Annotated in this window: 67 protein-coding genes (1 of these 67 running past the window's edge); 21 read left to right on the top strand and 46 right to left on the bottom strand. The window is 48.0% G+C overall.

All coding sequences use genetic code 11. The features are described from left to right. From IAQ59_RS15915 to IAQ59_RS15825, 19 genes are all read right to left on the bottom strand, one after another. On the bottom strand, window positions 1-606 hold the beginning of the coding sequence (locus tag IAQ59_RS15915; protein ID WP_209331825.1) for a S10 family peptidase. It extends 900 nt beyond the left edge of the window; only the first 606 of its 1,506 coding nucleotides appear in the window; it begins with the start codon at window positions 604-606; its stop codon lies off the left edge, out of view. Window positions 607-639: 33 nt separating this feature from the next. Next, window positions 640-2,139, bottom strand: coding sequence for a DUF3863 domain-containing protein (locus IAQ59_RS15910; RefSeq protein WP_209331824.1), 1,500 nt, complete (start codon window positions 2,137-2,139; stop codon window positions 640-642). A gap of 102 nt (window positions 2,140-2,241) precedes the next feature. Beyond that, window positions 2,242-3,657, bottom strand: a complete 1,416-nt coding sequence (locus IAQ59_RS15905) for a sulfatase-like hydrolase/transferase (protein ID WP_209331823.1) — start codon at window positions 3,655-3,657, stop codon at window positions 2,242-2,244. A 172-nt stretch (window positions 3,658-3,829) separates the two neighbouring features. Beyond that, on the bottom strand, window positions 3,830-5,563 hold the full coding sequence (locus IAQ59_RS15900; RefSeq protein WP_209331822.1) for a RagB/SusD family nutrient uptake outer membrane protein: 1,734 nt from the start codon (window positions 5,561-5,563) through the stop codon (window positions 3,830-3,832). An 84-nt stretch (window positions 5,564-5,647) separates the two neighbouring features. Continuing rightward, window positions 5,648-8,953, bottom strand: coding sequence for a SusC/RagA family TonB-linked outer membrane protein (locus tag IAQ59_RS15895; RefSeq protein WP_209331821.1), 3,306 nt, complete (start codon window positions 8,951-8,953; stop codon window positions 5,648-5,650). A 308-nt stretch (window positions 8,954-9,261) separates the two neighbouring features. Further along, the gene (locus IAQ59_RS15890) at window positions 9,262-10,623 is read right to left on the bottom strand and encodes a sulfatase family protein (RefSeq protein ID WP_209331820.1); all 1,362 of its coding nucleotides are present in this window, start codon (window positions 10,621-10,623) and stop codon (window positions 9,262-9,264) included. Between the two features lie 196 nt (window positions 10,624-10,819). Beyond that, window positions 10,820-13,240, bottom strand: coding sequence for a family 78 glycoside hydrolase catalytic domain (locus IAQ59_RS15885; RefSeq protein ID WP_209331819.1), 2,421 nt, complete (start codon window positions 13,238-13,240; stop codon window positions 10,820-10,822). Between the two features lie 143 nt (window positions 13,241-13,383). Continuing rightward, a complete protein-coding gene (locus IAQ59_RS22525; protein WP_280867856.1) occupies window positions 13,384-13,773 on the bottom strand; it encodes a Fic family protein in 390 nt (129 codons plus the stop codon). Between the two features lie 354 nt (window positions 13,774-14,127). Further along, on the bottom strand, window positions 14,128-14,724 hold the full coding sequence (locus IAQ59_RS15875; RefSeq protein WP_209331818.1) for an META domain-containing protein: 597 nt from the start codon (window positions 14,722-14,724) through the stop codon (window positions 14,128-14,130). A gap of 230 nt (window positions 14,725-14,954) precedes the next feature. Further along, on the bottom strand, window positions 14,955-15,836 hold the full coding sequence (locus IAQ59_RS15870) for a sulfite exporter TauE/SafE family protein (protein WP_209331817.1): 882 nt from the start codon (window positions 15,834-15,836) through the stop codon (window positions 14,955-14,957). A 75-nt stretch (window positions 15,837-15,911) separates the two neighbouring features. Further along, window positions 15,912-17,576, bottom strand: coding sequence for an arylsulfatase (locus tag IAQ59_RS15865; RefSeq protein ID WP_245189643.1), 1,665 nt, complete (start codon window positions 17,574-17,576; stop codon window positions 15,912-15,914). A 66-nt stretch (window positions 17,577-17,642) separates the two neighbouring features. Beyond that, window positions 17,643-19,064, bottom strand: coding sequence for a sulfatase family protein (locus tag IAQ59_RS15860; RefSeq protein ID WP_209331816.1), 1,422 nt, complete (start codon window positions 19,062-19,064; stop codon window positions 17,643-17,645). A gap of 250 nt (window positions 19,065-19,314) precedes the next feature. Next, window positions 19,315-20,847 carry a glycoside hydrolase family 88 protein gene (locus IAQ59_RS15855; protein WP_209331815.1) on the bottom strand — a complete coding sequence of 511 codons (1,533 nt, stop codon included), beginning with the start codon at window positions 20,845-20,847 and terminating at the stop codon, window positions 19,315-19,317. 85 nt (window positions 20,848-20,932) lie between these two features. Further along, entirely contained in the window at window positions 20,933-24,217 is a 3,285-nt protein-coding gene (locus IAQ59_RS15850; protein WP_209331814.1) for a PVC-type heme-binding CxxCH protein, read from the bottom strand. A 237-nt stretch (window positions 24,218-24,454) separates the two neighbouring features. Continuing rightward, window positions 24,455-25,858 carry a sulfatase-like hydrolase/transferase gene (locus tag IAQ59_RS15845; RefSeq protein ID WP_209331813.1) on the bottom strand — a complete coding sequence of 468 codons (1,404 nt, stop codon included), beginning with the start codon at window positions 25,856-25,858 and terminating at the stop codon, window positions 24,455-24,457. Between the two features lie 102 nt (window positions 25,859-25,960). Continuing rightward, window positions 25,961-27,403, bottom strand: a complete 1,443-nt coding sequence (locus IAQ59_RS15840; RefSeq protein ID WP_209331812.1) for a sulfatase family protein — start codon at window positions 27,401-27,403, stop codon at window positions 25,961-25,963. Window positions 27,404-27,438: 35 nt separating this feature from the next. Continuing rightward, complete coding sequence (locus IAQ59_RS15835; RefSeq protein WP_209331811.1) at window positions 27,439-29,091, bottom strand: hypothetical protein; 1,653 nt, start codon at window positions 29,089-29,091, stop codon at window positions 27,439-27,441. Between the two features lie 30 nt (window positions 29,092-29,121). Beyond that, complete coding sequence (locus IAQ59_RS15830; protein ID WP_209331810.1) at window positions 29,122-31,281, bottom strand: gluzincin family metallopeptidase; 2,160 nt, start codon at window positions 31,279-31,281, stop codon at window positions 29,122-29,124. A gap of 113 nt (window positions 31,282-31,394) precedes the next feature. Further along, on the bottom strand, window positions 31,395-34,895 hold the full coding sequence (locus IAQ59_RS15825) for a sulfatase-like hydrolase/transferase (protein ID WP_209331809.1): 3,501 nt from the start codon (window positions 34,893-34,895) through the stop codon (window positions 31,395-31,397). A 310-nt stretch (window positions 34,896-35,205) separates the two neighbouring features. Here IAQ59_RS15825 and IAQ59_RS15820 point away from each other — a divergent pair, with 310 nt between their 5' ends. The 6 genes from IAQ59_RS15820 (at window position 35,206) to IAQ59_RS15795 (ending at window position 48,879) form a co-directional block, all read left to right on the top strand. Next, a complete protein-coding gene (locus IAQ59_RS15820) occupies window positions 35,206-38,016 on the top strand; it encodes a helix-turn-helix domain-containing protein (protein ID WP_209331808.1) in 2,811 nt (936 codons plus the stop codon). Window positions 38,017-38,129: 113 nt separating this feature from the next. Then, complete coding sequence (locus tag IAQ59_RS15815; RefSeq protein ID WP_209331807.1) at window positions 38,130-39,005, top strand: phage tail protein; 876 nt, start codon at window positions 38,130-38,132, stop codon at window positions 39,003-39,005. Window positions 39,006-39,013: 8 nt separating this feature from the next. Continuing rightward, window positions 39,014-41,239, top strand: a complete 2,226-nt coding sequence (locus IAQ59_RS15810) for a hypothetical protein (protein WP_209331806.1) — start codon at window positions 39,014-39,016, stop codon at window positions 41,237-41,239. Window positions 41,240-41,303: 64 nt separating this feature from the next. After that, on the top strand, window positions 41,304-47,579 hold the full coding sequence (locus IAQ59_RS15805; RefSeq protein WP_209331805.1) for a LamG-like jellyroll fold domain-containing protein: 6,276 nt from the start codon (window positions 41,304-41,306) through the stop codon (window positions 47,577-47,579). Further along, the gene (locus IAQ59_RS15800; protein ID WP_209331804.1) at window positions 47,579-48,496 is read left to right on the top strand and encodes a hypothetical protein; all 918 of its coding nucleotides are present in this window, start codon (window positions 47,579-47,581) and stop codon (window positions 48,494-48,496) included. The genes IAQ59_RS15805 and IAQ59_RS15800 overlap by 1 nt, the downstream gene beginning before the upstream one ends. Further along, window positions 48,493-48,879 carry a hypothetical protein gene (locus IAQ59_RS15795; RefSeq protein WP_209331803.1) on the top strand — a complete coding sequence of 129 codons (387 nt, stop codon included), beginning with the start codon at window positions 48,493-48,495 and terminating at the stop codon, window positions 48,877-48,879. Before IAQ59_RS15800 ends, IAQ59_RS15795 begins: the two co-directional genes overlap by 4 nt. A gap of 373 nt (window positions 48,880-49,252) precedes the next feature. Here IAQ59_RS15795 and IAQ59_RS15790 read toward each other — a convergent pair whose 3' ends face one another. The 19 genes from IAQ59_RS15790 to IAQ59_RS15700 form a co-directional block, all read right to left on the bottom strand. Beyond that, window positions 49,253-50,665: a BNR repeat-containing protein gene (locus IAQ59_RS15790; RefSeq protein WP_245189642.1), complete on the bottom strand. Its 1,413-nt coding sequence runs from the start codon at window positions 50,663-50,665 to the stop codon at window positions 49,253-49,255. Window positions 50,666-50,680: 15 nt separating this feature from the next. Beyond that, entirely contained in the window at window positions 50,681-52,861 is a 2,181-nt protein-coding gene (locus IAQ59_RS15785) for a polysaccharide lyase family 8 super-sandwich domain-containing protein (RefSeq protein WP_245189641.1), read from the bottom strand. A gap of 4 nt (window positions 52,862-52,865) precedes the next feature. Then, a complete protein-coding gene (locus tag IAQ59_RS15780; RefSeq protein WP_209331802.1) occupies window positions 52,866-55,616 on the bottom strand; it encodes a polysaccharide lyase family 8 super-sandwich domain-containing protein in 2,751 nt (916 codons plus the stop codon). Between the two features lie 12 nt (window positions 55,617-55,628). Beyond that, complete coding sequence (locus tag IAQ59_RS15775; protein WP_209331801.1) at window positions 55,629-57,551, bottom strand: heparinase II/III domain-containing protein; 1,923 nt, start codon at window positions 57,549-57,551, stop codon at window positions 55,629-55,631. Between the two features lie 54 nt (window positions 57,552-57,605). Next, window positions 57,606-58,685, bottom strand: a complete 1,080-nt coding sequence (locus IAQ59_RS15770) for an alginate lyase family protein (RefSeq protein WP_245189640.1) — start codon at window positions 58,683-58,685, stop codon at window positions 57,606-57,608. 177 nt (window positions 58,686-58,862) lie between these two features. Next, a complete protein-coding gene (locus IAQ59_RS15765; protein WP_209331800.1) occupies window positions 58,863-60,653 on the bottom strand; it encodes a RagB/SusD family nutrient uptake outer membrane protein in 1,791 nt (596 codons plus the stop codon). Window positions 60,654-60,673: 20 nt separating this feature from the next. Continuing rightward, the gene (locus IAQ59_RS15760; protein ID WP_209331799.1) at window positions 60,674-63,985 is read right to left on the bottom strand and encodes a SusC/RagA family TonB-linked outer membrane protein; all 3,312 of its coding nucleotides are present in this window, start codon (window positions 63,983-63,985) and stop codon (window positions 60,674-60,676) included. Window positions 63,986-64,372: 387 nt separating this feature from the next. Then, on the bottom strand, window positions 64,373-65,854 hold the full coding sequence (locus IAQ59_RS15755; RefSeq protein ID WP_209331798.1) for a RagB/SusD family nutrient uptake outer membrane protein: 1,482 nt from the start codon (window positions 65,852-65,854) through the stop codon (window positions 64,373-64,375). Window positions 65,855-65,873: 19 nt separating this feature from the next. Then, window positions 65,874-69,062 carry a SusC/RagA family TonB-linked outer membrane protein gene (locus IAQ59_RS15750; protein ID WP_245189639.1) on the bottom strand — a complete coding sequence of 1,063 codons (3,189 nt, stop codon included), beginning with the start codon at window positions 69,060-69,062 and terminating at the stop codon, window positions 65,874-65,876. 428 nt (window positions 69,063-69,490) lie between these two features. After that, a complete protein-coding gene (locus tag IAQ59_RS15745; RefSeq protein ID WP_209331797.1) occupies window positions 69,491-70,144 on the bottom strand; it encodes an RNA polymerase sigma factor in 654 nt (217 codons plus the stop codon). A 175-nt stretch (window positions 70,145-70,319) separates the two neighbouring features. Next, entirely contained in the window at window positions 70,320-71,810 is a 1,491-nt protein-coding gene (locus IAQ59_RS15740) for a mandelate racemase/muconate lactonizing enzyme family protein (RefSeq protein WP_209331796.1), read from the bottom strand. Between the two features lie 104 nt (window positions 71,811-71,914). Next, on the bottom strand, window positions 71,915-72,847 hold the full coding sequence (locus tag IAQ59_RS15735) for an RraA family protein (protein ID WP_209331795.1): 933 nt from the start codon (window positions 72,845-72,847) through the stop codon (window positions 71,915-71,917). A 160-nt stretch (window positions 72,848-73,007) separates the two neighbouring features. After that, window positions 73,008-74,285 (bottom strand): mandelate racemase/muconate lactonizing enzyme family protein, encoded by a 1,278-nt coding sequence (locus tag IAQ59_RS15730; protein ID WP_209331794.1) that lies wholly within the window; start codon window positions 74,283-74,285, stop codon window positions 73,008-73,010. 48 nt (window positions 74,286-74,333) lie between these two features. After that, entirely contained in the window at window positions 74,334-75,281 is a 948-nt protein-coding gene (locus IAQ59_RS15725; protein ID WP_209331793.1) for an RraA family protein, read from the bottom strand. An 89-nt stretch (window positions 75,282-75,370) separates the two neighbouring features. Continuing rightward, window positions 75,371-76,924 carry a SusD/RagB family nutrient-binding outer membrane lipoprotein gene (locus tag IAQ59_RS15720; protein WP_209331792.1) on the bottom strand — a complete coding sequence of 518 codons (1,554 nt, stop codon included), beginning with the start codon at window positions 76,922-76,924 and terminating at the stop codon, window positions 75,371-75,373. Between the two features lie 50 nt (window positions 76,925-76,974). After that, on the bottom strand, window positions 76,975-80,499 hold the full coding sequence (locus IAQ59_RS15715) for a SusC/RagA family TonB-linked outer membrane protein (protein ID WP_425342615.1): 3,525 nt from the start codon (window positions 80,497-80,499) through the stop codon (window positions 76,975-76,977). Window positions 80,500-80,615: 116 nt separating this feature from the next. Next, a complete protein-coding gene (locus IAQ59_RS15710) occupies window positions 80,616-81,626 on the bottom strand; it encodes a FecR family protein (RefSeq protein ID WP_209331791.1) in 1,011 nt (336 codons plus the stop codon). Window positions 81,627-81,747: 121 nt separating this feature from the next. Next, window positions 81,748-82,350, bottom strand: a complete 603-nt coding sequence (locus IAQ59_RS15705; RefSeq protein ID WP_209331790.1) for an RNA polymerase sigma factor — start codon at window positions 82,348-82,350, stop codon at window positions 81,748-81,750. 232 nt (window positions 82,351-82,582) lie between these two features. Next, window positions 82,583-84,058, bottom strand: coding sequence for a mandelate racemase/muconate lactonizing enzyme family protein (locus tag IAQ59_RS15700; protein WP_209331789.1), 1,476 nt, complete (start codon window positions 84,056-84,058; stop codon window positions 82,583-82,585). 246 nt (window positions 84,059-84,304) lie between these two features. On the opposite strand from IAQ59_RS15700, the gene zupT reads away from it, so the two are divergent. The 8 genes from zupT (at window position 84,305) to IAQ59_RS15660 (ending at window position 94,066) form a co-directional block, all read left to right on the top strand. After that, window positions 84,305-85,132, top strand: coding sequence for a zinc transporter ZupT (zupT, locus tag IAQ59_RS15695; RefSeq protein ID WP_209331788.1), 828 nt, complete (start codon window positions 84,305-84,307; stop codon window positions 85,130-85,132). 12 nt (window positions 85,133-85,144) lie between these two features. Then, window positions 85,145-86,428, top strand: coding sequence for an acetylxylan esterase (locus IAQ59_RS15690; RefSeq protein WP_209331787.1), 1,284 nt, complete (start codon window positions 85,145-85,147; stop codon window positions 86,426-86,428). Between the two features lie 161 nt (window positions 86,429-86,589). Beyond that, complete coding sequence (locus IAQ59_RS15685) at window positions 86,590-88,158, top strand: hypothetical protein (protein ID WP_209331786.1); 1,569 nt, start codon at window positions 86,590-86,592, stop codon at window positions 88,156-88,158. Between the two features lie 21 nt (window positions 88,159-88,179). Then, complete coding sequence (locus tag IAQ59_RS15680; protein ID WP_209331785.1) at window positions 88,180-89,046, top strand: bile acid:sodium symporter family protein; 867 nt, start codon at window positions 88,180-88,182, stop codon at window positions 89,044-89,046. A 103-nt stretch (window positions 89,047-89,149) separates the two neighbouring features. Next, window positions 89,150-90,304, top strand: coding sequence for a lactonase family protein (locus tag IAQ59_RS15675; protein WP_209331784.1), 1,155 nt, complete (start codon window positions 89,150-89,152; stop codon window positions 90,302-90,304). Window positions 90,305-90,399: 95 nt separating this feature from the next. Further along, a complete protein-coding gene (gene mnmA / locus IAQ59_RS15670) occupies window positions 90,400-91,590 on the top strand; it encodes a tRNA 2-thiouridine(34) synthase MnmA (protein ID WP_209331783.1) in 1,191 nt (396 codons plus the stop codon). A 2-nt stretch (window positions 91,591-91,592) separates the two neighbouring features. After that, entirely contained in the window at window positions 91,593-92,318 is a 726-nt protein-coding gene (locus IAQ59_RS15665; RefSeq protein ID WP_209331782.1) for a pseudouridine synthase, read from the top strand. Between the two features lie 284 nt (window positions 92,319-92,602). Further along, window positions 92,603-94,066 carry a M28 family peptidase gene (locus IAQ59_RS15660; protein WP_425342616.1) on the top strand — a complete coding sequence of 488 codons (1,464 nt, stop codon included), beginning with the start codon at window positions 92,603-92,605 and terminating at the stop codon, window positions 94,064-94,066. Between the two features lie 186 nt (window positions 94,067-94,252). On the opposite strand, the gene IAQ59_RS15655 is transcribed toward IAQ59_RS15660, so the two are convergent. Next, a complete protein-coding gene (locus IAQ59_RS15655; RefSeq protein WP_209331780.1) occupies window positions 94,253-96,325 on the bottom strand; it encodes an alpha-L-fucosidase in 2,073 nt (690 codons plus the stop codon). A gap of 265 nt (window positions 96,326-96,590) precedes the next feature. Here IAQ59_RS15655 and IAQ59_RS15650 point away from each other — a divergent pair, with 265 nt between their 5' ends. Continuing rightward, a complete protein-coding gene (locus tag IAQ59_RS15650) occupies window positions 96,591-98,162 on the top strand; it encodes a sulfatase family protein (RefSeq protein WP_209331779.1) in 1,572 nt (523 codons plus the stop codon). A 99-nt stretch (window positions 98,163-98,261) separates the two neighbouring features. Beyond that, a complete protein-coding gene (locus tag IAQ59_RS15645; RefSeq protein ID WP_209331778.1) occupies window positions 98,262-102,077 on the top strand; it encodes a PVC-type heme-binding CxxCH protein in 3,816 nt (1,271 codons plus the stop codon). Between the two features lie 98 nt (window positions 102,078-102,175). Here IAQ59_RS15645 and IAQ59_RS15640 read toward each other — a convergent pair whose 3' ends face one another. Together IAQ59_RS15640 and IAQ59_RS15635 are read right to left on the bottom strand one after the other, a co-directional pair. Next, on the bottom strand, window positions 102,176-104,191 hold the full coding sequence (locus tag IAQ59_RS15640; RefSeq protein ID WP_209331777.1) for an alpha amylase C-terminal domain-containing protein: 2,016 nt from the start codon (window positions 104,189-104,191) through the stop codon (window positions 102,176-102,178). A gap of 108 nt (window positions 104,192-104,299) precedes the next feature. Next, the gene (locus tag IAQ59_RS15635) at window positions 104,300-105,277 is read right to left on the bottom strand and encodes an endonuclease/exonuclease/phosphatase family protein (RefSeq protein ID WP_209331776.1); all 978 of its coding nucleotides are present in this window, start codon (window positions 105,275-105,277) and stop codon (window positions 104,300-104,302) included. 145 nt (window positions 105,278-105,422) lie between these two features. Between IAQ59_RS15635 and IAQ59_RS15630 the strand changes: the two genes are divergently transcribed. Further along, on the top strand, window positions 105,423-106,799 hold the full coding sequence (locus IAQ59_RS15630; protein ID WP_209331775.1) for a hypothetical protein: 1,377 nt from the start codon (window positions 105,423-105,425) through the stop codon (window positions 106,797-106,799). A 5-nt stretch (window positions 106,800-106,804) separates the two neighbouring features. Here the strand turns inward: IAQ59_RS15630 and IAQ59_RS15625 are convergent, their stop codons facing one another. Beyond that, on the bottom strand, window positions 106,805-108,064 hold the full coding sequence (locus IAQ59_RS15625; protein ID WP_209331774.1) for a glucuronyl esterase domain-containing protein: 1,260 nt from the start codon (window positions 108,062-108,064) through the stop codon (window positions 106,805-106,807). Window positions 108,065-108,212: 148 nt separating this feature from the next. Here IAQ59_RS15625 and tyrS point away from each other — a divergent pair, with 148 nt between their 5' ends. The 4 genes from tyrS (at window position 108,213) to IAQ59_RS15605 (ending at window position 111,454) form a co-directional block, all read left to right on the top strand. Continuing rightward, the gene (tyrS, locus tag IAQ59_RS15620; RefSeq protein WP_209331773.1) at window positions 108,213-109,505 is read left to right on the top strand and encodes a tyrosine--tRNA ligase; all 1,293 of its coding nucleotides are present in this window, start codon (window positions 108,213-108,215) and stop codon (window positions 109,503-109,505) included. A 17-nt stretch (window positions 109,506-109,522) separates the two neighbouring features. Continuing rightward, window positions 109,523-110,227, top strand: coding sequence for a TetR/AcrR family transcriptional regulator (locus IAQ59_RS15615; protein ID WP_209331772.1), 705 nt, complete (start codon window positions 109,523-109,525; stop codon window positions 110,225-110,227). Window positions 110,228-110,338: 111 nt separating this feature from the next. Continuing rightward, a complete protein-coding gene (locus IAQ59_RS15610; RefSeq protein ID WP_209331771.1) occupies window positions 110,339-110,518 on the top strand; it encodes a hypothetical protein in 180 nt (59 codons plus the stop codon). A gap of 168 nt (window positions 110,519-110,686) precedes the next feature. Continuing rightward, window positions 110,687-111,454, top strand: a complete 768-nt coding sequence (locus IAQ59_RS15605; RefSeq protein ID WP_209331770.1) for an SDR family NAD(P)-dependent oxidoreductase — start codon at window positions 110,687-110,689, stop codon at window positions 111,452-111,454. A 20-nt stretch (window positions 111,455-111,474) separates the two neighbouring features. Here IAQ59_RS15605 and IAQ59_RS15600 read toward each other — a convergent pair whose 3' ends face one another. The 4 genes from IAQ59_RS15600 to IAQ59_RS15585 form a co-directional block, all read right to left on the bottom strand. Beyond that, a complete protein-coding gene (locus IAQ59_RS15600) occupies window positions 111,475-112,422 on the bottom strand; it encodes a YihY/virulence factor BrkB family protein (RefSeq protein ID WP_209331769.1) in 948 nt (315 codons plus the stop codon). Window positions 112,423-112,480: 58 nt separating this feature from the next. Beyond that, window positions 112,481-113,041: a 1-acyl-sn-glycerol-3-phosphate acyltransferase gene (locus tag IAQ59_RS15595; RefSeq protein ID WP_209331768.1), complete on the bottom strand. Its 561-nt coding sequence runs from the start codon at window positions 113,039-113,041 to the stop codon at window positions 112,481-112,483. Then, window positions 113,022-113,834, bottom strand: coding sequence for a patatin-like phospholipase family protein (locus tag IAQ59_RS15590; RefSeq protein ID WP_425342614.1), 813 nt, complete (start codon window positions 113,832-113,834; stop codon window positions 113,022-113,024). Before IAQ59_RS15590 ends, IAQ59_RS15595 begins: the two co-directional genes overlap by 20 nt. 87 nt (window positions 113,835-113,921) lie before the next feature. Beyond that, window positions 113,922-114,869, bottom strand: coding sequence for an acetyl-CoA carboxylase carboxyltransferase subunit alpha (locus IAQ59_RS15585; protein WP_209331767.1), 948 nt, complete (start codon window positions 114,867-114,869; stop codon window positions 113,922-113,924). Between the last annotated feature and the right edge of the window lie 474 nt (window positions 114,870-115,343).

Raw genomic sequence — 115,343 nt, 5'->3', positions numbered from 1 at the left:
AGCATAACTCTCCCCAATCAGAAACTTTGGAGATCTCCAACGTCCGTGTCTTGACAGGAAATTGTCAATCCAGTCCGCCAGATAGGTAATGTCTTGATATACGCCAAAAAAATCTTCACGCTTACCGTCATTCAATAGGCGTGAAAAACCCGTATTAACCGGATCAACAAATACGAGATCTGCTACATCTATAATGGAATGTGGATTATCGACGATGCCATAAGGTTGTATGGGATATCCTTCATCACTTATTTCCAGCCGTTTCGGACTTGTATAACCCAAATGCATCCATACCGATGCAGCTCCCGGCCCTCCATTGAATGAAAATGCAATGGGTCGGTTATCCACCTGATCGACATCACTTCGTTTGTAATAGGTATAAAACAGCGCAGCATCAATTTCTCCATCTTTACCGTATACCGGCTGAGTGCCCACTGTTACTTGATAGGGAATTCTCTTCCCGTTGACAATCACTTCGCTGGAAGACACAAGAGACGTGTCGGCCGGCAATATATTCCTTTGGGCATGCACTGTTGTCACACAACCAAAAACTAGCAGTAAATGGAAGATTGTTTGGTAGATAAATTTACTGGTTCTATGATACATAGTCACGTATTTATTTGGGGATTAAACAATTACTTACCTAATTCGACTAGGATGTTCTTCGGTTAACAATACGGGGTATCGCCGTCTTATCATAGCTTGTTCCTCAGGACTCATTTCACCGATTTCCGTTGGCACATCCTGTGGCCTTGTGCCTTTCTGATTTAGGCGGTTCATCAGACTCCAATTACGGATAGGCTTTCCAGGTTGCGCATCCTCGGGTTCAGAGGCTTCCAGGTCATACCGTGTAAAGTCAATCACCTTTTCCGGCGACTGTTCAATCCAATTTCTTAGGGTAGCCATACGGAAGTCCTTGTTCATAAACCAACGGATCTCCAACTCCGGCTCAGACCCACAGATACCGGATCCTCTATGCACAAACTGATAATCCAGGTCATCGTTATTTTTATAGTGTTCCCTCCAAAGCATGCCAAACTCCCCGTGGGTAACCATCTGGGCATCCGGCCACCTGCGACGGATTTCGCTCAACCACACGGTCAACCCTTCCATCCCATTGCGCCCTTGGTAGAAGGGGAAAAGCTGCCTAGCCTCAACCAAACTCAGCTCCCAGGTAGAGGTCACCCAAGCGAACCCGTTCAGATCAAATCCCTTGTCAAAATGGGTGGATGTAGTGGCCAGCATCTGCCGCACACCCAATTCGGTTCCTAGTCGTATCACCGTCTCTATGGGGCCCACTCCCATCCGACTACCGCAGTTCACCCCGTCGATCCGACGTGCACCCGGATACCTGGCGTTCAGAAAATCTACCGTCCAGCCGTCGAGGTTCACGCAGTCAATTTTATCCACTTCACTTTGTGCAGGCTTGCAGTAATGCTCTCTGGATGGATAATAAGGGTATACGATGGAACCATCCCCATCCCCATTATCCACGGCATATTGACTCCATATGGTGCCCTGACATACGTGGATTCCTTCTTCCTCTGCCAGGTACCGTAGGTTCTCCGCCGCCATAAAACCCCCAATCACCGCTTGCGGCCGGTATCCATCACCCACCATTTCGGACACCTTTTTCAAGCCTTCATGAAAGTCTCTGTTTGTCTGTTCCCTAGAATTGTACATGGGCGAAAAGTACGCTCCCGGAATAAAGGTAATCTCATCCCCGTATTGCTTATGATAGGATACGATCAGATCCCGCAGTTCTCGGTAGTTTTCCCGCTTATCGTGCAGTGCCAGCCAACTGAAAGCCCAAGTCATGCGTGCACCCGGCCAAGCATCTGCTATGGCTTCCCGTAGAATTTTCGCCTCCCTGGGGCTGTGAACAGATGATTCATCCACCCCTTTTGCCTCATTTCGGGAAACTTCAATCTGATTTACCCGAACCACAGACGCAAAGGTAAGGAAGCGGTTTCCCATCAAGGAAAGTGGTGCTTCTTGATCGGTAGTCAATAAATAGGCATGCTTGAACTCCGCACCCGAAGCTTCCGGTTGACCGATCAAGGCAGTCCAACTTACCAGACACACTCCTGATAGGAGCAGGGCGGGCCATACGTATCGGTTAATGATTTTTTTGTACATTCTATCAAATTTCAAAATATCGACATATTCAGCCGCTATACACCATCTGTTTCTGCATAGAAGACCAAAGGGCATACGGACTTTTTATTTAAAATGGAGGCATCAATCCGGCTGTTCAAGCTGGTATTCAACATCATAAAACATCAAGTGACGTACTCTCCAACTAGGGGGTTCCAGGAACAATGGCTGTGGCAGTCGGTGATCCCAATCCCCCAACTCCTGTAACATGGCCTTTGTCCGATCCAGATGAATAAGTGCTAAGTTGTTGGTTTCTGCCATATCCGTCGATAGATCAAAGAGCATGGGAAGTCTATCGGGCAGGCGAATGAGTTTCCAATTACCCAGCCTATAGGCCATGGAAACTGTATATCCCCATTTCATGGGCCGAGAGGGGATGGTTTTGCCGGATCCAGTTAAAAACGGCAACAGGTCCATTCCATCTAGTTCTTCTTTTGACGACACAGACCCACCAGCAGCCCGTACAAACGTCGGAAAAATATCCAACGCAGATACCACCTCGCTAATCTCTACGCCAGTATTCAGTTCTCTAGGCCACTTAACAATGAAAGGAACCCGGATACCTCCTTCCAACAAAGTGGTTTTCTGCCCTCGAAAGGGCGCATTGATGGAACCGTTTGCGATCGGATCAACAGTAGGTCCCCCATTGTCACTTAGAAAAACAACCAAGGTATTCTCCTCCAGTCCTTCAGACTGTAGGGCATCCAGCATCTTCCCTACATTTTGATCCAGCCGGTATACCATCGCGCAATAGGTTCTTCTCAACTCATCCTCGATGTGAGTGAACAACGTCAGATCGTCCGATCTGGCCTGCATGGGTGAGTGCGGGGCGTTAAAGGAGGTCAACAGAAAGAATGGACTGTCTTTGTGCCTTCGGATAAAATCAACGCTTTCATTCCCGATGTCATCCGTCATATAGGTCAGTGGCCCGGGAGTTTTGTAATTGCAATATATGGGAGATAAGAGATCTTCGCCGTCGGCTTCTGCCTCAAAATAGTTATGGCCGCCACCCAAAAAACCCCAAAACTCTTCAAACCCTCTTTTGAGGGGATGGAATTGCGGCTTTTCGCCTAGATGCCATTTGCCAATCAGCCCGGTAGTGTATCCAAGCTCGCCCAGCCTATCGGCTATTGTTGTTTCGCTGAGTGGAAGACCTTTAAATTCAGGGTCGAACCCGGGTTGGTCAGGGCCAAAGTTATTGTTGAACCCGAATCGTAGCTGATTCTTTCCGGTTAATAGACCCGCACGGGAAGGGGCACACACGGTGGATGATACATAGGCGGTTTTGAAGACAATGCCCTCCGCCCCCAAACGATCAATGTTCGGAGTAGGTATTTGCTTGCTTCCGTGCATGCCTAGGTCTCCATATCCCAGGTCGTCTACTAGGATTAGGATCAGGTTGGGGGGTTCTTTTCCGAATCCAGAGAATGGCAGGCAGATTAGAAAGAGATAAAGCTTCAATGCCGTATGAATTCTCCTAAAATCGGTAAAATCAAGCATGTACGTGTCATTCGTTTTAACTGGTTAAATTTAACGCTAGGCAAATCCCCCTATAGAAATTAAAAGGTGCTAAAGAGTTAGGCGAAAAAACAGGCAAGGCCAAAGTATCCGAAGAAAAACTTTAACCCTGCCCATTTTACAATCAATCTCACAATAGGTCAATACCTTCAGCTTACCATCCTGGATTTTGGCTCAAATTGGTGTTCAGGGTAAGCTCGTTTGTGGGAAGCGGCATCAAATAATCTCTTTGGGGATCAAATCCAAAGGTACTGCCAGGACCGCTTAGCGCATTCTGATAGGGATCAAAGAAGCCGGCCTGATTTCGAGGAACAGCAGGAGCTACAGAAATTAACTCCGGAGTGGCGAAGGTCCCCACAAACCTGGTTCCCGTCCAGTAATTATGTGCTCTCCAGCGCATGAGGTCGTCAAATCGGAATCCCTCTGCAAACAATTCCACGGTACGTTCCCTTCTAATTTCATGGAGAACGTCTGATATCGCGTAGCCATAGTTTGGCCAATTCGGATCCGGAGTGATATTATTAATCATCAAATGAGGCATTCCTACACGATCTCTAATCCTATTGATCGTTTTGTCCACATCCCCCTGAGTCAGGGTACCTAATTCCGCTTTGGCTTCCGCATAGATCAACATAGCCTCCGGCAATCGCATGAAAATGTAATCCACGTTGTGATTTTGAATTCCTACTGCTGGGTCAACCAAGATGTGTCTGAATTTCTGCGATTCCATACCGGTACCGGAATTCAGTACATCCGGGCGTTCGAAAAAGACCGTATCGGTACCCTGAATCCGTATGATGTCCCCTGGAACCATAAAGGATTGTGCGAGGCGTGGATCTCTGTTTACTTCCAGTACATCCAACGTAGCATCTCCTTCGAAATTTGGGCTAACGGCAATAGGCAACCCATCACTGCTAAGGAAAAACCTCGAAGCCTCATGGGTATACCCGTAGGCATTTGGCCAGTTCCACAATTGATTTCCGAAGGTATTCCCGTGAGTTTCTCGGTCGTAATGCTTGTAGAAAATCACCTCTGGTACACCCGCATAGTTGGTTCTATTGAACAACTCGGCATAAACCCTGCTGGTATCACCCATTACGAGGGAGAAATTTCCCCCATCGATGATCTCCAATGCTGCATCAGCCGCCTGCTGCAAATAGGCTCGTCCGTCCGTTTGGCCTTCGAATACCGTGCCGTTGTGGTATTTTTCCCAAGTACCTTCGTATAAGCAGGCACGTGCTTTGAACATCAGCGCAATGTCCTTACTCAGACGGGTACCCGGTGTAGCCAACTGATGACTATGACGCATTTTGGAAATAGCTTCCTCCAGATCGCTAAGGATGAAGTTAAATACTTCTGTACGGTTATTTCGCGCCGCGTAGAGGATATCCTCATCTTCTTCATTGACTGGTCTGGTAATAATCGGAAGATCTCCAAAGCTCTTCATCATCTCAAAATAAAACCAGGCACGGAAAAAATGTCCTTCACCGATATAGTGGTCGGTCATGTTGGTGCGTTCCTCCACCCTATCCACATTATCCAAGAAGTAGTTGATGTTTCGGATATTTACCCAGCTCCATCCACCTCCAGAAGCGGGAACGTTGATCGCACCGTCCAAACGTGGGGTCCAACTTGATCCAAACACATTGATTGCCGGCAAGGCAATGTCCGTTCCCCGATCCTTGGTAGGAGCTGAGCCACCGCCAGATGGTGGCCAGCCGTCGAAACTATCATAGAAGGTGTTGAGAAACAGCTCCATGTCGCCGGTGGAATTCCAAAACTCCGGATCGGAAATCTGATCCAAGGGAACTCGATTGAGGAAATCGTCATCGCAGGAATACAGCGTGGTTCCTACGAGGAGTATAATGATATAAAATATTCTTTTCATGTTTTTTTGCTTTATTGGTGAGCTTCTACACAAGCACTTGAAGCAGCGCAATGTAGTAGACTTGGCTACTTGAGATTACGCTGGTTAGAAGTTCAGGTTAATACCGGCAGATATCGTTTTACTCAACGGATAGGCATCTCCTGCACCATACCATCTACCAGCAAGTGCCTCTGGATCAAAGAACATCAAATTAGAGAACGTTAAGAGGTTTTCACCTGATACATATACCCTTGCATTGCTAAGCAACACCTTTTTAGCAATGTGCTTGGGGATGGAGTATCCTACCTGTAGGTTTTTCAATCTCAGGTAAGCAGCATTCTGCATCAGGTGATCGGTAGGCCTGCCATAGTTCTTTTGATTTTCTCCGAAGAATTGAGCGTATGGACGCGGAAAATACGCATCGTAGTTGGCTCCCAATGCACTGGACTCGTCTCTCCAGTAATCCATGTGACCTTCTAGCACGTTATTGTGCATAGGCCCTGCAGCGGGGCCTCTAAATACCGCACTCTGTCCGAAGCTCCAATCTCTCTTGGCAACACCTTGGAAAAACACGGAAAAATCGAAGTTCTTCCAGCTGGCTCCTAAATTTAAGCCGTAGGTATAGCGAGGGGTGGTATTTCCAAGAATGGCCAAATCACCTGGATTTTCCAAGGTATTGTCCCCAATATTGATCCTACCATCTCCGTTCAGGTCCTTGTATCGGAAATCACCCGGTCTCCAGATACCTGGATAGATAAAACTTTGATCAACACTTTCGTTGATTTCAGCCTGCGATTGGTAGTGGCCATCGTAACGGAATCCCCAAACTTCACCCATATCCTGGCCTATGTAATAGGTAGATAACAGGCCTGTTGGGTTGGTATAATTCACCACTATGCTCTGGTAGTCGGCTAGTTGACCTCGGATCTGATAGTTAAAGTCTGATCCGATCGCACCTTTGTAGCCAAATTCAAATTCCCAGCCTCTTGTTCTAATTTCGCCTTCGTTTCGCTTAGGTACGGTAGTTCCCAATACAGCGGGAAGCGGCCGACCCGGAGATACCAGGTCCTTGGTTCTGGTTTCATACACCTCAAAGGTAAAATCCAATTGGTTATTTAACAGCGCCACATCCAAACCAAGGTTGGTAGTAGCCACCGTTTCCCAAGAAAGGTTCACGCTATTAAGGTTGGGAGCACCCACAGCCCAAGCACGCTCGTTACCAAACAGCCACTGATTGGTCTGACGAATAGGCAGGGTAGGCACGTACAGGTAATTTGCCACATCTTGATTTCCGAGACGTCCATAAGAACCGCGGAACTTCACCAATTCAACTACACTGGAGGATGGGAAAAATCCCTCTTCTGAGATAATCCAACCTGCTGATGCAGATGGAAATACACCTCGTCTCCGGCTTGGCTCAAACCTAGAAGAACCATCCTGACGCACATTGACTTCTAACAAATACTTTTTATTGAAAATATAATTCAACCGGGAGAAAAGACTCTGAGTGCTCCAGTGACCTATCGCATCGCTCACCAATTGATCCCCCACCGAGGTACTGATGGACGGAACTGCATCGCTCAGCATGAAGAAGCTACGTGCGAACATATTGCTGTAGTTCCATATCTCGTGCTGATACCCCACCATCACCTGAATATCATGCTTCCCAAACTCTCTTGCATAAGAAGAGTAAATATTGGGTGAAAAATAGGTGTTTCGGATCAAGTCATTTTCATAGCGAGTGGCTTGTCTGCTCTGTGGCTCCAAGGCTATTTCGCCATCAGGTCTAACCCACGGCCACTGTTGGGCTGAGCGAGTGTCCTCTATCTGATCCATCGTAAAGTTTAGCTGAGCCGTGGTCACCCATCCCTTGATCGGCTCGATGTTGATTTTTGGAGAAAGGACAACTTGATTGCTTTGGATCTTTTGTCGCATTTTTCTCCATTCTTCCACTCGGGTTTGCATGGTCCAAATATCCGAATCGGGATACTTAGCTGGAGTTCCAAACTTGATCTTACCAATCCAGTTCATGTACCAAGCACGCCCAAAGTCACCATTCCAGGGAAAATCCTCACTTTCGGACTTATACTTGGTCAAAAACTCGATATTCATCCAGGGCATTACTTTGGCGGCTACCTTAGCGTCCACGTTAAATCGGCTAAAAGACTCATCTCCAAATCGCAGCAATCCATCTTCGCTGTAGTAACCAGTGGATAAATAATAGTTCACATTTTCATTTCCTCCCGAAATTGCGATGTTATGCTTGGTTCTCAGTGACCGATCACGCATGATCAAATCAGAGATCCCGTCATTGGCCACGCCAAAAGTACCCGTGTTTAAGATATTCCAATCATTCACACCAGGTCTAGGGAGCATTCCAGGAGCACTTCCCGGATTCGCAAGGTTCTGCTCCAGGCGGGCAATCGCCTCGGCTGGGTAGGGTGGTGTACCTCCAAAGTTCGTATTCGCATCATTTAGCGCATGCGCCCAATCTGTTCCGCCCTGCAATCTTGGCCAAATGGTGGGTGTGCTGAAGCCAACATTGTTGGAATAAGAAATCCGTGAACCGGTGGTTCCTCTTTTGGTGGTAATCAGAATGACGCCATATGCGGCACGAGCTCCGTAAATTGAGGTGGAAGCCACATCCTTCAATACCGAAACCGACTCAATGTCGTTGGGGTCAATGTCGTTGATGTTCATGGGTACACCGTCCACCAATACAAATGGCGCTGTGCTTCCTTCAAAAGAGGCCAACCCCCGGATACTCATGGCCATATCGGCACCAGGCTCACCACCTGCATTATTTGGTTGGATCACCAGGTTACTGACCAAGCCCTGTAATGCCTGTTGAACGTTCGTAACCGGTCGATTTGCCATGTCTTCACCGCTAGCTGTAGATACCGCACCGGTAAGATTGATCTTCTTTTGCGTTCCGTATCCAACTACCACAATCTCGTCCAAACCCGAAAGTTCCGATTTTAGGATCACGTCAATGGTGGATCTGTTGCCTACCGGAACCTGCTGGGATTGGAACCCGATAAACGAAAATACCAATGTGGCGTTATCGGGCACAGTGATGGCATAAATTCCGTCTATATCGGTGACCGCACCAATCGTCGATCCCAACACCGTGACGGTGGCGCCTGGCAGCGCCTCGCCCTCCTCGTCCGTCACCTTTCCAGAAACACGGATGTCTATAGCTTCTCTCGCCACATCCCTTTTTCTACTGGCACGTTCGGTAGCCTTTTTGGAAGGCCGGTCATCATTGTCATTATATGGATTGACATCTCCGTAAGCCATAGGCCCGACAGCAAACGCCAACAACCATACCATTGCAGTTAAACGGAGTAGCCTGGCATTCAATCGCCAAGACTTTCCATCCGTTAATAGGTAAGTAGAAGGTTTTCTCATATTACTAGATGTATAAATTTATGAATGGATAAATGTAAAGATTTCAATATGCCCGTTATTACAAGATATTAGCCATTTTGTATGCTATTTTGCCTGTGTCCAAAAGCACCATAGGTAAGAAAATGAATTTGAAGAAAGCCCAACAAAATATTATGAAAAAAAAGTTAAATTCACTGAAATTAAAATATAATATGCTCGTAAAAATATAACTTTTAAAAAATATTATTCTGAAAAAGTCAAACAAAAATCAACCTACCCAGCTGAATAACTTATGACCACCTTATACCATGGGTTCCAATAACAATGCATCATTGGTTTAAAAAAGTGCCTTCATACCGCTCTAGCAAATGATCGTTGGTTTGACGCATATTTCTGTGCAATTGGCTTTTCAGGCGTGCGACAAGCTCGGCATATTTCGGATCATCTATCAGGTTAATCAGCGCATCCGGATCCGCCTTCAGATCATACAACTCCTCTGGCACTCGGTATTCGTAGTGTCTTAATCGCTCGTAAACGAAGGCATCCGAAGCAGCTCCTTCTTTCATCGCCGCATACGTCCGGCCGCTAGCGGCATCCCCCCGGATTTGATGCTCCCCGTCACTCCAAAAATTGACAATGTAGCCAAAATCACCCTCCTGCACACCGCGCATCGGATAATCGATACCAGCAAAAATCCGATGAAACTCCGTAAATACCATCGTCCGGTTACTTTGGGTTCTACCTTCTAGAAGCGGTAAAAACGATTTTCCATCCATTCCTTCTACCTCCGGCAAGCGTAGGGCGTGCAATATTGTAGGCATGTAGTCTATACCGGAGATAAAATGGGCATCATCCACCCTACCTGCTTTGATGCTGTTTGGCCAGGATACAATCCAAGGCGTTTTGTTGCTGTTCAGGTAGCAGTTGGACTTGGCAAATGGCAGCGCCATCCCGTTGTCACTCAGAAACATGACCAGGGTATTTTCCCGCTGTCCGGACTCTTCCAAAGCCAGAAGGATGGCACCGACGGTCTGGTCCAAGCGGTAAACGGAGGTGTAATACTCGGCGATCTCTCGGCGTACTTCAGGCAAATCCGGTAAAAAAGCCGGCACGGTGACCTCTTCCGGTGTAATTTCCCGGGTAAAAACCGGCAGGTCCGCCCCCCACGCATTTTTTTCTTGATCACTGCCAGCAAAAGGCCGGTGGGGGTCGTGGCTATTCGCCATTAGAAAAAAGGGCTTGCCCTCCCGTTCAGCTTTTTGGATAAACTCTTTGGTAAAGCTATAGAACAGCTTCGGGTCTCTTCCAATCCCCCAGCCGGACGCCAGGTCTCCCTCGGTAACAAAGTAATCCCAAAAAAACCTGTTAGTCGGCTTAAGGTGAATTTCCTTGCCCAATATCCCATTTAGGTAGCCGGCGTGATGCAATTGTTCTGTCAGGGTGGGTACACCGTCCTTTATCGGTTCAAAACCTAAGGAACCATTGGTGCGGGGATACCTCCCGGTCATGATTGACTGACGCGAAGGCTGGCACACGGCAATATTTACATAGCCGCGATTAAACCGGATACCTCCTGCTGCCAGCTTGTCCAAATTTGGCGTGATATTTTCCACCTCGCATCCATAGGCCCCAACGGAATTATAATTTAGGTCGTCTGCCGTAATCAGCAGGACATTGGTAGGTTTGTACACCTGCGATGTGTTTTCGGGTGCAGAACAAGCCAAAAAAAGAACGCAACAAGAAAAAAGAACGCACCAGGTAATTCGCGATATATACATAAAGACTAATTAATTAATCGGCTACTATTTGAACACCAGATGTTATACCTATTTGCGGCATAAAACAAGCCATCTATACCTATATTCAGCGGTATGAAGGCAATTTCCGCTAACCAGACACAACCACTTTATAGCTTCCTCCCTCAAGCTTAAATCTCCCAGGAACAGAAGGATCGGTCATCGAAGGCCGGAAAGCCTTCCCATCCTTGGTGATCGAAAGGCCCTGGGATGCCTTCATATCCAAGGAAACTGAAGCCACACTTCCCACGGGTATTGTTAAATCGTACAAGATGGAATTTCCGGGTTCCCTTCGCCAGTTGGACACGATATCGCCATAGGGAGATCTGTACGAACAGGAAACAGAATCCAATCCTGTGGGCGTCCTCGGTGCCAAAACAAATTCTTTGAAACCGGGCTGATCGGGGTTCGGTCTTATTCCGCCCAGCCACCTATAATACCATTCCGTTACCGTGCCAAACATAGGATGACAGTTCGTAAACACATTGTCGCTCTCCTTCCAAGTCTCCCAGATCGTCGTAGCTCCTCTGCTGATCATATGTCCCCAGCCGGGATACTGGGTACTATTAACAATGGCATAAACCTGATCAATTGGCGTATGTTCAGAAAGGGTTTCCAAGGCGTACTTAGTTCCAAATATGCCGGTATTGAAGTGTCCTGATGGACCATTCTTTACGGCCTGCACCAAAGAATCCCTTGCTACAGCCACTTCGTCTTCGGGGATAATCCGATGAAAAAGCAGCGTAGAAAACAGGGTCTGCCTATTTATCTTTTCAGTAACAGGCTTATCCCAAAACTCCGCTTTGATCATCCCCCTCAACTTATCTGCCAGTGCTGTAAACCGTTGCTCATTCTCCTTATCCCCCATCAGGGATGCAAAGGTCTCCATGATCTCTGCACACTGTAGGTAATGGGCTGTACCGGTCAGTTGAACAGGTACCGGTTCAAGGGATTCGTGATCACTCAGACCACTGTCCACCAACCCCTCTGGATGAATCCTAGCTACCTTATCCATCCATTGCAGGTTATTTTCGTACAGCTCATGTACCAGATCGGTCTCATCATAGTACAGATACAAATAGTACTGTGTGATCAGGTAGGCGGATTCCCAGCTAATCCCACAATATTTGATACCCGCAAAGGGCGCAGTATCTACAAAGATCGAATCATTCATGGCATCTACCCAATCATAGACCGTCTTTCGGTAAAAATCCCGCATGTCGAAATTGTAGATAAAGGACTCAGCGGTGGCGTTCAAGTCACCACCATAGCCAAACTTTTCCCTCACGGCGCAGTCCGATTGCACGCTGATGAGATTCGACAGGAAGGTTCGCCGGGTTGCGTCCTGAATTTGGTTTAACAGGGGATTCGAACTGGTAAAATGACTTTCTCTTTCCACATTGGTATGAAAGTACAGACCCACGACATCAGTTAAATGCGGAGGCTTCTGCAATCCGACTATTTCCATGTACCGAAACGTATGATACGTAAAATCAGGACTAAACCAGGTAGGTTCTGTATCGACTACGTAGCTGCTTGTTTGCCAGGCTATCGCAGGTGCACCGGGTCCCCCGATCCCCGGCCGCTTGATTTGGCCAACCACCGTTGTCATGGGGTTCAACGTCCCGTCTTCGTACAGCCGTTCCCCAAACCGCACCGTAATGGTGTCACCGGCATTTCCGGCTAGCCGTATTTTATAGGTTCCGGTAAAATTTACCCCCATGTCCACGATATACACATCCTTTTCGATCTCATTTATGGATTTTGGACGAATCTCCTCGGTTACCTGTACCGGCGGAAAAAATGCCGCCTGGAGTTGCCCTCCCGGACCCTCTCCTACCTGCGCCGAACTCCAGTCCGTATCGTTAAAACCCGGCCTGTCCCATCCTGGCACTTCCATCCTCTTGTCATATAGGACACCCAAATACACACTGTTTTTGATCAATGGGCCATAGGAATACTTCCAGGACTCGTCCGTACTAATTTCCTTGGTTTTCCCATTAGGGTAATAAAGAACCAGTCTTGCGATAAAGGTTGGTTTGCCTACGTTCAAGTCTTCCCGGGGATTTCTCCTCCCCCATTTCCTCATCGGAAGTGGATTGTAAAACCCGTTGCCCAAGCTTACTCCTAGGCAGTTTGCCCCCTCTTGAATCTGAGTAGAAAGGTCGTATTCCGCATAATAAATCCGCTTGGTATAATCTGTCCAAGCGGGATCGAGGATGTTTTTGCCGATAGCCTCGCCATTCAGCGTCGCCTTGTAATAGCCGGCCGCGGTAATAAAAAGTTTGGCGCTATCAAATTGGCTTTCTACCCCAAACTCTTTTCGAAAGAGTGGTGCTGGGTTGGGCAGGTAGAAAAGTGAATCTTCGGTAGGCAGCTCCTTTTCTACCTGTATCCATTTCGCCCCTACCGATTCACACAATCCGCAATCCGCTTGTTTGGGATTTTCCGTACAGGAAACGAAGGCCACACACGCAATTAATAAAATACTGTTTTTAAAGGCTCTTACCATATTTTCCGATTAGATTAGCACCCTTTATTCGTAGAGGGTTTAAATTGAGGGGAAAAGCCACCGGTTTTTGCTCCGTATGTATTTTGCCTGATTCAATTTTTTAAGGCACTAAATATCGGGCTTTGCAAACGCCGATTCCTCCATCATCTTAGCAAAAAGGCATGGTATTTTAACCTCCTTGAACAGAAATTTACTGGAAAGGCACACCTTCTCCAAAAAGGTCCGCTCATTGACACAGGGAATAGAGAAAGCCCTGATTGTTTAAGGAATAAGAGCAATAAAATTCTTCCCGTTCGACCATTGCCATCGGCAAAAGGGTGAATTGCTTCAAACTGATAGTGCATAAGGGCCATTTTGATCAAAGGGCCAAAGGATTCATCATCATTGATGAATTTTTCCCACGCTGCTAATTTTTGCCTGATCACATCTTCCCCGCCGGGTGGTGTATAAATTACCTCACCATTTGTATTTGATAGTGTAGTACCAGGAGTGTTTCTGATACCAGCTGTATTCCCTTTTATGGTTTGAACCAATTCTATGCAAAGATTGGCGTAATAAATGGTCTTGATTCAAATCATTCTAGGATTGGGTGGATTAGCTGAGAATCGTTTCCACATGGCGCTCTTCTTCCATTCAACGCTTGATAAAACCGGTGATTGGTTTATCTGCAAATGCGATCTGGAATTGTGTTATACATCCCAGATATAAAAACCGTGACTAGTGAAGTCGAGGCATGGCAAAACAACCGGAACAATAAAAACAAGCTGTGTCTGACCCATGACCTATTTATGGAGTCGAACGTCCATTAAAAATTCTAGCTGGAAGTTGTACTGTCAACCAGTGATTAAACTGGAATTACTTACCGCCAAAAAATAATTCTTTGTAACCTATTCATCTAGGGAAACAAAAACCATTCGTTCTTCTTCCTTTTCACCATACAGGAACAGCTTGTTTTTTTCCATTTGGAAATTTTTCGCTGAACGCAAGCCTTCTAAAAACCTAATTTCAAAACTCAGCACGGGATAGGTAGTACTGGCAAGACTAGGAATTGACCTTATCCCGCTTTCGGGTATGACAAAAGTGATGCCTTCCTCACCAACTTGGTAACAACCCTGCAAATGGTAACTAAAACTAATGGCGTCAAAATAGACAGATTCATTACACTGCTTGCGATCTTGGGAAAGATTCAAGATGACTTGATACAAATTGTCATAATCCTCTCCAGTTAAAGCAAAATCAGCAATACGCGCCAAACAGGTAAGGTTATCCAGTCGACCAGAATGAATGTCTTGAAAGCCGGCAAATTCCCATTTTCCGGCTAGTTCGTATTCACCTTCCTTTTCCGATAGGTCAAAATCACAAATGTTTCTTCCGCTTCCTTGGACTGGAGGAGAAGGGGAAGTAGGAGGAGCAGGAATAGCGGGTTCCTCAGGGTAAATTGGATCTCCTGGGGAAACACAGGCCGTAACAGCTATAAAAAGCAAAAAACACAACCTGTTTTCCATAATTCCGGGAGGCTACTTTTGAAAGATGATCTTCTTGCCTTTCTACTGCATTAAATAAGGTGCTTTTTCCATAAAAGTACAACAAATTCAATACTTTTTCAAATAGATCTGCCAAGCCACCAACCTGTTGAATATATCTTGCTTGAATTTGGTACCTTTAGTATAAACGTAATTGTTAAATTAATAATGCAATCCCATGAGACTTCTACTTATGCAACAGCTACTTTAGAATCATGTTTTCTCTGGGCAGCAGACAGAAACATCCATCCCGATGTATACAACACAATGCACAGCACCACCCATTTGAGAATTAACAGGGGCAGGGATTTGACCACAAATGCAGCTAGAAAAACACCAAAGATACCGGCGATCGTAAGCGAAATGGCAACTTTCCTATCATAGGCTCCTTGCTTGACAAATCTTGCTCCGCCTGCTGCCATTAACATGCCCGTTGCGGTCATCATGATGGGGAAGGCTGTAAGTGGATGCATGCCGAGCGCATAAACCATCGCCATACAGGGCGCATAAAACCCGACTCCGATGGTTTGCAAAGCCCCAAAAACAAAACTCATCCCCACAATAAGCGCCAATTTCCACCCCGTTAGCCCGATGGCTTCCCCTCCGACCGGCATCCAATCCAAAAACCCGGCTATCATGATCAGAGCAACGGCCAATAAGCCGGAACCTAATCCGATCTGAATTTTACGTCGCGACATCTTGGACACCATACCGGCTCCCAAAATGGCTCCCAAGGGTGCAGCCGTGGACATGGTGATCAGGGTAATTGGATCTACTTCGACCACGGTCATAAATATAAACGCTTGGGTTACCGTAGGAATGGTATTGCCTGCGTTCATGGTTCCTGGAATTAGCCGGTCATCGACCAATTTAAAAAACTTAAAGATGGCTGTCTGCTGCGCAAAACTCCCGATCCCAAGGGTGTCAAAAAAATTGGTGATAAATCCAGTTCCCAAAAGCCCAGACCAGGGCTTACCGGAAAACATCTTCCGGTGTCTAAAGACATCGGAAAAGTAGTAGAACCCAAACGAACCGGTCATGAAGGCCAAAATTATCTTTAGAATAATACTCATCTTTTATCCTTTGGTAAAACTCATACTAACAAATTAAATCCTCATATTTGAATAGCTTTACACCCCCAATCATACCTATCTCCTAACCGGCCACTCAACTACCCCTACCCTATCGGCCCAAGCTTGGTATTGATGGATCATGGCCTGAAGGACCTCGGGATATGCATCTGCCAAATTATGCTGCTCCGTGCGATCGGTTTCCATATCGTAAAGCTCCCACGCAAAGCTTGGACCTCTGCGCTCAACCAATTTCCACTTGCCGTCCCGAAAACCTCTGTTTCCCTCGTGCTCCCATCCAATGGGCATTCGCTGGAAGGTTTGATTCTTAAAAACAGGTACTAAACTGTGCCCCTCCATCGGAGTGATTGTCTCACCCTTATATTCGGTAGGATAAACCCCGCCGGCCACTTCCAGTAGCGTCGGCATGATATCCACAATATGTCCAAGATGATCGGAAACCCTCGATGCCTCTTTAATACCCGCAGGCCAAAAGGCAATGAGTGGTGTAGAAATCCCCCCTTCGTGAATGTAGTGTTTATACAGCCTGAACGGCGTATTGCTCACGCTGGCCCATTCGGCCGAATAGCTCATGTAGGTATTCTCCGGTCCCGGAAAAACTGTTACATCGTTGCCACGCAGCAAGGGGGACCCATCCCGTTGGGTATCCGGAAAATGCAACGAACGGGGCCATCGATCGGTTAGTACCTCGTGGCAACCGCCATTGTCCTGTAAAAAGAGGATCAACGTATTTTCCAGCTGATTGGTCTCTTCCAACGCCCGAATGACCTTCCCAATGCCCTGATCCATCCGATCCACCATGGCCGCATACACCTCCATACAGGCAGCCCACCAAGCCTTATCTGCCGCTTCGTCCCAGGTTGGGATTTCCGGGTCTCTTCCTTCCATGTTCCAATCCGGATGGATTAAGCCCAGCTGCTTCATTTTCGCGATGCGCTCTTCACGAATCCGATCCCAACCACCATCGTACCTACCTTTGTACTTTTCAATATCTTCAGGCAGGGCGTGAAGCGGCCAATGGGGAGCTGTGTAGGAAATGTAGCCAAAGAAAGGCTTCCTATTTCCTGCCTCTGCCTGTTCCCTAATAACGGAAACTGCGTAGTCACTGATCGCATCGGTATAATAAAAATCCTCCGGAGCATCGACCGGCGTATTATTCAAGGTAAGTGTGGACGGATTATAATAGCTGCCCGCCCCATGGATGGTTCCAAAAAAACGGTCAAACCCCCGTTGCAGCGGCCAATTGTGCTTCGAAGTATGAATACGCTGATCTTCTGAAAGCCAGGTATGCCAAGTGTCCACGTGCTTGGTCACATGCCATTTTCCCGACACAAAGGTTTCATAACCAGACGATTTCAGGGATTCCCCAAGCGTGACACACTGTGCGTTTAAATCTCCTCGGTAGCCGGGTAAACCCAGGTCATTCGTCATATCTCCCATTCCTGCTTGATGCGGATACAAACCTGTAAGCAACGATGCCCTCGTAGGGCAGCAGCGGGCCGCATTGTAAAATTGGGTGAATTTAATACCCTCCTGCGCCAGCCTGTCCAGATTGGGGGTATTGATCTCACTACCGAAACTCCCTAGATCGGAGTACCCCATGTCATCCGCCATGATCAGTAGGATATTGGGTCTCTGCCGGCCAAAGACCGAAAAAGGCGACAAAAAGACCGAAAAAGGCGACAATACGAGAAGAAAGAAAACCAACCTGGTATACATCATATTTACTGAGTAACTGAAAGCTTACACTGAACTAAGTTCTTGAACCGTTTCAATCATTATATTCCCCTAAAACCCTTCAAACCATTCGGTTTCAAAAATCTGTCTCATTGCCGATAGTCGATCGCTATAGGCAGGTTCGTTGGTAAAATGGGTGGTTTCGTAGGGATCTGTCTCTAAATCCATCAGACGCTCTTCAAATCCCGCCATATCGTAACGGACATACTTAAGCCCGTCCGCGTGCAACACGGCCCTACTGAGCTCTCCTTCAATTCCCAAGGTCTTCCGCCACGTCGGGTCTTTCCCCTCAAATAGGGGCTTCAAACTCATCCCTCGGGGATCTGCAACCGCTTCTACCCCCGCATATTCAGCCACTGTAGGCAGCAAATCCAAACCCAAGGAAATCAGGTGCTGCTCATCTACCTGGCCGGGTGCAATCTTCCCTTTCCACATTGCTGCGAAGGGAACTTTGACGGATTCTTCGTACAGTACATTCTTGTGTTCCAGCTTATGGGAACCATCGTTGTCCCCATGATCGCTGGAAAAAATCACCAGGGTATTTTCTTCCTTTCCACTCTCTTTTAAGGCATCTAAAATCACCTGCACCTGCGCATCAGCCATCTCCGTCAGACGCGCATAGGCCCACCGGTGCATACGCCACTGTTCCTCGGTATACTCCTCCCTCGCCCCACGGCGAAACGACCGGGGATCCCTATCCAAAAATACGCTTATCGCTTTTGCCTCGTCCTCCTGAATTTCAAAGTTGGGTGGCAATGGAGGGCAATAATGGGCAAAAAAAGTATCCCTATCCACACCATCGGGCAGTTCCATGGCCCTGTCCAAGGCTTCCAAAGCCGGTGCTGCATTGCGCTGCAAACGTCGTAAAGACACCGAATCTGCAAAATCCCGGATGGCCATGTAGCATATATCGTGTGGGTTGATGAGAGAAACCATCATAAAATAGGGCTTTGAACGATTACCCTGGATAAATTCGGCCGCCCGAGCGGCCAACTCTTCTCTTCCATCTTCTGTGAGGACCTGGAAACCGAGTGATTCGGGATGCAGGGGTGCAGGAAAATGCTGCTTACCTCCGAAAACCAACTCATAACCCGCCTGCTTCAGGTACGCAGGCAAAGTGGTATCCAAAACCTCTTGGTCAATATCTGTAATGTTCACAGACGTCCCGTTATTTCGGACCTGTTGGCCGTTCTTGTCTGAAAAATAGCCCGGAAACCTCCCCGTCAGCATGCTTACCCGAGAGGGGGAACAAACCGGATTCGTCACATAGGCACGGGTAAACCGAATGCCATTGTGGGCGATATAATCCATAGCCGGAGTTTGGATATAGGTATTCCCCGAAGAGCTCATCATGCTTTCGCTTTGCTGGTCGGTCACTATAAAAATGATATTGGGAGGCTTTTGTTCCTTTTGGCAGGCCGAAATAACAAAAAGCATCAATAACCCAACCAATCGTACTCCTAGTAGTTGCATGATCTTTCATTCAATGTGTAGCAAAAGATGGAATTGTTTTTGACTAGAATCAATCAAAACACGTATTAAATGTCGTTTTTACACCATCTTCTTTGATTTACCTAGCTAAAAGTACAGAGATTCGAACGAGAAGGGTTGCATCATGTTAGCCAAAAAATATACTATTTTACCCCGTCGCGCAATTCCATCGGTCTAAAGCCAACCCCCAATCAAAAAACCCAGCCTTTACCGAGGTGTGGTCATTGCTTTTTCACCTCGGATCGGGCAAAGATGCAATCAGCTGGGCATAGAGTCCCGAAGCATAGGAAGAGATGACCCGGTAACCGCTTTTCTGAAGCTCTTCCCCACCCTTATTGGACTGTGCCGTGCCTGAAACCATTCCATCCGGGGTCAAATAAGGTTTCACTGCATTCTTTGTCTTTTCTAGCTGCTTCGTCACATCAGCGGAAAGTATCCCGTTCTTTTGGCCAAAGGCGATCGCCGCGGCAATGCCCAAGGAACCGGAAGTATCATAGCCAGTCTCAGGCTTTGCCAAATAACAATGCCAAAGTCCATTCTTCTGCTGGTATTGCAGAGCCCATTCGACTGAAGACAGGTACAAACGTTTGATGGTTTCAAGACCTGGCAGGGCACGAAACTCCGAGTGATTATGTAATGCCATCCAACTCCTAACCAAGCCCTGCATATACCAGGCCACCCCTCTGGCCCAACTTTCGAAAGAAACCATACTGTCACTCGTTCCCCGCTGGTAAATGTGCCCATTTCTCACCAGTCGATCACTTCGGATCAAAAGGTGATGAATGGCCAATTCTGCCAATTCCTGATGGTTTCTAGCGACGGCAGCTTCTGCCATTGGATAGGCTAAGGTATAGCAGCCCTCGGTGGTCAGGTTGCTTTCCTCCCTAAGAACATCCAAGCAGTATGAAATCAATAGGTCTACTGCCGGATGATCGGGGTATAGTTTGGCAATAACTGTTATCGGTAAGGGGCATTCAATGCCATAAATCTGATCATACAAAATTTGGCTGCGAGGTCCCTCATAGCTAAGTCTTTGATGCTCGTCGAAAAACATCGCAAGGTGCTGATCTATGACCCGCTTTACCAATGGATTAGCTGTGCTTTTGTACATATCATACAAGCCGTCCAACACGCAGCCCTCCATCCAGCCAAACTGCTGAATGGAATTGATGGAATAAAAACTGGGAAAGAAATTATTCAAAGTTGGCTTGTCGGTGGAATGGGAAAGCAAGTGGGCCGTTAACAGCTGATTGGTTGCATTGGCTGTCCCGCCGCTTAAAAACCAGGCTGGAGTACCGCCTTTTACCATTTTGAGAGATAGTCCCTCTCGCCCTACTCGCTTATGAAATTCCGGAGGAATTGCCAGTTCAAATACCTGTATCACAATCGGATACCGGATATCAAAAGTGCCAATCAATTCGGAAGTACTTCCTAAGTATACTTCAATGAGCATTTCTTCGCGGATATCCATGACGCTGCACAACCTCAGCCTAAGCGAAGGATAGGCTACACCGCCTTCAAGATCAAAGGAAAGGTGGACCAATGGATCTTCGGTACCTGGCTTCACTGCAAAGGCCGTCCAACCAAAGGGAAGTCGCTTGCCTTCGGGTACCTCTATATCCATTGCAGTGATCTGTGTGGCCGGATGATATACCAACCTGGTATTCTTTGAATGACTCGAATACGCTGAAAATGCATCGGCAGAAACCAACGGAATCGCTGCACTTGTTGCCGAAAATGCTTTTAGAAAGTCACGCCTATCCATCAAAGCTTAATTTTATCACAAGTTCAAATCAGAGCAAAAACATCTTACGAAGGGATACTTGACAGAACACTTCTTAGAAGCCCTTTCAAGAAGATGGTCTTTCCACCCGCATCACCCCATTCATGATTCGCCAATGGCCCGGAAAGGTGCAGGTAAATGGATACTCTCCCGGTTCACTGGGGGCCGTGAACCGAAGCACAAACCGCTCTCCGGAGGTTACCAAAGGAGTGGCGGCCAGTACCCTGTCCGATTCAGGAATGAAATGCTTGTCGTATCCATCCGGGAGTTTCGCCATATCGTCAGCCATCCGGCCCACCGCCTCCAGACTATTGGGACTTAAAATCAATAGATTGTGGGGCATGTCATCCGGATTACTAAAATGGATTTCCACCGGCACACCCGCAGGAACGGTAAACTGCTTTTTATCAAAAACCATCTCTCCAGGAAGCGTCGTTAACACCACCTTTATCACTTCTGCAGTGCCTTTCAATCCGCGACGAGCATCGACATCCCCTTCCGCCAAGCCTGATGCACCTTTCCGCTCCCCGGCAACAAAAGCATTATCGCTGTATTTCAAAAACTGCATGACCGCAGGTGCATGGGAAATAGCCGCAAACTCTTCGGATGTCAAAGGAGGCCAGGTATAGGCTGCCCAATGGGGATCCGTTTTCAAAAATCCAGGTAGCGGCAATTTTTCGGGAGAATCAAGTGGCCCCAAGATCAGCGCAGTTTTGACAGAATCTCCTTTCAGAAATTCCGGGTTTTCTTGAAACATCTCCATCCAAATGGGCCTCAATGGCTTGAAGGCCTCCTTCAATGCATAATCGATGTAGTCATCCATCGGCCAATCCGCGGCCTTAAGCAATGCCTCCACCGATCGCTTTGACCTGAAATGACTGAGTGCGGCGATGGCTTCCAGCCGTACTTTGGCGGAGGGATCTGAAATTTTCTCAGCTAAAAGCGTTTCCGTTTCTGGAATAGATTCCCTCCAATAAAACAAAACCCGTGTAGCCGCAGCCCGAATATCCGGGTCCTTCGCAGCCAATAGTTTATCCAATAGCTCCCTATTGGGCCGGTGAAACTGCTGGTACACCCATAAGCCTTCCAATAAATCCTGTTCGAAGGAGGCAGTTTCCCGATTCAATCCATTGATCCAAGTTTCCACTACCGGTAAAACTTCATTTGCCGGGTATTCCCTTAGCTGCATACGCACCCGATACCGGACCCTGTCTTCGTACACCTTAAGCTGATCGAGCAATTCCCCCACCGATAATGCCGTTAGGTCAAGGTACAGATTCAAGGGCTTCGCTTCGTAGGTTATTTTCCAGATTCTTCCATGGGCCCGGTCTCTTAAGGAATCGCGGAAACCCTGCTCGCCGTGCTGAATAATGGGGTTGAACCAGTCCACTACGTACAGAGCGCCATCGGGGCCAAACTTCAGATCGACAGGGCGGAAATTCAGATCGGTGGATTGCAAAAGTGGCTGAAGCTCCTCTGCCACGATCCCACTGCCCTGAGGGATTATCCGGTGTTGGCGTATACCTTGGAAACCCACAAACGTGTTGAACAGAATGTTTCCTTGGGCTTCATCCGGAAAATTCCGGCTGGAGATGATCTCCATGCCGCAGGTTTTGGGCTTATACGTACTCGTCAGGAAATCCTTCATGCCTACGTGCTTTTTGGGATACTCCGTGGATACCGTCAGAGGAGTGGCCAGGTAATTCATTCCCGTGGACACATCCCCGATGAGGTGGGTTCCGTTGCGCAAAAAGGCATGTCCCCAAGGATTCGCATAGGGATACGAGACGTAGGGCTCCAACTTCATCGTACGCGGTTCGTACCTCCACGTATTGCCATAGGCGCCACGGACAGGGCCATAGGGGGTTTCTACTTGTGAATGGAGAAAGGTACCCTCGTGCATATACAAGGCACCGTCTGGACCCCAGGTATAGGCAGAAATGGAATGGTGCGCATCTTCTGTCCCAAAACCATGTAACAGATTGCGGCGTTCATCGGCCTTACCGTCCCCATCCGTATCTTTCAAAAACACCAAATCCGGTGCTTGGGTCAGGTACACGCCGCCATCCCCCAGCTCAAATCCCAAGGGCAGGTATAAGCTGTCCGCGAATACCGTATGGTGGTCCGCCACGCCATCTCCGTCCGTATCTTCTAAGATGACCAGCTTATCATTTGGTACTTGTCCGGGCAAAACATGGGGATAGGAAGGCATGGAAGCCACCCAAAGCCTTCCCTTCGGATCAAAGCTAATCGAAACGGGATTGGCAATAGGGAAATCCTGCTCCGATGCAAAGAGCTCAATCCGATACCCCTCTTGTAGGATAAATTGATCAGTGGATGGGGCGTAGTTCTTTGCCGTAGCGCGCTCCCCATCGAAAGATCGAAAGATTTCCCTGGCCTGCTGCAGGGCCAAAGGCCCATTTCCGGAAGCACCCTTCCAAACCAGGGAATCCAATCGAAGCAGTATGGAGTCCAATTGTGCCAGTTCAGCGGGAAGCGTTTGACCTCCCTTCCAATGCTTCCTGCTTCCCGAGATGTATTCGCCATTTTGGGACCGGAATCGATAGAAAAACTGCCGGTTTTTAATCGCTATCAGTTCCCTGAGGGTTTCGGCGGTCTGCCCCCACGTAGCCTGCTTAAACCCCAATGACTTTGCCATAAACTCGCTAACCCTGCGATAGCCCTCGTCCGTCAAATGAATACCGTTGTAAGTCAGGTGCTCATCAGAGCGACTCATGAGCCTTTTGCTGCCCTCATAAAGATCTACAAAAGGAATATTCAGTTGTTTGGCCACCTCCGCAATGGCATCTGTATAGGCCTTCAGTTGCCGATTGTGGTCTTCCGGATTAGGAAGAAAACCACCTATTTCTTCATGATAGATCGGTGAAAACAGTACGACCTGAGGAGGTGACTTGCCCTCGTAGGGTGCAATTAGAATTCGTTGCAGATAGGCCCTAAGCTTTTCCTTAAACAAAGGCAAGCCTTGTGCTCCCTGAAAAGCCTCGTTCATGCCAAAAAAGGCGAAAATATAATCCGGCCGATGGTAGCTCAAATTATCCTCCAAGGAGCCAAAATCCAAGGGCCTAGGCTGCAAGTCTACCTCGTCTCCGCTCCAGCCCAAATTGCGGACTACCAGGTTTCTATCGGGAAAGCTCTGGTACAGCAAGGTTTCGAAATAGTTGGTCGTCTGTAGCTGTTCGGCAAAGGTATTTCCCACCATCACAATACGCCCATGAGAGGGAGGATCAAAGGGTATGGGCCGTGATGGATCTGAACAGGAGAATACGAAAAGGCCTAAAATGAACAGAAAGAACAAAAAATACGGGGGCTTATAGTAAGGTCGGTTCGGCATCTGGTCTATTGGGTATATAGGTTAAAAATTAAGGAATAATCTACCTGAATCAAAAAACAAAATGACCAAAGTGGTGAAACGCCGATAGGATCGGTAGTACGAAAAAAGGAATGGGAAAACGCCGCATATCCGCGGGTTGGGTAATGCCCGGTCAAAACCTAGGACCTTATTCAAAAATCCAACCCAAAGGCGAGGCGGCCCCGCACCTGGATCGAAACCACCGGCTAACTAATTGACTTACTCTGGCCCCAATATCGCTCCGTAACCGCCATATGGGAAGTGTGGATTGGGCACGTGCTCTTTTTGGACAACTTCCTCCATCTTCCGCACCAATTCCGGATGCTGACCCGAAATATCGGAACTTTCCGAAACATCCTTGGTCAGGTCGTACAGCTCCATGTTGGCGTCAACTCCATACCTCACGCCCTTCATGTTTCCGATACGGACGGACTGTCGGAAATTGGCTGCCGGCTTGCCGTACAAATTCAACTCCCAGACAAGGTGTTCACGGGGCTTTAGATCATCCCCATAAAATACAGGTGCAAAGGAAATCCCATTGCTCTGATCCGGCACCTCGATACCCGCGACCTCGGCAAGGGTAGGCATAAAATCCTGGCCACTAAGGGGCGTATCATCCACTGTTCCGGACTTGGTATTTCCGGCCCAGTAAGCCAGGGCCGGCACACGTATTCCCCCTTCATACGTATCTCGCTTCTTCCCGCGCAATGGTCCGGTACTCTGAAAAAAGGTATGGTCATGGCCCAGTTCTCCATGGGCACCGTTGTCGCTGGTAAACACAATCAAGGTATTTTCCAAGATCCCCTTTTCCTTAAGCTTTTCCAAAAGGCGACCTACCTGCTGATCAAGCAGGGTAATCTTTGCGGCATGCGTGCGCTCAATTTCCGGCCAGCCCCGATCCGCATAGAGCTCTTTATTTCGGACGGTTTTCTCGTGCGCATGGGGAGCCCGGTAGGACATAAATAGAAAGAGAGGTGAATCCAAATCGGCACTGTCCAGATAGTCGAGTGCGATATTCGTTCGAAATTCATCGATGCAATCGTAGGCCGTTAGATCATAGTAGATGGAATCCTGTTTACCGTTGATCCAATGCATTCTTTCATCGTAAACAATGCCTCCCGGACAAGTCCCGAACTGCTCCTGTACGGCAAAATCAAAACCCCGGTGATGGGCCCAGGTTTCCACATGGCAATCGTCCAAGTGCCATTTTCCGATAAATGCAGTTTGATAACCGGCACCATGGAGCATCTCCCCCAATGTGATCTCATCAGGCCTCAATGCGACGCGCGCAAATACGTCGCGGTCGGGGTGATAGCCTGTGTTACCACGAATGGTGGCGGTAGCTGAATGCTTTCCGGTCAAAATAACGGCTCGGGAGGGTGCACAGAGCGGACTTCCCGCATAAAAATTGGTAAAGCGGACACCCTGCTTGGCCAGTTCATCCAATACGGGGGTTTGAATGATGCGTTGTCCGTAGCTTCCCAGCTCCCCATACCCTAGGTCATCGGCCAGGAGGAATAAAATGTTGGGCCTTTTCGGCGGAAAAGTGCTGGCATCCTTTTCAGAACAAGAAACCAACCATAGGGAAAAGCAAACAAACAGAGTTATGCCAGCATTCTTCATATCAGTTCAATAAGGTAATTCAAAACAGTTTTTTTAAAGAGGTAGTTACCCAATTATGTAGCAACTTTAAACGGACATGCCTTCTGCTTGGAAAACACTTTTCTACTCATCAGAAGGTAAATGACTATTCACATCCTCCTCCCATTCATCGAGGAGCGCCTTCATACGATCCACCAGTTCCGGATATTCCACTGCGTAGTTTTTTTCCTCGGGATGTTCATCCTCCAAATTCGCCAAGTAAGGTGATTCCATTTTTTCTTCTTTTTGTGGATGCGGTGAAAATTCACCGGTGGTATCGCGACCATTTAGTATGAGTTTCCATTTTCCATCGGTTACGGCCCATTGGTTTCGCCATTCAAAAAACAGCAATTCATGTTTCGAGGGTGCGTTCGATTCAATAATCGGAACCAGACTTTTTCCATCGATTGGTCTGTCCGGTAATGAAGCCCCCACTAGTTCGCATATAGTTGGAAAAAAATCCATTACTGAAATGGTCTGGTCCCTCGTTTCGTTTCTGGAAAACCGACCGGGATAACTTATTATAGCGGGTACCCGGATTCCTCCTTCCAGAAAGCCTCCCTTTGCGCCTCTCCATTTTCCGGTATACCCTCCCCCACCATTGGCACAGTAATTTGTCCCCTTTGGCAACCCACTCGAATGTTCGTCTATTCGGATAAAGGTCTCCTCTGTGGAATGTCCATTGTCACTCATGAATATAATGAGCGTGTCTTCCCTAAGGTTAAGAGCTTCAAGTTTATCTATAACCTGCCCTATCAAATTGTCAACTGTAGAAACTACCGTCGCATAAGATCGTCGGGGCTCTTCTAAACCTGCATTTTTTGCAACGAAAACCGAATCGGGCTGTTCTGGGTAATGGGGCAAATTGAAAGCCATGTATAGAAAAAAGGGATCGTTTTTGCTCGCATCGATGAAATCAACCGCCTTTTCAGTCATCAAAGAGGGAAAATAGGTACCTGCTAGGAAAACCTCTTTGTTATCGAACCACAGGTCATGGAACCCCTTTCCATGCAAAAAATAATGAACGTAGTTATCGATAAAGCCACTTCTGTGTCCAAAAAAGGCGTCAAACCCTTGTTCAAGTGGCCCATTTTCTAACGAAGCTCCCAGATGCCATTTGCCGAAAAGTGCGGTTCTGTATCCGTTGTCTTTCAATACTTCGGCAATGGTAACTTCATCAAGAGGCATATTTCTGCCTTTCTCTAGGTCATGTGGGTTGTTTTGGGTCCAGTCTCTTATCCCTGACCGTTGGGGATGCCTGCCTGTAAGCAAAGCGGCCCTACTGGGACAGCAGACCGTATGGGAATAAGCCTTTGTGAAACGTATTCCTGTACTGCCTAATCTGTCTATATTCGGGGTAAACAGGTCATCGGCTCCATAACACCCCGCATCAAGGGTACCTTGGTCATCGGTGAAAAAGATAATCACATTGGGTTTTTTATTTTCTTGTAGGCTGCAAGCCCCCAACAAGAAAAGCCAGCATAGTAAACTTGCTAGGCGGAACGAAAGGAACCTACAGTCTTTCATAAATCTTACGTGTTTGTTATAATCTTATGTTATGCTCATTCCAATCCCTGTTGGGTAACAATGGGGACATAGCCTACTTCAAATCCGGCCGGAGGCTGTACGATCAATGCAGGGTCTAACTCTGCCAATTCCCCAAACAAGGGAGGTGGCAGGTATTCTCTCTCCTTGGTCCAATGGGCATGAAGCAATTCCACACGGCGCTGCATTTCCTCCCGCTCCTCTGTGCTCAGATCGGCATTAAGTAAGGCAGGCTGATCGGCAAAACGGTACCAATAATAGGTGACGGTGCTGCCGTCACCCAATCTCGCCTTAAAGGGTCCGGCCACCGGCCCGGGCTTTTTCCAGCTACTCTCCGGGTCTTCCGGGGTGACGTAGGGAAGTGCATTTCGTTTATCCGTACTTCGAAAATCAACGGCATGAAGTCCTGTTTCAGCGGGTACCTCCTGAGGAGCCACTGCGATCCATTCTCCCTTATCATCTACATCCTTTTTTACCAGTTTATAGTATTCTGGAAGTACCACCAAAGAACGAGAGCTCAGTTTTCGCCGGGTGACATGCTCCCCAGACCAGCGGATTCTCAAGGTAGCCGAGTCGGTGACGGAAGGATCTAAAAAAGAGGTGATATTCAGCAAAGCGCGCATTTCCTTCGGAATATGTTCCCCAAAAAAACTCCAGTTGGACCTCACACTCTTTTTGAATCGCTGCATGGCTGCCTCTTCCTCGTCTATTTTGCCTTCGGCCATTTTTCCACCCTTGAACCAGGCTTCCACATCATCCCAGAGTGCAGCCTTTTTATAGACCATCAAGCGGTGTAACAAATCCGAATTCCCATTAGGACCCACGGGGTACTGGGTGGGAGCCGTTCGGGCATACGTCTGACCTTTGGAGTCCGTAGCTTCTTTGGAATAGATGTGCTGCGTTTCCATCTGAAAGGGCTTATTGGCTTTAGAAGGTCGCTGATCTAAAAACAAACCCGCTAGGCGCGGATCCTCGGCAGACGCCTGCGTCCAGAAATAGGGAGTGAAAAAGGCCACCGGACCTTTGAAATTTCCGGTGTTAAGAAATAAGGTCCAACATTGATTACCCGTTGGAACCGATGTTCCCGCGGTTGTAGCTCTTGGCTCCATAAGCGGCAGAGGCAGATAGCCACTGCCAAACAGCTCACCAGAGGTACCCTGCTTCAGATTCAGACCGTCCGGAGGCCACAATACCCAGGGACTTAACTGCGCCACTCCGTATTTACCTTTTGGATCGTCCCAGTCCCTGCCTCTTCCTGCACCGGGTCCATTGGCCCATCCGGCAAAATTCAGTTGCACTCCGCCCATGATGAATTTAGGCGTTTCGGTCGCATATTCCGTATCCCGCCACCAGCCAAGTCCTCCTTCTATGTTTGTATAAAACCGTTCGATCGGCAAGGGTCCATCCTGTTGCGGATGCATCCAGGTACCGAACAGGCCCGACTGAAAACTTCTCCCCGGATAATCCTTTACCAAAGGCCAGGCAGCCATGTACATGGAGTATCCCGCGTTGTAGGATTCGTCTGCCTCCTCTAGCTGGGTTATTAAATACCCACCTACATGGATGTTACGAAATGCCTCTTCCGGAGTGGCTTGTTGTGCAGATACCAGGCCGATCTGAAAAACCAACAAGCCTAGGATGAAAAAAATGCTTTCCTTACAATGATTCATCTTTTTGTGTTTTATAATCCGTTTCCCATTTTACCTTGCCTTCAATGCCTCCCGGGTCGCTTTCAGGAGTGCCTCGGCACTCAAGGGCCTTCCGGTTGCCGCTACCATCCATTGATCGGGTGTCAATTTCCCAATTTTACACACCCTAATCAGCTCCTCCGCAAAATCCCGCCCTTCAAACTGCTCTTCGAGCTGCATCATGACGATATTTCCTAGGGGGTAGCTGTGCAGATACAAGGCACCGGAGATAAAATGATTGTAAATCGCCAAGATCGGCACGTCGCGAACGCCGAAGATCTCCGCAAAATATTCGTTCCAAAGATCCTTGGCAATGGTAATGGTGGCCTCTTTCAGCTCTTCCATGGTGGCATCGGGATGCGCATACAGCCAATTCCATACCTTGATTTCGTGCAAGGCCACTGCGCCGATTTCACACACAAACCAAAAAGCCGCCAGTGCATTCTCCTGTCTTTCTTTCACCGTGTAATCGGGACTGACCCCCAACGCCAGCAGGTTACGATAGGCTAGTAAATCCGCCATGGCCTCGGTATAGGGGCTACTGGGGATGCCCTTCAGCGAATAATAATCCGTCATGTAGGTGCCGACAATCTGCTGAATATTATGTCCTACCTCGTGCATAGCCACCCGGTAGCCTTTGTAGTTGAGTCCATTTTTTTCAAACCGAGTGCGCAGGTGTGCGTTGGCGCCGCGCATTTGGGGAGCATTGGCATGTCCTCCCGATGGGATGGGATCCACTACGATGCGGCTACCGATAAAATCAGCCTCAAACCTTCGAAAGCCAACTTTTTGAAGGATTGCCGGGATATCTTGCTGAAAAGCCATCGGTGTAGGGTATTTTTCCCGTATCATCCGATCCAGTTCATCCATGTCAAGATCCGGACTGTCATTGAAGTTGGTAAACCAGATATCGAAAGGCGCTAATTTTCTGCCCAAATTTTTCTCAATCAACGAAGCAACCCCCTTCATCTCCGGAGCTCCAACCACCGATTCCAGGAGGGAAACAATCCTTGCTTCGCTTAGCTGAACGTTATCAAAGGTGCGGGAAAAATAAGTTGACCCGGCCGCATACTTGACATCCTGGCGCATTTTGGAAACCATGTTATGATGCAGGACCTGGTAACGGGTATCATTCTCCGGCGCAAAATCCACTTCTACAAATTGTCCGTCTTCCTTTTTGTACACTTTATTCGCCTGAGGCTCCCAGTAAAAGGGTGTCTCACCAATCATGCAGGACGGTATCGTTTGGTGGATAATATGCAGGATAATCGTCTGCAGTGTGCGCTGCCTTTCCAAGGGATCCTTTCTCGAATAAAGACCCTTGATCTCGTCCCTGAGTCCGTTGTGGCTGTTTAGCCGCGTACCAGGCGGAAACAGTACCTCCATGCTGGGAGACAGCACCTGATCCATGGAGAGGATGTAGAGAGAGGTATAATCGCGCAACTCATCCGGTAAGCTCATGGGTTTGGGTTCTTTCGCGGGGTCTGCCCGGAAATCAAACTGATCACCCAACCGGACCATGGCCCACTGCTTCCTAGTCCACTGGGGACCCAGCCGCTCCTTTTCATCGTGGGTATAATAGGGAAAATTCAATGCGATCAGGTGGGCCAGCTTGTTCTTGAAAAAATCAACCTGAAAGGAGGCGCCTCCGAACAACCGATCTAATTCGGTGACCGGGCGGGTCATGGTGGTAATCGGGTAGTCCAGGGCCAGGGAAAGCTCCCTACGGTACCCATTGATCGCTTCGAATTGCTGCTCCGCAATTTCAAAGGCCCTGTCCAGGTCCTGTCCGCTGGGAATAAACTGTTTTAAGCAAAAAGCTTCAAAGGCTGCTCGATCTCCGTCAGATTCGAGCCAAAGAGACCACAAGTGATTAACCCCGCGGGTTATTCGGGCGGCTTCGTGATTTCCAAACTTGGCTGTCAGCTGTTCCATCATTTCACGCGCTGCTGATTCAGAAATGACGGTAGATCCCTGCTGACCATGGGCTGCTGTAACAAAGGCAGCAGCGAAAATCAACGCGATGAAGAGATTTTTCATTTTTTGAATTGTGTTTGGCGTCTTCACCGAGGATCCGGCATATACGCCTCTCGGATCAAATACAGATTTAATCACCTCTTCAAAGTTAAATCTCAGGAAATCGGTTTCTTTCCAAAATTTTAACCAAACCATGTGCTATTTTATCCAATGCACCACGCAATGGTTGCAAACCCCATCTTGTAAGACCTAACAAAACCGAAGTCAACTACTGGATAAAGCGTGAAATTGCTCTTCAAAAATTCCGCCTAAAAAGAATTCACCTGAAGCTCGATGTGATTTACACCTGGAGACAACCGGATAGAGCCAAACTGCGTGTTTACCTTCTCTCCATTCAAAGAAATGGCATCACTGGGACCATACGTAAGCATCAAATCCGCAGAAACATTTGCCGGCAATTCAATGGTATATACCTGCAATCGGTTGTTAATCCTTTGATAGGAGGCCTTTACTTCTCCGGTTATAAAGGGAACGGTGATCTCTGTGTCCGTCAGACTTGCCAGTTGTGGACGGATTTCCAATAGACCGGCACCCGGTGTCTTCGGTACGATTCCCCACATTTTACGGGCAACGATATTTCCAGGCACGGCACCCCAAGCGTGGTTCCAATCGGCATTGGGCTTGTACTTCATGTCCCATGCCTCCAAGGTCATGGTAGAACCGATCGCAATCATGTTCCACCAGCTTCGGTCGTGCGTGGCCGTCATCAATTCCAGCGCATAATCTGCTGCTCCGGCATTATATAAGCCATCCATCAGGTATTGTGATCCATAGACGCTGCAGGCCATTCCCCTCGATTTGATAAAATCTACTACGGTCGGAATATATTCGCTAGGCACCATGTTAAAGGCCAGAGGCATCATGTTCGCATGAAGGGACGAATGACCAGCGTCTTCTCCATCTAGGTAAATGCCCTTCTCCCGGTCCATCAGCTTTTCCGTCACGGCTTTCTTGACTTTGGCAGCCATAAACTCGTATTCCAAGGCCTCTGAAGTCCTATCCAGTAGACGGGCAAACTCAGCCATAATCTCCAAGTTCCGATAATAAAGCGCATTAATGACAGTATTGATCGGTTTAAAAACAAATCCGTCCCGTTCGCCTTCTGCCGTAGCCAGCTTCCAGCCAGTATCCTTCTGTGCGGGAGGCCAATCCACAATATCAGCCAGCTTGATTGTCGGATCTTTGAAACCCAGCTTTTTCATAAATTCCGGTGTAGCCTTTTCCGAACTGATCAAGCCATCCTCTCTCGCCAACTCCATCAGCGTTTTATGCTTTAGCTCATCGTAATATTTTTCGATCAACCTGGTGTTTCCCGTATACAGGTAGTCCTCGTAAAACATCAATGCCACATGCAGCTGCCATTCCGTAGGCCAAGTAGGGTGCTCCATAAAATATTCGATACTCCTCCTGGCAATGGGATACTCCCAATCCACTACGTAATGGCTCAGCTGATTGATATAGGCGTCCGCCTCATAGGGAATTCGCTCCCGGTCGCCGTCGATGTAAACGCCTGCAAAGGAAGTTCCCTTCATCGAGTACTTGCAGAGATCCCATACCTGATTTAGGACAGTATCCGAACTGTGAAAGCTGCTTTGATTATCTTCAAAATAGCCAAAATAGGCGTGCTGAGTCCACTCATCAGGTTGCTTTTTAGCTACAAACTCTGCATACCGGAAAGGCAATAAAACCGGAAAGGAGTCCGGAAGTGCCACGGCTGCCGGACCGGTGTTTCTGATATCCGCAGGAAGCTCCAACGCATAGCCCTTCCTTCCCGGACTGACGGCAACTTGCACCTCTTGAAAACGGATATGGCCCTCGGGTGAAGCATTGATCCTTCCACCCTGCAACTGTTCTCCCAATCTGACCGTTACTGTCTCCCGCTTATCTGCATCATAGACAAACGATAGATTGGCGAAGGCAGCCTTCCCAAAATCGGCAATCCAAGTATCATTTCCTCGTTTTTCTATGGAGATCGGAGAAATTTCTTCCACCATAAAGTGATTGGGCGTGGTTAATTGATTACCAATATTGCCCACTCGAAATGCAACAGAGGGCGAATACCTTCCTGTACGATTATCCCCGTCCCAAAGTCGAACCTTCCAGTAATAAGTCTTTCCTTCGGACAATTCGGGGCCTTCGTATCGGATATTAACCGATTGGCTGCTAGCGACCTTGCCGGAATTCCAAATATCGCCCAGATTCTGCCCACTTTTTTCGGCGGAACTACTGACCAGAATCTGATAGGCAGACTGGAACAACATTGCTTCAGGTACCTGCCACCCAAAATTGGGCTGTTTTGTAAGTATTGTCAAACCGGAAGGGTTACGGATGGTCTCTACATGTAAATTAACAGGTGCCGCAGTCGTCTCATCGGCGAGCTCCTCGACGAGTTGATCCAGCTTTTTTCGAAAAGTGGCCAATCTCGCCGAATGTCGAGGATCCTTTGCCAAATTGTTGACCTCCAGTGGATCGGCGGTCAAATGATACATCTCCTCCACTGACTTGTCGTTCACATAGCGGAAGTATTTCCATTCCGCCGTGCGCAGTCCCTCACTCGGGGGAATATTCTCAAAATCCCACAAGTGCTCGATTAAAACTGTATCTCGGTTTAGGGGCTGCCCATTTATAACCGGGATTAGACTTTTCCCTTGATAGGCGGAAGGAATCTGTACCCCAGCCAAATCCAAAATGGTCGCCGGCACATCGACATTGGCCGCCATATCGTTTGAATCTGCATGGCGTGAAAGGCGCGGATCGTACACAATCAACGGCACGCGGATGGAATTGTCATACAACAGCCATTTTCCAGCCAATTGCCGTTCACCGGTGAAATACCCGTTATCTCCCATCAGGATAATGACGGTATTTTTATCCAATCCCTTTTCTGCCAGTCGCTTTCGGATCTTCGCAATTTCCAGATCTATACCGGATATCATGCGGTAGTATCCCTTCATGCTATGTTGATATTTTTCGGGCGTATCATAGCGCCAACCCCATCGCAAGCGGTTAAAACCATTTTTTACAAAATCGGGCTGAGCCTCAAAATACCTGTTTTCTGATAGCTTCGGTCCGGGCATGTGCACGTTTTTCAGCAAGTAGTCAACTTCATCTTGCCAAAAATACTGTAGCTCGGCCGGATCGTGGGCATGTGGCGCACTAAAAGAGAGGGACAAGCAAAACGGCTCGTCCTTTTCAGCCTTGTCGATAAATTCCAATGCCTGATGGCCCGTATAGCGGGTCAAATGCACCGTATCCCCCTCAATGGTTTTGAAAAAGTACCCGCGGTGATCCTTATACTGACCGTTTCGGTCGTAGGAATCGTACTCATCAAACTGTCCGGACAAGTCCTTGTGATTGACACCATATTTTCCATAAAAACCCACGCGATAACCGGCTTCCTTAAGGAGTTTGGGGTAGGCTGTTTCCATGTATTCACTCTTAATGGGACCTGTCTGAAAAGTGTATGCATGGGTGCGCTCGTAAAGACCTGAGAAGATGGTGGCGCGACTAGCGGCACAGATCGGGGTGGTCACCAAGGCATTGGAAAAATAAGCTCCCTCCTCCGCCAACCGGTCCATCTCGGGCGTATGAATCAGGTCATTTCCTGCATATCCGAGCGCATCCCATCTTTGATCGTCGGTGAGAATAAAAATGATATTGGGCCTTTCGGATAATTGGGCGGTTTGTGCAAAACAAGTCAGCTGGGTAAACGCAGCAAGTAGCAACAGGGTGCAACAAGCTTTCAACATAGTTTCTGGTGGTTTATTTTAGGAAAATCAACTAAATCGTAAATGTGAGCTTCAAAACTACCACTTTTCCGACAACAATCAAGTCAAATAATGGCAATCAAGCTTTCCCTTGGAAAACTCAATTCACCCAAAAAAATACGCAAGCCTTTTCGCTTCGATGATCTTAAAAACCTCCCGAATTTCGCCCCCCGAAAGTTCCTTGGTAAAGAAATTAATTTATTTAATAAGATTTTAAACCAATCCTTTTTGAAACAAATGATCAAATTAATTAAATTTATCAAATAACATATAATAGAATACCGTATAGGCCATGGCAAGGTTATACTTTTATATTCCATTGATAAATACAATCTTTTTCAGATGGTGCTTGTTTGGATTTAGTTTGTTATACCCTACGTCTTCGGTAGTTGGTCAGTTAATTGATGTTAACCTTCGTCACTTTTCTACCGAAAGTGGCCTGACCACTCCCATGGTAAACGACCTTTACCTATGCCATGATGGGTATATCTGGATCGCTGCATTGGGCGCATTGACACGATTTGACGGAACGGAATTTAAAAGCTTTGTCCCTACGGGTAAAGAGGCAAAGTCTATAAACTTCACTTCCGTTGGCTCGGATAAAAAGGGAAACGTCTATGCGGTCGGCATTGACCGTTGGAATAATTACCGCCTTTTTAGATTACGTCCTGATACGGATGTGCTCAATGAAGTGGCAAAGGAATGGATCTCTCCTCACTCTGTTCGGGCGTTGATCGCTGCTAAAAACGGAGACTTATTACTAATTACATCCAAAGAGGAGGTCTTTCTGTCCGATGGTGAGCGTGTAGAACGATTGTTCGAATCACCCGGGCAGATCCCGATCATTTCGGCATACACAACGACCGAAAATTTTTTCTTTAGAACCTCAAATGACATTTACCGCGTAAGCCAAACAGGAAGCTTTGCTTCAATAGAAGCTTCTGAACTACCTCATTACAAATCTAGTATGTCATCCGGTAATAATAACTACCCTATCCACCATGTAGCATCAAACGATCTTTCTTACTTTTTTCCCATGTTACGAAGCTTGCTATATTCGCCAACCGCATTGTCCTTTCCGGAAACATCCTACATTTTTCTTGACCCGACCTCATCCTCTCAATGGAATATCAAAAAAAGGCGAATTATCCACGTGGATCGCAAGACCAAAGAAAGTAGAGACTTCTCTTTTCTTTTACGGGATTTCCCGAAGGCCCACGGTATTAAATGTGCCGTAATGGATCGTTTTGGGCAGATATGGCTGGGCACAAACGATGGTGTTTTTTCCCTAAAGCCGACATTCTCCATCGCGCAAAAACTGTTTACCGGAAGAGATAGGTTTGGCAATGCCTTTAGCTTCCGTGGCATCGCCCAATGGAGGGGAAAACTTTACGCAAACAGTTACTCGGGAAGATTTAGCTACCAATTCAATGAAGGAAGAGAATCACCGTTTTATAACGATACGCCTGTCGTGCATCCGCTGGCAGCCCACGCTAGAAACGAGGCCTCCCTTTGGCTATCCGATGGTCATTACCTGATGCGTTTTCACGATTCAAGCAAGGAACCTATTATCTATACACTTCCTCTCCTCCCACACTTTGACTACACCAGTTTGAACATATGGAGCATCTACGAAGACCCTGCGAGCAACGTTTGGCTCGGGACTAGTGTTGGACTTGCTGTTTTGGATAGCTTGGGAGGTCAGATACGTTTTATTTCCCCGCCATTGATGCCTTCGGATTCCATCGCAACGATCAACCACATACAGCCTGTCCACGATGGACTTTTATTGGCTACTACCTTAGGTGTGCGGCATTTTGATTTTGAGCAAGGGTTTAGTGAGCAAGGCGGTGCGTATGATTCATTGGTAATTCTTACCAAAGGCACGCCCATATACCACGTACACATCGACAAGCAAGGCATTCTATGGCTGGCCAGCCATGGGAAAGGATTGTTAAAATGGCATCCGGAAAGGAAGCAGCTGACCAGCTTTGATGCATCAAAGGGGATAAGCAGTGGCGAACTACACGCTGTTTATGAGGACAACAAGGGAGGACTATGGATACCCTCCGAAGATGGGCTTTTTATGTTTGACCCATCCGAACAAAGGGCCATTCGGTATGGAAAGGAACATGGGCTGACCGATGACGAATTCAACCGCATCGCACACTTTCAAGATCAGGAGGGAATGCTCTATTTTGGGGGGGTTGCAGGCCTAAATTTAATCGACCCCGCCAACATTTACAGGTATTACACCGATAGTACGTACTCACTTAAATGGAATGCCGCTATCGTTACGGCTCTAGATGGAAGCTTTTTGGAAGATGTTACTTCTGCGGTACGTTCTGAAATGCCGATCATCCTTTCCGGCGGATCTACAAAACTTACTCTGAAACTCTTTAATTTGGGAGGATATTCGTCATTCGAATACAGATGGAAATCTGAAGGTGCGGATTGGCAGAGGTCCAAAGATCCCGTGCTACACCTTGTGAATCTTCCGGATCGACAGGATGAACTGATTATTAGGGCACTAGATAACCGGGGTAGCGTGGTCGGCATGTTAAACCTGCCCCTGCATATCCAACACCGCATTACCATTCATGAAATACTACTGCCCATAATGATTGGAAGCGCGCTGCTTGCCGTAGTGGTTTTTGCCTTCGTTTGGCAAAAGAAATCCAGTGACGCCAAGCGCGATTCTAGGCTTAAACAACATAGAATAGCTTCCTCATTAGATCAACCTGTAGAACCGCTTGCTGAACCGCTCGATGGATTTGCCGAAAAGATTGAGGAAGTTATAAATCAGCACCTGTCGTCTCCGGATTTTGGAGTAAGCCAACTCAGTGAAGCGTTATGTCTGAGTAGAAAGAGCCTCTACCGTAAAACCAATCAGTTAATCGGGAAAAACCCCAACGAACTGATCAAGGAAAAGCGACTAGTGTATGCCAGGCAGCTGCTTTCCCAATCGGACCTCAACATAGCTGAAATCACCTTTAAAGCCGGGTTTAACTCCAGCAGTTATTTTTCAAACTGCTATAAAAAACATTATGGGCAAACTCCCAAGGAATATAGAAACCAGCTGCTGAAAAGAAAAAATTCTTGAAAACAGGAGAATTTCTGTGTCAACTGTCCCCAATCTTTCATTTTTTGACCCAAAATCAACATTTTTTTGCCTCCAAAAAGGCCAGATTTACAGGGCATTTCAATCCACTTACTATGAAAAAGGGTCTATTCATTTTATGCTTAATGGGGCAGGTTTTTGTTGCGTATTCTCAGATGATCGCCAATGAGGCAGGCATAGGAATACAAGGCATTGCAAGGGATGCCAATAATAACGCCCGATCAAATGAAGATATTACTTTGCGGTTTACCCTGTATTACCTAACGGAAAACAATACAGAGGAAACCATTCTGAACGTAAATGAAAACCTTCAGACAGATGCCTTTGGGGTTTTTTCTTATGTGTTGGAGGTAGGACAGCAGCATTATCCGATTATTGCCTATTACGAAGCATACCTAAAAATAGAAGAAGGCTCCCTTGTTATTTCCGATGAGAAGCTAAAACAAGTTCCGTACGCTGTAAGTGCGGGAAATGGGGTGCCTACAGGTTCCATTATGCCGTATATTGGAGACACCGCGCCCCAAGGCTGGGTGCTTTGTCACGGACAGGATATCTCAAACGTAGCAGGTTCGGAAAGACTGCGAAATCTGCTGGGTAAAGCCACCGTTCCTGATCTGAGGGGGATGTTTTTAAGAGGTACCGGACAAAATCAGGAATATGGAAAAGAAGGGCCCGACCTTCTGCAAACACAAGCGGACATGCTGGGGGCACATCGTCATGAAGCAGGCGCTGATATGGAGGCAGTGGGAGGGGAACATCAGCATGCCATCCGATCAGATGGCACACCTGCATTAACCGGGAATTTTCGCTCTGTTGTAAGCTATATACGTAGCAACGGTGGTGACATGACCAATTTCTTTACTCAGCGTGACGGGGCCCATACCCATCCCATAGAAGGAAGTACTGCCGAAACGGGAGGAGAGGAAACACGCCCTATCAACACGGGTGTAAATTACATCATCAAGCTTTGAGCCGACAAATGAAACGGCTACTCATTATATTGCCTCTATTGGTCCTTTGCATTGGTGCTGCCTTTGGACAGCGAGTCCATGTAAAAGATGTCACTGCCTCCCAGGCTTTTCGTAATCAAGGGTATACCTTTCAGGTAGGAGTTCCTATACTGGGCACCAATAAGGCGGTGTCGGAGCGAAGGTTTGCTCCACTGGACATCCGGTTTCCTTGGGACATTTTTTATCAGTACCAAACCTTTGCACCCGAATTCTTTGAAATATCAAAAGGGTACTTCGGTGACAAAGTCAGGCTAAACTGGGAATTTCTAAACAATCAAGACCGAATTACCAGCGTGAAGATATTTAGAAGAAGCTACAAAGACAATTCACCTGATCCCTTTCAATTGCTTGCCAACCGACCTGGCACCACGACCGAATTTGAAGACGAGTTTGCCGAGGGAGGCATACTATATGAATATAAAGTATTAGCAGAGGGCATTTTAGATACAGAAATGCCGTTCGTGAATTTCATTACCGGCATTGGCTTTCGCTCTCCCACTGCGACGGTAACAGGCAATATTTCGTTTGAAGGCGGAAATCCGGTAGCCGATGTGACGGTGTACGCGGAACCAACGGGTACTCCGATCAGCACCGGAAGTGCGCTTCAGATTCCGAGAGAGGGTGTACTACCCCTAAACCTGGTGAACCGACCACTCGAGGGATCGATGGTGTTCCAAGCTTGGCTAAAACCTGATCAAGAGGAAAACAATCCAACGGGCAGGATCTTCCGGATGCAATATTTTGAAGAAACATTGGATGTGCGCTATGCATTTGATGCATCCAATCAAACCTTACGCATCACGGTGGATGAATCTACCTTCGAGATCAAAAACTACCTACCTAACGGTAATATTGACGCACGTGGCGACGATCTCCTTGCTCCCATTGCAAACTTTATCAATCAATTCACGCACTTCACCATCGTTCTAAAGGACAACGATCATCCACAGCTATACCTGAATGGCCGGAAAATTGGAAAAAACTATTTAGCGCTGATCAATACCACCGAACGGCTGTTGGATACGGCATATGCCCAGGATCCGATGGAGATCACCACCAACAGTGAGCCCCTGATTCTCGACCGTGGAGGAAACCAAGGAAGGTGGCAGGACTTCCGAATGGGAGGAGAAGGAAGGCTGATCCTGGATGAAATCCGAATTTGGGACAACCGGGAAAACCGCTTGGACTCTGCCACCATAAGACAGGATTTCAAGCGCTATATCGGAGGCAACGATCGGTCGTTGATCGCATACTTTAGAGCCAACGAAAGCACGGGGCGGTTTGCCTATGATCTCTCTAGAAATGGGTTTGAATACAATAAAAACGATATCCGCTTATACACAGATCTTACTCCAGAAAACCAAAGACCGAAGTGGGTACGTGGGGGCGGAAACATTCCCAACAGCGACCAACTGGGCGTGATGGGGATTACCAATAGCAACGGAAACTATGAAATCAGTGCCATTTCCTATTCTGGAACCGGGGAATCATTCAATATTACACCGGTATTCGGACAGCACCGATTTGACCCAGGGCAGCAGATGGTGTTTTTAGGAAGAGGCTCTGAAGTGGTTAATAGGATAGATTTTACAGATATCAGTTCCTTTATTTTCAGGGGACGGGTGTTGTTTGATACCCGGGGTGTTTTCCCATCATTTGTGGAAACCAATGGAGGGCAGTTTGAAAATCTCAGCGAAGGTATTGAGTATGTGCTAAACCCAGGCATTATCGATGAGGGGTACAACTATTACGAAAAAGCGGGGCTAAAATATCCGAAGGGACAATATTGGTATAACGATAACGGAACACCAGAAGACCAAGATGACGATTACTTGGAGCAATATGCGACCATCAGCCCACAAGAAATCAGCATTCGCGTGGATGGACAGATTGTAATGGGATCCAATAATCGTCCGGTGCAACCAAATCGGCAAGGAGAATTCGAGATCAGGGTACCCATAGGTGACCATGCCATTTCGGTAGAAAAGACCGGGCACCATTTCCTATTCAACGGCAGATTCCCGGCCGACGAAGGAGAATTTAAGGAGTTTTTTGAAGATGCCACAGAGACGGTGTATTTTATCGACACCACCAAGGTGACAGTGGTGGGAAAAGTGGTAGGGGGGAAGTGTAGAAGCCGAGAAACCTATTGGATTTGGTGGAGAAGGCATCCGGATAGAACCATACCTGGATAAAGAAGGCTTTGAAAAAGAACAGGTAATCAGTGCCATCAATAATATCGGACTAGCAGAACTGGTGTTGGAACACCTCCCAGGAGGAAGTAATCCGACCGAGGAAACGCGGCATAGGTTCCAAACCCATCCGGAGTCGGGTGAGTTTAGGATCAGGGTTTTGCCGCTTCAATATGAAATAAATCAACTAAACGGCCTTCGGATTCCTTCAAACCCCACACTTTCTTTGCTGGAAGCTACGGAAGAGTTGAATTTTGAGCAGATAAGGCCCGAAATAAGCCCGGAGTTTATCCTTCCGGATCAGCGTAAGATCATTGGAGAACCCTTTCAGTACGAGCTAAACTTTGTCCATCGATCCATGCCGGTACTCAGGATCAATTCCCAAACCTTTGACCCAACGCTTGAACTGAATGATTCTACAATCATAAGCACAGAAGGAATGCCCTATCCCATTTTTACGCAATTCAGGGAGTATGAAATTGCCATGAGCAGTTTCGAAAGGTATTTAAACTTCGATGCAGGTGAAGAAAAAGAAGACAAGGTACCCATTTTGGATGGGGAAATGATCGTCAATAACAATCTTGCCTTAGATAACTCAGAGAACTACTCAAGAGACAACGAGGACCAAAGCATCATCCGATACACCTTCAAAGCCGGCAGCCCGGCCGTCTCGCCCCCCTTTACCAGGAGTTTGGACATTCGGTTTCGTGTAAACGGGGTGGATTACCCCGCGGAAAATTATCTCAATGAAGGGATTATTTTGGGAGGGGAATCCGATGGCAGTCAGACCTTTATTACAAAGGCTCCCGACATTCCGGACATAATTTTAAGAGATCCTCCAGGTTCGAACAGCTTTGCGGCTATAGAGCAGGGACAACGTGTGAGTTTTACCAGTAGGGTAAGAAATGTGTTTTCCGGTGGGCTTTCCTTGAACTTAAAGGTTATGTTCGGCGTGGAAATTGCCGCAGGCGGTGGTGTCGTTGGTCCGTTGATTACAACTGAAACCATACACAATATCGAAGCCGGAATAAATCTGGTAACCGGATCAACAGATGGGGAGTCGCTCACCAAAACCTACACCTTTACCCAGCGAATGGCGACCAGCAACGATCCTAGGTTTGTGGGAGCAAAAGGCGACTTGTATATAGGCCAATCAAAAAACATTGCCTATGGACAATTTGACAATGTACAGGCTTCCTTGGCTAGAATTGGGAGTAATCCCTTCCTTGAACTCCAAAACAAAGATGGTGAAAGCGCCTTTATCAGCACTCAAAAAGCCATATTCTTTAATGAACGGCCTACCGAAACATTCTTTGTTTATACACAGGACCACATTATCAATCAATTGATCCCAGAACTCGAAAGGATCATAGAAAACTTGGATAACGGCCTTATCCAAGAAGACGATCCGGGAGTATTGAGCAGAGATGAGTACCTCGAACAAATTTATCAATGGCGAAAAACCATCCAAGACAACGAACGGGCGAAAAACCTGGCCATTCGGGACAAATTCTACTTTTCGAGAGAGTCCAGGCAGTTTTTAGAGGAATACAATACCGATTTAATCAATCTAATCAATGAGTCCGACCTTCAGGGAGAGGGGGCGGGTTCCTATGAAGGCAGGTTAAGGAACCGGTTGACCCGTTCGGAGTCTTTGTTGGAATTGATCAATCAAAGCCAGGTAAACAATATTTCCTTTGATGCGGGAGCTGGTGAAATTACGAGAACCGTAGAAACGGCAATAGTGAATGAAAACACAAAGGAATTTAACCTTACCATTGACGAAACATTCGCATTTACTACGGGATTTCGCCTAAACAAAGCGGGATTACTGATTTCAGGCGGAGGATTTGCCAAGCAAGATATGAATGCCTCCTTTACAGAGGAAAGTGCCTCAACCGTAACTATCTCCTATACGCTGAAAGACCCTACCCCGTTTAACCTTTTTAGTGTAAATGTGATGAACACATTCGACGGAAACGGACCCGTTTTCAGTACGATTGGGGGGAGCACCTCCTGTCCGTACGAAGGAGAGGAACTTTCCCACTTCTATTCCCCTCAATTTCAAGGAAGCACTTTCCCTATTTTACCAGTACCGGAGGAGTACCGTGTCCCTTTAAGCAATGCTACCCAACGCATCGAACTCCCGCAAATCAGTGTGGAAACAGCAGACTTGGCCAATGTCCCAGAGAGCCAAAACGCAGAGTTTAGGCTGATTTTGGAAAACAACAGTGCAGCAGGAGTAGACGGGTACTTCCAACTGATCGTAGACAATACAACCAATCCAAACAATGCTATTTTCAATATCAACCAAAACGGAACGGTGGTCTTTATCCCTTACGGGGAAAGGGTAGAATATGCGCTAACGCTCGGAAAATCCATCTCAGATATCTATGATTACAAAAATATCAAGGTAATCTTGCAATCTCTATGCGATCCGATAAATACCTTTGACGAGGTAGTGATTTCGGCCCAATTTGTGCCCTCCTGTTCGCAAGTTACCCTAAACGCGCCTCTCGAAAACTGGACCTTCAACCGAGAAACGGCATTTAACCTGGATGGCAGCAGCAATCCCTTGTTGATACAACTAGGTGGCTACAATCGAAATTTCGGTGGTTTTGAACGTATTGATCTGGAATATCGCCCCGTGGGCTTTCCCACATGGAGCAGGTTGCATACGTATTACAACCTAGAAGCCAGCTACCAAAATGCATTAGCCTCCAACAGGCCGCAAATAAGCCTTATTTCCACTCCAAATCTGACATTCCCATTTGATATGGTGGAAAGGGGTCTTGCCGATGGCCGATATGAAATAAGGGCCAGAAGCACCTGTACCAATGGTACCGAATTCGTTTCGGATGTTGTACAAGGAAGGGTAGATCTAAATGCACCCTTGCGATTTGGAACGCCCTCTCCCACGGACGGTATTTTATCGATAGGGACAGACCTTAAAGTTCGGTTCAATGAGCCCCTTTTCTATAACGCCGCAGTCTCTATGGTGGAAATAAAGGGACAAACCAACCAACTCCCGGTAAACAATGCGGTTTCTCTTCGGTTCCAAGGGCAGGAAAACGTAATGATCCTGGAAAATCCCCAAATTCTCAACGAGGATCTGACCTTGGAATACTGGATGAACAACGCTACACAAGCACCGAACGCCACACTTTTATATCAAGCGGGAGGATTGGAAATTGCACTTGAAAACGGGGAATTGGCCTTCACACTGGGAGGCGTCCGGATCAAAGGCCCGATTTCAGACGACGGGTTGTTTCATCACTACACCTTCACCTACGATCGCCGCAACGGAGATATCAAAATTTACGAAGAAAGTACCGTGGTAGCCTCAGGCAATGGAGGCACCAACATGAGCATTGCCTCAAACAATCCCATTATCCTTGGCGGAAACACCTTTGTCGGAAATATGCATTCCCTCAAAATGTGGCGAAAAGCCATTCCCCTACAAGATGCCTTTGCGAATATGTACAACAAACTACAAGGGAATGAACCGGACCTCATTGGCTATTGGCCGCTAGACGAAGGCAGGGGAACTATTGCCCATGACCTCGCCCGATTCAAACATGCCCGAGTAGAAACCAACTGGGACATTAGACCCAAAGGAACAGCGTATCATTTTGACAATGCGCAATACATGACCTTGGACAATGTGGGGTTTGTTCAACTTACCCCCACCATGGATGCAACCCTTTCCTTCTGGGTCAAAACCCCACAAGGCCATGAGGGAACCCTCTTTTCGAATGGAAAGGGCGACGGCACAGACATCATACAAAATAACGATTTTGCCAATAAATGGTCCGTCAATATCAATGTAGAAGGCAACCTCTCTTTCGCCAGTGAAGGCTTAAGCCTTCCCTTGACGACTACCTCCATTGCAGACGATACTTGGCATCATATTACCCTTCTGCTCAATCGTTCCGGGAATTTAAGGACTCTTGTGGACGCTCAAGAAGTATCCTCTCACCTTTCCACGGGTATTGGCGGATTTTCGGGAAACCGAATATGGATTGGTGGTAGGGGCAGCCTGTCGCTGGATGGTACAGAAAACGTGGACCGACCCTTTCAAGGTCAGATCGATGAATTGAGGCTTTGGAATACCCTGAGGAATTTGGAACAAATCAACCGGGACAGGTACTTTGAAATTGAGGAAACGTCCATAGGCTTGCTTCTCTATGCGAGGATGAACGCTCCAGACCCCCCAAATAACAACGGGCCGAGGTACTTCCATGCCTTTGGCAACAACCAAATGATCTCAAGCCCGGCATTGCTAAGCCAAGGAGTTGTGAATTACAGTGCGGACGGTCCTCCCATCAAACCGGCCCGGAATCTGGTAAAATTCCAAGTAAATCAAATCATCAACGGGGATGAAATGATCTTGGAACCGGTGATCAATCGCTGGGCTGAAATTGAAGGTCAGCTACTGGACATCACCGTACACCGCATGTTTGACGGTGCCAACAACCAACAGCAATCTCCCATTACTTGGACCGCCTATGTACAGAAAAACGCCGTTAACTGGTTTGTAGAAGGATATACAGAAAGCGTGGACTTGATAAAAGATTCCGATCAGGGCATGACGCTAAACCTGGTCGTTCAAAACCAAGGCGGTACACCACAGCCCTATCGCTTTAGCGAAGTTCCAAGATGGATCACCTTAAGCAGAACCTCAGGAACGCTTCCCCCGCTTAGCCAAGTAACCATTCAGGCACATATTGCGCCGGAAATGACCCCAGGGGTTTATACCGAAAACCTAGTCTTGGACACCGATTTCGGATTCCCGCAAAGCGAGGTAGTGAACCTTAGAGTGCTTCCCGAAAGCCCAAGCTGGGAAATTGACCCTGCTGCTTTTGATTACAGCATGACCGTGATCGGTAGAATTCGACTGAACGGTGTCTTCAGCCGGGACGAGATGGATCAGGTAGCTGCCTTCCATCAGGGAGCCCTGCGCGGGGTGGGCAATCTCAGCTATGACCCTGCCTACGATGAATACTTCATCTTCCTAACAGTGTACAGCAACGAGCTCTTCGATGAACCACTTTCCTTTAAAATCTGGAATGCGACCAATGGCAACATTTACGAAGCAACGTTAAACAACCAAGTGAGTATACCTTTTACCCTCAATGAGGTAATGGGTAGTTTGCAAGCCCCTGTTATCGTTGCGAATACTGAAATACAGGAACAAGCGATCCCGCTAAATCAGGGTTGGACTTGGATCAGTTCCCGGATACATGACCCCCTATTTGCCGATCTTAATCAACTCACTGCCGGCATGAATCTAACTACCGATGATCGAATCCAAAGCCACTCCCCGGCACTTCTGGAAACCTATTTCAACGATGAGCTCCAACCCCGCAACAGCACTTGGTCGGGTACTATCAGTAATAATGGCGGGATGAGTGCGGAACGGATGTATAAGGTCTATGTACAGAACGCACAATCGCTTCAACTCCGAGGTAGACCGGTGGATCTATCCGAGTGGTACTTTGATGTGCAACCCAACTGGAACTGGCTTCCTTTCCCACTAGGGCAGAATATACCTTTGAGAGATGCCCTGGCCGGCTTTCAGGCCCAAGAAGGAGACCTGATCAAATCGCAGTCTCAATTTGCCATATATGACGCACGTAACGGCTGGAGCGGTAACCTGACCTTTTTACGGGTGGGAAGAGGCTATATGCTTAAATCTGCAAAGAGTCAGCGCTTTGCCTATCCGTCCATTTTCCATGCCAACCTCCGATCCCAGCCTAATGAAAGCAGCCAAAAAACGGCATCCGACGAAGAGGAGCGGGTACAGGCTTCATGGCTTCAATATCCGGAGACCATGAATGCCATCGTGCAACTGCCAAAGAGCTATGAACAGGTACTGGTGTACGACCTAAACGGTGAACTAAAGGGTCAAGTAGCGCCCACGGAAATTGCCGGCAAATCCCTCGGCTTCCTCACCATTTATGGTGATCAAAAGGAGAAGCTAACTTTCTACGTCAGACGGGAAAATGAAGAAATGATGACCTTCACCAGCTTTGACTTTGCCGGAAACTCCATCATGGGAACACTTCGCCAACCTGTAATCCTGCAGGTAGCTGAAACCCAATTCAACGTGATCCCCAATCCCTTTGACCATAAGTTTATGCTTCAATTTGGTGCCAAAGAGACCCAAGACATTTTGGTGCAATTATATACCGCAGACGGCAGAAAGGTCGAAGAATCGCTAATCGCTGCCAAAATCGGAAAAAACCAGGTAGCATTCCAACCGGCCGTTGCAAGCGGAGTATATATCCTCCGTATTCAGGTCGATGGCAAAGTACTCCACAAAAGAATCATTCGACGATAATGACACGATCCCTGTTAAAATTCATCTGTTTCGTTCCGCTTGCGTCTATTTTCCTGCCTGCATGGGGTCAGCGACCTGACTGGAAAGTATCAGAGCAGAATTTCGAACATACTATGTCTTTGGTAGCCTTTGTCAATGTGGACGGAAGAACGCTTACCGGATCCGGGGACATGGTAGCTGCATTTGTAGACGGAGAATGCAGAGGCGTAGCCGGCCTTACCGAAGTAACCAGCCATCAAGAGTTTCTCGCTTACCTCACACTTTTCGGCCACACGAATAATGAAATCATGAATTTTAAAATATATGATGCCACTGCCGATCGGGTGGTAGACGTAGCGCAACAACTGGTATTTCGAATAAATGCCCACGAAGGAAACCTGCTCCAACCCTTCAGCATCGCCCAACCCGCGTTAAGTGCCGCCGCCTCCATTACCGAGGTCAGCCTTGTCGGATTGGAGCCGTTGAACATAAAGGTTGAAGATGAGAAAGTGGTCTTCCAGGTAGAAAGGGATACACCCATAACAGCCCACACCTTGCTGTTTACGCTGGCAGACGGTGCTACACTCCTATGGAACAATCAACCGGTCATCTCTGGAGACAATTTACTGGACTTTTCCCAACCGGTTGTTTTGCAGGTTCGCTCAGAGGATCGCTCGGTAATGCGGTCATGGACGGTAGCTATTGAGGTTGCAACTAACCTGTTGGTATACCGACGAAATGCCACGTGCTTTGAAGCGGGCGCCATCAAAATTACTGGCAGGGGCGACGGGCAATCCATTTCGTTGATTCGGGGCGGACAGGTCATCGCTAATCGGTCTATGACGGGTGGCGAAGTGCTCTTTGATAGCTTAATCCCCGGAAGTTACACGGTACAGAGCGAAGCATTTGAAAAACAAGTAATCATCGAACAGCCATGAAGAACAATCAAATCCAGGTGATACTGCTTATTTCCCTGCTGATAGCGTCCTGCACCAAAGATGACGTGGTGATCATAGAGGCCTTGGGAGTAGATTTCGGCTATCTAAACGGCGAGATAATCCAAGAGGGCGACTGCTTCGATCCCTCAGAAAATTTTGCGGTTCTCGTACACGCGACCATGGGTAACTACGGCACCCTGAGGCCCCAGGAGTTTGACGTCTTGGTAAACGATATTCTCTACAATGTAACGTTTCGGGGAGAAGGCACTAAGCTGATTCCTGTAGAGCTGAAACAGGGTGAAAACATTGCCAGAATTCCCGGAACCAATCACGAAGCTCGTATTGTCAAAAATGCCCCTTTGGGATTTGAACTGGTAGAATGACAGGAATCCTTTCTTCATTAGGGGAAGGTTCTTTCCTGCTGTTCAGGGTGGGTTGTCATTCGGAGGATTGCCGGTGAATATTCCAACTCATCAGCGCAGCGCCGGCTGAAAGTCTAAAGTCTTTATGGTACCCTTATTTTTATGGGGAAGTTTCGGATAGTCCCTTCCCAAATTAAAATCGTATAGGAACTCTCTGGGATGCTTCTTCCCTTTTGAAGGGCGGCAATCGCTATTCAACTCCTCCCAGGGTTGGGGGAAATCCGGGGTGTCCTTTTCCCCGATTTACCATCTGGGGTTAGAGTCCTGACAGGTGTGAACCGAGATCCTCATGGACTCGGGTCAACGTATTTGTTACGTGCCCGAAGCAACCGGCCTACTCCAACACATACACGTAAAGTGCACTCGGCCCCGGCCAAGGCTCCGGGTGGGGTCTATCCCTGTTCTGCGGCAGTGTTTCCCACTTAAGCAGGTATTGTTTCCGTTCCGATGGTTGTCCCAAATCGCTGGATGAACGGATCTGAAGTCCGGGAAAATTACCTTCCACCGATGTTTCCTCCATCCACGATACGGGCTTATGCACTTCCCCGATGCGGTTAAAATCCTTATCCAGTAGCATGGTTCCCTCTCCATATTTTATGTGATCATAGCCCAACTCGTAATTTCCATCGGCCCGCCGCCGGAAGTCGCCTAGGCGAACCTCAAACACAATGCTCCCTCTACCGGAAAACTCCCAGCGATAGTCCCAATCTGTGACCTGCTTGCTTTGCCAGGCATCCCCTTCCAGCCAGGTGGTGTAAAACTGAAGATTTCCTTCTTCATCGTACTTATGAAAGGCCATCACCGGACTCAGGTTTTCATCCAACAAAAGCTTAGCGGCCAAATTGATGATTCCCCCCCGGGCCGGTATCGGCGCTACGATCACCGATTTTTGATCAAAAGTCACCGGCAAGGTGACGGGATTCCCAAGTGCGTCAAACCAATTGGTGAGATCAGGGCTTTTGATATAGGACAGATCGTGGTTGGTTTCACAATCGGGCGTATCCCTCCACACCCAATACATGTGGTACCAGTTGTCTTCCATCAGCTTGGGTTGGGATGCATAGGCATTCATCAGTCCCTGCCCATCAGTCAGCGGGGTATCCAAGAGCCTGCTCCAAGTTTTCGTTTGTGTATCGTAAATGTTGTAGATCTCATTCCCGTTTCCACTTCCACCATCCCTATAATGAAACAACAGTTCCCCTTCCCGGTTGGTCATAAAATGGGGATAGGTGCAGCGCTGCTCGTTACTACCCACCATAGACTTGTGTTGCACCAACGTACTGATATCGTATGCAACCTCCGAGCGAAAGTACGTGATGGGATGCACGTGCATGTTTCCCGATAAGTGCAGGTATCCCTCTTTGTCTATGCCGATCGTTACCGAATTATGGCTATCCCAATTTAGTATGGTGCTGGTTCCTTCCCCTGCTTCCCTGTCAAAAACCGGCAGCGTATGCAGGGAAAAAGTTGGATCCGTCAGCTTACGCTGACCCACCGTCATGTATCGGTTTCTATCATAATAGGCAATGTACTGCCTATCTCCACTTGTAAGCAACGAAAAACCCACCGGGTGACCCGCCCAGACGGAATCTATAAAAATCCGATCTACCACCGCTTTCTGTTGATCCCGCTCATCGATAACCTGCCAGCTTTGTTCCTTCTGACAGGAGAGAAACAAGGACCCTGCAAGGAGAATCATCCCTAAGCAGCCAACCGCATGCCTTACACAATTCAGCAACTCTTTCATCGATCTCAATATTTATTACTTCAATTCAAGTACCATACTTTTTCCTGCAAAAACGCCCTGAGGTAATGCCAACCGCACCAAGGTATCTCCCGATGGCGCATCGAGAGCGGCCATTCCAGCTGAATCAGAGAGAGACTGACTTACACGTAGGTGCAAGGCCGCCAACCTACGAGTGGGGTCTGATCCAGTGATCTGAGTAACCTTACCATCGGTTACCTGAATCATCACTAGTCCCGGAGAATCCATTTTTACCGTTAACCCATCTTCCAGCGCCAACTCACCGGCACGGTAAAAAACCAACTGGTATAGCCCGCTGATCTTATGCTTTACCGCTTGAAGATCGCTGGTATTGGAAAGTATTTCCATTGGCAGGGAGTCGGCCCATTTTGCTACCTGTAAACGGTCAACAGCAGGGAAAACGACGTAGCTATAGGAGCCGTTTGCCGGACGGAACCCATGGTCCAGCCAAAGGGAAAATACATTTTTTGTCACCAACTCGGTGGGTGAACTGCTCTGCCGGCTGATGTCGGTCCACTTGCCACCGATAGGCCCATTGGCGATGCGCACTTGCTGTTGCTGCGGGAATACATAGCCCACGGAGTCAGTATAGACCCATTGAATACCCTCCAACTCATGGGAACCGCTCGCTAGCACCCGATCCCCTGTTCCGTGGGATACCCGCACTTCCCCCCTTAGTAAATTTTGGTTTACGGTGGTAGTTACCTGCCGACCCGATCGCGCGGCGATGCCAGCACCCAAACACACATAGCCCTCATCAAAAAAGAACCAGGCCTTCTTTGCACTCAGCGGGTCGTGGGCACTCTTAAAGTCAAAGGCTGCCATTCCATAGGTACCATCCGTCACTGCCCCGACAAACTCAGTACTTCCCCATTTTTGGATTTGGTTTTCGTCCGGTAGCTCCTCCTTTTGCAAGATTGTTGCACCCGGAATTTTCTGATAGTCCATCACCGGAAATATATCGGCATACTCTTCGCCGGTCACCGCCAAGTGGTTGGTGCCATCTCCCCGATGGTGATTTTTTAATCCTTCGCTATTGTAAGGTACCTCCATATTTGCATTACGGGTGGAGTACATTCTGACGGAGGTGAAATAATGGGGCCGCTGAAAGGTAAAATGTTCTGAATGCCAAAAAAACGTGCTATGGGAACGGGTCTGCTGGTCAATACCTTTTTCCCGGGTAGCGATCACTTCTTCTAGCTCCTGACGGCGGTAGTTGGTGGTGAGCAACAGCTTTTTGGGTGTATCCGCGGCCATAGGCTTCAAGGCTCCTGGTCGAGCAATGCTGCGGTTCTTGGCCCCGGTGTCGGGATACTTTCCAAAGGCCATGGTTTTGGCGATTCCGTCTAGGTAGTAGTCTATTAACTGCCTGCTCTTTTCCTCAGAAAACGCATACTTTGTTCCAGCCACATACACCGCCCACTCCACAAAGGCATCTGCGTAGCCCAAACCATAGGATAACGTATTGTTTACACGATCTTCCCGGTGATGGAAGCTGTAATCGTACTGCATACCCCGGCCCTCGGCAAATTTGATCTCCCCTTCTATCACGTCAATCACTTCTTCAAATTCAGCAATGTTGTTGACAAATAAGAGGTTTTTTGCCAAAATTCCGGCGATTTTGATCCGATCGCCACTGGGTCGGGCTCCAGATGCGTTTAGGTGTGCTCTGCCAATGATGGGCTGCGTCGCCTCCACCAAGTCGGAAGGTAAGGACGAACCCACCAGCAACATGACATGCACCATGTTCATGGGCGTGCCTATCTGGTTGTGCCACCAATTGTCACAAAAATAATCCTGCTCCACCCAATGGGACAAACCCCGCTCAATGGCTTGTAACACTCGTTTGCTTCTTCTGAACTTGGAGGTATGTTGCGTGTACGCTTTGCTTAACAACACCAGGTTTGCACTGTGCAGCCGGTGTTCAAAGCCGGTGCGGGACACGTCCTCGTAGTTGATACCAGGCCAAGTTCCATCGGCTCGCTGACTGTCCAGTAGCCCCGCTACCGTAGCCGCATTGATTTCCCCTTCCAGCAAGCTGGCAACGATTCTATCCTTTATTAACGGAATATCCTGGGCACTTCCCCACATCGGAATGAGGCACACAGCGAGTATAAAGACGGCCTCCCACCAGTAACCGCTTACCTTTTTAGTCAGGTTAATCAATAGCTCCTTCATTTAATTAAAATTTTCGAACGCACCGCACCGCATACCGTCCTCCCTTATTCAGAGGATAGGCTCCTCCGTAACCTTGGAAATTCTGCCCCCATACAAAGCCGATATTGTATTCTGACGAACTCCAATACATATCGCCCTCAAACCCCCTTAGGAAGTCTCTGGATTGGAAAAGGATATCCAATTCTGCCTTGGCGGGTAAATACCAATCCCCGTAGCCGCCCTCTTGGCAGGCTGCACACACCTTTGCCGCAAAATCTCCGGAAAGATTATCCGCTGTTTGCTGGGCAATAATCAGCTGCGTATTGACCTGGCCGGCATAAATCCCGCGTCCAACTGCATTGACGAGGCGGTCTCCATGATCGCCATAAAGTTGCGGGTGCAGGGCCTTTCCATTTCGCCAGGGACTGCCTGCCTGTTGATCCTGTTTCGAGGCAATCAATCCATGGTTACCCGTTTCATCCAACCAGACAACTACCCCTCCGCCAAAGGACTCTCCAAGGTAGCGCTGCCCCTTCGGCAATTCTCTTCCTTCTGAAACAAGTTCCTCCAAAAACGAGGCGGTTTGGCCCTCCTTTGTGTGATTTTTTATGGTCACGCTCTTCCCGGCTTGGTCTCCCTTGGGAAGCTGCACCTGAACCTGGGAAGCTCCACCAGAGTAATTTGCCCTCCAAAAGGGCCCAAATCCAACAAAATTCCCGGTCACTTCCAAAGAAACTGATTTCAATTCTCTGGATGGATCCGCTATGGATATTTCGGAGATTTCCTTTCCGTCCATTCGCAAAAGCACCAAGGCCGCCATGGATGTAGACAATGCCAAACCGTTGGGAAATTCTATTTTTCCGGGTTCGTAGAATACGGCTTGAAGCATCGCAAGTCCCTTGTGCCAGACAGCTTGTACCTTGGCTGTGTTGGAAAGTATCTCGATCACCGGATCTATTCCAATCCGCTCCATCTCCGCTGCCGCTACATTGGGATGAACAGAATAGGCATAACCCGCCCCCTGCGGCTTCTTCCCGTGATCGATCCATACGGCAAAAATATCTTTGGACACTGCCGGCTTTCGCTGAATACGTTGGCTATTGGCAATGCTTTGCCAGTATCCCGTTTGCATTTCGTGGGACACATAGACCGTGGTGGGTTCGTAAAAATGATACCCTACCCTATCCTGCAGGACCCATGATAATCCTTCCATTTTTTGCGTACCCTTTTCCAGCTGCAGGACTTCAGCTTCCTTCCCTATCTCAACCTCGGAACGAGCCAGTGTTTGGTTCAGGGTGGTCACCACCGGATAATCCGCATCCGAAAAAATGGCCGTGCCTAGGCACAGGTACCTATCGTCAAAGAAAAACCAGGCTTTCTTTGCCTGAAGGGGATCGTGTGGACTTTGAAAATCAAAGACTGCTGCACCATACGTTCCCTCCGTCACCGCTCCTACAAAGTTGGACTTGCCCTGTTTGACGATTTGATTCCAATGCGGCAGTTCCGGTTTTTGAACCACCGTGGTGCCAGGAATCTTTTGCCAGTCCCAAACTGGAAAAATATCAAAGTATTCATCCCCTGTTCGGGAAATAAAGTTTGACCCATCGGCATAATGGTGCATTTTAAGCGACTCTTGGTTATGAGGAGACTCCATATTATGGTTTCTATCCGAATGCATACGAACAGACGCAAAGAAACCTGGTCTTTGGTGACTATAGTACTCCGAATGCCAAAAAAAGCGGCTATGGATTAGGTTTGAAGTCCGAGTCCCTCTTCGTATCGCTACGACATTTTCGAGCTCTTCCTGTCGATAATTGGTAAACGAAAGCAATTTTTCGGGCAATTCTGGACCGATGGATGCCAATGAGCCTTCCCGGGACATCCCTCGGTTGATCACTCCGGGATCCTTAAAAGAGGCGTGAACCATGGACTTGCAGATGCCATCCAAGTAATAGTCTACCAAAAGGCGGGTAGCCTCCTCCGGAAACATAAAATCCGTACCGGAAAGGCGCACTCCCCAATCAGCAAAGGTCGTTGCATAACCGGTACCGTACGCTAAAATGGACGTTACCCTGTCTGAACGGTGATGAAAACCCAGATCAGGCTTGATGCCCATTCCCGACGTAATGGCCACTTCCGCTACCATGGCATCCACTGCCTCTTGTACCCCGGCAGTATCCCGGTGATACAAGGCCAATTCCGCTGCCAACCCAGCAATTTTAATGAGATCCCCTCCCGGCCTAGCACCCCAAGCACGCAGGTTGGCCCTGGCAGCCAAGGCAGAAATCCCGGCTACCCTCTCTTCGGAGAGGTGGCCATCCATCAAATATAAGATAGTAATCCAAGAGGTTGGATTACCGATCTCATTGGTGTGCCAATTATCGGCTATGAAATCATGCGCCAACCAAAAATCAATGGCTGCATCGATACCCGCCTTCAAGGAAGGAAGTCCCTTCAGCGAAGAGCTCTCCAAGCGATAGGCACGGCTCATTTTTTCGATATGGACCACATGTGTCCGATGTTCAAACCCTATACGCGAAACATCCACGTAATCGATGGCCGGCCAATAACCATCAGGACTAAGTGCATTCAGTAGCTCCTTTACCTCCCTTTCGGACACCGTCCCGGAGCGCTTGTCTTCCAAAACACGGTTCCGCAACTGTTCTAAATTGGATTGGGGATAGCCAAGGGTACCACCTAATACAAATAGCATCAGCAAAAAAAGCCACTTGACAGTGGCGTTTTTTGCTAAACGAAGCCTATCGATGCAAATCATGGCGGAAACTCCTTAATTGCCTGACAATTGAACCCGAATGACCTCGCTCCCTCCTTGGATGGTCCAAGCGGGTATACGGATTTCCAAACGCTTGAGGCCCTCCATCTGCCGGTCCAATTCCAATGGTGCCGGATCTAGCGAGACAACCGACACCAAAAGCTCCGGATGGGACAGGTTTTCCAGCTTTACCGACTTTCCGTCCTGCCGCAAGATGGCCCCTCCCGGAACGATTTCCACGTCTGCCTGTGTCATAAGTTGCCAGGTAATGGACTTGGTGTTTTCGTTGATCTCCAAGTGGTCTTCGATGAGAATCGACTGGTCATCGGGTTTGATGAATTTCCGGTGCGCCTTTTTGATTTGGTCACCAAAAACCGGCGTTAGGTCAAAGGTGGATTGAGGCTGGGCACCGTCGTGAAAGGCTTCCAGCGATGCGAACCCATTGTTGATGTGCAGGGCATCGTTTACCGTCAGTGTGCTGTGGCCGTAGTTATTTTTGGTTAGCAAGGTCCATCGCTCACATTCTTGGCAATTGCCCCACAGGTTAAAGCCGGTAATCTCCAATTCATTATAAGGTTGGTTTCCGGGATCAATCACCCAGCGAACACCGTTCAATTCCCAAATAAAGGAGCCGGCGTCCATGTTTCCATGGCTGATGGTGGCTCGACCGCCCTTGCCGCCGAAATAATACGCATTCGGACCCTGCTGCTGACCCCGATAAATCACAATTGGGTTCGAGCCATCCCCTTTCCAGGCTAACGGCAAACTACCCTCCAGGCTGGGCTGGAACTGGGCCAGCCATACCAGCCCAGCCCCTCCAATTCGGTTGAGCTTTCCCATAGCGCTGGGGGACTGGGAAAAGTTTTGCTTTTCGATAAAAAGTGGATTACCGGTTTTAGTCCCAAACCACGCCAAAACAATGTCTCCTGCGGTTCCGTGTCGGTCGCCACAGTCGGCATAATTGTAGTACCAACCTGAAGGTGCCACACTTAGGTACCTGAAATCAGCGGATGCCTTAAACGCGGGATACGCTGCGAGGCCAAAATCCGTCCCAAAAGCAGACTCCAACATAGCCGAGGTCAAAACCGAAAAAGCAGTTCCATAACCCCAATACGTAGAGCCCTCCGGGTACACCCCATCAGGACCGTACTCTGCCATGGCATGGGGAATACCATCGAGGGATCGGCTGATGGTCTTGGCGGCCAATTCCGGATCTCGGTCAGCAATCATAATTGAAGCTGCTATCATGCCCCCATTACATACTTGGTTCCAGTTGTTGGTTCCATTGATCCACCCATGGCGTCCCTCCCAACTGGGGTTGATCCCTTTTTCGATCAGGGCGGATTTGGCCATGTCCACCGTAGACTTTGGTAGATCAGGCCCTACCCAATCGATGGCCAAGGCTACCGCCGTGGCCATCTCTGCCACATCCAAATAGTGTGAAGGGTTCCAATCGGAAAACTGGCATACTGCCACAAGCTCTTCGTTAAGTTTTGTCAAAAAGCGCTTGTCCTTTTCTAGGCGATAAGTCATTCCCAGCATATTGACTCGGTATAGCATCTCGCGGGAAGTGCTGAGCAATCTTCTACCAATCATCACTCGCTCTAGTACAGGCTCGCTTAGGATCTGCTCGGCGTTCAACTTTACCCCTTCATAATAATTGGCTACCAAGGGATCATTTTTGATTTTTCGCTTCACCTCCCGCTCCAGTGCGGGAGTCAGTACCAGCTTGGGGCCGCTTTTACGAAGCTTGCTTCGGAGGTAGTTTACGGTTATGGGGTTTTCCAGCTTTTGAGGATCATTTATTGGATGGACAAGCTCCGACTTGGGGGATAACCGATCGGAATTTGAAGCGCTGAGAGGTGATTTGACCGTCAGGCTGAGTGCCGCAATAAGCACAGATGCGGCAATAAATCTGGAATTTAGCAATGTCTTCATGGTTTGGGCTAATCGTTGAAATGAAAATGTTTATCGGTTCCAAATGGGTATGAATCAATACGTAAGCCTGGGCTTCATCAAGGTGGGGAAAGTCCACGCAAAATGGTGGATCGGATAGACAATTGGCCTAGCCTCTGCGGCATAGGTACCATATTCAGCTTGCTCGTAGATCCCTTCCATTGCTTCCATGAGGTTACCGGGCCAAGAATCTGGGGAACCTGGACGTTGGTTTGCATACCAAGGCCAAGATTCCGGATTTATTACAAAACGCAATAGGTAGTCTATCCCGGACTGAATGGTTGGGCCTGTACCCCGCCCTCTCAGCAAATCGGTCCCCTCCGTTTGCCGAATCACCCAACAAGCTGCCGTGATGGGCGCTAACGAAAAGTAGGTATACCATAGGCCCCGGTCCTGTCGGCGGACCTCTTCGGGCATGTGTCCATCGGGTGCTATCTTATGATGCAGGTCGCTTTGAATCAGCCGGATGTTTTCTGCCATTTCACCACTATCTTCCAAGAAAGCAGCGCTTAGCACAGAGCCATACCGGCCCCAATCCGCCCAGTTGTTTTTTCGATTTCTGATTTCGTTGCATGCCACGCGGTACACCTCGCCTACCCAGCGTTCTACTCGTTGAAGTTCCTTTCCAGATAGCTGTCCAGCGTCCTTTAATAGCTGTGCAGCGATCACCAATCCGGGACCGGAATAAGCCATTACCAACGGGCCGTCGGCTTGGCTATAACGGGTATTCGTTGTGGCCCAGGCATTAAGGAAATAGACTGCTTTTTTCGCATACTTGCGTTTGCCGCTAAGCACATAGGCCAAGGCCGTGGCATAAGCGTGAAAGGAATCGGTTTGAAGGCTTTTGGAGTTGGTCCGGTGTCCTTCCGGATCCACGTAAAACCCAGGCACGGCGAAATCGGCCAAGGCATGGTGCTGTTGCGTTAACGCAGAGTCAGCATAGGCCAAAAGCTGCTTATAGGCCGAAAAGTAAGGCTCGCGACCCTCTTTGAGCTGCGCTTTTACATAGGAGATCTGAGCGGCTGGGTGCATTCCCTGCGCATTCAACAGCATTGCTGAGGACAGCAGCAAGATAATGGTCGCACAATATCCTCTTAAAAGATTAGAAAACAACATAGAAAGGTTATAAAGGGATAGGTGATGGCATTGACATGTATGTCAAGGGAAATATCTGCAATTTCGGGGAAAGTTACCCACCGTTCATAAAAAAACCTGCCGATTTCAGTGAAGGAACAGCCAAGCTACTCGATCACCAAATCAGCAGGTTTTTACGCATGTTAAGCCCTAGTTAACTTAATCCCAACCAGGGTTCTGACCCAAATTCGGGTTTTGAGCCAAATCGTTTAGGGGGATAGGCCAGAGGTAGTCTCTGTTTTCATCGAATGTGGGATTTGCCCAATCGGTGTTCTTATAGACATCGATATAGGTCTTACCGTTCGCCGGATCCACACTGGTATGAATAATCGCACCTGTATATCGAGCCTGTGCTTCGGCATTCCATTGAATACCCATGTCCGGATTTTCTAATTTCTTACCTTGCTTCCACCTTCTGAGGTCATCATATCGGAAACCTTCGCCAAACAACTCTATGCGTCTTTCACGACGTATCTCAACCAACAAAGAAGAAATACCGTCGTTTGCATATCTTGGATCCATTGGGGGGTTTAGACCAAGGTGTGGCATGCCAACCCTATCACGAAGTTGATTGATACTCATATCCAAATCAGACTGCGTGATTTCACCCAACTCTGCTTTAGCTTCTGCATAATTCAATAAAGCCTCTGCGTACCGAAGGATGATTGCTGGATGTTCGGCCACATTGAATGCCTTTCCAATCATATCATCGGCATTATAATGCTTGATCACATGGTATCCTGTAGAAGAAGTCCTTCCACCTGGCTGTCCTTGTATCCTAGGATACGCCCTGCCGTCCGCTACGTGATATTTATAGAATTCCGAATCATCCGGATGTAGGACAGTTTGGCGTAACCTTGGATCCCGATTTACGAACACATCCTCGATTCTATCATCCCCAACATACTGGTCTGAAAGTGTAATTGGAAGTCCATCGGTGCAAAGGTAATCCTCTACGAAATTCCGTGTTGCACCTCCGGAGTAGGAGTAATAGTTTTGCACGTGGTTTGTTCGAATACCCAGTGCATATTTCCTCCATACCATGACCTCTGGATTTCCAGACACGTCAAGAATTCGGTGGTAAGAATTGTAGTCTGAGGCAGGATTGCCCGTATTATAGATACCATAAGGTCCATTATCCATCAGGTCTTTGGCCGCATTTGCAGCTTCCTGTAGCCACATATTGGGATTCGATCCTCCATGGTACTTTCTCCAGGTACCCTCGAACAAACAAACACGAGACTTGATCAACAAGGCCGCCCAACGATTAAGCCTACCTGGCTCGTTGCCATCGCCCCAATCATTCGGAAGATGTGTTGTTGCAAAATTCAGGTCTTCCAATACTTTATCCATGACCTCTTCACGGGGCATTCTTTCGGCAAACAGCTCCTCAGAATCAATGTTCAGTTCACGATCTACATATGGCGCATCACCGAACATCTTAACGATATGGTGGTAAAACCAACCGCGAAACAACCGGGCCTCTCCCACGTATCGGTTTCTAACATTGTCGGCAATATTTGCCCTACCGTAATTGGCCAATCCTACATTGATCGCGCGAACAAGATCCCATCCACGGAAGCCATACCATTGGTTACCAATACCGGATGAAGAAGTCGGTACTATTTGCTTCCCAGCACGCACCTGCATAAATGGCGTGTGACGCTGATGATTTGGCGCAAGGTTATCGGCATAACCATCCACCATCAGATAGGATGCTACCTGACTGTCAAAACCCTCATGGTGGCCCAACATGATGGGGAAGTTCACATCATTTTGGGTCAGATGGTAGAAGAAATTGTTATAGGTGGCCAAATCGTTGGCCGTATTCCAAAACGTTTCGTTACTGACCTCATCTAAAGGATACCGCTCCAGAAAATCGTCGTTACAGGCACCCAACATAAAAAGGGAAACCAACAAAAACCTGAGCTTATTTAGTTGCTTTTTCATAATGTTTTTCAATTAACGGATTAGAAAGTGATCCTCACACCCAATGTGTAAATTCGCTGCATGGGATACTCAATGGCTCCTGCGTAAATGGTCTCAGGGTCAAGCGGCTTGCGAATGGGAGAATACTCCCAAAGGTTCATACCGGCAAAGTACACGTTAGCATTCTGCATTCCGATGGAATTGACGATATTGTAGGGAATATCATACCCCACAGAGAGGTTCTTCAAGCGGATATAGCCGGCATTTTGGAGAAAACGAGTCTGAGGCTGAATATTTTTCTTATCATTGGTAGAGATATGGGGATGCGCAAAGTAGGCATCTCGGTTGTCTTCAGACCATGAATCTGTAATAAAATATTTTTCCACATGACCAGCATTGAAGGGGAAGAACCAAGTCCAGTTACCCGACGTTGGCCAGTGATCCCTTCTCCAAATACCCTGAAAGAATGCATTCAACGTAAAGTTTTTCCACGACAAGTTATTGTTGATACCAAAACTCAGCCTTGGTGTATCATTACCTATGATTCTTCTATCCCCTGGATTAGCCAAGGTGTTGTTTCCGGGCGTGATTCTACCGTCTCCATCCAAATCCGCATATTGAATATCTCCAGGTCGCCAGTTGGCACCTAATGCATTCTGGACAGGTGCCGAAGCAACTTCATCTTCCGTTTGGAAAATACCTACGGTCTCGTAGCCCCAAATCTCACCGAGCTTTTGACCTACATAGTATTGGGCATTGCCTCCGGAAGCTGTGATGCCAGAAGGAATCGCTCCGTTAGGGTTTTCAAACTTGGTGATTTCGGCCGTCCAATCAGACAAGGCCAAAGTTACGTCATAGCTGAGGTCATTCTTTAAACGATCCTTCCAGGTAACCGCCAGTTCCCAACCAGTCGTTCTGGAATCAGCCGCATTTGCCTGTGGAGCTGCGGTTCCCAAAATGGATGGATAAGTGGATCTCATCAACATGTCCTTGGTATCCCGCTGGAATACATCAAAGGAAGCATCGATTTTTCCTCCCAATAAAGTGAAATCCAATCCGATGTTCCTGGAGACCACGGTCTCCCAGGTAAGGGTAGGACTAACCAATCCCGCAGGGGACACAAACGGCGTTCGGTTCGTCCCAACCATCATAAAGCTGGATTGACCGATTCCCATTGTAGGAATGTACGGATAGAAGTTATTGCCCAGCAATTGATTACCCAATTCACCGTAAGAGGCCCTTAGCTTTAATTCATCGAGCCAGCTGCTGGTTCCGGCCATAAAGCCTTCGTTAGACATCCTCCATCCTGCGGATACCGAGGGGAAGAAACCAAATCGGCTGTCTTTTGGAAACCTGGAGGTACCATCGTAACGGGCGTTGGTTTCGATCAGGTACCTTTCGTCAAAGATGTAATTGATTCGATAGAAAGCTCCACGCAGCGCATTATGGTTCATATTACTAAATGTCTGCTGCATGCCAATGGTTGCATTCAAATTTTGAATTAGAGGTGTAATCAACGTGTTGTTCTGCGCTCTCACAAATTTATTTTGCCCCCATTCCTGGTTGAAACCAACCATGGTATTCAACTTATGTTTTTCAGGTAACGAAAACTCGTAATCCGCAAACGCATTGATTACATAATATTGATTGAAGCGGTTCTCTTCGTTGATAAAGTCGTTTCCGCTAAATCCGTTGTTGATGATATTTGCAGGATTTGTAAGATTAGTTGTGGCAATTTCCACTTTGCTTGCGACATCTTGTTCAGACCTATTGACAAAGTTATAGGAGAAATTACCTTGGATTTTCAACCCTTTTGCGGGTGTCAAGACAACTCCTTGGGTCATCCAAATATCATTGTTGGTCCAAGTAGAACGTCCACCATCCTTCAAATACGGCCAGAAATTAGTCCCATCGAAATACTTTCCGATAAATGGTTCGTAGATCTCCCGGTCACCTTGCTGCAAATAGAACGGAAGATCGGGGAATTGAATCGGCTGAATAGGGCTAACCCGTGCCAATGAATTGATGTTTACGTCCCAGTTATAGAAATATGGCTTATCACTACGTTGCGTGTTTACTACCAACTTTTCCTCGAGCGTCAACCACTTGGTGACTTTAAACTCCCCCTTCATCAATACATTGTATCGTTTGAAGTTTTCATTGTTGGTAGAGAGGTACCCGTCTTTATTCAAATGGCCAAATGACACAAAATAATTTGCATTCTCTGATCCACCCGAGATTGTCAAGTCATGCTGCTGCGTAGGAGCCATATTGATCATTATGTCATTCTGGTAATTGTTGAAGCCATAGTAGCGCAACGCACCGTTTACAACTCCCCATTCATTTTCCGGTGTAGGATTGTTTCGCCAACGTAGGGTTCCATCTACCATGTCCTGATCAAAAGTAGGAACACCGTTTGTCCGAATGTTGGCTAGATTCCTTGCAAGCACAAACTCATGGGGATCGGTAATCGGATCCATATTGAAGATCGGCTTCGCTAGGGAAAATTGACTGTTTAAGGAAACAGACACCTTGCCTGCCTTGCCACTTTTGGTCGTTACCAAGATCACCCCAAAGGCCGCACGGGCACCGTATACCGCAGCTGCAGCCGCATCTTTCAATACCGATACACTTTCGATATCATTCGGGTTTATCCGGTTGATGTCCATGGGCACGTTATCCACCAGTACCAAAGGCGAACCTCCGTTGATGGACTGAAAACCACGCACGTTGAAGGCAGGGCTTTGAGATGGGTCACCGTTTCGGGGGGCAATGTTTAGGTTTGGAATCACACCTTGAAGACCTTCACCCACGTTTGCAATCGGACGGTTCTGAAGTCGCTCGGAAGTAGCTACCCCTACCGCACCGGTCAAGTTTACCTTCTGCTGCGTACCGTATCCTACTACGACCACCTCCTGCAGCGAGGAAGTGCTTTCCACCAACGTGACGTCAATTATACGCTGATTACCCAAGGTAATGGTTTGGCTTTCAAATCCAATAAAGGAAAACACCAAATTTACCCCCTCGGGTACGGTAATGGAATATTTGCCATCCATATCGGTTGCCGTTCCCAAGTTTGTTCCCGGCACGGATACGGTGGCACCAGGAATTGGCTCCCCGTTCTGATCGCGCACGGTTCCGGTTACTGTCACGTCGAAAGCTTTTACTTTCAACACCTCGTCGCTCTTCCTATTGGAAGCCACAACGGATCTATTTGAGCGGATATTCTCCAGATTGCCATCCAGAGAAACGCTTTGCCGGGCAAGTGATTCCGTCGCCAGAAAAACACATCCCGCCATCATTCCCACCGAAAGTAATCCCGGCAGAAATCGGTTTCGTAAACCTGTTTTCATAAAGTTTGTTTGTTGTTAAGTTATTTGAGGAATTGAGATAGTAGAGGTTGTATGTGAACCTCTTTCGTTGGGGTGATTTGTTGAGCTATTTCATAGGTATTTTGGGATTGGAATGAAAAACCAAGCGCATTTTCCCAACTAAAAATATAATCCTATTTATAAACTAAACCAATAGCGGTCCAAATATTGTCTCCATTTACAGGAAATAATATTTTTTTAAGTTGGGAAATATTGCTAATTCTATTTATCGGTGAAATATAGGGCAAAAAGCTCAAATAAAAAAAGTTTGAGGTTTTTTTAATTAACCAGTCAAAAAATATAAAAGCCGCCCATAAGGAATATGGACGGCTTATTGAGGATAATACCCGAAAAATGGTGATTAATTACCTAAAATCCAGGATTTTGGGTGAGTGCTGCATTTACGTCAATTTCCCGAAGAGGGATGGGGAACCGCAATTGCTTTTCGGCAAAGGTGGCGTTAAAAACATTTCGGTGGCCGACGAAGTCATCGTATGCTTTGGTCAGGTCATTTCGCACCTTCCGGGTCCGTAGCATGTCAAACCACAGTTTTCCTTCATAACATAGCTCAAAGTAGCGCTGATTCCATACTTCCTGCTCAAAGGCGTCCACACCCATTCCCGATATGGGCGCCAGTTCTGCGCGCTCGCGAATGTCGTTTACGCATTGCAATGCCAAGGCATTGGGTCCACCCTCAGCCCGGTTGGATGCTTCGGCATACATCAGCATGACATCGGCTAGGCGGTAAATGGTAAAGTTTAACTCCGAACGCGCATCCTGATCGATGGCGACCTTATCAAACCACTTATATATGTACCTTCCACCCAATTGCTGACCATTGTACTCCGATATAAAGAACTGCTTTTCTTCGGCCCGTTTATCTCCCGATTCGTAGCTATCGATAAACTCAAACCTGGGAACCAATCCACCAAATTCATTGGAGTAGACCGAGATACCCGCAAAAGTAGGCAGACAGACCGGGGTAAGCGGATTGTTTCGGTTTATCTTATCAAACTGCACCTGGAAAATAAACTCACCACTGTTTTTATTCGCCGGTTGGATCATATCGGTGTACTCATCAAATAAATCGAATGTGGCACCTTTCAGGTCTACGACCTCCTTGGATCTCCTCGCAGACTCCACATACGCAGACTGACCGCCATTTACAGGATGCCCCGCATAGGTTAGGTACACATCCGCCAATAGCGACTTGATGAAACCCTTGGACACTTCCCCGTTTGGCCTTCTCCAAGGCAATCCCGAACCCTCGGCAAATAACAAGTCGGGCAGGATGATGTCGTCATAAATCTCCTTCACCGGTGAACGAGACGTATTTACCTCTGCAAGGGCTTTCACCGGCTCGCTGATTTTCGGTACGTCACCGTACATCCTAACCAGGTAGAAGTAATAAAATGCCCTCATGGTTCTGGCTTCGGCTAAGTAGTCGTTCAGCTGTGCCTGAGTCAATGAGGTGTAGCGAGGCAATTGCTCGATAGCAACATTACAACGGAGGATCCCTTGGTACAACTGACTCCAATAGGTGTCAATATAAAAGGATTGGGAGTCATAGGTCAACTGATTAAACCTGAATCCCTCGGTTTGGGCCACGCCATCAGCCTTACCGGTCATAAATTCCAAAAGTGAAAGGGTATTGCCTCCCCACCCACCGGAACCGGTCACCACGACGTTTACGTTGGCATAAATACTGGTCACCAGGGCGCGTGCGGCCTCGGGACTGGAAAGCTCCGCCTGAGTGGTCAGGGTAGCTGGATCTTCCTCTAAGAAGCCCTCACAGGACAATAGTCCAAATGAAGCTACAATTGCTAGAATATAATTTATTGGTCGTTTCATAATAATGCGTAGTTAAGGGTTAAAAGGCGATGTTTAATCCCGCACTGAAGGTTCTAGGCCTTGCAAAAGGGAAGAAATCAAGACCCTGCGGCAGCTGGCCTGCACCTTCAAAGGTATTTACCTCGGGGTCATATCCGGTATACTTGGTGAAAAGCAGCAGATTTTGCCCACTTACAAATACCCGCGCTCTCGCGATATTGTATTTACTCAGAATAGGCGCAGGCACATTGTATCCAAGCATCAAATTCTGAAGCCGCACAAAGGAACCGTCTTCTACCCAGTGGGTATCCATGTTGGTGAGATAGGGGGTACCCCAGGCCCTCACTTCGGCAATCATGGAGTTTTGATTTTCCGGTGTCCAGGCATCCAAAACGGTAGCATAGCTGTTTGCCAAGGTTTGACGATCCTCTACGGAGTGTTTCGTCGCATTGATCACGTCCTGCCCATATACTACCCGGAATTCAAAGGATAAGTCGAAGTCGCGGTAAGTAAAGGTGTTGGTTATGTTTCCAACCCATTTGGGATACATCCTACCTATGATTTTGGAATCATTCGCATTGATTACACCGTTGTTATCCAAATCTTCCCAGCGTATGTCTCCTGGAAGTAGGCCATATTGAGCGGCCTGGTCTGCCTCATCCAGATTCCAAGTACCGGTACGCACACGGCCCCAGATGGAACCTATGGGCTCACCTACCCGCAAAATATTGGTCTGCCCCAAAAACCAAGGGCCTGGAAAAATATCCGCATCGTTAGCACCTAATTCCAGGATTTCGTTTCGGTTGGTAGACCAGTTCAAATCAGTGTTCCAGGTAAACTCACCCCGCTCCACGTTGACGGTATTCACGGTCAGTTCTATACCTTTGTTTTCAACCGATCCGATGTTTTGAAGTACGGATCCAAAGCCTGTTGACCAAGGAAGCGGTGCGTTGAGGAGCAGGTTTTTGGTCCGCTTGTAGTACAGGTCACCCTCTACCATTACCCGGCTGTTAAACAATCCCAGCTCAAACCCGAAGTCTACTTGGTCGGTGGATTCCCATTTCAGATCGGGGTTGCCGAATGAGGTCTGGGAAACCCCAATTTCATTTCCTGCAGCCTTGAGTACGTTAAACGTTCCCAAAAACTGCAGGGAGTTGAAGTTACCGATTTCCTGGTTACCGGTAGAACCTGCACTTGCGCGGAACTTCAAATTGTTGATCGCATCTACACCCTGCATAAAGCCTTCCTCAGATGCCCTCCAGGCGATACCTACGGAAGGAAAAAAGGCAAACTTATTGTTCCCACCGAAACGGGAGGAACCGTCGTATCGGCCGGTCACGGTAAATAAATACTTGTTATCCAAGCTATAATTCCATCGCGTAAAATAGGAGTTCAACGCGTAGGCCCCTACGTTTCCATTGATGCCGGATATTGGGATGATGTTACCGGCGCGAATATTTCTCCACTGAAAGAAATCGTCTATGAACCCTTCACTGCGTACGCTCAGGTTTTCAAAGCTATCCTTCAACCAGCTGAAGCCAAACATCCCGTTGATTCGGTGTCGGGTTCCGATGGACTTATTCCAGTTTACAAAATTTTCATTCTGCCAGTAAAGTCGCTGGTTGGTGGATACCGTGGCAATACCCCGTTGGTCAGCCGACAAAAGCCGAAGGGTTCGGGAAGAATAGAAATTGTTTTTCTGGCTGTCAAAAATGGTGCTGAACGTAGACTTAAATTCCAGGTCTTTGGTGATCTTGAAATTCATGTAGAAGTCCGCATACATTTGGTTGAGGTTCACATCCGTGTAGCGGTTTTGGGCAATCCGTACCGGGTTCTCCGCACCCTCTGTACCCGGCCAATCGGCGTTGGCTCCCCATCGCCCATCCGGATACCGCACTGGCAGAAAGGGAAGAGCTTCAGCCACCATCCTGGCGACATTCAATGCACCGTTGGCGTCATCGACCACCCTACGGGTACTCTTGGTTCCCAAGATGCTACCACCCACAGTCAACCATGGCTTGATTTCGGAATCTAGCGCTATCTTACCCGTAAATCGCTCAAAACCGGAATTCATCATGATTCCGTCTTCGTTGGTATACCCCAGCGATACATTGTAGGACGTCAAGTTGTTTCCTCCCCTGAAGGCCAGGTTATGGTTTTGCGCCCAAGCGGTACCGTACACCTCGTCTTCCCAATCCGTGTCATACAATGGACGGCCATTGGAATCAAACAGGTCGGGGTAATCCAAGGGATTGGCCCTCACATAGCGTCCTTGTGCAAAACCCGACGGATCGTACTTTTGAGCGTTGTCGTAAGCCCGGTTATACACATCCATAAACTGCTGCGCATTCAGCCTTGGAACGGTCGTTGCCCGGTTGGATACGGAAACGAAGTTATCGTACAATACTTGATTTTGATTCTTTTCCCCTCGTTTGGTGGTGACCAGAATCACACCGTTTGCGCCCCGCGCACCATAAATGGCCGCGGAGGAGGCATCTTTCAGTACCTCGACGGATTCGATGTCCGAAGGGTTGATCATGTTCAGGTCGGCACCGATGATCCCATCGATCACAAAAAGCGGGTTAACGCCAGAATTGATCGAGTTGACTCCTCTGATTCGGATTCGGGCCGAAGCACCAGGGGAGTTTTGGTTGTTGAGTACTTCCACACCAGCTATACGCCCCTGTAGTGACTTCACCGCGTTGGGCTGAGATCGGTCGATGAGCTTATCTCCCCGAACGGAACCTACAGAGCCGGTCAAATCCGATTTCTTAACCGTTCCGTAGCCAATGACCACCACTTCGTCCAAGGCAGTGGCGTCCTCTTTCATGTTAATATTAATGACCGTACGGTCACCTACGACTACCAATTGGCTTTCGTATCCAATAAAAGAAAATACAAGGGTTCCTCCATCTGGCACATTGATTGAAAATTTACCATCCAGATCAGTGACGGTACCGGTAGTGGTACCCTGTACCAATACACTTACTCCGGGCATGGGGTCTCCGTTTGGATCCAAAACCGTTCCGGAGACATCCTTACGGAAATCTTCCGGCAGTAGGTCTCCATTGAAGTGAACCGATGTCAATGTGCCGTTTGGTGTGGGCAAATCCGCCGCGTTGTGACTAAACGCCGGGAACCCCGCCAACCCAAACGAACCCAGGACCACTGTGCCCGCACAGATCGTCCTGACACCTTTCATTGCAAGGTGCTGTAACGTTACTTTCATACTTATTTAGGGTTTAAGGTTGAGAAATTGGTTTGTAATTAATTGCATCTGATTATTTATGGGCTAATGGTTAACTAAATGACCTTTTTTATCAAAAACAAACTATTTTTTATTTGTTAATATCTATTAAATATATTTAATCTTAATAATGAGCTACCACTAATTGAATTATTTTATCTATATATCAAATCAACTTGGTAAATTAAAAAATGAATATTATTGTAAATTTTTACGCATATACAGCACAATTATCCGATTTAATAATAATTAATAATATTATATTTGCTAAGTTAATACGTTTATTCAATTATAAAAAAAACCTCTCCCCAAATTTTTGGGAGAGGTCTAATTTCGTTGTGAAAATACCGTGACTTGATGCCAACGGAAATCGTTCCGTAGGTCAAAACAGAAAAACTAGTCAGAAAATATCAATCGAGGGGTTTTACTACCACAAAAAAACTGAGGGCCGAAACGACCATCAGTTTTCTTAATTTTGCCAAAGATTTGTAGATCATTCTTCGGGCAGAAGACACGTAGGCAAATTCAAAAATCTCGGCAATCTGATCGTATCCCAAACCTTGGTAATAAAAATAATAAATGGCCTCCCGCTCCCTACTGTCCAAGGAAGCAATTGCTTGGTTTAAGTCCCGGATCATGTCGGTCTCGAGCTGCTGCTGAATAAATTTAGCTTCACAGGACAGCTCTACGGTGAATTGGTCCATCAAAAAACGTTGCCTGTCCTCTGTACCTCTTTTTATCCGCTTGAGGGTGGCCATTATTTTGCGGCGAAATGATTTAAGCAGGTAAAACTTGATCGAATCTGTACTGCCAAAGCGCTTCCTGTTGCTCCTTAGGTATATGAAAAAATCCTGAAGCAAGTCTTTTATAAGTTCCTTATCTTGGCAAAATTGGCATCCAAAATGAAACAGGTGATTGACATGGGTTTGGTAAATAGTTACGAAGGAACCTTCATCACCAGCGCAAAACCGATCCCATAATTCCCTATCGGAAACAGAAAAAACACGGCTTGGTTCGTTGGAAATCTCTCTTGTAGAGAGTGAGGGATGCTTCCGGGGTTCCATGGTGGCAATTTGGCTAGATTGGGATGTCATATTAGTCAAAAACCCGGCAAATCAAAAGAAAAACAGCAAATATTTCGAACATCGCCGAAACCACAGAATCAAAGAGCAAAAAAAAGGAAAAGCCCAACTTCCCCATACTGAGGACCGTTGGGCTTTTAGCCAATTTGGGAAGGCTTCAACTCCAGGTTCTATCCCAAGAGCGCCTTTGATCCCAATCCGGTGTTGGCTCAAAATAACCGGGAGCTCCAGGAAAAAGATGCTCCTTCATCACTTCGTCATTCAATTCGATACCCAGTCCAGGTGCATCGAGCGGCACATTGGCAAATCCCTTGGTAACCATGGGCTGAGATCCCGTCATGGTTACCAGGTCTTCCCACCAGGGAGTATCCACAGAGTGGTGCTCTAGCGATAAGAAATTTTGAGTAGCCGCAGCGCAATGTACGTTTGCCATGAAGCAAACCGGCGACCCGGCCATGTGCATGGCCATGGCGATGCCGTGTTCCTCTGCATAATCCCCGATCTTCTTGGTCTCCAACAATCCGCCGGAAGTCCCCAAATCGGGGTGTACGATATCTACTGCTTTGGCATCAATCAAAGGCTTAAATCCATTTTTCAGCATATAGATATCTTCGCCCGTGCAGGTGGGTGTTTCTATGGCGTCGGACAGCGTCTTCCATTGGTCCGTATAGAACCAAGGAACCATGTCTTCTACCCACGCAAGGCGGTACTTTTCCATCGCCTTGGCAAAACGAATGGAATTGTTCACATCAAAGTGCCCGAAGTGGTCTGCACAGAGCGGAATCTCGTATCCTACTGCTTCCCGAATAGATTCGACGTATTTGGCTAAGCCTTCCAATCCTTTATCGGTGATTTGAACCTGTGTGAATGGGTGCTCTGTACTTCCATAGCTCATATAGTCACGGGTGTCGTATTGGCCTTTGGCACCATTCCAGAATTTTGAGTTTACCAAGGCATCGGGATCATCAGCCACCACGTGTATCCCCAAGTCCATTTTCAACCAGGTAAACCCTTGTTCAATGGTTCGCTGCTTCATGACCTTGGCAAATTCAGCCGGATCATCCATCCCAGGCGTGTCCGCATAGAGTCGCACTTTGTCCCGATACCGGCCGCCTAAAAGCTGCCAGGCAGGTACTCCGTAAGCCTTTCCGCATAAATCCCATAGGGCCATCTCTACGGCGCAAACCCCGCCTCCCAATCGTCCGTGGCCGCCAAAGGGATTGATGATTTTCCAAAGCATTTCTACGTTGCAGGGATTGAGCCCAAGAATTCTACTCTTGAGCATCAGCGCATAGCGCTCGTCTGCACCATCCCTTACCTCTCCCAGCCCATAGATTCCCTGATTGGTATCAATGCGAATGATGGGCGTCCTACCCACATTGCGCAGCACCGCTACCCGCATGTCGGTAATCTTCAGGTCGGATGGATTGGAAAACCGGTTTACCTTGGACGTCGTGTGTGCCATGGTATCCTCTATCGAGGCCCCCATCAACGCTCCCAAACTCAAACCTCCCAGCATCGTTTTCTTGAGAAAACTTCTCCGTTCATTTGTCGTTTCGGGATGGGTCATTTCCGCTTCTCTTGCTTGAGCCGCCACCTGATCCTCCTTGGCACACCTGGCAATAAGATCCTTTAAATTCTGTTTCATAGGTTTATTTGTTAATTGGGTTAAAAAAGGGCCACGGAACAAATGGCTACTAGTTCCATGTCCGTGACCCTATGATAGACTATAAAGTACTTGTTGGCAAGATTTTACCAGTTGCGGTCCTTCATGAAAGCTTCCAGTTCTTCCCTGCTCATAGGCAGATCCTGCTTGCTTTTCAGCCAATTCAGGAAATCACTTTTGATCTCATCACTCCAGGCACTGTCAATCTGACCAGGCGTGTACTTTTGCTCCCGCAATCGCTGAATGCCGAACTGATCTCGAAGGACTATAAATTCCGCATTGATCACCAAATCTGCTACTAGGTGGGATGGGATGAAAATCACGCCCCACTTGTTGGCCAAAACTGCATCTCCGGGAAGCACGTGGGCCCTGCCGATTTTTACCGGGTAGTTGATTGTAGAAAGCATCATTTCTTGAATGTACGAAGGGTCATGTCCCTTTACCCAACCATTGAATCCATCTATGGCAAGCAATCCGGCCATGTCGCGTACGGAACCGTTAAAGATGACCCCTCTTTTGGATTTGGTATAAATGGAGTTACCCAAATTATCTCCTATCAGGGTTCCATCCACAATTTTGCCAAAGCCGTCGGCCACGTAGATATCTCCCTCTACCAAGGCATCAATCGGCCATGAATTGGTGCCGCCGGATTGGGCTCGGCCTTCTTTTTTGCCGATTTCCTTCACTAGGTCGTTCACATCCGGCCTCAGCGGCATATACTGAGCGGTCACGGCTCTACCGGTCATTACTTGATCCTCCCTCAGGATCACCCAATCATTTTCGAATTGATTGTTGTATCCCCGATTTCTGAGAATTCCCCAGGCCTCCTCCATAGACACTTTGCTGAGTCGCTCCAATAATTCATCGGAAACCTTTGGCCGGCCATCCGGAAATCGCTCGCCGGTCCACTTTGAAGTCAATGCGATGATTTGTTCGGGCGTAGGTGAAATTTGCTGGGAAAACAGGGTTCCTGCCCACGTAAATAACAGTAAAAAACACACCAATGAGAATCTCTTCATTTTTTCGTTTGTTTGGATTATATCTTTGATCATTTTCGCTTAAAGATAAAGATTTTACGAAACATAGACGCAGAATTACAAGAACGGTTTTTGGGCCGAATGGCTCGGATCACATCCGCTATTCATACCATCCAATTGACCATCAGTTTCTTAGTTTAGGCTATTCGAAAAACGGTATGTCTTTTACCGCGTATTTTCGCATCCCTTCTTCGTTGATCTCCACGCCTATTCCCGGTTTTTCCGAAAGGGTAATAAAGCTATTCTCCGTCCTAGGCCCATCGTAGGTCACGATGTCCTTCCACATTTGATCTGTGTCCATGTATATCTGCCACTCCATAATCTGGAAATTAGGCACCGAAGCACATACATGGCAACTCGCCATGGCGCCCAGAAAAGAGGCCACCATATGGGGAGAAAACGGCACATAATATAGATTGGCCAGGTTGGCAATGCGCTGTGCCTCTCCCAAGCCGCCGGCCTTTTGGATATCGGGCATGATAATATCTACAGCCCCGTCACTCAAAAGCCTGGTAAAGCCATAGGCCAAATACACATTTTCGCCGGTACATATGGGGGTAGTGGTCTGATGGGTAATATGCTTATAAACATCCGGATTATCCGCCGGAACGGGCTCCTCAAGCCACATTAGGTTTAGGTCTTCGTACATCTTGGCCATTTTCAGACCGGTCACCGCATCGTATCTTCCGTGCATGTCCACACAAATGTCAATATTCGGGCCCACTTCCTCCCGCACGGCTGCGATGGCTTGGTACATGCGGTCTATCTCCGCGGGACTTGCCGTCCAGTTAAACCGGTCGTACTTGTTTGGATCCCGGCCATCGTCGACGTCAAATTTCACTGCATTGTACCCCCTTTCCACGGCCCCCCGTGCAGCCGCTGCATAGTCAGCGGGCTTGGGATTCGTGGAGGTATAGAGCGCCGTGTCACAATAGACCCGTATTTTATCCCTAAATTTTCCACCTAATAATTGATAGACCGGCACATTAAACACTTTGCCGGTAATATCCCACAAGGCGGTTTCAATAGCGGTCAACACGGCTACGAATACACCCGACTGTCCCCCTGCAAAAAAGGCACCCTTTCGGAGTTGCTCTGCTAGACGGTTGGGATTAAGCGGGTTTTGTCCTTTGATCATGTTGCCCAAACGCTTCACAAGATGGTAGGTGCCGTGAATCGCATCCACCGCTTCACCACAACCCCAAACGTCTTGGTTAGTGTATATTTTCACATAAACCGCTCCCCGAACATATCCACATTTCACGTCGGTAATCTTCAACTCAGATGGGTTGGAATAGGTTGGCATGCGGTCTACCGCTGCTGCCAAGCCATTCCCGTAGTTGGATAAAAATGCCGCACCGGTCAGGCTGGCAAGGGCTGATTTGCCCAGAAAAGATCTCCTATTCACTTTTTTCGACATCAGTACACTATTTTGGATTTGACTAATTGGTTTTCTTTTGGATTGCATTTACCAGGTACGGTTTTTCAGAATCTCCTGAATCTGCTCACGGGGCACCGGTAATTCGTCGATACGGTCGTTTAGCCACCGGGAAAAGTCCCGCTCGATTTCATCTGCCCAGCGAGTATCAATTTGACCTGCGGTATAAACGCCCTCCCGAATCCGTTGATGGCCAAACATATCCCGGAGCCGGACAATCTCGGAGGTCACCACCACCCGTTCTACCAAATGCGGCGGAATAAAAGAGACACCTCCGTCCCTGCCTAAAACGACATCTCCGGCCATTACCGTTACCTGCCTGATTCTCGTTGGCTGGTTAATTCCAATCAACATGGTGTTCAGATTTCCCTGCTGATTGTGGTGGGAAGGATGGTAGCTGCTGTAAAAAGAAGTAAAACCAGCGATCTCCCTTAGCCCGGATATATCCCTCAGCGCCCCATCGTATACGATCCCATTTCCCGATTTGGCATAGATGGCATTGCCTACATTGTCGCCTATGGTGGGTCCATCTACATGAAGCCCAAACTGATCGGCCACATATACATCACCAGGCACCAATAAATCAACGGGCCAGGTATTTTGACCCCGTTTGCCCTCGGCCCTGCCCCGCTTGTCTATCGCATCGTGTATATCGGGCCTGCCGGGAATAAAGGTAGCGGTAACCGCACGACCTACCAGGATGGAATCGGGGTGGATCATCTGCCAACCTTCTGCATATTGGTACTTGTAACCGGCATTTCGCATCACGGCCCAGGCCTCCTCATGGGTTACCAGTTTCATACGTTCCAGAAGGTTGTCCGAAACTTTCGGCCTGCCGTCTTCAAAACGCTCACCCTCCCAAGCTTGGGTAAGAAACAGCATTTCGTCCTTACTGATCTGCTGACCCGTCAGGTAAAAGACAGGCCCTAGAACAAAAAAGAGGCAAAAAAAACAAAGCGTAAATCTATTTGAAGTCATAAACGGTGTTGATTTTATTGAAATTGGAAAAAGGCAGGTTTCCCAGATCGAGTTGGAAAACCTGCCTGTAAACATTCACTAGAGGCGCATCAGGGGGTGTCCCACCATACACGCGTATCCAAGTTGTCCGGACCCTGTCGGGCTACTGCTGCGGTGATATTTGCATTATTCACCGAAAACTCTGCATCGGGATAGGACAAACGTCGGATAAAGTCACCGGAGATATCCTTGCCGGGATAGGGGTTAGGTGCCAAAGCGGGATAACCTGTCCTGCGGAAATTGGCAAAACCTTCGTATGCATTAAGAAAAGAGGCCACCCAATATTGCTCGCCAATCTGCTCCATGGCATTTGCCTCGTCAAGGGGATGGGTTTCGATATAGGCATCGATGGCCGATTCAGCTATGGCTGTATTTTCTCCATAGGCAGCCATCTGCTCCATATTTGCCCGGATCCCTTGCGCATAGTAATCAGCCGCGTTACCTGCAATCCAACCCCGGTGTGCTGCTTCCGCCAACAAAAGCGAAGTCTGAGAATACGTTACATGAAAGATAGGTGCATCGCGCGCTGTCATTCGGGTTCGATCCACTTGGGAAAACTCGTAGAAACTTCTGAGGCCTCTTGCCTGCACCACCGCTCCAATGGTTTGGTTGTCGTATCCCATGGGGAAACCCATTTGGTCAGCCGGATTTCTGGAGAGGTTGACGCCGGGTGCCGGGTTTCCTGCCAGTGCATTGTTCTGATCCGGTCCACTACCCGCACCAATGAAACGTACGGCTATGGAACCAAGTCTAGGATCGTTCGTTTCGCTCAAAAATTGTTCAAAAGGTTCGGCGAGGTAATAGTTGTTTGCTTCTGTCGCATTCAGCGTATTTCCCAACTCGTTGGAATAGTTAAAATCATGCTGAATCATCATGTTATCGGCATTCGAGGCCATCACGCCACCGGCTACAGCACGTTCCACCCACTCTCTTGCACGAGTGGGGTTTACCTTCGTGTGACGCATCGCCGCCCGCAACATGAGTGAATACCCAAGTTTACGCCATTTGGCAACATCACCCCCATAGAATATATCTCCAGTTTCAATTCTACCGGAAGGATTCAGCGCAGCGGTTGCCTCCTGTAGTTCATTCAAGATGTCCAGGTAGATTTCTTCCTGCCGATCGTACGCCGGATCAATTTTGCCTTCGAGAAATCCCAGACCTGCTTCAAAATAAGGCACATCTCCAAAGGTGTCCGTGAGGATCATAGCCGATAAGGCCTGAAGAATTCTCGCCATCTGAAACAGGTTGTTTCTTCCCGGATTGTCACGGGTAAATCGCTTTACATCTATGGTATGCTTCAATACATCCCGGTAATATTTATTCCAGGTGCCGATGGAAAAGGCCCGATTTAATTGGTTGAAGTTACCACCTGCCAATACTCCTCCATTTGGAGAGACAATCTGCTGCACAATCGCCGACTCGTAATTCAGTGAGGTGCTGGAGATAGTCGAAAACAGCGCAGCCCGGTTCATCAGGTAAATCGGATCCAATGAAGTGGGCTGTACCGGGTTGATGTTCATTTCATCAAATCCGCTGTCGCAGCTACTGAGCGGAGACAGGATAATAAGACTTATGCATAGGGCTTTCAGAAGATTTTTCATTACGCCTAGGTTTTTGAGGTTGACACTTATACCTAACTTTTTCATTTTCTTTAAAATTTAAAGTTTAGGTTAAATCCAATGCTGCGGGTCACAGGTAGCCCGTGTGCCTCCAGCCCCATCAAGTTATCTGACGTAAAGCCAAACTCCTCGGGATGGATGTTGGGTACCCATTTTTTGATGACCAAGACGTTGTTGCCCACCAAGTTTGCCCGCAGGCTTTTGATGAAGAAGTTCTCCGGCAAATGGGGAGTAAGGTCGTATCCGATCGATACCTGACGAAGGTTCCAGAATCCAGCATTGTAGATGAATTCCTCGACCATGTTCGCAGACCGCACCGTCTCATAAAAGGTCTGTACCTCAGTTTGCACATCGTTGGGAACAAAAGACGGATTTTCGGCCGTGCCTACATTTTTGACCCCTTCGCCGATGACAAAACCCTGTTCACGACCAACTAACGTTCCTTTGTGCAAACCATGGCGCCAAGCATTGAAGTTGGTTCCTGACAGCATCTTGTGGCCCAGTTTGAAATCTATCAACGTAGATAGGGAAAGATTCTTGAACTGGAACGTATTCATAAAACCACCCACCCAAATAGGGATAGCGGAACCGAATGGTATCTGCAAGTTGGTACGAAGTGGCCTACCGTTATTTGCGTCATACACGATATTTCCCTGGGGATCCCTTCTGTAACCAAATCCATATATCTGCCCCATGGGCTTGCCTACTACCTGCCGCAGCTCACCCCCATACACAGCCGCTCCTACGGTGATAACGGAATCTCCTTCCGTCAAGCCTAACTTCAAGGTTTCCGTCATGTTCCAAGATGCATTGAAGCTAGTCTCCCACGTAAAATTGGCAGTTTGTACCGGCACGGCTGTCAGCAAGGCTTCCACCCCCCGGTTACTGCTTTCGCCTACATTGATCAGCTGTTGCAAATAGCCGGAAGCGTCTGAGACTTGAGCACCCAAAATCTGATCTCTAGTAACTTTATTGTAGTAGGTAAGGTCCAACCCGAAGCGGTTATCCAGAAACTTCATTTCGATACCGGTCTCCCACTCCGAAACCCGCATAGGCCGCAAATTGGCGTTGGGAACCGTAGATGAATTGATCACCCCTACCGGCTGCAGTTGACCTGCTGGATTGGGAAACTGATTGTTTTCCACTCGGTAAAATAAGTTATCCGCATAGGGGCTTACGTCGGTATCGCTCCCCACTTCCGCATATCCTGCCCGGATCTTTCCGAAAGAAATCCACTCGGGGAAGTTTTCCCAAGGTTGCGAAAAAACAAAGCTTCCCGTTACCGCAGGATACAGAATGCTTCGGTTTTGCGGCGCAAGGGTAGAAAACCAATCATTCCGAACCGTTCCGTTTAAAAAGAGGTAATCTCGGTAAGACAACTCGGCCATCGCATAGAGAGAGTTCACCTGCCGCTCGGAGATTTCATAAATGGGATCCTTCACCCTGCCATTCATCACCGTATACAAATCCCGCACGATAAAATCATTCACCAGCACGTTGTTGCGATCCATCCGCCGGTACATTTGGTTACCGCCCAGCGTGAGCGAGGTGCCAAAGTCACCAAACTTTTTGTTTGCGCCGATTAGGAAATCGGTATTGACCTCCCTGAATCTACGATTGTCCTGTACATAATCTCCATTTACAAACCCTACCGGAGCATTGGGCAGCGAAGCGGTCCCTGTGGGGAAGTTATAGTCCTGATCTCTTGCATAAAAATCCTGCCCTATCCTACCTTGCACAAAGAGCCATTCCGCGATATTGTATCTTGCGGTGATATTTCCAAACACACGATCCCTTCGCACGTTGTCAAATTTCTCAAAAGTAGACCAGTAGGGATTGGTCCTATTCCTAAAGCGGGAGAATACAAACTCATTCCCATTCGCATCCGCCATCTTTTCCCGCATCAGCGATAGGGGCATGGAGTTGGCCAATGTGTTCAACACGGTGGGCGTACTCATATCCTGTTCGGCGATCTGAGGCGGATTTTTGATGTCTTCTAGCGAGTAGTTCACGTTTCCCGAAACAATTAACTTTTTGGCAATTTCTTGGGTAAATCCAATGTTAAAGGTCTTTCGGTCATAGCCGGAGTTAGGCACGATGCTTTGATTGTCCAAATTAGATACGGAAAGACTGAATCCGCCAAACTCTCCTCCAGAAGATACCGTAACGGTGTTGGTGAAGGTATGCCCTGTACGGTAAAAGGTGCTGATATGACTCGGCTGCGGCACATAGGGCACTTCCACCCCATCAAACAATACTTGGGTCATGCCAGGTTGAAATCTCTCTCCGAAACTCCATACACCGGAAACGGGATTTGCCGACGTAGGCCGTATGCCATTCTCTCCCTGCCCATATTCATACTGCCAATCGGTAAAATCCATGGGATTGTCAGAGGTGTAGTTCGTGTTGAACTCCACACCTATTCCCTGTCCACGATTTCGTTGCTTGGTGGTAATCATGATCACGCCATCTTTAGCCCGAGCACCGTACAAAGCCGAAGCTGCCGCACCCCGTAAAACGGTCATGGTTTCAATATCATCGGGATTGATACTGGTGAGACCATCACCACCATCCGATACGCGGGTTCTACCCCGGTCCGTGTTGGAGGCGTCTGAACCACGATTTCCGGGATTGGCTCCGAAATTGGTATTGTCCACAGGAATACCATTAATCACAATCAAGGGCTGGTTTTGACCTCCAAAGGACGACTGCCCCCTGATCCGTATCTTGCTGGTACCTGCCGGGCCGGATCCCAGACTACTGATATTTACGCCTGCTACCTTGCCCTGGAGCGCATTCATAAAGTTGGGCGTTCGGTTAATGGTCATCTCTTCTGAGGATACAGAGGTAGTCGCATAACCCAGGCTCTTCGCCTCCCTTTCTATACCGAGTGCCGTCACCACGACTTCCTCCAAGGCGGCGATATCCTCCATAAGCACAATATTCACAACCGTCCTTGTACCTACTTGAATACGCTGACTGGCATAGCCTATGTAAGAAACTACCAAGGTGGCATTATCGGGAACGGTCAGGCTATATCTTCCGTCAATATCGGTAATGGTGCCCACTGTGGTACCTGCAACGGAAATGGCTACTCCCGGAATCGGATCCCCGTCTTGGGTTGTTACCGTCCCCTGAATATCGATATCGTACTCGTCGACTAAAATTTCAACCGAGCTTTCCTCCTTGGACGATTTCAACGACTTCACGCTGATCGTATTATTAACCTGCTTAAAATGCAGCTTTTTTTGAAAAGCAATATCAGTTAAAATTTCGGCCACCGAACCCCGGTTTTTAGCCAGTCGGATGGTCGTGCCATCCCGTAGATTTTGATCGGTATAAAAAAATCGGTACTCGGTCCTACTTTCTATCGCCTTTAAAATGGTTTGAAGGTTACCCTCCCTTACATCCAAGCGAACCATCACCTCTTCAATGCTCTTTGCCTGCGCCTCGTCGGAAAAAGCCTGTGCCACAGAAAAGGTTGCCAACCACACTCCGGCAAACACGGAGATATAGCAGCACACCTTCTGTAAAATTTGGTATATAATGTGTTTCATTTTTGGGTTTGATTAATTGGTTTGTTAACTGCCTACAGGTTGGTCATCGGGTGTGCTCCCACGAGAATGGGGGTGGATGACTAAAAAACGTGAGATGAAATGGGTAGATCATAGGTTTAAGGTTTAATATGAATGGTTATATTCTTTTCATCGATTGTGTAATCAAACCCGATGCTGTGCCCGAGAACCTCAAGCACATTGCTCAAGTACTCGTTTTTACCGAAGGTTCCAGAACACTTGAAATCTGGCCAAGCAGCAGGCCCGTGAATGGATACTCCATACCAGCGTTCCAACAAACGCACCACTTCCGACAGTGGCAGTTGCTCAAATTGCAGAATACCATCCTTCCAGGAAGCGACGGAATTTGGATCCACTTGAAATTTCTTCATTGGAGTGCCTCCACCGTGTGTTTTGGAGGCCTCTCCCGGCAATAGGTGTAGTTCTGAGGACGACACGAAATCCTGCACTTTCACCTCACCAGTGGCTAGGGTGACTTGCACACCGGGGCTCTCACTGTAGGCGTGTATGTTAAAGGAGGTGCCCAATGCAGTGGTCTGTATCTTACCTGTGAGCACGGTAAATGGACGTAGGGAGTCCTTGGTCACGTCAAAAAATGCCTCTCCTACCAACCTTACCTCCCGGCCATTTGGAAAACCCTGCTCGTATGCAAGATAACTCTCGGCGTTGAGATAAACCCAGGATAAGTCCGGCAGTTGAATCTTTGTTCTTTTGCCTTTTGGGTTGTACTTTACAATGACTTGGGATTGGAACGATGGTTCAGAGCTAGACGTTGGATTGGAATCAAAAAACGCTAAGTAGCCCCCATATACGAGCAATCCCAAAAGCAAACTCGCAGCAAATCTCCGGTACGCCCCCGTCCGAGCAGTCAACATGCCAGGCCAAAAGGATTTAGTCATTCTTTTTTTTTCAAGCAGCTTTTGCAAAACGGCCTCCTTGTCCCAATCCAAGTAGGACTCCGATAGATTGGGATCCTCAAAGCTGCTTTCGACCTCTTGGTAGAAAGCGCGCTTTCCCTCCTCCGATTCCATCCTTTTAAGGAAGTCGGATGCTTCTCGGGCTGAAAGAAGCCCTTTCATCAACCGTCGCCACTTTTCGACCAATCGCATTCTCATTGCTGCCTTTTACAGGGATATATCCCCATTCAGCAGGATTTACGTACGACTCCCCGAAAATTTTCAGAATTTTTAATGGGAAAGCATCAACTATGCGAAATCTAAAAACAAACCCTTAATCCAATAAAAAAACGGTAAGCATAGACAGGAGGTCGGGGGGAAGTGTTTTTGATCCCAATAGCCTTTCCCTAAGCGATTTGGTAGCCTTGTAAATATGCGTCTCTACCGTACGCTTTGAAATGGATAGTTTCTGGGAAATCTCATCGGAAGAAAGGTGCTGTAGGTACTTCAACTCGATCACCTCCTTTTGGCATTTGGGAAGCGTCGAAAGCGCATAGGTGGAAAATTGCCGTAGGTCTTCGTAGAGGAGGGAAGTTTCTCCCATATTTTGATCGTTCTCTTGCTTGGCCCGGGCATTTTGAGCATAAACTTGAAACCTGGCAGCCCGCTTAGCCTGCTTATAAATTAAGGATTTCATGATAGCCAACAGGTACGCATTGAAGGATAATGCGTCGTTCAAACCTTGGCGATTTTTCCAAATCCGCATAAAAACTTCCTGCACGATGCCTTCCGCCTCTTCGTGTGGCAACCCCATTTTTCGGGAGGTTGCATACACTTTGGTGGCAAATTTCCGATACAGTGCACAAAAAGCCGCTTCGTCTCCACTACGTAGCCTAGCAACTAATGTTTGAATATCTGGGTTTATCGAATGAGACATGAATAAGGACGATATTGGTTACAAGTACGTCATATTATACCAATTTCGCAACTACAACTGACCCAATCATACCATTAATATGTCTAAAATTCAAGTTAAACAGGTTTTTAGACCAACAATCACAGGCTTACTAGACGTGTATCTAAAGCCTCCAACCATCTGATCAGTCCAAACGACCTTTGCCTTCAAAAGGAAGAGGCTGCCCGAAATATCGAACAGCCTCCTAGCCGCATCAACTCCAGGTTCTATCCCAGGATTTCAGCTCGTTCCATTCATCGGTGGGCGCAAAGAACTCCTCTCCGGGCCTTAATCTACGCTTCACCTCGTCTTCGTTCAACTCAAGGCCAATGCCCGGTGATTCGGGAACTTTCGCGTAGCCATTCTCGACAAGAGGCCCGTCAATACCGGTTACCAACGATTCCCACCATGGATTATCTACTGAATGGTGTTCCAAGCCGATGAAATTATAGGTTGCCGCCGCCGCATGTACGGTACCCATGAAGGTAATGGGTGAGGCCGCATGGTGAATAGCCATGCCAATCTCAAACTCCTCAGCATAGTCACCTATTTTTTTGGTCTGCAAATATCCTCCTGCACTGCCTGGATCGGGATGCACGATGTCCACCGCGCGAGTCTCTATCAGGTCCTTAAAGTTCTTTTTGTGGTAAGTGTCCTCTCCCGTCAACGTGGGCGTGGTGATGGACTCCGTGATGCGCTTCCACTGTTCGGTATTTTGCCAGGGTATTAAATCCTCCAGCCATGCAATATTGTAGGGTTCAAAGGCGTGTGCGAGCTTGATCATTTCATTGTACCCCATGTGTCCAAAGTGATCTATCGCCAACGGTATCTCATAGCCCACCTTTGCCCGCGCCTTTGCGGCAAATTCCACCATTTTTTCCAACCCTTTCTGGGTAATCTGAATATGGGTATGCTGATGCCGGGTCTGGGCATGAGACATCACATCCCTATCAGTCCATCCGCGCAGCGGCATCCAAGGATCCTTATTGGTGAGGGTGTCTTCGATGTCCTTGATCAAACCAATGCCAATGTCCATTTTCAGCATGGTGAATCCCATGTCTACCCGCTCTTTCATTTTTTCGGCAAACTGATCAGGGTCTGGCATGGTCGGAGTATCTACGTAAATGCGCACCTTATCCCTAAATTTACCCCCTAAAAGCATGTATAGCGGAACCCCGTAGGCTTTACCAGCCAAATCCCATAGGGCCATTTCCACACCGGATACGCCACCACCTTGGCGACCATGGCCTCCAAATTGTTCGATGGTTTTGAATATCTTCTCTATGTTACAGGGATTCTCTCCCAAAATACGGGATTTCAGCATAAGCGCATAACGTTTGTCAGCTCCATCCCTTACGTCGCCCAACCCGTGAATTCCCTGATTGGTGTAAATTTTTAAAATGGGTACATTTCCGTACTGTGCCACACGCATATCAGTGATCTTTAGCTCGGAAGGATTGGAAAGCCTGTTTACTTTGGAAGTAGTATGGGCGATGGTGTCTTCTACCGGCAGCATCATCAGACCTCCGAGACTTAGCCCTCCCAAACTGGCTTTTTGCAAAAAATTGCGTCTCCCGGCATTTTCAGGACGATTTTTTAGAGGAGCTGGATCGGCCTTTTCTATGTTGGAAAAAGAGTTGGGCTTGGAGCTATCCAAGGGCTGTAAAAGGTGGGAAATGTTCTTTTTCATGTTATTTGGATTTAAATGGTTTAATGTTCGGGTTTCGTCGGCAGTAGGCTGCAGGACGTATTCGTCCTTAAATGTAAACATTTATCCCATTGAGGTAAAGAATTTTTTCTATAGAAAGCTGAAATCATTACCTTTCAAAGGGGTCTGTGGAAAGAGAGGAAAATTAAATTTTCATTGGCCGCAAAAAATAAGGGGTAAGCGGGTCAATTTTTTATATTTGCAAACAATTCATCCGAAAAAAGACGTATGGAGTCGGAACATCAAGTATTTTTTGCCTTTTTGTTCACCACGATAGCAGGAATATCCACGGGCATTGGCGGATTGGTTTCCTTTATTACCTATGCCAGAAAAGAGAAATTCTTGGCGTTTTCCTTGGGTCTTTCCGCGGGTGCCATGCTTTACATCTCCTTTGTAGAGCTGATACTCAATGCGGTGGTTGAGCTAAGTAGCGAGTTGGGAAATGAAAAAGCCTACGCAAGGGTTGCAATGGCTTTTATTGTAGGGTTGTTGGGTTCTGCCATTATCGCTAGGGTGACGGATTTCTTGATGGACAAGCTTGGCATCTTGAAACCTTCCCTGCCGGAAACGACCGAAGACGTACACCGATCCACGAAAAAAACGAAAAAGCTATATAAAGCGGGTTTGGTTACTGCAGTGGCCCTTGCCATTCACAATTTGCCCGAAGGGCTAATCACCTTCCTGACATCGATGCAGGACCTGCAACTGGGCCTGGGGATCACCATCGCCATCGCCATACACAATATACCGGAAGGTTTGGCCGTGGCCATGCCTATCTATCATGCCACGCAAAATAAGACCAAAGCATTTCTGATTAGTCTTTTATCCGGACTATCCGAACCATTCGGTGCACTAGTAGCCTACTATGTATTATTCAAATACCTGGATCCGGCACTATTGGCTACAGTAAATGTATTGGTAGCCAGTATTATGGTATATGTCGCTTCATTTGAACTCATCCCAAGTGCCTATGAAATGGGCTTTAAAACCCACACCAAGTGGGGCATGATTGCCGGAATCGGCATCATGGGCATCAGTTTGGTTTTACTCAATTAACCCCCCCTATCTATGATAACAAAAAAACTTCCCGTACTCCTTCTGCTGTGCCTTTTGGCAACTGCCGGCTTTTCACAGTCCCAAACCGGTTCATTGATCCGCATTATGGTTAGTCCTGCCAAGTCCGACATGATTTACCCAGCAGGAGAGGAAATTCTGTTCGACGTGGCGATATACAAGTTTGGGAAATTAATCCCCCAGGCTGCGATCTCCTATACGGCTGGTCCGGAAATGGTAGAACCGACCCATAGTGGGACTTTGACGCTAAAAGATGGTACGGGTAAAATCAAAGCCGGAAAAATGAATGCGCCGGGCTTTGTGCGTTGTAAGGTGACCTACACTGAAAACGGCATTACGTACGAAAATACCGGTACTGCAGGCGTGGATCCGGAGCAAATTCAGCCTACCACCAAGCTGCCCGAGGATTTCAGGGAGTTTTGGGATGCCAAAAAAAGGGAACTTGCCGCTATCCCGTTAGAACCCACGCTCACGCTTATGCCTGAAAAATCCACCCATCACTCCGACGTGTACCACGTAAGCTTCAAAAACGTATCCGGAAGGATATATGGCATCCTTACCAAACCCAAAAAACCCGGAAAATACCCTGCCTTGTTAGTTGTTCCAGGTGCCGGTGTGCGCCCGTATCAGGAACTTCACGCGGACAAAGACATCATCACCCTCCAAATCGGTATACATGGTATCCCCGTCAATCTATACCAATCCAGCCTTTATCAGGACCTGGCCCAAGGTGCCCTTGCCAATTACAATACTTTCAATCTGGAAGACCGGGAGCGATACTATTACAAGCGGGTATACTTGGGCTGCATTCGAGCCGTGGATTTCATTTTCTCCCTTGAAGCCTTTGATGGTACCCATATCGGAGTCATGGGAGGCAGTCAGGGAGGGGCACTGTCCATTGTGACGGCGTCCCTGGACAATCGAATCAAGTACCTCGTCAGCTATTACCCGGCACTTTCTGACCTTACGGGTTACCTGCACGGCCGGGCCGGTGGATGGCCTCACCTGTTCAAGAACGAATACACCAATCAGCCGGCAAAAATTGAAACGTCCTACTACTACGACGTGGTGAATTTTGCACGGTTTGTAAACATACCTGGGCTTTACTCCTTTGGATTCAATGATAACGTATGTCCCCCTACGTCCATGTACGCGGCCTACAATGTCGTGCAGGCTGAAAAGACCCTGTCCCTATTCAAGGATGCCGCCCACTGGCGCTATCCGGAGCAAAGTCAGGAAGGGGACCAATGGATGCTGAAAAAGCTGGGCGTAAAATAGTCGGATTCCATAAAACACCGTATTGACTAGCAAGCCATAGGCATACAAAACCGAAGCTGCCTGATGATTTCCCGACTGACGGTTCTAAAACGTCCGTCGGCTTGTCAAAATCGGCAGATTGGGTTGGTTGTTATGCTAAAAATCAATGCAATTATAGACACATGAAAACATTCCTCAAGGTTCTATTGATCGTCGTTTGCATCCTCGTGGTCGGTGGCGGTATCTACACGTGGAGGCAATTTACGGATAAACACCCCGGCTATGCGCTGGATCTGCAGATCACATCTGACACACCTGGGGAGCTAAAAATCGGTTTTGGGAAAACAGACATCACTCCCGTAGGATTCGATACCTGGACCGATAAGGACGGTGACGCCCGCTACACACCAAATGAGGGAGATAGCTATCAGGATCTCAACAATAACGGAAAGTTTGATGCGGTATGGTTGGCAGGGTTTCAACAAAACCGGCCGGCTACCGGAGTGAATGATCCCCTATGGGCCAGATCCATGGTAATAGACGACGGTGCCACCCGATTGGGCATCTGTGTAATCGACATGATCGGGTTTGGGCACGACGATGTGGTAACGGTCAGAAAGCGCTTTCAGGAACCGTTGGAATTGGATTACCTGATAGTGGCGAGTACCCATGTCCATTCTTCTCCCGATCTGATGGGGCTTTGGGGTCCCAACCCCTACACGAGCGGTATTGATAAGGCTTACAAAGAACAAGTAATGCAAGGCATTTTCCGCTCGTTGGAGGAGGCTTCCCTAGCTGTAGAACCCGCCTACTTGAAGTTGGCCATCAACGAATCTGAGTCACTGACCTTGGTAGGCGATTCTCGTGAACCCTTTGTCTACGACGAAGGTATCCGTATCATGCAGGTTCTTTCCAAACAGGATGACCGCACCCTGGGTATTCTCCTTAACTGGGGAAATCACCCGGAAACCTTCTGGTCTGGAAACACCGAGATCAGTTCGGACTTCCCCCATTATTGGCGAGAGTACATGGAAAACGGAATATATCTGCAGGACAGCCTCCTGCATGAAGGGTTAGGTGGTATCGCTCTGTTTATGAACGGGGCCTTGGGCGGATTGATGACCACACGACCTAACCATCCCATCATTCACCCCTACTCTGGTGCATTGATTATGGAAGAGAGTGCGGAAAAAGTGGATGCCCAAGGCTTGGCATTGGCAAAGATCACCTTTAAAACCATGAACGAGGGCATGTTGGAAATCCGGCAGGGGGGTATCGATCTGCGAGCAAAAACCTTGGAACTGGCCATGGACAACAACCTCTTTCGCCTTGCCGCTTGGCTCGGTATTTTTGACCGTGGATTTACGCGCTGGGGACATATTCGCTCGGAGGTCGCTGCCTGGACCTTGGGTTCCGCTTCTTTCGTGCATGTGCCGGGAGAACTGTATCCCGAAATCCTAAACGGTGGTGTGGAATCTCCCACGGGTGCTGATTTTGGTATTGAGCCCGTGGAAGTACCTTCCATTCGCAGCCAAATGCCGGGCAGAATCCGCTTTTTTAGTGGCATGGCCAATGATATGATCGGGTATATCGTGCCCAAAAGCCAATGGGACGAAAAACCCCCCTTCACTTATGGACGCGATCGTGCCCCGTACGGCGAAGTAAACTCGCTAGGCCCGAATACAGCGCCGACCATCCATACAGCGGTGCTGGAGCTACTAAACGAGCTATCCGAAATGAAAAAACCCTAGTCGAACCAAACCCAAAAAACCATGCAGGAAAGTATCATAACGGCTGTTTTTCTACCTTTGGCCCTGGCATTCATCATGCTGGGAATGGGGCTATCCCTCACCATAAAAGACTTTAAAAACTGCTTTTTATTTCCAAAAGCGATCCTACTGGGACTGGCTACTCAGTTGCTTTTGCTTCCGCTGATTGGCTATCTGCTCATCTTTGCATTTGGATTGACTGGCACCATAGCCGTAGGCTTGATGATTCTCGCCGCCTGCCCCGGCGGTCCCACTTCAAATTTAATCACCCACCTTTCCCGAGGAGACACGGCACTTTCTATCAGCCTGACCGCCATAAGCTCGTTTATCACGGTAATTACCATTCCCATCATCGTTAATTTTGCCATTCGGCATTTTGGAGAGGCAGGCAGCATTATCCTTCCCGTAGGACAAACCATCATGCAAATAGTAGGGGTGACCATCATTCCTGTTTCGGTCGGTATGTACTTGAACCATCGATTTCCGGCTGTTTCCTCCCGTGCCGATAAACCGGTACGCCTTGCTTCTGCGATTTTCTTTGTAATGATCATTCTGGCGGCAATTCTGAAAGAAAGAGAATCACTCCCCGCCTTTTTTGCTCAGGCAGGCCCAGTCACGCTGTTGCTTAATGTTGCCACTTTGCTTATTGGGTACTACTTGGCCAAATGGCTGTTATTACCAAAACCGCAGCAGATATCCATATCCATTGAATCCGGAATCCAAAACGGTACACTGGGCATCATGATCGCCGCAACACTACTGAAAAACTCCGAAATGACGATTCCCATTGCCATTTACAGCCTGTTGATGTTTCTTACTGCCGCTGTGGTCATTCTCATTCATACCCGAAAAGCTACCGTTCCCAGTTAGTTGTGGTTAGCTGGACGAGGATACTACCGCTGACAAAATAATCCTTGTCCACACCAAACATAAGCGTATTTTGACGGTTTGCTAAGCATAAAACCCTAAAAAGATGCGTTCATTTATTGGATTGTTGTTTTCCCTGTTTTATTTCATGTCATCATCCCAAGCACAAATCGCCAAAAAGGAAATTTGGTATGTAGGTACATTTTCCGAAGCTGGCAGCAAAGGGCTCTATGTGTTGGAGTTCGACCGGTTATTGAAGCAGTTCAGTGAAATTCAAACCGTACATGATCGGAAAAGTCCCTCATTTATTACGCTGCACCCCAGCAACCAATTTTTATATGCTGCCTACAGGGAGGGGATGGAGGAAAATGACCCCCATGGGACCATCATCGCCTACCGCATCGACAGCAATACGGGAATGCTCCAAAAAATCAACGAGGTAAGCTCGGCCGGAGCTAGTCCCTGCCATGTGAGTGTTGATCCAAGCGGAGAGGTGGTTTTTGTGTCTAACTACCAGGGCGGTAATCTCGCCAGTTATAAGATCCGGGAAGACGGAGGCCTCCATCCTGCCAGTTCTGTCTTTCAACATGAAGGCAGTAATGCAATCCCCGAACGCCAAAGTAGTGCCCACATGCATTCAGTCGTTCCCGCGCTGGATGGTCGGTTCGTCTATGCCTCAGACTTGGGTGCGGATAAGATATTTACTTATAAACTGGAGCCCAATACGGGCACCTTGGATCCTGTAAAGAAAGGCTTCGTACGTTCTGCGCCCGGCGCAGGGCCGAGACACTTTACACTGCATTCGGATATCCCTTTTGCTTACTCCGTGGAAGAACTGTCAAACACCATCGCTATGTATGAGGTAAACCCTCGAAACGGGAAACTAAAACCAAAAGGCAGGGTAAATATGCTCAGCTCCAACGTCCAAAGTGATCGGAATTCCGCCGCAGATATCCATGTTTCCGTGGACGGGAAATGGCTATACGCCTCCAACCGGGGGCAGGATAACCTGGCGAAATTCCAAATCAACCTTGAAAATGGGAGGCTGACCTCGCTCGGGCATGTCCCTTCCGAGGGTTCACACCCCCGAAATTTCCAGATGGATGCACTTGGAGAGTTTGTCTACGTGGCCAATATGGAAAGCAATAATATCGTGGTTTTTGCCCTTGACCCTATTAACGGCTCCCTAACGCCCACCGACATGCGGGTGGAAATTCCCCGGGCTGTGTGCATCGAACAGCTGTTTATTAATTCTCGTTGAAATATTTTCAATGCCTCCTGCGCTTCTGAACCAATTTACCGGCTAGATTTGTTTTTCCTTTTCATCCAATTCCTAGTCCTTGAAACTATCGAAATATGGAAAAACAAAAACGTGTGGTCGTCGGTCTATCCGGTGGCGTAGACAGTTCGGTAGCCGCCTACCTACTCCTGCAACAGGGGTATGAAGTGATCGGCATGTTTATGAAAAACTGGCACGACGAGTCCGTCACCATTTCCAATGAGTGCCCGTGGATGGAGGACAGCACCGACGCCATGCTGGTGGCCGAAAAACTTGGAATCCCCTTTCAGGCCATAGACCTTAGCAAGGAATACCGCGAACGCATCGTGGACTATATGTTTTCGGAGTATGAATCAGGCCGCACCCCCAACCCGGATATCCTGTGCAACCGGGAAATCAAGTTTGACATTTTTTTAAAAGCTGCCGAAAAGCTAAAGGCTGACTTCGTAGCCACCGGCCATTATTGCCGAAAAGGGGAAATCGAGCAAGGTGGAAAAACCATCTATCAGCTACTTGCCGGCGTGGATACCAACAAAGACCAAAGTTACTTTCTGTGTCAACTCAATCAGGCGCAGCTGGCAAAGGCACTGTTTCCAATCGGCCACCTGCAAAAATCCGATGTACGGAAAATCGCCAAGGAGCAGGACCTCGTCACCGCTGATAAGAAAGACAGTCAAGGCCTCTGCTTTATCGGAAAGGTACGGCTCCCGGAATTTCTCCAGCAGCAACTTCTGCCCAAAAAAGGGGATATCCTGGTAATTCCCGAAGACTCCCCGGTGTATGCAGACAGGAAGGTGTCCAGTACGGGGAATTTATTGGACCGCCGTTGCCTGTCAGTAACTTATGAGCCCCACCATGGCAAAAAAGTGGGGGAACACAACGGCGCACACTACTTCACAATAGGGCAACGCAAAGGATTGCAGGTGGGCGGAACTGGAAAACCACTGTTTGTGATCGCCACTGACACCCAAGCCAATATTGTGTACACGGGATTGGGCGAAGACCACACGGGGCTGCTTCGAGAGGGTCTCTTTGTGCCGATGGATGATATCCATTGGATACGCGAAGACCGACGCTTAAAGCCAGGAGAAAGTGCCCGCTATTTGGCCCGCATTCGATACCGGCAACCACTTAGCCAGGCAACCCTACAGATGGAAGCTAACGGGCTATATGTACTCTTCGAAAAACCCCAACGTGGAATCGCCTCCGGTCAGTTTGTGGCCTGGTACGACGGGGAAGAAACCATCGGTTCTGGAACGATTTTTTGAAAATGGAGCCATTGGAAATCCTCTACGAGGACGAGCACTATATCGCCATCAACAAGCCTGCCGGTGTCTTGGTCCACAAAACCCCCTTGGAGCGGAACCCGGAAGCGCGCTTTGCCGTGCAACTACTCCGAGATCAGATTGGCCTAAAGGTAAATCCCCTGCACCGGCTGGACCGCCCCACCTCCGGAATCCTGATGTTTGCCAAATCCTCGGACGCAGCGGCTAAGCTGCAACCGGATTTTGCGACCCAAAAGATCCAAAAGTATTACCTTGCGGTTATTCGAGGGTACCTCCCTGAATCCCACGGCTTTATCGATTCACCGCTGGCAAAGGACCTGACGCTGGACCTTCAGCCTGCCAAAACCGAATTCTGGCACCTGGATCAGGCAGAGATTCCCTTTGCTTCTTCTCCCCGATATGCAAGCAGCCGCTACAGCCTGGTCAAAATATACCCCCATACTGGCAGGATGCACCAAATAAGGCGGCATTTTGCACGCTTTCGCCATTACGTGATCGGAGATACCACCCATGGGGACAATAAGCAAAATAACTTCTTTCGAAGTCACTTCCGCTGTGACTCACTCTTGCTCCATGCTTGGTCCATGTCCTTTTCACACCCCTACCAAAAATCCAAGGTCACCCTTACCGCAGCGCCTCCCTCCTATTTTAAGGATATTTTGGAGCAGTTAGGATGGAAAACACCCGAGGCAGAAGCCGCATCAAGCTGATAGAGACGCCAAAACGGTTTCTAAACGAACTTAGATTCCTGCCGATTCACATCATTAGTTGGTTCACTCTTCCCTCATTAAGGGAGGTGCTTTCTCCTCCCTCGTCCGGTAGTGCCGTAACGATGGAAGTTTTTGCTATCTTTGGACTGGGAGTGAAAGCAGGTTTTTAAAACACTAACGCAGCGGCGTTCGTCAACCTGTTCCTGTTTTTACTCTACAGTCGACAACCTATTTTCACAAAAAGACAACGAATGTATCGCATGAAGCACACCTTCGCACTTGGGATGATTGCCGTATTGGCTTTGTGGGGCCATGAAAATGCCCTCGCTCAAAAGACCGCCATAGACCAACAAATCCAACGGGAGGAAGCCGTCTCCCACTTCCGGTTTTTGGCCTCGGACGAATTAAAGGGGAGGGATCCTGCAAGGCCGGAAATGGATATCGCAGCCAAATACATTGCTGAACAGTTTCAACGCTATGGCGCAAAAGCGTTGGACGAGGCAGGTAACTATTTTCAGCCGGTACCATTTCGTTATTCGGCACCACCAAAGAAAGGAGAACTACGCATTGGAAACCAAACACTAACCCACGGAGAGGATTTGCTGGTGTTGGATGGGCCGGATATTCAGGGCAATTTTGATCTTGTAGTGGCAGGTTATGGGTTGGAGTCGGATTATACGGGTAAAGACGTTGCCGGCAAAATGGTGGTAGTACGAGTAGGCCAACCTAACCGCCTATCGCCATCCGATCTCTTTGCCGCCGGCCGTGAAAAGCTCGCCCTTGCGAAAGAAAAAGGTGCTGCAGGCATTATTGAGATGTATAACGTCCCCACCACTCCTTGGAGCCTATTGGTGAATTACCTGAACAAGCCTCAACTGACCCTTGATTACGACCCTGACGGTAGCGAAGCCATCCCCTATGTTTGGGTTAAAGACCTGAGCGGCGAGCTAATCCAGCAAATCAGTGATGGCCATGCTAGCGTAGAAGCGCACGTAAGCGGCAAGCAGAACCGAAAAATCACGGGAAAAAACGTCATTGCCTACATCGAAGGCACTGATACCAACCTAAAAAACGAATACATCATGCTTTCAGCCCACTACGATCACTTGGGTGTAGGAAATCCAAATGCAGAAGGAGACTCGATATACAACGGTGCCAGAGACAATGCGGTCGGCACGGTAGCCGTAATCAATGCTGCCAAATTCTTTGCCCAGCATCCTCCAAAGAGATCCGTCTTACTGTGCGCATGGACAGCCGAAGAAAAGGGCTTGTTGGGCTCAGGCTATTTTGCCAATAATCCCCTCCTGCCCCTCCGGCAAATCATCTACAACCTGAACATTGACAATGCCGGTTACAACGACACTTCTATTGTGACCGTAGTAGGATTGGGCAGAACGTCTGTAGATCCGCTGATCGAAGCAGCTGTCAGTGAATATGGCATTCGAGCAATCGCCGACCCCTCGCCAGAACAAGGGCTCTACGACCGGTCCGACAATGTGAATTTTGCACGGAAAGGAATCCCCGCTCCTACTTTTAGTCTAGGCTTCACGGCTTTTGACGATAAAATCGCCAAACACTACCATCAGCTATCGGATCAGGTCGACAATTTTGACCTGGATTACGCCATGTTATATTGGAAATCGTACCTGCTTTCCGCCCAAAAAATCGCGAATGCATCCGAACAGCCCAAATGGAAAACTGGCGATAAATACGAAGAAGCCGCAAAAAACCTATACGGGCTGGAGTAACCTTGCTTTTAGAGATCTCCAACTAATCAATTCACTTTAATAAATAAAGCGGTAAATTAGGAATTCCCCCTCCCATTCCAACGCGCGGAAGAAAAAAGCTTGGAAGGGAAAAGAAAAACCGAGCCGACTATCCTTCAGCCGGCTCGGTTCCTTTAGAGATCATATCGCTCCATCTTTCCAAAACACCTACTTTACGGTAATCACACCGACTTCCGCAAAGCTCGCCGCATTGCCATCGAGTGTCTCGGTGGCAATTAATCTGATAAACCTCGCTTCGGTGGGACTAAAGGTGATTCGTTGTAGAATAGGGCTATTGGCAATATTTCCAAATTCTCCCTGTGTTACTTGCTGCCACGTGACACCATCCCGACTTACCTCAAAAACAAACGTTTTAATCACGCCGGACATGTAGCGGTTCTGTACCGGCATGTAAGTAAATCCGCCAAGAGAATAATCGCTTCCAAGATCCAGCATCAACCGGTTCGACTCAGAAACGTAGTTTGTTCGATTGTCTTCATCAATCGCCTGATGGGCATTTTCTCCGCCACCCAATACTTCCCAATCGGCTTTCGGAACATCCAGCATAAATACCGCCACTTCGCTGAACTGTTCACTCTGAGGATCGAAGCTTACCACCCGGATTTCAGTAGGCTGGTCAACCATAAAGGGTTCTTCGTATTTCAAGCTTTCGGCAGTAGGTTGGCTTCCATCTAGCGTATAGTATACCTCCACCTCCTCATCCATGGAGGAAAAGCTCACCCGCCCCGACTTTTCACGCGCCATTTCTGGCTCTATCAACAACCTGGGAGCATCGAAAAGGGCCAAGTTGGATATGGTAGGACTCGCCTTGGCATCCAGTACCGTAAAGCGAACTGCTTTGGTCGTTACGGAGGGCAATCTTAAAATCCGTTTGTAACCCACCGTGGTACCCCTTGCTATTTCCTGCCAATTCCCTTCCACTTGCGCCTCCAACAAAAATGCTTTCACCCGCTGACCCAAAGGAATATACTCCTGAACCATGAAGCGGTTGAAACGTATCTCTTCTTTGAATTCCAGGGTAAGGGATCCTGCATGCTCCCCGTCCGGTGTAGACCAGAACGTATCGGATTTTCCATCAATGGCCTTGCTGCCGGAAAAGGATCGACCCCGGTCTACAGAGGTACTCACCAATACCTGCTTCCCGACTAGGTTATTGGCAAAATCCTCTTTTATTTTGGCCGTTAACTTCTGCAATTGGGCCACGTCATTTTCATGGATAAGGCCCCGCTTATCCACTGGAAAATTCAAAAGCAACGAAGCATTGCGACCAATACTGTTATAGTAGATATCCAAAAGCTGTGGTAGGGTTTTGACCTTGTGGTCTTCGTATTCGTGGTAATACCATCCTGGCCGGATGGACACATCTGCCTCTGCAGGTACCCAATGGGTGCCATTCTCTTGCCCAGGGGAATACATTTCAGAATACTCCGGCATTCCGCCATAAACCGAATCTCGCATTAGGTTAGACCAGGTAGTTTCGTAAGCAAACCCATGTTCGTTGCCCACCCAGCGCACGTCAGGCCCCGCGTCTCCAAAAATCACGGCATTTGGCTGCAACTCACGAATAATTTTAAAGGTGTTTTCCCAATCGTAATAGGACTTCTTATCCACTCTTCTCTCCTCGTTTGCCCCGCCATAATAGCCTGTGCCACCGTTTGCGCCGTCAAACCATACTTCAAACACCTCTCCATAGTTGGTCAGTAATTCCCGAAGCTGCTCTCGAAAAACTCCTATGTATTCGGCCGTGCCATAATGTTCGTTGTTTCGGTCCCAGGGGGACAGGTACACCCCAAATTTTAAGCCGGCCGCCCTGCAGGCATCGGAAATCTCTCGGATAATATCGCCATCCCCACCTTTATAGGGAGAAGCCTTAATGGAGTGTTCGGTGGTGGCTGTAGGCCAGAGACAAAATCCATCGTGGTGTTTGGCCGTGATGATAATTCCTTTCATCCCCGCCTCCTTAACAACACGCGCCCACTGCCCGGCATCAAACTCCGTAGGATTAAACAGGGAAGGATCCTCGGCCCCTGTGCCCCACTCCATGTTCGTGAACGTATTCATGTTAAAATGCACAAACCCGTAATATTCCAGATCCTGCCAAGCCAATTGCCGCTCGGAGGGTACGGGTTGTACAGGTTCGGGAGCCGGCTGACTATCGCCGCCACAGGAAATGAGCTGCGCGGCTAATAAAGCAATGAAAGGTATTCGGTATAGCTTCATGATTTCCATTAGATTAACCGGACTGTATGTTTTGAAGGTGAATTGGGCTACCTATCAAGCGCCTGTCCATCTTCACTTGGTCAAAACAGCCCCTTTTTTTAAGGAAGTAAGGTTTTAATAAACCAAATATAGGGCTTAGACACCATTCTTAATGAAAAAATTACTTTTAAATATTTATTTGAATAGTCATCAGTAATTAATAGATTAGGTTGCGATATACACATCCAGATTAGGATCTATGCAACCAGCTCAAAATTTCCCTAAAATGTCGCTCAGAAGATTTGCCATCCGCTCCTGGGCAGTACTTACATTTATTTCCTCGTTCCTTCTAGGATGCAGAACCGATAAGGCCCCTGAAGAGCAACCCAAACAGCCAAATATCCTGTTTATATTCTCTGACGATCATGCCTTTCAGGCACTGAGTGCCTACCAGGACCGATTGGCCGAGTTGGCGCCTACCCCCAACTTAGACCGCATAGCCCAACGGGGCATTCGGTTTGACAAATGCTACGTTACCAACTCCATCTGTGCACCCTCCCGGGCTTCTATCCTTACCGGGGCGCATAGCCATGTGAACGGACACCGTACAAACGCGGATACCTTTGACGGTTCCCAACCTACTTTTCCCAAACTATTGAGCGCAGCAGGCTACGCCACCGCGCTCATCGGAAAATGGCACCTCCGATCCGAACCAACTGGGTTTGATCATTGGGAAATCCTGCCAGATCAGGGCCACTATTACAACCCTACTTTTATTGTTCCGGGAGATACTGTTATCGAAGAAGGTTATGTTACAGACATCATTACCGACAAATCCTTAGCCTGGCTAAAGCAACAAGAAAACTCAGGGAAACCCTTTATGCTGATGCTACAGCACAAAGCACCTCACCGGGAATGGGAAAAAGGGCCCGACCATTTAACCCTGTACGAGGATGTGGTTTTCCCCGAGCCTCCCAATCTATTTGACGATTATAGGAATAGGGGTACTGCAGCGAAAGAGCAGGATATGACCATTTCCGAAACCATGCAATTGGCGTCAGACCTTAAAATCTGGACCGAAGAAAGCATCGGATCGGGACCTTACCGCCGCACCTACGGACGCATGAACTCCGAACAACGAGCCGCCTGGGATGCAGTTTACAACCCCATTATCGAGGAGTTTCAGCAGGCAAACCTACAGGGTGATGACTTGGTCCGATGGAAATACCAACGTTACATGCGTGACTACCTCGCCGTCATTCGCTCCGTAGACGATAACGTAGGGCGGGTGTTGGATTACTTGGAGCAAAGCGGGTTGGATGAGAATACGCTGATCGTGTACGCTTCCGATCAGGGATTTTACCTTGGCGAGCACGGGTGGTTTGATAAGCGGTTCATGTATGAAGAATCCTTCAGGACGCCGCTGCTGATGAGCTGGAAAGGAAAAATCACACCCGGAACAGTCAATAAAGACCTAGTGTCCAACCTGGACTTCGCACAGACATTTTTAGAGGTAGCCGGTGTAGAGGCCCCAGATGTCATGCAAGGAAGAAGCTTGGTACCCGTGATGACCGGAAATACCCCTGCGGACTGGCGAAGCTACCTATACTATCATTATTACGAATACCCGGGTGTACACAGTGTTCAAAAACACGAAGGCGTCACCTCTGAGCGGTTTAAATTGATGCACTTCTACGAACTTGAAGAATGGGAGTTTTATGACCTGGAGACCGACCCATTGGAAATGAATAACCTATACGGGAACGCAGATTATGCGGAAATAGTGGCGTCGATGAAGGATCGGCTTAAGCGGATCAAGATCCAATACGGCGTCCTCACACCAAAAAGCAATTACTGATGCCGCCCAATTAGTAAAAATTTTCTTTGTTCACGTACACTTAAGGCCTACCAAAACCCCTACAGATTTCGATCAACATCCGATAAACCCCACTTCACCATGAAATCGCTGCTTACGACACTTTGTATCTGCGCACTTCTTTTTGCCTGTGGCAGAGGGACAGGATCAGCCATTGAGTCCCAATCGGGTCCTTCCCAACTTTCCCTTAGCCTGGACGACACGGGCGAAAGGTTGCGGGTATTTCGCCGCAACGAGTCGGATCCACTCGTGACCCAGGTGGCCCTGAGCGATTTTCGTCCCTACCTCCACCCCATCGTATCGCCGGACGGAATGAGTGAATTGACGGAATTCAGTCCCGGACACCATAAGCACCAAACCGGCATTTATTGGGGATTTACCAGAGTGAACGGTAGGGATTATTTCCACAATCCCCAAGGTGATTATTGGCGCCGAGTCGCGTTAAACCCCATAGAACGCGAAGGCGAAGTCGTTTCATGGCAAACCATATACGAACTGTTGGACGAAGGTGGAACTCCCGTCATGCGGGAAACCCAAACTTGGACCATGCGGGAAGAAAACGGGGAATACCTAATGGATTTGGAATGGAAAGGCGAGGCTATAGCCACTACCACCATTGGCAAGTACGATTATGGGGGATTGTTTATCCGAATGCCCTGGAAAGAGGGCATCGACGGGGAGGTGATCAACGCAGCGAGGCAACGCAATGAGCGCGCAGAAGGCCAGCCTGCGATGTGGGTCAAGGTAGGCATGAAGCTAGCGGGCAGAGAAGACCATGCCCAGATCGCGGTATTTGATCACCCCAGTAACAAGGGGTACCCTCAGCGATGGCGGGTAGATGGCCAACTGGGTATAGGCCCCTCCTATACCCGCACGGAGGATTGGGTAATTCCGGCGGGCGAAAGCCTCACGCTAAAGCACCGCTTGCTGGTATACACCGGAGACAAAAGCGACATGGAAATCGGCGAATCTTGGTCGGCATTTTCCGGCAAATCAGGCATGTACAGCACCACCGAACTCTGGGGAATTGCGCAGGCAGAGGGCCGGGCAGCAAAATTCCTACACCCCGACGAAGCCGTCGCAGAAATGAGCCTTAAGAAGGGCTATGCAGCAAACGTCTATGCCTCAGAACCAATGATCACCCAACCCATGGCTTTCTGCTGGGACGACAAAGGCAGGCTATGGGTGGCCGAAAACCGGGATTACGAGTCGAGGGGACATGGGTTTTCCAATGCAGGTGATAGCCGTATTCTGATATTGGAAGACACCAATGGAGATGGACAGGCCGATTCCCGCAAAGTCTTTATGGAAGGCATCGCGTTCCCGGCGGCCATTGCGGTCGGATTTGACGGTCTTTACTTGGGCGCACCACCCAATTTGCTCTTCGTACCGGATAAAGAGGGTGATGATCAAGCTGACTTAGAAGATATTGAAATCCTGCTAACCGGCTGGGGAATAAGGGATAGACACGAGACGCTCAATAGTTTGCACTGGGGGCCCGATGGGTGGCTGTACGGACTGCAGGGGTTTGCTACCCCCTCGAAAATCCGCAAGCCGAATAGTGATACGAAACTCTACTATCACGAGGATCCTTTTCCCGAAGACCTGCTGGAAGCAGACGGGGTGGACATCAATGGCGGGGTCTGGAGGTACCACCCTACCAAGGATCTGTTTGAGGTGGTCGCCCATGGGTTCAGCAATCCTTGGGGCATCGATTACGACAGTAAAGGCAATCTTTTCATCACCGCCTGCGTGATACCCCATCTTTGGCATGTGATTCAAGGGGGCATTTACCATCGGCAAGGGGGGCAGCATTTCAACCCCTATGTGTATGAAGATATACAGACCATCGCCGACCACCGCCACCGTTCAGCCCACGGGGGTGCCCGCATCTATCAGTCGGATGCCTTTCCGGAGGAAGACTGGGGCCGCATTTTTATGGCCAATATCCACGAGCATGCAGTCCTTTCAGACATCTTGGTTCCCGATGGCTCTGGCTTTATCGGCAAAGACGGGGACGACCTGCTAGCGGCCAATAATGCACAGTGGGTAGGATTCAGTCTGGAGATCGGACCCGAAGGCGCTATGTATGTACTTGACTGGCACGATGCCGATATTTGCGGGCAAGAAGTCCTCTTGGGAGAAACCGGAAGGATCTTTCGAATCATGCCTGAAAATCCAGCCTCCACTGACTGGGACAAACGATACTCCGACCTGAACCTACTTCCGGACGCTGAGCTGGTCAGGCTTCAATCCAGTCCCAGCGATTGGCATACCCGACGTGCGAGAGGTATTCTCCAAAAACGTGCGGCACAGGGAAAACTGGATCCAGGAACCGAGGGGTTGCTCAAAGAACTGTTCAAAAAATCTACCCATCCGGATCACCGGCTAAAGGCCATGTGGTCGCTTCACCTCGTAGGAGGATTTACTGACAATGAGCTCGTCAGCGCATTAAACGACCAAGACCCGCATATCCGAAACTGGGCCATTCAACTGTTGTGCGAGGATAAAAACCCACCAAAAGCCGCTTTGGATGAATTCAAACGTATGGCTAAATCCGATCCCTCAGCAGTGGTACGCCTGGCCCTGGCCCAAATTCTACAGCGAATCCCCCTCGCCTCACAATGGGATATCGCGGCAGAGCTCGTTCGGCACCGGGAGGACGAGTCTGACCACAACTTGCCGAAAATGATTTGGTATGGGACGGCCCATTTGATCGAAGCGGACGCCGATCGATTTCTCACGTTGGCTGCCCAATCCGAACTTTCATTGGTCTCCCGGTTTATGGCAAGGAGGGCCGTGGACGGTGACCTAACCGACAAATTAGTTGCTGTATTAGAAAAAAACCCAAAAAACCGCATTTGGATGCTGGAGGGGATGCTATCTGGCATGGAAGGCAGAACAGATCTGGTGATGCCTGAAAAGTGGAGCGACCTGGCCAAAAAGCTCCAGGGTGAGGAAAACACCCGTGTGTTAGCTGGGAATATTTCCGAGCTATTTGGGGATGCTGAGGCCACACAACGTGCGTTAGCAACTTTGGAAAACCGCAACGCGACAACGGCAAGTCGGGTACAATCCTTAAAATCCCTTACCGCCCAACAGAATCCTGCACTGGCAAACCGATTGGTCAGGCTATATGCAGACCAATCACTTCGTCACGAAGTTATTCGGTCCATGGCTGCTTTTGACCAGGAGACATTTGGGCGGCACCTGATCCAGGAGTTTCCCCAAATGGATGCGGAAGAAAAATCACTGGCCCTCCGGACGCTTTCATCCAGGCCACGGTACGGAAACATGCTCCTTCGGGAAATCCAATCCGGCCGGGTTGCCAAACGGGAAATACCTGCTACCGTGGCCAGGCAAATGCTCCGGGTAGTAGGCAGTGGTTTTATCGAAGTGTGGGGCCCCATCGAAGAGGTACCCTATGACGAAGCCGCTTATGCCAAATACCGTAACATATTGACGGCAGGGGCCTTAGAACAAGCTGACCTGAAAACCGGTAAGACGCTTTTTCAAGAAAGCTGTGGTGCCTGCCACAAAATGTTTGGACAGGGAGGAGAGTTAGGCCCTGACCTCACCGGATCCAACCGGACGGATGTGAATTACATCTTGCTCAATGTACTGGAACCTTCTGCTGAAATCCAAGACGACTATAAAATGGTAGTCATCACCACCAGGGATGGAAGGACCTACACGGGTAACGTCATTGGTGAAAATCAGCGCCAACTGACCCTGCGAGTAGTGGGTCAAGACCCGGTGATCATCAACAAATCCAGCATTCAATCCAGGGAAACCACCGAGGTATCCATGATGCCCTCCGGGCTCTTTGAAAACCTTTCCGAGCAAGAGGTGGTAGACTTAGTCGCCTACTTGCAGACTCAAAAAGTCATCGAATAACTCCTTAAAATACCAACCCGCCTAATAGCTGCCCTGCTCGTAACGAAAAAATGGCTACCTATGCCATCGATAGGTAGCCATGTAACGGGCTGTTTCCCTTATCCATCTACCCGAGACAAAATCAAAACGGTTCGGTTTGTCAAGTATACGCTTAACCGTTGATGCTGATCGGTGTAGTAATCCAACTTCTCATCAATGCGATGAAAACCGCCAAACTTCTTGTTATCGGAATTCAGTACCAACCGGTATTTGCCCATCGAGGGCGCTCTAAATTGATAGTCGAAAATGGATCTGCTGGTATTGAAATTAAAAACAAAAAGCAGGTCGGCCCGCTGAAATACAATGACCTTATTGCCTGGATCCAAGTGAATCTGTTCTGCAAAAGGTGCCAATAACACTTTACGCCTCTTGATCAGCTGTACCATAGCGCGGTCCCATTTAAGCAAATACTGGTATTTCAGGGTATCGTCTTCCGCCAAACTCCACTGACGGCGGGCGTATTTGTAACTCCAATGGTTTCCTTCCCGTGGAAAATCAATCCACTCCGGATGCCCAAACTCGTTGCCCATAAAGTTTAAATAGCCCTCACCTCCCAATGCAATGGTAAACATGCGGAAAAGCTTATGGTAAGCAATGCCCCTATCCACCACCAAGTGGCTATCATCTACCCCCATATGAAAGTACATCTCCTTATCCATTAGCCAAAAAGCGATGGATTTGTCACCGACCAAGGCCTGATCGTGGGATTCAGCGTAAGCGATGGTCTTCTCCTTATACCTTCGGTCACTTAGGGCCTTCCAAAACTCAAACATATCCCATTCTTCGTCCCGCTGTTCTTTGAGAATTCGGATGAAAAAATCGGGAATACCCATCGCCATGCGGTAATCAAATCCAATACCCCCCTCCAGGGGTTCACGGCAAAGACCGGGCATTCCGCTGACCTCTTCGGCAATGGAAATGGCTTGGGGATTCAATTCATGGATCAGCCGATTCGCGAGTTGCATGTAGATGATCGCGTCCCAGTCTACGTCCTTTAAAAAATAATTGTCGTAATGCCCGAAGGTGATCAGCCCGTGATGGAAATAGAGCATGGAGGTGACCCCATCAAAGCGGAATCCGTCAAAGTGAAACTCCTCCATCCAATAGCGTATGTTAGAAAGCAGAAAGCGCTTCACCTCGTACTTTCCATAATCGAACAGCTTGGAATCCCACACCTCGTGATACCCCCTGGGCCCCGGATGGAAATACTGATGATCAGACCCATCAAACTCATTCAACCCCTCAGCCACATTTTGAACTGCATGGGAATGAACGATATCCATGACCACGGCGAGTCCGAGTTCGTGTGCCTTGTTTACCAAGTACTTCAGTTCCTCCGGCGTCCCGAAGCGGGAGGAAGGGGCGTAAAAATTAGACACGTGATAGCCGAACGACCCGTAATACGGGTGTTCCATCACGGCCATCAATTGTACCACCGTGTAGCCATTTTCCTTCACCTTGGGCAAAATCTTGTCTGCAAATTCCCGATAGGTTCCCACTCCCTCCTTTTCTTGCCCCATGCCTACATGGCTTTCGTAAATCAAAGGACCGGTAAAGGCCCTTTTTGGAGAGAAATCGGCATCCGTCCATGCGAAGTCCTGTTCAGGAAACCAAAGCTGTCCAGCAAAATCCTTGGAGTCTTCGTCCTGAACCACCCGTTTGATATAGGCGGGAATCCGGTCTATCGCCCCTTTTTCGGAAACTACGTGCACCTTTATAAGCCCCCCGTGAACAAACGTCTCCTCGTATTGATCCCTCGGAAGAAATATCTCCCAACTTCCCCATTCCACTCGTTTCAGGGGGTGGCTTTCCCTGTTCCAGCCGTTAAAGTCTCCTATTAAAAACAGCGATTGTGCCTTTGGAGCCCACTCCCGGTAATACCAGCCATCCCTCTCCTTGTCAAAATTAATCCCGAAGTAGGTATGGCCTTTGGCAAATTCCGTCAAGCTTCCCTCAGCAAGTTCAATTTCCAACAAGGCCCGTTGAAATCGGACATACCGTTGGAGTATCTCTTCCTTATAAGATACCAACCAAGGATCTTCTTTAATAATGGCTAAATAGTTGTCGTCTTTCACAAAAGTTACTTTTTGAAGTACAAAATAGCTTCTCAAACTGCCCACAAACCGTCCTGTTGCAGTTTTGCGTAGTCCACACCTCCTAAAATAGGCAATCTTTCATTAAATCTAGCACTTGGTGGAAAACTCCGCCCAGAGCGGCAGGTGATCCGAGATTCTCCAAGATAATTGTTGGGGTGTCAATTTCCTGTTTTTCAGCACATGGGGACCAAAATTAAACACCCCGCCTCTCAAATACTTGATGGACAGCTGCGGGATATTTTTCTGATCGTGAAACCACGCAATTTGAGTGTAGTAACGGGTGCGGTGATCGTATACCGTCCTGCCCACCTCGGTCAAGTCTTGGGGTACCCGCAATCCAGTCGACACAAAGGCCTGGTAACGAGGATCTCCCCGCCTATCTATGTTAAAATCTCCCAATACAATCAAACTTTGATCAAAGGAATTCAAGTTCATTGCCCAGCGTTTAAGCCATTGGGCAATACCTTCGAGTTCCCCCGTCCTGTCAGTGGCACGCTTTCCATAAATCACATGGAGGGTCACCAAAACGAAGGTTTTGTCTTCTACTTTGAATCCCACAGCATAAGGAGTACGGGCAAATTGCCGGGCAAAGGCACCTTCTTGGATGCGTTCCCCTTTTTCGTTTGGCACCACCAGTTCACAGGCCAGACCAGACAACTTCACCTTGCGGGAATCAAACAAAAACCCCAGCCGCTCGTCGTTCCCATCATTTCCCCCACTAACATCCGTCAAGATAAAACTCCAATGGGGACCCAAGACCTTTAGCATATGGCGAAAAGCTTTTAGGTTGCCTTTGATCTCCTGAACGGCAATGATATCAAATCGAGAGATGATCTTAGCAATGCAAAGCAATGAATGCAAATCCCTTTTGGGCGAATCCTGTTCCTTAGCTTCCCACTTCTCTGTTAATCCCCCAAATGCCCGGATATTCCAAGTTGCAATGAGTACATTGTGATCGAGCATTTTAAATGGCAACACTTCATCAAGAAGCGCTTCCAGCTCCTCCACTTCCTGTTCGATCGCAAGAGGAGGCGATGTGCTTATTTTCGGAACATAGTTTGGCATAGGATCGAGTAAAAGATAAAAATAATAAGGAAATATAGGCATTTAGAGTGAATTCTAAAAGTCAACTATCGACTATTTACCAGGAATTCGTTATCTTAAGCAACTTGAATGACCTCCACCCACTTATTCTATGAACAAAGGTTCCATGAATCGTTCCAAACTCCGTCTAACTGCTGGTATCGTTATCAGTTTCGTTTTTTGTCTATACTCGGCCCATGCCCAACAGGCTACAAATCCCTCCGGCGTTCGGGTGGGTGTATTTGACGTGGATGCGACTCCACCTGTTGGTAGCCTACTGGCCTATGATACCATGGCAGGAGCATGGGACTTGGGGCTCCGGGCAAAGGGGATGGTGCTCCTTGGCCAAGGGGACCCGATGGTGCTTTGCGCCGTAGACTGGATAGGCATTGCCAATGAAAGTCACGACCTCTTCCGGGAAAAACTGGCAAAAGCCGCAGGAACCAGTCCCGAACGTGTGTCCGTCCACGCTGTGCATCAGCACGATGCCCCGCGGTCCGATTTTGGAGCGGAAAAGCTCTTGGTAGATGCGGGATTTTCTCCAGGTACCTTTGACGGAACCCAACAAAGGGAATTCCTGGAAAGACTTTCACTTGAAGTATCCAAAGCTGTAGAACGGAGCGTAGCAGTAACCCATGTGGGGTTTGGCGAAGCAGAAGTGCACCAAGTAGCCAGTAACCGGAGAGTACTGGGCGAGGATGGCATGGTAAAATATGTCCGGTATTCGGCTACGAAAGACCCGGCAGCCATCGCAGCTCCCGAAGGAACGATAGATCCTCAGGTGGCGGTGCTGAGTTTTTGGCGGGAAGAAACCCCTATTGCCGTGCTGAGCTACTACGCGGTGCATCCGCAAAGCTATTACCGGACCGGCATCGCCAATCCCGATTTCCCCGGGCTAGCCCGCTTTATGCGTCAGACGGCTGTTCCTGCGGCTTTGCATATCCATTTTACAGGTGCAGCAGGCAATGTCACCGCAGGAAAGTACAACGACGGTTCACCAGAAAACCGCCTTGCCCTCGCGCAGCGTCTAGCAGAGGGTATGCAACGGGCTTATGAAAAAACCGAAAAAACACGCCTGCGCCCAAACAGTATCCGATGGGTCACCGAGTCCATAAGGCTGGACCCTAACATAGAAATCACAAGCAAGCTGGAAAACCCTGAAAACAACGCGGCATGGCTGGCAGAAAATGCCTCTAAATTAGCCTGGTTAAACAGATCCAAAGCAGGACATCGTACGCTATTAAGCTGCTTGGCAATCAACGATATCCGAATCCTCCACATGCCTGCGGAATTATTTGTAGAATACCAACTGGCCGCCAAGCAGCTGCAGCCCGCCCGAAAGGTGACCATGGCAGCCTATGGCGATTATGGACTGGGTTATATCGGCACCGCTGAAAGTTACAGCCAAGGTGGCTATGAGGTGCGTGTCAGTCCATTTGATGCAAGAGCGGAAAAAATCGTAATGACCGCCATCCAAAACATGTTGACCAAAGCGGAAGAGTAACGCGCCTACTTCCAATGCCTATCGGCGAAGTCCAAGTACTGCATCCAGTCGTAGTATAACATTCCATGCCCCCCCTTTCGGACATGGTAACCCAGCGTGCCCATAACGGGTACCTCCACCTTTGGCCACTCAGACACAGGCAAACCCTCTTTCCCTAGGAGCTGATAAACCGGCGTAGCTGCCACAGCAGATAGAAACTCTCCTTTGGGGTCAGCCCAAAGGTCCTCTGCGGCGCTGGCAATATACACCGGATGGGGTGCCAGGATCGCTATAAGCTGATGTTGATCCATGGGCAGGGAATCTTCTTCGTTGTTGTAAATCCGAAAGCGCCGATTAAACCAATGTGGAAAGGAGGTATTGATGCGCTCCACCGTCTCTCCAAACCTTCTCCGAGACAGTGCGGCTCCTCCACAGCCGGAATTATTGGAGATAGCTATCGTAAAGCGGGAATCTACTGCTGCCGCCCATAGCGCCGCCTTTCCCAAACGGGAATGCCCTACAACTGCAAGGCGTCCGTGGTCTACACCTGGTACACCTTCCAAATAATCTACTATTCGGGAAATTCCCCAAGCCCAGGCCGCCACGCTGCCCCAAGATTTATCATTTCGTATTTCGTCGGGAAATAATGCATGCACACCATTGGCAAAGCCGTCATCGAAGTCCGGGTCTATGTCTCCATAATACATCGTTGCCAGCCCATAGCCGCGATTGACCATCTCTTCTACAGGCCAATTGGTGACCCGGCTGCCACGATTCGAGTCCGAAGCCCTATTGTCGGTATAGCCCATATCGGCATTATTTCTGATCCAGCTCTTTGTAACATGGATAGCCTCATCTGCTGAAATTGTGTGATTGCCGTAAAAATTCAGCCCTACAAACATGGGGGCTTTATCTACCCCTTTTGGTAGGTAGGTCAAAAGTACCAGGTCCACCCATTGTCCATTTCGCTCCAGGGTTAGTTTCACTTCCTGCTGAACGGCTTTACCTCCTAAGGCCTCATTGTTCCGGGAAAGCTCCAGTAGCTGCATTTGACCATCCCAAGCGGGACTGACACCAAACATCTCTTCCTCAAATAATCGAAGAATTTCTATTCTTCGGTTTTCCCAATCAGGGGCATCATGCACCCGCTGACCATTGGCAAATTGAAGGGGATCAGGTAGGACATAATCCGGAACTTTACTTTCATCATAGTTCGGGATAAAATTTTGGGCGAGCGATGGAGCGAGCGGCATAAAAGCTGTCAGTGCGAGGATAAGCCTTTTCATAGAGCTGTTTTGCCTACAAGATAAAGAAGAAAAAGTAAAATGGGGCGAATCGGGCCAATTTTGGCATCAACAGACCGAAAACGCCGCAACCCTTCCACAACTACGCGACAAACCCTATATTTGCAGGCAAAAAAACGAGTAAGACACCATGGCGGACTTCATTGAAGAATTGAAATGGCGGGGTATGCTGCAAGACATGACCCCCGGATTGGAAGAGCATCTCAAGAAAGGGACGGCAGCAGCCTATCTGGGATTTGACCCAACAGCGGATTCCCTTCATATAGGACACATGGTGGGCGTGATGACCTTGGTACATTTTCAACGTGCAGGCCACAAGCCCATTGCGTTGGTTGGTGGTGCTACAGGCATGATCGGCGACCCTTCATTCAAATCGGCAGAAAGAAACCTGTTGGATAAAGCAACACTAGACCACAATGTTTCCGCCATCCAAAGTCAGTTGGCCAAATTCCTGAATTTTGGAGAGGACCGGGCCAATAAAGCCGAACTGGTCAACAATTACGACTGGATGTCAGGATTTTCGTTTCTGGACTTCATCCGGGATGTGGGTAAATACATCACCGTAAACTACATGATGGCTAAGGACAGCGTAAAGCGAAGGCTGGAAGAAGGCAGCGGACTTTCCTTTACCGAATTTTCGTACCAACTTATCCAAGGCTACGACTTTTTTCACTTGTGGAGACACCAAAACTGTAGCATTCAGCTGGGTGGATCGGATCAGTGGGGAAATATCGTAACGGGTACCGAGCTCATCCGAAAGATGGCGGGCGGGGAAGCCTATGCGCTCACCGTTCCACTGATAACCAAGGCAGATGGCAGCAAGTTTGGAAAAACAGAGGGAGGCAACGTGTGGCTGGATCCCGAAAAAACATCACCCTACGCCTTTTACCAGTTTTGGTTAAACGTATCAGACGAAGACGCCGCCAAATACCTGCGCATCTTCACGACCCTAAACAGGGAAACCATTTTGAATTTGGAAGCGGAGCATCAGACTGCCCCACACCTACGGGCCCTCCAAAAAGAACTTGCCAAGCAAGTTACCCTACTGGTACATGGGGAGAAAGAGTTGGAGACTGCAATAAAAGCCTCAGAGATATTATTTGGCAAAACATCCCTGGAGGACTTATCCACGCTGGATGAAAGAACTTTCTTACAGGTGTTTGAAGGGGTTCCGGTGCTTGAAATCAGCGAGGCGGACTACAACGGACTCGAACAGGTGACCGACCTGCTGGCATTCGAAAAATTTGTATTTCCCTCTAAAGGGGAAGCTCGAAAAATGATTCATGGAGGTGGCTTGAGTATCAACAAGGTAAAGCTCAATGACCCCAATGCGGCTGTTGCCTTTTCGTTGTTACAGGGCAAATACCTCCTCATACAAAGAGGTAAAAAGCATTATTTTATCGTAAAAGTAAACCCCTCCTGATTTAGGACTGAAAGCTCATGGGCGTATACGAAAGGCAACAACGGGAAAAGAAAATTCTAGAGGCTGCAATAAAGATCTTCGCTGAAAAGGGGCCGCATTATACCCGTATCGAAGAGGTGGCTGCACAGGCTAAAATGAGCAAAGGCCTTACGTATTTCTACTTTAAAAGCAAAGAGGACCTTTACATGGCAGTGGTAAAGAAGGCTTTCGAAGACTTTAGGGATATGTTTAATAAAATACTCACCAAGGGGAAAGACCAAAATGGTTTTGACAACGTCATTTCCTTGGTAGATCACTTCTTGGAGTTTTCGGTGGAAAAAAGGTTTTTTTACGAATCGATACTACACCTTTTGGGCTTAGTGAACCTTTACAACGACCCCGCAACCCGGAAACTTATCCATCCCTCTATTTTGGAGAGCCCGTATTTTCACAAGCTGCTGGGCATGCAACACGATATCCCTGCCATTGGGATCAAAATAATCTCAAAAGGGATTCGAGATAATAGCATTCGTCCGGAACTACACCCCGAAACGACCTTTTACATGGTTTGGTCCATGCTAACTGGCTTTGAACGCCTTAAAGGTTCTGTTGAATACGAGCCCAAGGATCTGAAGATTCATGCAGAGGTCTGGAAAAACAGCTTTGTGAAGGTGCTCATTGAAATTCTTAAGGGACCTCAGTACGCTCCCAAGCAAGCGGCTGTACAAGGGAGGTTATTTTAAAACCATCGTTAAGAATGGATTAATTCTTGTCAAAAAACCTCTGATCTCCAAAAAGGCATCATTCTTGTGCCTGAAAGACTATATTATCAAGTTTCACCTAAAACGAGAAATATGTCTTTATACATAGGAGCATTAATCATTTTGGCTGTTGCCGTCGCGTTGATTTTGATTTTCAAGAAACTATTTAACCGAAACCCGAATGAGGTATCCAATGAACAAGAGATTTCATCCAGGGAGGTAATTGAAAAAGAGGTTTCTAAATTTGATCCAAAAACGGGCGATCCCAAATAAGAATCTAGTTGGTTGGGACGTAGTTGCCGGCGGTTGAATGCGAAAAAAATCCACGGTAGGGTATCTTTTGGGACAATTTTCAGTGAAAAATGATATTTTACCGGTATATTTAGTCACGTTAAACGAAGCCATCTTTTTTGGCCGAAAAGCGCACCAAACGCATCACCCATGGATCTAAATTCGTTGTTTTCCCTTCAGGACAAGGTAGCCATCATCACTGGCAGCAGCAAAGGAATTGGTTTTTCGATTGCCCATTTTTTCGCAGCAGCAGGAGCAAAAGTGGTTTTGAACAGCCGAAATCAAACGCACCTTAACGAAGCGGTAGCCACGCTTCGAGGGCGGGGCTACGAGGTAACGGGATTTGCCCACCATATCGGCTACCAAGAGCAACGCAAACTTTTGATCGAAGCAACGGTCAAAAAATACGGAAAAATCGACATACTGGTTAACAACGCAGCGGTCAGTCCAATATTTGCGCCGATTCACGAATACGAAATGGGTGTGATGGACAAGATCATAGACGTGAATCTCAAGGCCCCCTACGAACTGTCCCAGCTTTGCTTTCCGCATCTCAAAAAATCCACTGCTTCGGCGATTATAAATATCAGCTCTATTGGTGCTATTTCACCGGAGAGAGGTCTAGGGCTTTACAGCATCAGTAAGGCGGCCCTCATTTCCATGACCAAGGTATTTGCCAAAGAATGGGGTGATTTCAACATACGGGTGAATGCCATTTGCCCGGGAGTAATCAAAACCCAGTTTAGCAAGGGATTGTGGTCAGACGAGAAAATTCACGAGCACATCATGAAAAACCTCCCTCTGCAACGCCTTGGAAATGAAGAGGAAATCGCAGCAATGGCACTTTTCTTGGCTTCTGAGGCATCCTCCTACACAACGGGGGCGGTTTTTACTTCTGACGGCGGCTATTCCATATAATCCCATCCGGGCAACAAAAGTCAGTTGCCACTACGTACGTATTTGCCGTTTTCATCCAATTCCACCATTTCTATTTTGACGGCCTGCGAAATCGGTGTAACGTTGCCACCTACATTTTCGGCAATGTAGTAGGTTATCTGCGCACCGAAAAGAAAAATCACTACCGAGTAATAGACCCATACCAAGATTACCACCAAGGATCCGGCTGTCCCGTAGTAGCTGCCTACTTCGGCATTTCCCATGTAAACTCCTATAAGGTATTTGCCCAACCCAAATAGCAGCATGGTCACAAAGGCCCCTAGCCATACGTCGCGCCAGCGTACCTTTGCATCCGGTAGTATTTTATACATCAGTCCAAAGATCAAGACCATCAATGCCTGGGCTAGAACGAAATTTACCAAGCTGGCAAAGAAAAGCATCTCGCGATCAATCAGGTAGGAAAAATAATTTAAAACCACTACGATGACCGCATCCAGCACCAGTGAAACCAGCAAGAGAAAACCGATAGTAGCCACCATCGAGAAGCTCAAAAACCGGTTGATCACAAATTTCAACAAGCCTCGTTCCGGCTTGGGCTTGATATGCCAGATATGATTGATGCTATTTTGAAGGCTTACGAACACGGTGGTTGCGCTAAACACCAAAATCCCTATCCCGATTAACTGAGACCAAAAGACCTGATTCCCAATGGTCACGTTTTGCATGATTTGATCCAGTGTCTGTATGCTTTCCTCCCCGATCAAGCTTCCCACTTGATTCAAAAGCTCCTCCCTTACTTCCGTTTTGCTGTAAAACGTAGCGGCGATGTGTAACACAATGATGAGTAAGGCCGGCAAACTAAAAATGGTATAAAATGCGGTGGACGCCGCAAAGGTCATGGAGTAGCTGCTTCCAAAATCCTGTACGCTGTCTTTCAAAATCTGAAAAAAAGTAAGCCCTTTTAACTGATTCAGTTTTTGTTTGATCATGGTGTGCCTTTCGTTTGTAACCCAACTTATTTAAAAAAAACGCACCGTATGACCAGCATCAGCGAATGCCTTGTTTGGGGTGCTTACCGGTAATCGTCCGTCCAAAAGCCATCAGTTCTTCGATCTGCTCCTCCATTTGCCCGTTCGGAATGATCATTGGCCCGATACCTGCGGTTTTTGTCTTATAGTCCAAAAACCCTACCAAAATAGGCACCTCCGCTCCAAGTGCCACATGGTAGAAGCCCGATTTCCACCTAGGAGCATAACTTCTTGTGCCTTCGGGAGTTACCATGACTACTAATTCATCGCGTTCCTTTAGCATCTGAACCATGGCTTCCGTGTAGGTTTGCTTGCGCTTGCCGGACACCTTCTTTCGGTCTATGGCAATGCCGCCCAATGCACTTATCAGCCAGCCCAAGGGCCCTACCATGACTTCCTTTTTAATGGTAAACCGAACCGGCACATCCATCAAATAGAATGCTGCACGGGCATACAGCAAGTCCCAATTGCTTGTATGGGGAATAGCGATCAGTACGGCTTTTCGCACTCCCTCGGGCATCCCTTCCGATATCTTCCAGCCCGTGATCCAAAAGACGAACCTAGCCAACAACTTCATCATCTTTATAACTCGTATTGGTTTGAAACATGTTTAATTCCGAATGCAGATCATAAAACTCCATCATGTATTCATATCCTCGGGCGAATATTTCCTTCGCCTTTTTAATTTCCAACACACCGTAGGTGGCCAACCCCTTCGGTTCTACGAAATAATCACACTTAGGTACCCTGCTGTACACATTGTAATTCATAGACATGATCACCGTGCGCTCAATGAGGCTCTTAATATGACTGATATTCTGTTGAACCGGCAGGTGGTTGCAGTTCACCCCCATCAATCGATCACACTTCCCCAGCAATGGCTCTACTGGAAGGTTATTCAACACGCCGCCATCCACATAATGGTGTCCCTCGATTAGAATCGGATCAAACATCCCGGGTATGCATGAGGAAGCCATGAGCGGCCGGATAATTTCCCCTTCGGAAAAAAAAACGGTTTTTGCCAAATGCACGTCTGTGGCCGCAATGGTTACTGGAATTTGCAACGAACCAAAATCATCCTCTTTAAGGTACTCTTTATAAAGCGAATAAACCGACTCCATCTTCAGCAGGCCCCGCAGGCTAATCGCCGGCCTAAGAAACCGGAAGTAATTTGTTTTGATGATGATATCCAGAATTTCCTTGGGAGAAAACCCCTTTGCATACATAATGGCCACAATGGCCCCTGCGCTGCTGCCTGACAGCCGATCCGGGGATATACCATGCTCGTTCAGCGCCTGCAGTACCCCCAAGTGAGCGATTCCACGCACTCCTCCGCCTGACAAGGTTATTCCAAAAATCCGTTTTTTGTCCAAATGCAGCTTATTTAACAGACCATCTGAAAGCAAAGAAAAACCTCCAATGGATATTGAAGGTTATTACAGTACATGGTCAGGTTGTGTTTATTCATTTACGACCCCCATCGAGCAGAATTTTTCGATGCGCTTTTCAATGCGCTTTTCCGGTTTCATCTTATCCAGCTCGGCAAGTGCTGACTTGATAGCATCCTTTATCTTGGCAGCCATGGCCTTCATATCCCGGTGGGCACCACCTAATGGCTCTTCAATGATTCCATCGACCAATTTATTGTTGAACATATCCGATGCTGTCAACTTCAATGCTTCGGCAGCCTGCTCCTTGTAGTCCCAACTTCTCCAAAGAATGGAAGAACAAGACTCTGGAGAAATAACCGAATACCAGGTGTTTTCCAGCATAAACACCCGATCACCTATTGCTATTCCCAGGGCTCCTCCAGAAGCCCCCTCACCGATGATCAGGCAGATTACAGGTACCTTGAGTTTGAACATCTCGCGGAGGTTTCTGGCGATTGCCTCGCCTTGTCCCCTTTCCTCGGCTTCCAGTCCAGGAAAAGCACCTGGAGTGTCTATAAGCGTAACTATTGGCTTGTTGAACTTCTCCGCCATCTTCATCAGGCGTAAAGCTTTGCGGTACCCTTCTGGGTTGGCCATGCCGAAGTTGCGTTCTTGGCGCTGCTTGGTGTTCCTCCCCTTTTGTTGACCGATAAACATCACCGTACGCCCGTCGATATCACCCAATCCACCGACCATCGCTTTGTCATCTTTGACACTCCGGTCACCATGCAACTCGATAAAGTCGTTGGTGATTTCATATATATAATCCAGCGCATAGGGCCTGTCTGCATGTCTGGAAAGCTGTACTCGCTGCCAGCGAGTCAGGTTTTGGAACGTCTCTTTCTTCAAGGCTTGAATTTTTTCCTCCAAAGACTGGATATCGGTGGATAAGTCGATGTTTTTTCCTTTTGCAAGATCTTTCATTTCCCGAAGCTTGTTCTCCAGATCGGCAATAGGTTTTTCAAATTCTAATACCATAATTTCAGTTTTTGAACGGTACAAAGATAAAGATTTATTTGTGATTATGGATTTAGATTATCCATTGCTTCGGTATGGGCCCTATAATTTCCGAAACACAAAACAACTTCCCTACCGCACTAAGAAGGACGAAAATAAATCTCCTGAATCTGAGAACAATAATGACTGCCAACTATTTTTTTTATTTCATATTTTTGCAGATAAAAATAAAGCGCCTACATTTGCATCACGTTAAACGATAGACGAATCGGAAAGCGAAAGTTTTGAATAAGGAACCATCTGTTCAGAATGCCTGTCCGACAAGTCGGGAAGGTCGCGGGTGAACATTTGAAATAAAATATTGGAGTGGTAGTTCAGCTGGTTAGAATGCCTGTCCCGACACCGTCGGGAAGGTCGCGGGTGAACATTTGAAATAAAACATTGGAGTGGTAGTTCAGCTGGTTAGAATGCCTGTCCCGACAAGTCGGGAAGGTC

The organism is Lunatimonas salinarum (genome assembly GCF_017811155.1).
GTDB lineage: Bacteria > Bacteroidota > Bacteroidia > Cytophagales > Cyclobacteriaceae > Lunatimonas > Lunatimonas salinarum.
The sequence above is the reverse complement of the archived record's forward strand: the minus strand, read 5'-3'. Positions and strand labels throughout refer to the sequence as shown.

Coding starts and splice junctions, on each gene's coding strand:
- IAQ59_RS15910 (WP_209331824.1), bottom strand. CDS start 2,139: ATGTACAAAAAAATCATTAACCGATACGTATGGCCCGCCCTGCTCCTA.
- IAQ59_RS15905 (WP_209331823.1), bottom strand. CDS start 3,657: ATGCTTGATTTTACCGATTTTAGGAGAATTCATACGGCATTGAAGCTT.
- IAQ59_RS15900 (WP_209331822.1), bottom strand. CDS start 5,563: ATGAAAAGAATATTTTATATCATTATACTCCTCGTAGGAACCACGCTG.
- IAQ59_RS15895 (WP_209331821.1), bottom strand. CDS start 8,953: ATGAGAAAACCTTCTACTTACCTATTAACGGATGGAAAGTCTTGGCGA.
- IAQ59_RS15885 (WP_209331819.1), bottom strand. CDS start 13,240: ATGGTAAGAGCCTTTAAAAACAGTATTTTATTAATTGCGTGTGTGGCC.
- IAQ59_RS15870 (WP_209331817.1), bottom strand. CDS start 15,836: ATGAGTATTATTCTAAAGATAATTTTGGCCTTCATGACCGGTTCGTTT.
- IAQ59_RS15865 (WP_245189643.1), bottom strand. CDS start 17,576: ATGATGTATACCAGGTTGGTTTTCTTTCTTCTCGTATTGTCGCCTTTT.
- IAQ59_RS15860 (WP_209331816.1), bottom strand. CDS start 19,064: ATGCAACTACTAGGAGTACGATTGGTTGGGTTATTGATGCTTTTTGTT.
- IAQ59_RS15855 (WP_209331815.1), bottom strand. CDS start 20,847: ATGGATAGGCGTGACTTTCTAAAAGCATTTTCGGCAACAAGTGCAGCG.
- IAQ59_RS15850 (WP_209331814.1), bottom strand. CDS start 24,217: ATGCCGAACCGACCTTACTATAAGCCCCCGTATTTTTTGTTCTTTCTG.
- IAQ59_RS15845 (WP_209331813.1), bottom strand. CDS start 25,858: ATGAAGAATGCTGGCATAACTCTGTTTGTTTGCTTTTCCCTATGGTTG.
- IAQ59_RS15840 (WP_209331812.1), bottom strand. CDS start 27,403: ATGAAAGACTGTAGGTTCCTTTCGTTCCGCCTAGCAAGTTTACTATGC.
- IAQ59_RS15835 (WP_209331811.1), bottom strand. CDS start 29,091: ATGAATCATTGTAAGGAAAGCATTTTTTTCATCCTAGGCTTGTTGGTT.
- IAQ59_RS15830 (WP_209331810.1), bottom strand. CDS start 31,281: ATGGTTTGGTTAAAATTTTGGAAAGAAACCGATTTCCTGAGATTTAAC.
- IAQ59_RS15825 (WP_209331809.1), bottom strand. CDS start 34,895: ATGTTGAAAGCTTGTTGCACCCTGTTGCTACTTGCTGCGTTTACCCAG.
- IAQ59_RS15820 (WP_209331808.1), top strand. CDS start 35,206: ATGGCAAGGTTATACTTTTATATTCCATTGATAAATACAATCTTTTTC.
- IAQ59_RS15815 (WP_209331807.1), top strand. CDS start 38,130: ATGAAAAAGGGTCTATTCATTTTATGCTTAATGGGGCAGGTTTTTGTT.
- IAQ59_RS15810 (WP_209331806.1), top strand. CDS start 39,014: ATGAAACGGCTACTCATTATATTGCCTCTATTGGTCCTTTGCATTGGT.
- IAQ59_RS15800 (WP_209331804.1), top strand. CDS start 47,579: ATGACACGATCCCTGTTAAAATTCATCTGTTTCGTTCCGCTTGCGTCT.
- IAQ59_RS15795 (WP_209331803.1), top strand. CDS start 48,493: ATGAAGAACAATCAAATCCAGGTGATACTGCTTATTTCCCTGCTGATA.
- IAQ59_RS15790 (WP_245189642.1), bottom strand. CDS start 50,665: ATGAAAGAGTTGCTGAATTGTGTAAGGCATGCGGTTGGCTGCTTAGGG.
- IAQ59_RS15785 (WP_245189641.1), bottom strand. CDS start 52,861: ATGAAGGAGCTATTGATTAACCTGACTAAAAAGGTAAGCGGTTACTGG.
- IAQ59_RS15780 (WP_209331802.1), bottom strand. CDS start 55,616: ATGATTTGCATCGATAGGCTTCGTTTAGCAAAAAACGCCACTGTCAAG.
- IAQ59_RS15775 (WP_209331801.1), bottom strand. CDS start 57,551: ATGAAGACATTGCTAAATTCCAGATTTATTGCCGCATCTGTGCTTATT.
- IAQ59_RS15770 (WP_245189640.1), bottom strand. CDS start 58,685: ATGTTGTTTTCTAATCTTTTAAGAGGATATTGTGCGACCATTATCTTG.
- IAQ59_RS15765 (WP_209331800.1), bottom strand. CDS start 60,653: ATGAAAAAGCAACTAAATAAGCTCAGGTTTTTGTTGGTTTCCCTTTTT.
- IAQ59_RS15760 (WP_209331799.1), bottom strand. CDS start 63,985: ATGAAAACAGGTTTACGAAACCGATTTCTGCCGGGATTACTTTCGGTG.
- IAQ59_RS15755 (WP_209331798.1), bottom strand. CDS start 65,854: ATGAAACGACCAATAAATTATATTCTAGCAATTGTAGCTTCATTTGGA.
- IAQ59_RS15750 (WP_245189639.1), bottom strand. CDS start 69,062: ATGAAAGTAACGTTACAGCACCTTGCAATGAAAGGTGTCAGGACGATC.
- IAQ59_RS15745 (WP_209331797.1), bottom strand. CDS start 70,144: ATGGAACCCCGGAAGCATCCCTCACTCTCTACAAGAGAGATTTCCAAC.
- IAQ59_RS15740 (WP_209331796.1), bottom strand. CDS start 71,810: ATGAAACAGAATTTAAAGGATCTTATTGCCAGGTGTGCCAAGGAGGAT.
- IAQ59_RS15735 (WP_209331795.1), bottom strand. CDS start 72,847: ATGAAGAGATTCTCATTGGTGTGTTTTTTACTGTTATTTACGTGGGCA.
- IAQ59_RS15730 (WP_209331794.1), bottom strand. CDS start 74,285: ATGTCGAAAAAAGTGAATAGGAGATCTTTTCTGGGCAAATCAGCCCTT.
- IAQ59_RS15725 (WP_209331793.1), bottom strand. CDS start 75,281: ATGACTTCAAATAGATTTACGCTTTGTTTTTTTTGCCTCTTTTTTGTT.
- IAQ59_RS15720 (WP_209331792.1), bottom strand. CDS start 76,924: ATGAAAAATCTTCTGAAAGCCCTATGCATAAGTCTTATTATCCTGTCT.
- IAQ59_RS15715 (WP_425342615.1), bottom strand. CDS start 80,499: ATGAAACACATTATATACCAAATTTTACAGAAGGTGTGCTGCTATATC.
- IAQ59_RS15710 (WP_209331791.1), bottom strand. CDS start 81,626: ATGCGATTGGTCGAAAAGTGGCGACGGTTGATGAAAGGGCTTCTTTCA.
- IAQ59_RS15705 (WP_209331790.1), bottom strand. CDS start 82,350: ATGTCTCATTCGATAAACCCAGATATTCAAACATTAGTTGCTAGGCTA.
- IAQ59_RS15700 (WP_209331789.1), bottom strand. CDS start 84,058: ATGAAAAAGAACATTTCCCACCTTTTACAGCCCTTGGATAGCTCCAAG.
- zupT (WP_209331788.1), top strand. CDS start 84,305: ATGGAGTCGGAACATCAAGTATTTTTTGCCTTTTTGTTCACCACGATA.
- IAQ59_RS15690 (WP_209331787.1), top strand. CDS start 85,145: ATGATAACAAAAAAACTTCCCGTACTCCTTCTGCTGTGCCTTTTGGCA.
- IAQ59_RS15685 (WP_209331786.1), top strand. CDS start 86,590: ATGAAAACATTCCTCAAGGTTCTATTGATCGTCGTTTGCATCCTCGTG.
- IAQ59_RS15680 (WP_209331785.1), top strand. CDS start 88,180: ATGCAGGAAAGTATCATAACGGCTGTTTTTCTACCTTTGGCCCTGGCA.
- IAQ59_RS15675 (WP_209331784.1), top strand. CDS start 89,150: ATGCGTTCATTTATTGGATTGTTGTTTTCCCTGTTTTATTTCATGTCA.
- mnmA (WP_209331783.1), top strand. CDS start 90,400: ATGGAAAAACAAAAACGTGTGGTCGTCGGTCTATCCGGTGGCGTAGAC.
- IAQ59_RS15665 (WP_209331782.1), top strand. CDS start 91,593: ATGGAGCCATTGGAAATCCTCTACGAGGACGAGCACTATATCGCCATC.
- IAQ59_RS15660 (WP_425342616.1), top strand. CDS start 92,603: ATGATTGCCGTATTGGCTTTGTGGGGCCATGAAAATGCCCTCGCTCAA.
- IAQ59_RS15655 (WP_209331780.1), bottom strand. CDS start 96,325: ATGAAGCTATACCGAATACCTTTCATTGCTTTATTAGCCGCGCAGCTC.
- IAQ59_RS15650 (WP_209331779.1), top strand. CDS start 96,591: ATGTCGCTCAGAAGATTTGCCATCCGCTCCTGGGCAGTACTTACATTT.
- IAQ59_RS15645 (WP_209331778.1), top strand. CDS start 98,262: ATGAAATCGCTGCTTACGACACTTTGTATCTGCGCACTTCTTTTTGCC.
- IAQ59_RS15635 (WP_209331776.1), bottom strand. CDS start 105,277: ATGCCAAACTATGTTCCGAAAATAAGCACATCGCCTCCTCTTGCGATC.
- IAQ59_RS15630 (WP_209331775.1), top strand. CDS start 105,423: ATGAATCGTTCCAAACTCCGTCTAACTGCTGGTATCGTTATCAGTTTC.
- IAQ59_RS15625 (WP_209331774.1), bottom strand. CDS start 108,064: ATGAAAAGGCTTATCCTCGCACTGACAGCTTTTATGCCGCTCGCTCCA.
- tyrS (WP_209331773.1), top strand. CDS start 108,213: ATGGCGGACTTCATTGAAGAATTGAAATGGCGGGGTATGCTGCAAGAC.
- IAQ59_RS15615 (WP_209331772.1), top strand. CDS start 109,523: ATGGGCGTATACGAAAGGCAACAACGGGAAAAGAAAATTCTAGAGGCT.
- IAQ59_RS15610 (WP_209331771.1), top strand. CDS start 110,339: ATGTCTTTATACATAGGAGCATTAATCATTTTGGCTGTTGCCGTCGCG.
- IAQ59_RS15605 (WP_209331770.1), top strand. CDS start 110,687: ATGGATCTAAATTCGTTGTTTTCCCTTCAGGACAAGGTAGCCATCATC.
- IAQ59_RS15600 (WP_209331769.1), bottom strand. CDS start 112,422: ATGATCAAACAAAAACTGAATCAGTTAAAAGGGCTTACTTTTTTTCAG.
- IAQ59_RS15595 (WP_209331768.1), bottom strand. CDS start 113,041: ATGATGAAGTTGTTGGCTAGGTTCGTCTTTTGGATCACGGGCTGGAAG.
- IAQ59_RS15585 (WP_209331767.1), bottom strand. CDS start 114,869: ATGGTATTAGAATTTGAAAAACCTATTGCCGATCTGGAGAACAAGCTT.